This is a genomic window from Microbispora sp. KK1-11 (genome assembly GCF_006874435.1).
GTDB lineage: Bacteria > Actinomycetota > Actinomycetes > Streptosporangiales > Streptosporangiaceae > Microbispora > Microbispora catharanthi.
This window is the reverse complement of sequence record NZ_VIRJ01000025.1, coordinates 57,672-150,174: the sequence shown is the minus strand read 5'-3', so window position 1 is coordinate 150,174 and position 92,503 is coordinate 57,672. Positions and strand designations below refer to the sequence as shown.

Genomic DNA, 92,503 nt, shown 5'->3' with positions numbered 1-92,503 from the left:
GGCGGCCGGTGACCTTCTCGATCAGCAGCCGGGCCAGCACATAGTTGGTGTTGGAGTAGCTCCAGTCGGTGCCCGGCTCGAACCGCGCCGGCTTGGACAGCGCCAGCCGTACCAGCTCCTGCGGCCGATAGCTGTGGAACCGGTTGTCCACCCACTGCTTGCCCGCGGGGGTGGCGGGGATCCCCGGCACGAACGTGCCGTCCTCGAAGTACTCGCCGGTGAAGTTGAACACCCCGCTGGTGTGCTGCAGCAGCATCCGCACCGTGATCCGCTCGTCCAGCCCGAACTCGGGCAGGTAGCCGGCCACCGGGGTGTCCAGCCCGATCCTTCCCTCGGCCACCAGCTGCAGCACCACCGTCGCAGTGAAGGTCTTGGTGTTGCTGCCGATCCGGACATGCCCGTTCGCCGCCGGCGTGGCACTGTGGCCCAGCTCGCGCACCCCGGCGCCGCCGACCCACTCGCCTTGCTCGTCATGCACCCGCAGCGACACCCCGACGAAGCCGGAATCGACCATCTCCTGGATGATCTTCTGCAGCTCCGGGCGATCCTGCCCGGCAGCCGCCGTCGGCACGGCCACACCGCTGTCCGCGGCGGCCACCCCGGCGGTGGCCGAAGCGGCGTCCAGGGCTGCGGTGATCTTTCGGGCCATCTCTGCCGCGGTGGGGCCGGGCTCGCCCTGGTGGGTGCGGGCGGCTGCCTCGACAGCGACGAGGACGGTGCGGCGGAAGTCGTCGGCCTCTGCCGCGGCCCGCTCCTTCAGCAGGCTCATGGATGCCGTCAGGGCCGGCAGCACCTGGTCGGCCAGCTCGGCCACGGACCTGCCGTACTTCACACCCTTGGGCGCCTGGGTGAGCACATGCCCGACCAGCCCGGTCGCGGAGGTCAGGGCGATGGAGCCTTCGGTGCCGGCCTTGTGGGCCGAGCCGGCGGCACCGGCGGCGGACATCAGCGAGACGGCGCCCCACGCGGCGATCCGCAGGGTGTTCTTGTCCTGGTCGGTAAGGGTGACGGACATGATGGTGTGCTCCTTGAGTGTGTTACGAGAAGTCGATTGAACGGGCGAATGGTGAAATGCGGTCCTGTTGGTGCCCGGGTATCTGGACGGCTCAGACCGGGTCGCCCGAGGAGATCGCACCCAGCCGTGGAGCCGCCATCGCTGAACCGCTCATGGCATCCACCATCGCCGACCGCTCTGATATCGGGCCGTTGCCGTCCTGACGCCGCCGCTGACACGACACCGCATGGGCGATGTCGGCGGCCACGCTCCTTTCCGTCAGGCGCCGGACATCTTTGTCGCCTCTGCGCCCTTGGACTGGTTCTCGGTGATGTAGGGGCGTAGTTCGCGTTCGTAGGCAGGGAATGCGACGGTGTGGTCGCCCGCCGTCTCCACCAGGCGGGTCGCCAGCAGGTGGGCGCCGATCAGGGCCTGGGAAGTGCCCATGCCCGCCGTCGGCGCCACGCAGTATCCGGCGTCGCCGACGAGGACGACGCGGCCGTGCGACCAACGGTCCATGACGATCTGGCAGGCGGAGGAGAAGGAAAAGTCGGGAGCCAGCCGCATATCCTCCAGCAGCCGTGGCACCTCCCACCCCTCACCGGCGAAGCGCTCGTGGACCAGGCGTTCCTTCGAGTCGCGGTCGAGCCTGTCGATGTCGGGCGAATGGGTGGCGAACGACAGGCTCACGGTCATCCTGCCGGGGTCGCTTGAGCTGAACACGTGGACAGCCCTGCCTGGCGGGCTGTACAGCAGGCCCTCGTGGTCGAGGCCCAGCCGGTTGGCCGTGGTGAAGCCGACACCCGACATGCCCAGGTGGTGTACGAAGTCGCGGTGGGGACCGAAGACGTGGCGGCGAACGTTGGAGTAGACGCCGTCGGCGCCGACCACCAGGTCGAACCTGCGCCCGGCCGCCCTTTCGAACTCGATGCCGACGCTGTCCTCGTCCTGGTCGATCGCGATGATCGAGTCGTTGAAGACGTAGGAGACCTCGTCGGCGGTGATGCTGTGCAGGATGCGCGTCACATCGGGCTTGAGCACCTTCAGGTCGCCGGCGAACGTTTCCCCGGGCACCTCACCGATCAACTTCCCGTCACCGTCGACCAGCGTGATCGCGCCCATTCGGGTGGCGTGATCGCGCATCTGCGACAGCAGACCCATGCCGTCGAGGACGCCGATCGCCTGGCCGCGGAAGTCGACCGGGTAGCCGGTGCCGCGCAACGCGGCGGCGCGCTCCACCACGGTCACCGCGTAGCCCTGCCCATGCAGCCAGTACGCCAGCGACATGCCCGCGACACCCGCACCTGAGATCAGTACCTCTCCGCTCATGCGTACTCCTGTCCTGTACGTCCCGAGGCCTGGAGAAATACTGAGCGAGGGCGTTGATACATTCGCCCATATGATCTCTATGCGCTTCTCGCTCCTGGGCACAGTGGAGGTGAGCGCCGACGGGCAAGCGCTGGGCGGAGCGCCGCGGCATCGCGCGATGCTCGCCTACCTTCTGCTGAACGCGGGAAGCACGGTGAGCACCGACCGGCTGATCGAGGCGATGTGGGGGCCGACCCCACCAGAGACGGCCAAGGCACAGGTCCAGGCGTCGGTGATGGCGATACGCCGGATGCTGCGCGCGGCGCAGGCCGAGAACATCGTGCAGACGCGCCCCGCCGGCTATGCCGCGGTGACCGAGCCGGGCCAGGTGGACGTCCATGAGTTCAGGCGGCTGGCCGCGGGCGACCGCGACGAGATCCGCCAGGCGCTCGGGCTCTGGCGAGGGCAGGCGCTGGCCGACGTGCAGGCCGACTTCGTGCCCGCAATCAGGGCCCTGCTGGAGGAGCAGCGGCTGACGGCTTTGGAACGGCTGGCGGAGCTGGAACTGGAGGCCGGGCGGTATGCCGTGCTGCTTGATGAGCTCGCCGCAGAAGTGGCCGACCACCCGCTGAGGGAGCGCCTACGCGGGCAATACGTGCTGGCGCTGCACCGATCGGGACGGCAGGCGGAGGCGCTGGCGGCCGCGCGCGACTACCGCACGACGCTGGCCGAGCAGCAGGGACTGGACCCCGGCCGGGAGTTCGCAGCCGTCGAGGAGGCGGTGCTGAGAGACGACCGGCCCTCGGTGGTGAGCTTCCTGCCGTACGACGTGCCCGACTTCGCCGGGCGGGAAGCCGAGCTCGAGCGGCTCGCCATGCTGCCCGACGGGGTGAGCGTGGTCGCGATCGACGGCATGGCGGGCATCGGCAAGACCACGCTGGCCGTACACGCGGGACACCTGCTCGCCGAGCGCTTCCCCGACGGCGCGCTCTTCGTCGACTTGCAGGCCCACACCGCGGGCCTTGACCCCGTCGATCCCGGCGACGCGCTGGAGATCCTGCTGCGCCAGGTCGGCGTGCCCGCGGAGCGCATCCCACCGGGGACCTCCGAACGTGCCGCGCTGTGGCGCGCCGAGCTGTCGGGCCTGCGCGCCCTGGCCGTCATCGACAACGCCGCCGACACCCAGCACGTCAGGCCGCTGCTGCCCGGCGGTTCGGGCAGCATGGTCCTGATCACCAGCCGGCATCGGCTGACCGACCTGGACGGCGCCCACGCCATATCCGTCGACGTTCTCTCAGAACGCGACGCGGTCGAGCTGTTCAACAGCGTCGTCGGGCCGCGCGCGCAGGCGGAGCCCGCCGCCGTCGTCGAGGTCCTGCGCCTGTGCGGGTTCCTGCCGCTGGCCGTGCGAATCGCCGCCGCGCGGCTGCGCCACCGTCCCCGATGGACGGTGGACTACCTCGCCGCACGGCTGCGCGACCAGAGCCGCCGCCTGACCGAACTGGCCACCGCGGAACGGGGCGTCGCGGCCGCCTTCGCACTGTCGTACGAGCATTTGAGCCCCGACCATCGCCGCATGTTCCGCCTGCTCGGCCTCCACCCCGGCCAGGACATCGACGCCTACGCGGCCGCCGCGCTCGCCGACCTGACCGTCACACGTGCTGAGTCGCTCCTGGAGGACCTGCTGGATGCCCACATGCTCATCCAGCAGGAACCGGGCCGCTACACCTTCCACGACCTCCAACGCGACCACGCCAGGTCAGCGGCCGGCCTGCAGGAGCAGGACGACTCCAGAAACGCCGCCCTGACCAGGCTCTTCACCTTCTACACCCACGTCATGGGCATGGCCGCGCTCAAGCACCCGGACACGGCGCTCCCGATCCCGCACGAGCCCGCGCCAGGACTGGAGATCCCGCCCCTGTCCGACCGCGCCGACGCCGCGGCCTGGCTCGACGCGGAGCTGCCCGTTCTCCTGGCCGTCGGTGCGTACGCGGCGGAACACGGCTGGCCCGGGCACGTCTTCTTCCTGTCCACGACCCTGTTCCCCTTCCTGGAGGAACGCGGCCGTCGCGGCGCCGCACTCACACTCCATCTCCAAGCCCTTTCAGCGGTGCGGCGGGCAGCCGACCTGCGGAGCGAGGGCCGCACCCTCGCCGACCTGGCCAGAACCCACCACGCCATGGGAAACGTCGCCCAGGCCGTCCAGTACGCCCACGAGGCGATCACCACCTGCCGGGCGGCCGGCGACCCGGAGGGCGAAGCGGTGGGACATCACTACCTGGGCCACTCGCTCGAACGCCAAGGCGACCTTCATGACGCCCAGGACCACTACCAACAGGCACTGGAACGCTTCCACGCAGCGGACAACCGCGTCGGCAGAGGGGTCCTCCTGACAGACCTGGGCAGCATCTACGGCCAACTCGGCAAGCCCGACCTGGCCCGCGACTACCTGGAGCAGGCCCAACGGATCAACCACGAGATCGGCAGCCCGACAGGCCTCTGGAACACCCAACTCGCCCTCGGAAACCTCCACAGCGACCAAGGCGAGCACGACGCCGCTCGCCGCGCCTTCCTGCACGCCTACGCGATTAGCCGAGACCTCGGCCCGCACCTGCAGGCGGAGACCCTCAACGCCCTGGGCGCCGCCGCACACGCCATGAGCGACCACAACCAGGCCCTCATCGATCACGACGCCGCACTCGCCATGGCCACGGAGTTCGACGACCCCCACGAAGCCGCCCATGGCCACCTCGGCCTGGCCAGGGCCCGTCACGCACTCGGCCACACCGCCTTGGCCCGCACACACGCCCAGGCGGCGCTCCTCCTGCTCGAAGAACTCGGCCACCCCGCCGCTGACGCCGCCAGAGCCCTCCTCTGACGATCTCGCTTGCATGTTCATAAGACATGTTCGCCGGCGCCGTCCAGGTTCTCAGATGTCCCGGGTTCTCAGATGTCGAGGTTGAGGCGGGCGATGGGCTCCACGAGCTCCTCCTCCTCGTAGCGCAGGTGCGACAGCAGCACGTCCGACAACAGGTCCACCTGGTCGCGCACGCCGTCGAGCCGGTCCGGGTCCTCGATCATCGCGACGAGGGCGGCGTCCAGCTCCGTCAGCACGCCGGCGATGACCTCGTGCTCCTGCTCCAGGCGGGTCACGACCGGCGCCAGCGACTCCTGCGCCGCCGCCAGCATCGGGAACATGTGCTCGTCCTCGATCGTGTGGTGGGTGGTCAGCAGGCGGCAGTACGACGCGCAGAACGTGCCGAGCGTCCAGTAGTTCTGCCGCATGGTGAGCTCGTTGATCATCGAGCGGAGCGCGGCGGCGTCGGAGCGTCCCGCGGCGACCTGCTCCAGGGCGTCCCTGATCTGGGTCAGCTCCTGGCGCAGGTGGTCGTGGATGAGCACGAGCCGCCGGCCGTTCGCCTGCTGCCGCGGCGGGAGCGCGGCGATGTCCCGCTTGGGCAGCCGCGGCCGGGTGGCCTCGTCGAGCACCGCCCTCGCCGGTGTCGCCTTCGCGAACCCGTTCGGGCCCTCGGCGTCCTCCCGCCGCCCCCGGGCGCGCTCCCGCGACACCGCCTCGCGTACGGCGGGGGCGACCTCCTCGGCGAAGACCTTGAGATCCCTGTCGTCGTCCACGGACAACACGAACACGCTCATGCCGTGGCGGAGCGCGAGCTCGGTGAGCTGCTCGGCCCACAGGGCCGGCGGCCCGTCCAGGAACCCCTTCCCTGCGACGCCGGAGAACCGGCCCTCGACGTTGTAGACCCGGCGGATCCCGGCGGGGTCGCGCCCGGCCCGCTCGGCGGCGGCGTCCAGGATCGCGCTCATCGCGCCCAGCTCGCCCGGCGCGGCATACCCGGAGGAGGGCACCCACCCGTCGCCGAGCCGTCCGGTCAGCTCCAGCATGCGCCGCTTGTACGCGCCGAGCCACAGCCCGATCGGATGCGGGGGGAACGGCCCCGGCCGCGCGCCCTCCAGCCGGTAGTGCCTGCCGTCGAGCCGCACGCCCTCGCCGCCCGGGGTCCACAGCGCGCGGAGGACCGCGATGGCCTCCTCCAGCGCATCCACGGCCTCACCGGGGCTGCGGCGCGGCCCGCCCATGGCTGCGATGCCGTCCCAGAACGCCCCGGAGCCGAGCCCCAGCTCGACCCGGCCCCCGCTCAGGATGTCGAGGGACGCGGCGGCCCTGGCGAGCACCGCCGGCGGCCGCAGCGGCAGGTTCACCACGTCGGGGAACAGCCGCACCCGCTCGGTGCGCCCGGCGAGCGTGGACAGCAGCGTCCAGGTGTCGAGGAACGCCGGCAGGTAGGGGTGGTCCTGGATGCCGATGATGTCGAGCCCGATCTCGTCGGCCAGCACGGCCTGCCGGACGATCCGGTGATGCCCCGCCGCGTCGGGCGTGAGAAACGCCCCGAACCACAGCTCATGTCCGAAGTCGGCCATTAAATCGCTACCTTTCCGCGTCCCGAACCGGGAGCCTACCTTCGTGACAAGATCCGGCGACATGACCCTGACGGCCCCCGGCGGCACCGTCCTGTCGGTCGTCATCGGCTCGCGCGCGTACGGGCTGGAGACCGAGCAGTCGGACGTCGACAGGCGGGGCGTGTTCGTGACGCCCACTCCGTCGTTCTGGCGGCTCGACAAGCCGCCGGACCACGTGGAGGGGCCGCTGCCCGAGCAGTTCTCGTGGGAGGTCGAGCGGTTCTGCGTGCTCGCGCTCGAGGGCAATCCGGCCGCGCTGGAATGCCTGTGGTCGCCGCTGGTGGAGCTGGCCACCCCGGTGGGCGAGCGGCTGCTGGCGCTGCGCCGCGCGTTCCTGTCGGAGAAGGCGGAGCGGGCGTTCGCGGGATCGGCCGCCCGGCAGTTCCGCCGTCTCGGGCCGGAGGACCCGCCCCGGCCGGGCGGCGACGTCAGGCGCTGGAAGATGGCCATGCACATGATCCGGCTGCTGCTCGGAGCCGCCCACCTGGCCGGGCAGGGGGAGCCGCTGATCGATGTGGGCGCCCACCGCGACCGGCTGCTCGCCGTACGGCGGGGGGAGACGCCCTGGCCCGAGGTGCTGGAGTGGCGTCGGCGGCTGCTCGCCGAGCTGGACGAGCGGCCCGGCAGCGCGCTGCCCGGACGGCCCGACCGGGCGGCCGTCGAGGAGTTCCTGATCGACGTGCGGAGGTCGGCTCTATGACCATGATCGAAGGAGAGGCGCCGTGACCGCCGTCCTGCCGTCCTGGCTGCCCGAGGTGGCCGCGGGCGAGCGGCACCCGCTCGCGTTCGCCACCGTGAGCGGCGCGCATCTGTACGGGTTCCCCTCGGTGGACTCGGACGTGGACCTGCGGGGCGTGCACGTGCTACCGGCCGAGGAGGTCGTCGGCCTGCGCACGGGTGAGGAGACCGTGACCCGCTCGTGGATCCGCGAGGGCGTGGAGGTCGACCTCGTGACCCACGACCTCGCCAAGTTCTGCCGGCTGCTGCTCGGCCGCAACGGCTACGTGCTGGAGCAGCTCCTGTCGCCGCTGGTCGTGACCACCTCCCCGCTGCACGAGGAGATGCGCGCCCTCGCGCGGGGCTGCCTGACCCGGCACCACGCCCACCACTACCTCGGTTTCGCCCGCACCCAGCGGCGGCTGTCCGACCGCACGGGGGAGCTGAAGCCGTTGCTCTACGCGTTCCGGGTGCTGCTGACGGGCATCCACCTCATGCGTACGGGCGAGCTCGTCGCCGATCTCACCCTGCTCCTCGACGGCGGGCCGCCGTACCTGCCCGGCCTGGTGGAGGCCAAGCGGGCGGCCGAGCACGGCGGGCTGCCGGACGGCGCGCCCGGCGGGGAACGGCTCGCGGCCGACCTCGACGCGCTCACCGCCCGCCTGGAGGACGCCCGGGACGCCTCCGCGCTGCCGGACGCCTCGTCGGCCCACGACGCCCTGCACGACCTCGTCGTACGGACCCGCCTCGCCGGACGCCCATCGGGGGACTGAACGGTGAAACAGGACGGGGACACGCGAACAACGCGGGGTGCCGCACCGCGCGCGGGGGCCATCGCGGATAATGGGCCAAGCCGCCATCATCCCAGGAGAACGCTTTGACCACTAAGTTCGGCAAAGACAACCTCGACCTGGCCGCGAGCGCGGAGGCACTGGCCGACAGCGCGCCCACCGGATCGCTGCGTCACGCCGCCGCCAAGTCCGTCGCGATCACCTTCGCCACGACCCGTGACGCCGCTCAGGCCCGCAACACCCTGAACGGCATCTCGCCCGCAGACGTCCGTCAGGCGGCGCTGGAGCTCTTCGACGAGCTCTCCGCCCGCGCCGACTGACCCCACAGGTCAACCGGAGGCCGCCCGACCGAGCCATGGCGGGCGGCCGTACGGCCGCGCCCGGGGATCGCCGCCTCGTCCCGGTAATGCGGCCATAACAACAAAAAGATGTTTTATTCGGCGGTCGGGCGTAAACTATTAGAAGCGAAATCGAGCACTTCATGGCGTGACGACCCGACGCGTGCGAACAGGTGGCAGTGGACCTCGCGGCATCCCCCCCGGGCGCGGAATGGCCAGCAACTCTCGACGTTGCCGGACTTCACGATGAGGGCTGGCGTCCGACCCCGTTCCAGACCTTCGTGCTGAAGATTCACAGCAGGTGCGACCTCGCGTGCCGCTACTGCTACATGTACGAACTCAAGGACTCGCGCTGGGTGGACCAGCCCCGCTCCATGTCCCCGGAGGTGGCGAGGCGGACAGCCGGACGGATCGGCGAGCACGTCCGCGCACACCGGCTGTCCTCCGTCGAGGTCGTGTTCCACGGCGGGGAACCGCTGCTGGCCGGGTCCGAACGAATAAGGGCGCTGGTCGAAATGCTGCGAACCGGCGTCGACTGCCCCGTACGCATTACCGTTCAGACGAACGGGCTGCGCCTCTCCGATGAGTACCTCGCCTTATTCGACGAATTGAATGTCCGAATCGGCGTGAGCCTGGACGGAGACGCCACGGCCACCGGCCGCCACCGGCTTTTCCGCAACGGGGAGTCGAGCCATGATCGGGTCGTCGACTCGTTACGGCGGCTCACGGCCGATCACAGCCGTCTGTTCGCCGGGCTGCTCTGCACGATCGATCTCAGGAACGACCCGCTCTCCACGTACGAGGCGTTGCTGGAGTTCGAGCCGCCGAGCATCGACTTCCTGCTGCCCCACGGCACCTGGTCCGATCCTCCGCCGGCACGGCCCCCCGACGCGTCCACGCCCTACGCCGACTGGCTGATCGGGATCTTCGACCACTGGTACCGGCGCCCGCGGACCTCGATCCGGTTGTTCGCCGAAATCATGCACCTGCTCCTGGGGGGCGCGTCCGGCCTCGAAAGCATCGGTCTGTCGCCCGTCGGAGTCCTCGTCATCGAGACGGACGGCTCGATCGAGCAGTCCGACTTCCTCAAGGCCGCATACGAGGGCGCCACGATCACCGGCCTGCATGTCCGCACCGACCCCCTCGACCGGGCGCTCACCCTCCCCGGGTTCGCCGCCCGCCAGATCGGACGGTCGGCGCTGTCACCCGAGTGCCTCGCCTGTCCCGTCGTCGACGTGTGCGGCGCGGGCCTGTACGCGCACCGCTACCGGGCGGGAAACGGCTTCAAGAACCCGTCCGTCTACTGCGCCGACCTCCGCGCTCTGATCGAGCACATCCGGCGGACGATGGAACGCGACCTGGAGGCGTGGAGATGAGCCTTCCCTGCCACGAGCTGTCCGAGGACGCCCTCATGCTCCTCGCCACCGGGGATTCCACGCCGGAGATACTCCGCGAGCTCGTCGCGGCCCAGCGCAGCAAGCAGGCGCTCCTCCTGTGGGGCGTCGAGCGTCTCACCCGCGGCATCGATCACCCCGACGCCCCGATCACGGCGCAGGCCTACGATCTGCTGACGCACTTCCTGCGCCGCCACCCCGCGATCGCGACCGACGTCATCTCCAACCCCGCCGTCTCCGCGTGGGCGCTGAGCACCATCCGCCATCTGCGGGCGGGCGCGTCGTGCGCCAGACCCGGGCAGCTCGCCGCCGTGGTGGCCGCGATCGCCGTACGGACCGGATGGCCCTGCCGGATAAGCGTCCCCACCATGGCGGGCCGGGTCCTCCTTCCGACGGTGGGCGCCACGACCTCGGTGGCGACCGACCGGATCGGCATGGTCACGGTCGAGCACGGCAGGGCTCTCGTGGAAGTGGGCGAGGAGCGGATCCGCATCCCCGCCGACGCGTCCTGTGACGCGCCCGGCTGGCTCGGCATGCGGACGCTCGGGCTGGGAGACACGGACACGGGGATCTCCCTCCTCCTGGACGACCTGCACCCGGCGCGGCTGCCCGGAGAGGACCTGGAGGACCGGCTGCCCGGCGACGTCGTGGCCGACTGGCGTGAAGCTCTGGACGGCGCGTGGGGGCTCCTCACCGAGCATCACCCTGTGCCGGCCGAGGAGGTCAGGTCCCTCGTGACCACGATCACCCCGTTGACGCCCGTGCCCATCGGGCTGCGCAGCGCGAGCTCCCGGGAGACGTTCGGCTGTGTCGCGCTGTCGTTCACGCGGGACCGTCTCATGACCGCGCTGACGCTCACGCACGAGGTGCAGCACGTCAAACTGTGCGCCGTCCTCGACATCGTCCGGCTCATCGGTCCCGATCGGGGCACCCGCTACTACGCGCCCTGGCGGGAGGACCCGCGGCCGGTCGAGGGGCTGCTCCAGGGCAGCTACGCGTTCCTCGGCGTCACCCGGTTCTGGCGCCGGCAACGCCACCTGCAGGCCGGTGAGGCGGCCGAGGCGGCGCATTTCGAGTTCGCCCGCTGGCGGGAGGCGGCCGAACTGGTCGCGACCACACTCCTCGACACCGGCGACCTGAACCACGAAGGCAGGATCTTCGTCTCGGTGATGCTCAAGACACTGGAGTCCTGGTCCGCGGATCATGTGCCCGCGATCGTGGCCTCTGCCGTGCGCCGGGTGTCCCAGGAGCATCGGCGCCGGTGGCTGGAGCGCAATCCCGGCTTCGCCTGAAGGCGAGGCCGGGGTCGCGCCGGCGGAGTCAGAAGCGAGGGGGATCGAAGTCGAAGTCCAGGCGGCCACCCGACCTCGCCAGGACGGTGTCGGGATGCCGGACGCCCAGTCTCCTGTCGTAGACGGCGAGTGTCGCCCTGTGAAGGGCATGCGCGTCCTCGGTCTTGCCCGCCGTCCTCAGGCTGTCGGTCAGGTTCGCGGCCGACCCGAGGGTCATCGGATGCTCGGCGCCGAGCAGCTCCTGCAGGAGTGCGTGGGTCTGCGTGTCCAGATCGAGGGCCGCTTCGTGCTCACCGAGCTCGTGCAGATCATTGGCCAGGTTCATGGCGACGGTCAACGAGTAGTGGTGCTTTCGGCCCAGGTTCTCGTCGAGGCTCTCGAGGACGTGCTCGTTGAGCGTCCTGGCCGCCGCCGGGTCGCCGTTGACGCGCTGCAGAAGAGCGAGGTTGCCGCGCGCCGCCAGCGTGAACGGGTGGCCGGGCCCGTAGATGCGCGGCAATCCGTCCGCGATGACCCGGGTCAACGCCAGGGCGTCCTTGAGCCTGCCGTCGGTCCGCAGCGCGTTGGCCAGGGAGATCGCCGCTGACACCGTGTGCGGGTGAGCGGCCGTCAGGATCGACTCGTACCGGTTGTAGGTGTCGCGGGCCAGTTCCAGCGCGTCCTCGATCCGGCCCAGCCGCCGCATGGCGATCGCGAGGTCGACCGCGACCGCCAGGGTGTGGACGTGGTCCACGCCTACTTCGCCCCTGCCGTACTCCAGCGCGTCGACGCCGAGGTAGTACGCCGCCTGGTAATCCCCGTTCAAGCGGACGGCCTGGCACAGTCCGCCCAAGGAGACGAGCAGGTCCAGCTTGCTGCCGACTCCCGGCCTGTTGCGAACCTCGTGGACCTGGGTCTGGAGCTCGACCGCCTTGTCGTAGTCGCTCACCAGCGCGTAGCCGAGGGCCAGGTTGTTGATCGTGCGCAGGGTGCGGGGGTCGTCCTCTCCGTACTTCTTCGCATGCCGGCGCCGTGACTCCTCGTCGTGGGCGACGGCCTCCCTGAACATGCCCTTGGCCCGCAGGCTGGCCCCGAACGAATTGGTCAGGAGCAGCACCACGTCGTCGTCCTCGCCGAGAACGCGCCGCCCTCGTTCCAGCGTCCCCTCGAGGAGGGCGAACGCCTCGTCGAAACGCCCGTCCTGCCGGAGGCTGTTGGCCAGGTGGTGTTCCGCGGTCAGGACGTGGTAGTCGTCCGTGCCGGACAGGTGGCCCCACTTGTCCCGGAACCTGGCCGCGAAGGTCCGGGCCGACTCCGTGTCACCGACGAGGTAGAGGTAGCGGACGACGTTGAGGGCGAGATCGCGCAGTCGGCCGTTCGTGGTGGTCGCGGCGCCGACGGGGTCGAGATGGGGCACGAACCTGCTGAAGACGCCCCAGTTGGCCTCGTCCTCCGGCTGGAGCCCGCGCGCGGCGGCGAGCAGCATCTGCGCCTCGCGTACGTACACCTGCGTCTGCTCAGGCTCGAGGTCGGCCCTGAGCAGCCTCTGGACCAGCCGGTGGATCTGGATGGCGCGGTCGTCGATCCGCCCGAGGGCGAAGTTGTTGATCGCGCGAAGCGCCCGTGTGCGGAGGATCGGGTTGCCGAGGATGGGGGCGAGCAGCGGGCCCACGCCCCCGGAGCTCCCCCAGCGGAACAGGTCGATGGGAATCGGCTCGGGGCCGAAGAAGGCGGCGCACCTGAGAACTTGAAGGGCCTCCGGCAACTGGTCCTCTAAGGCGTTGATCGACAGACGCCACGCCGCGGTCATCGACCGCGGGTACTCCATCGGCTGGTTCTCGTCCATCACCTCGAGCGGCTGCCTGCGCAGCAGATCCAGGTACTCCTCGGTGGACATGCCCGTCTCCACCTGCAGCGCCCCGGCCTGCTCCAAGGCCAACGGGAGATCGCCGAGCTCGTGGGCGAGCCGCCTCGCCTCCTCCGGCGTCATCCTCCCGGCGCGCTTGCCGAGGAATTCGATGCTCTCCTCGCGATCGAAGACGTCGATCACCATGGTGTTGGCGACGCCCTCCCAGCGAGGGTTGCGCGAGGTGATCAGTACGTGTCCCTGTTCCGGCCGCCCGGCCGGGATCAGCTCCATGATGTCCTCGGCCTTGTTGACGTTGTCGAAGATCAGGAGCCAGCGCTTGTAGGGGTCGCCTCTGCGCAGAGCGTCGAGCACGGATCGGCTCGCCTCGTCGATGCCGACGACCTTGGCGGGCGGGAGGCCCAGCTTCTCCGCCAGCGCGCCCAGCGCGCCGGGAATGAGCAGGGGAATGTCGGAGGCGATCCACCAGACGACGTCGTAGTCGCCCTTGAACCGATGCGCGTATTCGATGACGAGCTGCGTCTTGCCGACGCCCCCCATGCCGCGCAGAGTATGCGGGAGGATCGCGGTCGGCCCTTCGAACATCTGCTCGCGCAACACGCGGAGAGCCGCCTCGCGGCCCGTGAAGTTCGCGTTGCGAAGCGGAATGCGACTTCCCCAGATGCGAGGTTCCGGACCAGGGGTCTCAAGCGCCGGCACCAGCGTCCTCCTACCCGCGAAGAAGTCTATTGTTCTTCAGTATGCAACCTTTGCCGCCCATATTCTGGGATCGCTTATTTCGGGCTTTGCAGGCGATGTAATAGGGGCGGCCAAATCGGAGCATTCCTGATGGATGCCCGTCTCGACACTCGCGGGAAGGATGCATATAGTTTAGATGCGGTCCATGAGATCTCGGGACCTGTGAAAATTGGATCAATCGGGCGGGAGTGGGCGTGGTGTTCGAACAGGCCGTTATTCAGCGCTCCGGGACCATCGGCCTGCCGAAGCTCGATCCGGAAACGCTGGACAGCTGCGACGACTCCGCCCTGTTCCTCGCGTTGCAAAGGATCCTCGCCGACACCAAGTCGGCGGCGCCCGTCGCCGGTTTCCAATCCGTCGCGGGTCCGGCGCGGCGTGATGGGGCCGACCCGGCCGATGATCGCTCATGACGCCCCTGGGAGCCAACGGCATCCCTATCCCGGAGCCACCCCTTTCCAGACGGACGACGCGGCGGTCTTCTTCGGCCGGGCCGAGGAGTCACGGGACCTGACCCGGTCGTGGTCGCGGTTTCCGTTGACGGTCCTCAGCGGCGACACCGGATCGGGCAAGACATCGCTGCTCCAGGCAGGCGTGCTCCCGGGACTCCCGCACGCGCGCGTCGGACGGGTGGGCCGATTCATCGGCGGTCCGGTCGCGGCCCTTCCGCCGGGCCACAACCCCTGGACGCTCTCGTTGCTCACCACACTGGCGCCGCTTGAACCCGTCGGCGTTCTGGCGGGCATGAGCCTGACGGACTATGTGACCCGCCTGCTCCGCCGGCAGCCCGGCCCTCTGCTCGTCGCCGTCGACCAGTTCGAGGAGTTCTTCCTGGGGGGCCCCTATCGTGCGCAGTTCCGGGAGCCTTTCGTCGAGGAGCTCGTCGACGCGCTCGACAGCCATCCGGAGCTGCGGCTGCTCCTGGTCGTCCGGGAGAGCCGGCGCGACGACCTGGGCCACTACGGCGCGCTCGTCAGCCGGGCCGCGTGGCTGACGCTCGGACCCCTGGGCGCGGAAGCCGCACTCGAGGCGATCGGCCGCCCGGCCGAGGGGACCGCGCGGAGGTTCACCGCAGGGGCCGCCGCCCAGCTGCTCGACGTACTGGGCGGTGACGCGGTCGAGCCGGTCGTCCTGCAGATCGTCTGCCAGTGGCTCTGGGCGAGGCTTCCCCCGACGCTCCAGCTCATCCGCCCCGAACACGTCTTCAGGCTCGCCGACTCGGGGAACGCCCTCGCGCATTTCCTGAGCGGAGTGCTCGCCGAGGTGGGGGGCGCCTTCGGGCAGGATCCCGCCTCGCTGCACGCGTGGGCCGTCGCGGCCTTCGCGGACGGGCACTCCGTCAAACAGGGGACGGCGGAGACCGCCGGGATGAGCAACCCGATCGTGCACGCCCTCGAGGACCGGCATCTCCTGCGGTCGGTTCTGGGCGACGGGATACGCCTCCTGCACGACGACTTCCGGTCCGCCCTCACTCGCCTTCAACCGATCGCTCCTCCCGGCACGACGGCAGGCGTGGAATCCGCCGTGACCGCTCTCACCGCGGGAGATCTGGACGGCGCGGAAGAACAGGCCTTCAACGCCCTGGAAGTCGCCGAGGCGACATCCGTGGCGGAGATCCACACCCTGCTCGGCGACATCCAGATCGAACGCGCTCGTGCCGTGCAGGCGATCCTTTCCGAGGTGGACAGTCCTTCGGATCGTGCGCACCAGGAAGAGGCGGCCCGGCAGCATCTCGACAAGGCGCTCTCCTGGTATCGGCTGGGGCTGCAGTGCCATGCCGACCTCGGCGACTCCGCGGCGGCGGGCCGGATGCTGAGCGCGATCGGGCAGGTGATGGCCCAGATGGGCGAGCTTTCGTCGGCGGTGCGCAAATTCGAGGAGGCCAAGAGCCTCCTGCCGCGGGACCTCGCCCTGCGCACCGAGCTGGCGCGGGCGCTCTGGCTGACGGATCACCGGAGCCGGGCGATGACGGAACTCGACAGCGTCCTGCGGGACGAGGGCGATCAGTTGACGGCCCTGCGGGCGCGCGGGGAGTTCAACGCCGAGCAGGGCCGGGCCGAGGCCGCCATGCGCGACCTGCGGCGGGTGAGCAGCCGCACCTGGCCCGCGACCCGGGCCGCCCGTGCGCTCGCCCTGGCCACTCTCGAACAGCTCGGCCCCGCGGAGGCGGAGCGCGAGGTCGACGCCATCGTGGCGGAGGGGCCGACGAACGGGCCCGCCCTCCTCTACGCCGCCCGCGTCGAGACTCTCAGCGGTGACTTCGACAAGGCGGCCGAGCTGGCCCGGCAGGCGATCGCCGCCACCGGGCCGCCCCTATCGCCGCGGCAGAAGGAGTCGGCGAGGCGCCTTCTCGACGACCACGGGCACGACCGCTGAGTCGCGGCCGCCCAGCGCGAGGAAATCGTCCAGTAGTGCGTCGAGCGGCTCGAACGCGATCCTGTTGCGGAACTCCTTCTCGGGGCCGACCCCGGCGGCGACGTCCGCGGCAAGCTCGACGGCGGCCTTCGACAGGGCGCGTGCCGCTCTGATGGTGTCCGGGTCTTCGAACCGCGCGAGGATCCCCGATGCCACGGAGATCTGGGTAGCCAGCTCCTCGAGCCGTGCGAGCCGCGCGTCCATGTCCGGCCACCGTGACCTGCCGACGAATTCCAGGTGGGCACGCAGCTTCATGGCGGCCTCGATCAGCCGTTCGTGGGACTCCCTCCGCTCGCGATCGGCCGCGTCCTGCCGGTCTCTTTCTCTGGCCGCCGTTTCGCGTCGGGTCGTGGCCGACTGTGTGGCGATCACCGCTAAGACGGCACTCGTTCCAGTGATGAGCGACGTGATAAGGCCGATCCAGACCGCGGACATTCGCCCATGCTCACATTCGAACTCTCCGGGCACAACGGTGCCTGCCCAGGCTTGTGCAGACGCTTGTCGCTCCGCAGCAGCGTGTGCCAGCCTCTGCAGCGCAGCAGCACCCACAGAGCGCTCACGACGACGGCGCTGATCACGGCGATCGTCGTCGGGCCGAAGGTCTCGATCGCTCCGCCTCCGAAGAGATGCGCCAGCGGAAGCACGGCGCCCTGCGTTAGGAACTGGTTGAAACCGCCTACCAGGCCCATCCACTCCGGCCGTACGACCGTCGCCTGGTGACTGCCGCGCAGGACGCTCATCTGGGATCCGGTGAAGCCCACCGCCGCCCAGGCGATAAGCCACCCCACCGGATGATGCGCGAGGGCGAAGATCCACAAGGCGACGCACCAGGCCACGACACAGGCGTTCACGGCCTTGCCGGGTTCCAGCCGCGCGAGGAGCCGGGGCGCGAACGAGGCGCCGAGCAGCCCGCCGACCCCCGAGGCCGCGAGCAGGACGCCCACCAGGGCCGGTGAGACCTCGTCCTGCCTGGCCATCACGATCATGTCGAGGGTGACGACCTGGAACAGGAAGTTGGTGAGGGCGCAGATGACCGCCGTACGGCTGAGCAACGGGTCCTGCCGCAGGACCTCGAAGCCGACCAGCGCCTGACGCCTGAAGCCGATGATCCGGTCACGCAGCTGGAGCGGAACGAGTGGATCACGCCGGCCGAGCCGGAGGAAGAGGCTCGCCGAAACCAGCGACGCCCCCGCCGAGGCGAAGAAGGGAAAGCCCCCGCCCAGCGCGCTGAGCGCGCCGCCGAGGGGACGCCCGGAGAGGGTCGCCACGAAATTGCGGCCCTCGTTGCGTGCCGAGGCCTCGTCGAGATCGTCCCTCCGGACGACCTGCGACACTATCGACATCTCCGCGATTTCGAAGAAAGCGGCGAAGGAACCTTCGAGGACGACCCCCGCGATCAACCACTGAATCGTGCAATTCCCGGACAACAGCGCGAATCCGACCGATACGGCCACCGCAGATCGTCCGAGTTGGGCAAAGGCCAGCACCTTGCGCCGGTCCACCCGGTCGGCGATGAAGCCGGCGGGAATATGCATGACGAGGCGTGGCAGCGTTCCGGCGAACCCGGCGAGACCCGCGTCGAACGCGGACCCGGTGAGCATGAGCGCCACAAGGGGGACCGCGACGGTGGTGTTGACCGTTCCGACCAGGGATATGACGGACCCCGACCACAGTAGCCCGAAGTTGCGCCCCAACTTGGGGCGGCCAGGCCGCCGGGCCACACCGTGCATCGCTGGATCCCACCGCTTCGCTCATAGTAGGTGGGCTGCCTGCCTCACGGATCGCCACCCAGTTAGGGAAGTGTAGCGATAGTGGTCATGCCCAAAGGCGTGTTCGTACCTCGCGGGGTTGCTGTTTAATCAACCTTAATGTCCCACTTGGGCTGAGTATGGATGTTTTGCGACAGCGTCCCGCAAATGGTGCAATCGAATTACATGGGCCGCAGCGGGTATGTAGCGGTGGATCTTGGTTCCAGGACCGGTGCGGGCCGCAGGGACGGCGCGCACCCGCGGGAGGGAGGGGGAGTCCGGCGGGGCGGGCACGTGGATGCCGGTCGAACAGCCGGAAGGCCGGATTCCTGTAGAACCCGGCCTTCGTCGTACTGTCTGGTGGGCGATACTGGGATTGAACCAGTGACCTCTTCCGTGTCAGGGAAGCGCTCTCCCGCTGAGCTAATCGCCCTTGGACGAACCAAGAGGTGGAGACGGGATTTGAACCCGTGTACGCGGCTTTGCAGGCCGCTGCCTCGCCTCTCGGCCACTCCACCGTGTCAAGCTGCACAGTGTCAAGCTCCGAGCGGAAGACGGGATTCGAACCCGCGACCCTCACCTTGGCAAGGTGATGCTCTACCACTGAGCCACTTCCGCGTCCCCGGCTCTGTCCGGCCGGGCTCACGGGAAGACTTTATCCAATCTCCCGCCGACTCCCCAAATCAGCGGCGTTCTCCCTGCTCACGCCGTGAGTTCCGGTCGATGCTTCCAGCTCCGTCGAACCGTCCCCGCGTTAGCGTCGAAGCATGTCCGTGACACATGAGCGCACACACGCCGCTGTCCCCGGCGCCGTCGGGGACGCTCCGGAGCCCGGGACGGCCGAGACCGCGGGGAACGCCGAGATCGGGGGAAACGCTGGGATCGGGGGGAACGCCGAGATCGCGGGGGACGCCGACATCGCCCCCGTCGCGGCCCTGATCGCGGACGGCGCCCGCGCCGCCATGCTCACCGCGCTGCTGGACGGCAGGGCGCTGGCGGCGGGGGAGCTGGCCAGGATCGCGGGCGTGAGCGCCCCCACCGCGAGCTCCCATCTGGCCCGGCTCCTCGACGGGGGCCTGGTGACCGTGGTCAAACAGGGACGGCATCGCTACTACCGCCTCGCCGGCCCCGACGTCGCCCGCACCCTGGAGGTGCTGGCCCGGATCAGCGGGCGCGTCGCCGTACGGTCCCTGCGGCAGTCGCGGCAGGCGCGGCTGCTGCGGGAGGCCCGCAGCTGCTATGACCATCTGGCCGGCCGGGTGGGGGTCGAACTGTACGACGCGCTGGTGCGCGACGGGCGTCTGATCGAGGCCGACGGCGGCTGTCTGCTGACCGCGAGCGGCGCGGACGCGCTGACGGAGCTCGGCGTGGACGTGGAGCGGGTGCGCCGCGCCCGCCGCAGGTTCGCCCCCGACTGTCTCGACTGGCTGGAGCGCCGCCCGCACCTCGGCGGGGCGCTCGGCGCCGCGGTCCTGGACCGGCTCCTGGCTCGGGAATGGCTGGTGCGCGGCACCGTGCCCCGCGCCCTGCGGCTGACCGGCGCGGGACGGGAGGGACTGGAAAGGATCTTCGGATGTAAGGACCTAAGCTGAGATACGCTGGTTACTCGCCACGCGCGCACGGCGCGAGCAGCATGACGTGAAAGAGTGGGACGATGCACGACAACGAGGTCGTGGCCGTTGGCCCGGGACCGCTCGCTTTCGACGACGTGGTCCGGGTCGCGAGGTACGGCGCACAGATCCGCCTGACGGACGACGCGATCGCCGAGATGGCGGCCTCGCGGGGGCGGGTCGAGGAGCTCGCGGAGGCCGACACCCCGGCCTACGGCGTCTCCACCGGCTTCGGCGCCCTCGCCACCCGGCACATCGACCCCTCGCTGCGCGCCCAACTCCAGCGCAGCCTCATCCGCTCGCACGCGGCCGGCTCCGGGCCCGAGGTGGAGACCGAGGTCGTGCGGGCCATGATGCTGCTGCGCCTGCGCACGCTCGCCACCGGGCACACCGGCGTGCGCCCGGCCACGGCACGGGTGCTGGAGTCCCTGCTGAACGCCCGGCTCACCCCTGTTGTCCACGAGTACGGCAGCCTCGGCTGCTCGGGCGACCTCGCCCCGCTCTCCCACGTCGCCCTGACGATCATGGGTGAGGGCGTTGTGAGGGACCCCGAGGGACGCCTGCGGCCCGCCGCGGAGGCGCTCAAGGAATACGGCATCGAGCCCGTCGAGCTGGCCGCCAAGGAGGGGCTCGCGCTCGTCAACGGCACCGACGGCATGCTCGGCATGCTGGTGCTCGCGCTGCACGACCTGTCGCGGCTCCTCACCACCGCGGACATCGGCGCCGCGATGAGCGTGGAGGCGCTGCTCGGCACCGACTACGTGTTCGCGGCCGACCTGCAGGCGCTGCGGCCCCATCCCGGCCAGGCCCTGGCGGCGGCCAACATGCGGACGCTGCTCGCCGGCTCGGGCGTGATGGCCTCCCACCGCGACGGCTCCTGCACCCGCGTCCAGGACGCCTACTCCCTGCGCTGCGCCCCCCAGGTCGCGGGCGCCGCCAGGGACACCCTCGCCCACGCGTCCGCCGTCGCCGCCCGCGAGATCGCCAGCGCCATCGACAACCCCGTCGTACTCGCCGACGGGCGGGTGGAGTCCAACGGCAACTTCCACGGCGCCCCGGTCGCGTACGTCCTGGACTTCCTGGCCATCGCGACGGCCGACCTCGCGTCGATCGCCGAGCGGCGCACCGACCGCATGCTGGACGTGGCGCGCAGCCACGGCCTCCCGGCGTTCCTCGCCGACGACCCGGGCGTCGACTCCGGCCACATGATCGCGCAATACACCCAGGCGGCGATCGTGTCCGAGCTCAAGCGGCTGGCGGTGCCGGCGAGCGTGGACTCGATCCCGAGCTCCGCCATGCAGGAGGACCACGTCTCGATGGGCTGGTCGGCGGGCCGCAAGCTGCGCCGCGCCGTCGACGGGCTCACCCGCGTGCTCGCGATCGAGCTGCTGACCGCCGCCAGGGCGCTCGACCTGCGCAGGCCGCACACGCCCGCGCCGGGGACGGGCGCGGTGGTCGAGGCGCTGCGCGAGCCGGTGGCGGGGCCGGGGCCGGACCGCTTCCTCGCGCCGGAGATCGAGGCGGTCGTCCGGCTCGTCGAGACCGGCGCGGTGGTCGCCGCCGCCGAGTCCGCCGTCGGCCCCCTGGCGTAAGACCTCGCCCTGAGCCCTCAGAGGGCGGCGCCCGCCTCAAACCTCAAACGGCGGCGCCCGCCTCAGACCTCAGAGGGCGGCGACCACCTCGACCTCGATCATCAGCCCCGGCCGGAACAGCCGCTCGACCTCCACGGTGGTGCTGGCGGGCGGCTCGCCGGTGATGAACCGGCTGCGCACCGCGCCGTACTCGTGCAGCCGGTCCATGTCGGTCAGGAACGTCCTGATGTGCAGGATCCGGTCGAGCGACGAGCCCTGGTCGGCCAGGATCCGCCCCAGGTTCTCCATCACGACCTCGGACTGCCGGGTCATGTCGCCCTCGCCGAGGACCTTCCCGTCCTCGTCCAGCGCCACCTGCCCGGACACGAACAGCAGGTCCCCGAAGCGTACGGCGTGGGAGTAGTACCCGTTGGTCGCAGGAACGGAGGGCGGGTTGACCGCCCGCACCTCCTTGGGCGTGGGGGTCCGCGCCGCCCGGGACGCCGCGAACGGGACGACGGCGGTGAGGTCGTGGCCCGCCAGTCCGGCCGCGACCGCCCCCGCGAGCAGGTCACGAGCGGCGGTGGTCACCGTCTGGCGGCTCCCCGGCCCCTCCGTGGCCAGACGCAGGTCCTTGGCGGCCAGGCCGAGGGCGTACCTCGTCTCGAACGGGCCCGACTCGGCCACCGGCCGCAGCCGCTCCGCGAGCCCGGCCAGGGGCGTCGCCCCGAGGACGTCCAGGAGGGTGGTGCGGCCGACCCCGAGGTCGTCCGCGTAGGCCAGCGTCTCGGCCAGCCCCACCTGAGCGGTCACCAGCGCGCTCATCACGGCCAGCTTGGTCGCGGCGCCCGATCCCGGCCCGCCCGCCTCGTGGACGGTGCCGAAGACCCGCAGCACGTCCGACACCCGGTCGAGGTCCTCTCGGCGGCCCCCGGCGAGCACGACCAGCGTTCCGTCGACGGCCGGGCCCACGCTGCCCAGCACGGGGGCGTCGACCAGGCCCACGCCCTCGGGGAGCAGGCCGCGCAGCCGTCGCACCGCGTCGGGGCCGATCGTGGACATCTCCACCAGCACCGACCCCGGCCGCAGCCCCGGCAGCGCCGCCCGCGCCACCTCGGACACGGCATCCGGATCGCTCAGCATGGTGATCACGACGTCCGCTCCGGCGACGGCCGCGGCGGGGGAGGGGGCCGCCTCCGCGCCCGGCACGTCCCGTGGCGTACGGTTCCACACGGTCACCCTGTGACCGGCGGCGACGAGGCGGCCGGCCATCGGGGCACCCATACGCCCCAGACCAAGAAAAGCAATCATGTCCTGGACGTTATTGGAGGAAGAAACCATTCCACCAGCGACTAGATTGCATGGCGTCCATTCCCCTCGCTCATGGATCGGAGCATGTTCGACACCGACGCTCTTGTGCTGCTCGACGTCGTGGCCCGTACGGGATCGTTCACGGCCGCCGCGATACAGCTCAACTACACCCAGTCAGCCGTGTCCCGGCGCATCGCGTCCCTGGAGGCCCAGGCGGGCGGCCCGCTGTTCGCGCGGCTGCCCCGGGGGGTGCGGCTGACGCCGGCGGGCCGGACGCTGCACCGCTACGCCCGCGAGGTGCTGGAGCGGCTCGGCCGGGCGGGGGAGGAGCTCGCCGCCATCCACCAGGGCAGCGGGGGGCGGCTGCGGGTCGGCGCGTTCGCCACGGCCAACGCCGTGCTGGTCCCCGCCGCCCTGCGCGAGCTGCGGGCCTCCCGGCCGGAGGTCACGGTCAGCATGGTGGAGGGCCTGAGCACCGCGCTCATGGACGGGCTCGGCCGCGCGGAGATCGACATCGCGGTGGTGAGCGACTACCCCTCCGGGCTGGGGGCGGGTCCCGAGGTCGAGGTCACCCGCCTGATGGAGGACGAGCTGCTCGTCGCCCTCCCCACCGACCACCCGCTCGCCGGACGCGAGCGGGTGGACCTGCGCGACCTGCGTGACGAGAGCTGGATCGAGGGCGCCCCTCCCGGCACCGTGACCATGCTCGGCGCCGCCTGCGCCCGGGCCGGCTTCGCCCCCAGGGTCGACCTGCGGATCGGGGAGTGGACCGGCAAGCTCGGCTATGTGGCCGCGGGGCTCGGGGTGACGCTGGTGCCCGCCATGGCCGCGCCCGCCGTACGCCGGGACGTGGCGCTGCGGTCGCTCGGCGAGTTCGCGCCGCGCCGCACCGTGTACGCCGCCATGCCGCGTACGGCTCCGCTCCCCGCCGCCCGCGCGCTGCTCGGTCTGCTGGCCCGCCGGGCCGTCTGAACCACGGCTTCGGCCGGGGAGCCACGGGACGGCACGTGTTTCTTTCCGGCGCAGGGCGCGAGAATGGACACGTGTACGACGCCTTCGCCCACATCGGGGGGCACCTGGCCACCGGCCTGCGGGAGGTGACCACCGACCTGGCCGCCCTCGACGGCTCCGGCTGGTGGGCGGTGGTCGTGTCGTACGAGGGGAAGGTCGTCTGCGCGCGGTTCGACACGGTGCGGCCCGCTCCGCTGCCCCCGCCGCGCGGCCCGTGGCGGGGACCCGCCCGCGACGCCTGGGCCACGTCCCTCGATCGGGAGGGGTACGAGCGGGGCGTCCAGCGGATCAGGGACTACATCGAGCGGGGGGAGGTCTACCAGGCCAACCTCTGCCGTGTCCTGTCCGCGCCGCTGCCCTCGCCCGACGTGGACCCCCTCGCCCTCGCCGTACGGCTGGCCGAGGGCAACCCCGCGCCGTACGCGGCCGTCGTGGGCGTGCCGGGGCTGACGGTCGTGTCGGCCTCGCCGGAGCTGTACCTGTCCAGGAGCGGCGAGGTGGTCGAGTCGCGGCCGATCAAGGGCACGGGCGTGACGGCGGACGATCTCCTCGACAAGGACTACGCCGAGAACCTCATGATCGTCGACCTCGTTCGCAACGACCTCGGCCGCGTGGCGGAGGTAGGCTCTGTGACCGTGCCCTCGCTGTTCGCGGTCGAGGAGCACCCCGGGCTCGTGCACCTGGTGTCCACGGTGCGGTCGCGGCTGGCCGGCGGCGCCGGCTGGCCGGAGCTGTTCGCCGCCACCTTCCCTCCGGGATCGGTGACCGGAGCGCCGAAGTCCTCGGCGCTGCGGATCATCAACGAGCTCGAACCTGAGCCCCGCGGGCCGTACTGTGGGGCCGTGGGCTGGGTCGACGCCGACCGGCGCGAGGGGGCGCTGGCGGTCGGCATCCGCACCTTCTGGATCGAGCACGACACGATCCGGTTCGGCACGGGAGCGGGCATCACCTGGGGGTCCGACCCCCGGAGGGAATGGCACGAGACCGAGCTCAAGGCCGCCCGGCTCATCGGCCTCGCGTCCGCGGGCGGGCCGCGGCATCGGTAACGAACGGAGCAGGAGATGTCTGTACCCATCTGGGTGAACGGGGAGCTGTACGAGCCCGACAAGGCCGTGGTCTCGGTGTACGACCACGGGCTGATGGTCGGCGACGGTGTGTTCGAGACGGTCAAGGCGGTGAACGGGGAGTCCTTCGCGCTGACCCGCCACCTCGACCGGCTGGCGCTGTCGGCCAAGCGGATGGACCTGCCCGAGCCCGACCTCGCCGCGATCGCCGACGGCGTGCGCCGCTGCCTGGCGGCCGCGCCGAAGTGGCCCCTGGCGCGCATCAGGATCACCTACACCAGCGGCCCCGGACCGCTCGGCTCCGACCGGGGGTCGGCCGGCACGAACGCAATCGCCATCGTGGGCGAGCAGGCGCCGTTCCCCGCCACCGCCGACGTCGTCGTGGTGCCCTGGCCCCGCAACGAGCGCGGCGCGCTGTCCGGCGTCAAGAGCACCTCCTACGGCGACAACGCCAAGGCCCTGGCGTACGCCAAGGAGCGCGGCGGCGCCGAGGCGATCTTCGAGAACCTCGCCGGAAACCTGTGCGAGGGCACCGGGAGCAACATCTTCATCGTCACCGGCGGGCGCCTGATCACCCCGACGCTCTCCTCCGGCTGCCTGGCGGGCGTCACCCGCGCGCTCACCCTCGAATGGTGCGGCGGCGAGGAGGCCGACGTGCCGATCTCGGCGCTGTACGAGGCGGAGGAGGCGTTCCTCACCTCCACGACCCGCGACATCCAGCCGATCAGGGCCGTGGACGGGAAGGTGCTGCCGCAGGCGCCCGGGCCGGTCACGCTGGAGGCCATGAAGGTCTTCGCCGAGCGTTCCGCGGCCGACCTCGACCCGTGATCCGTCAGTAGGAGCGCTGGCTCTGGGCGTTGAGCTCCTTCAGGCGCACGGCCTTGGCGGGATCGGTGCGGGGGTCGTCCAGGCGCAGCACGTCGAGGCCCTTGGTGATGTCGCTCGAGTAGATGTAGCCGTTGTAGTAGTAGGCCGACCAGGAGCCGCCGAGATGGAGATCCGACGGCAGCGGCCCGCGCTCGAAGTAGGCGATCTCCTGCGGGTGGGCGGAGTCGGTGAAGTCCCAGACCGAGACTCCGCCCATGTACCACCCCTGCACCATCACGTCGCGGCCCGGGACGGGTACCAGCGCGCCGTTGTGGGCCACGCAGTTCTCCTCGGCGCTCTGGACCCGGGGGATCTTGAAGTAGCCCTGCCGGACAAGCCTGCGCTCCGGCGTCAGCGTGTAGATCGCGTCCGCTCCCTTGGTCGCGCTGACCGAGGGCAGGCAGGTGGCGGCCATCCCGCCGCCCATCTCGTCGCTGAAGACGACCTTGGTGCCCTCGTTGTCGAACGTGGCCGAGTGCCAGATCGAGAAGTTCTTCTCGTCGCGTACGGTCTGCAGCAGCGTGGGGTGCACCGGGTCGGAGATGTCCAGCAGGACGCCGTCGCCGAAGCAGGCGCCCGCGGCCAGGTGTTTCTCCGGGTAGACGGTGATGTCGTGGCAGCCGCCCGTCTCCTCCTCGCCCGCCGGCCTGCCCGCGAACAGCTCGGGCTTGGCCACGACCCGCGCCTTTCCGGGGTCGGCGACGGGAACCTCCACGATCGAGATGTTCTGGTGGGGCGGCCGGCAGTTCGTCGTGTCCGGTTCAGGGCCGGGGGAGGAGACGTACAGGTAGACCGTCCCGGCGTCCCTGCCCGGCACGATGGCGTGCGTGTGGGAGCCGCACTCCGTGCGTACGGACTTCAGATAGCGCGGGTGGGCCTTGTCGGAGATGTCGAAGACGCGGATGCCCTCCCACGCTCCCGCGGCCGCCGGGTCTCCGGCGTCGCTCGCGCAGGTGTCGTCGGTGCGGGGCTCGTCCACCGACAGGAACAGCAGGTCGCCGGAGACCGAGACGTCGTTCTGCCCGCCGGGGCACTCGACCCGGGCGACGGCCTTGGGGTGCTCGGGGTCGCCGATGTCGTGCACCGTGAAGCCCCCGTAGTTGCCCACGAACGCGTAGCGGCCCTGGAAGGCCATGTCGGTGCCCCAGTCGTCCGGGCCGTCGAACGGCGCCGCCAGGGGGACGTTGGCGACCAGCGTCATGTTGGGGCTGTGCCTGATCTCGTCCTGCCCCGGGATGCCGGTCGGAGCGGCCGCCTGGGGCGGCGCGGGCTCGTCGGAGGCGCAGGCCGGGGCCAGGAGGAGGACGGACGCCACCAGCGCGGCCTTCAGCCTCGGTCTGCTCACATTGCCCCCATGTCCGCGGATCATCGCCCACTATGGAAGTTATGTCGAGCCCGCGGCCGGTGCGGACCGGATTGGTAACGGTTGTGCTGGCAGTTGCGCCGGCGCTGGCCGGCTGCTCGTCCGGAGCCGCTCCACCGGCGCACGCCGACGCCCCGGTGATCGTTCTCGGCGCCCCCGGGCAGTCCGGCTCCGCGCCGGCCCGCTCACCGGCGGAGGCGGGGCCCGTGGCGGCGGACGTACGGTTCGCCGAGGCGATGATCCCGCATCACCGGCAGGCGCTGGAGATGGCGGGGCTGGCCGCGGGGCGGACCGGCGATCCGCTGGTGACGGCGGTGGCGGACCGCGTGGTGGACGGGCAGCGCCCGGAGATCGCCGTGATGGAGTCGTGGCTGCGGAGCCTGGGCCGCACCCCGCCGCCCGCGCACGACCACGGCACGGGTGATCACGAGATGAGCGACTACGGCATGGCGAGCGAGGACGAGCTCACCTGGCTGCGTACGGCGCGGGGGCGCGCCTTCGACACGCTGTTCCTCACGCTGATGATCCGGCACCACAAGGGCGCGGTGAGCATGGCGGCGCAGGAACTGCGCCGGGGACGAGACCGGGCCATGCGGGCGATGGCCCAGGACGTCGTCTCCGGCCAGCAGATCGAGATCGCGCGGATGCGAGGAATCCAGCGGAGGCTGGGCTAGCCCCCTAGGAGCTCCAGAGCATGTTGGTGAGCTCCTCGTCCAGGTCCATGAAGTCGGTCTCACGACCGGCGGAGACGAGCTCGTAGGTCCGATGCAGGAACTCGGTGAGGGGGGCCAGGGGCACCTCGAACAGGGCCTGGCCGAAGGGCGAGGTGAGACTGATGTTGAGGGTCCGCTCGCCGTCCGAACGGGCCGGCCACACCTGGACGTCTCCGTCTCCAACACGCCGCACGATGCCCACGGTCAGCAGCTCGCGGGCGAAGATCCACTCGACCGGCTCGTCATTCCCCACGTGGAAGGCCATCCGGATGGCGTACGGATCCTCAGCCGTGTAGCTCAGGCCGGCGAGCAGGGGGACGGTCGTACGGTCGGGGACCACAAGCCGAAGGCCTAGCTCGGCAGAGACGGTGGTGCTGTTCATCGTCAGCCAAACCTTTTCGTCGTCGGGTCCCCTGTCAGGGGCTTTCACTGCGTCTTCACTGTGCGGTCGGGCCTCGCCGGGCGCTCGTGCTACGAGACGAACGAAGAGACCCGTAGGAAAGATTCCGCCTCCAGGCCCTTCTGTAACGCACATCACAGCTTGACATTCGGTCATCTACCAGCTCAAACATCACCAACAGGCTTGTCCTTACCTCTGCTTTGCGTGTCGGCGGGGCCGCGCCGGCGATGCCATTGCGGGCGAATGATCTCAGGTCGTGCGTATAGGTCGAGCATGGAGCATCACGATGCTATGACACCACACCCCCACGCCGGGGACGGTCTGGCGAACCTTTCGAAGGTGTTGACGAAGGCGGGACGATCGAGCCGACCGGTCCGTGCTTTCGCCATCACCCCCTCGAGTGCGGTATGGTTTTCCCCGTCGGCGCCGCAAGGCGCAGATGATCCCGGGCGATTAGCTCAGCGGGAGAGCGCTTCGTTCACACCGAAGAGGTCACTGGTTCGATCCCAGTATCGCCCACACGATCAAGGCCCGTCGGAGACCACCACTCCAACGGGCCTTTTGGCTGTTCAAAGCTTTGGCACCGGCTCTGGTCCTCCTCGCCGTCGAGATCGGCGGCGCTGACTGTGTCCAGCTCCTGGGGCCGGTCCGGAGCAGGCGTCAGCGATGAGCGCCCGAGCCCTGCCATAGCGGTTACGTGTGGAGTGCGTGTAGCGGTTGCGCGTCGTGGACATGGGCTCGTGCCCGAGGCGCTGCGCCAGGTCATTGACGGGGGACGCAGTCGGAGACGAGCCAGGTGGCGTAGCAGTGCGCCGTTCTTCGCCATGAGAGCGACCGCCTCCGGGCCGGCCCGCACCCAGCGCTGAGCGCCGGACGCGAGAGCGGAGCAGCGTCGCGCCGGATCGGACCGCCGGCCGAATTGATGAAGTCATCTCCCAGGGGCCGGGGGCGATATGCCTCACGGTGAGCGGTCAGCAGCTCCACGGCGACACGCACCACCGGAGGGTTCCAGTCTCCAGATCGGCGGCGTCCCAGGCAGGCCCGAGGCTTCGCCCACCGCAGCCGCGCAACCGGCCCCCAGCCCTCTGGCGGTCGTCCCTCCAGTTGGCCCGGTGGGTGCCTGCGTTCGTCTTCGTCAAGGGTGTCGTCCTTGCCGGCGGCGAGGGGTGGAGACGGGAGCCCGAAGACGCGTGATCTCCGGGCTTACGATCGCGCCATGGGCTTGGGCAAGGGGAAGACGGAGCACGCCGGCGCGCGCGACATGAGCCGCAAGCATGGGCATTGGGGGTTCACCGAGGAGGCGAAGGCGTGGGCCAGCAGGGCTCGCCGGCGTGATGAGAAGGAGGAATTGGAGGCCGAGCTCGCCGAGCTGACGGACGATGACCTGAATTCGATCGACTCTGGCGAGTAGCGTCGACGCCGGTAGTCCGACGAACGCGGGGGCGATGCGTGGGGCGTCGTAGAAGCCCTCAGGAGAAGAAGGCGCTGAGCTATGCCAAGGATCGCCGCAATGAGTACGGCGAGAACGACAAGAGCTCGCGCAAGAACATCCCACGGAGCAAGAAGTATCCACACCGGGCCAACCGGCGGAGAGCGTGCCTGGTGCTTGAGGCCGCCAAGGGCGCTGTCGATGAAGTCGCCGAGTCGGCTGTGGAGGAGCGTCTCCTGACGCGACGGCCGAAGTCGTGGAAGAAGTGGCCCGATGCGCCGCTCGGGGAGGTCGTGCAGTACGTACTCAGGCGACGTATGAACCTCGGGCTCGGTGGTCAGGAGAGCGGTACGGCCCGCATTCGACGCGTGCGCCGGCGGATGCAGCAGCTGGTCGAGTGAAATGTCCGGAGTCAGCGGAGGAGTCGGGCCGGGTGGGGGCTCGGCCTTCTGCTCGCCTGAGTGACTACCGTTCGGGTGGCCAAGTTGGTCGATCAATCCGCGGAGCCAGGTGGGCGTAGATCAAGTACCATCGCCGATCATGCGATATCTCTATCGTGCCCTGCTCTTCATCGGCACGCTCTTCCTGCTCGTCGCGGCGCTGACGACGTTGGGCGCCGAGGGCGACGCTCCCGTGGCCAAGCAGACGGCCCTGGCCCTGGCCGGCATCGGGATCACGATCGGTGCCCTCGCCGCTGCTGTGGGCGAACGCGACACCAAAGGCCCCTCAGGCAAGCAGTGATCGGCGACCGCCCGCCTACGCCGCGCTGTGCGGCGTCTCGGCTGCTCATCCGGTGAATTCGGCAAATCACCGCCCGGATTCCGTGACCATCCCCTCCAGTGCTGCCACGACCTCGGCGGTAGTGCTGACAGTGGCGATGCGCGGGAAGACGTAGTCGAAGGCGAACGCATGGGCGTGTGCGTCGAGTGCGGTGATCGCGTCCTCGGGCAGGATCACCGTGAAGCCGAACTCGTCGGCGAAGCGCGCGGTCTGCTCGACGCCGAAGTTCGTGGCGATCCCGGTGATGATCAGGGTGTCGACACCGCGCTTACGCAATGCCTCCTCCAGCCCGGTGTTGTGAAATGCGCCCCACGTGTGCTTCACGATCTCCAGGTCGCCGAGCACCCCTTCCGCCAGTTCGCTGCCCGGTGGCTGCTCCGCAACGCCTGGCCGCTCGACCCGTACGGCGACAACGAGACCTCCCGCCTTTCGCATTGCGTCAGCGAGGGCGAGGGAGCGAGTGACCACGGCGGATCCGGCATGTGGTGCCGTCGGTTGCTCGACGATGCGCGTCATGAGATCGATAAGGAGCAATGCGGTGCGGCGAGGATCCAGTTTCTCCATGATCGGCATGGTAGCGATCCGAATTCATTCACCCGATGGCGGTTGCCACCGCTCGGTGCGGCCAATCGTGGCGCCGACCGGCGGTGCTCGGCCACGCGACCGTGCCGGCCTCAGGACGCGCGGGCATGTGCCGGTATGTGCTGCTCGATGAGGATGCGGGCGGCGCTGACGGATCGTGTGACGGGACCGGAGGGGCCGAGCGTGGCCGCGTTGGCGTACAGGCCGGAGATGACGAGCATCAGCATGTCGGCCAGGGCCTCGGGGTCGGTGGCGCGTGCGGCGGCGGCGAGGGCGTGCAGCCGTTCGCGTAGCTGGTCGAGGTGGGCGACGGCCTCCCTGCGGCCGGGGTGGTCGGGATCGCGATACTCCGCCGAGGTGTTGTAGAAGGTGCAGCCATGGGCGTCTGAGGTCCGGGCGGTCTCCTGAGCGTGTTCCACGATGGCCAGGAGCTGGCGGGCAGGATCGCCCTCATGGCGGGCGATCGCGCTGTCGAGTTTTGACCAGGCCTGGTCGTGCAACTCGCCCACCCATGCCTTCACCAGATCGTCCTTGCCGGTGAACTCGCGGTAGAGCGCGCTCTTACCGAGTCCCGTCTCCTCGACGATCTGCTGCATGCCCACGGCCCGCGCGCCCTGCTCGCCGAACAGGCGGGCTGTCGTCTCGAGGATGCGTCGCCGGGTGCCGGGGGTCGGTTTGCGCGTCACCGTCTGTCCTTCCCGTGATGAGCAATCTTGGTTGACAGCGTACCGCCCTGCCCTCAGGATTGGGACCGATCGGTCCGGACTGATCGGTCCGTAACGAATGGAGGTGCGCTGTCTGCCTGCTGCCCCACGGCGGCGCATCGCGCGAACTCGCGGTCTGGACGTCTTCGGTGCGGTGCTGGTCGTGGGCGCCGCGATCACTCTCGTGTACGGCGAGAGCCGGCCGTCACCGTCGTGCCCCTGGCCGTCACGCTGTCGTCGGCCCTGGGCGCGAGAACCGACAATCACGAAGGGAAACCATGCGGATCTACACTGCCACCGCCACCGCACAAGGCCGCGACGGCCGGGCGGTCTCCTCGGACGGGCGGCTGGACGTCCAGCTCGCCCTGCAGAAGGAGCTGGGCGGCAACGGCGACGGCACCAATCCCGAGCAGCTCTTCGCCGCCGGCTACGCCGCCTGCTTCGCCACCTCCATGAAACTCGTGGCGGGTACGCAGGGCCTCGACGTGTCGGACGCCTCGGTCACCGCGGAGGTCGGCCTGTCGCCCAACGGCAAGGGCGGCTACGAGCTGGACGCCGTCCTGCGGGTGGAGCTGCCCGGCACTCTCACCGAGGAGCAGGCGCGGAACCTCGTGGACGCCACCCACCAGGTGTGCCCGTACTCCAACGCCACCCGCGGCAATATGCCCGTCGAACTGCTCGTCGAGTAACGAGGCCCGATGTACGGCCCGGCCGGACAAATTCCGCCGGGCCGTACGTGAGATCGAGGAGTACGCCCGGCACAACGGTTACGGCGGCTCACAGGTCGACAAGCACCGGTCTGGCGTCTGCTCTTCCATAGCTGAATATGCTGCGAAGCACCTCACGCATGCGCTTCACATCAGCCTCGGGGACGTCCAACACCGCTTCGATCACCGGGTCGTCCAAACCGAGATTCCGCAGAGCGGCGGGGTCGAGCACAACGCGCAACGTGTCATCGCGAACAGCGACTTCTCGAACGCAACCGTAGGCGGTTCCCTGATCGGCGGTGACCAGGCAGTAAGTGTCCTGGCCGAGATCCACGTCCTGATCGTCGGCCTCTTCGATGCCACTCATGAAGATCAGGACGAAGCCGGTGCCATCCTCGAATTCCGCTACTCCGGCGTCGCGGTAGTCCTCATCGAACTGTTCGTCTCCGCCGGCTGCGCGGGCGGTGAATCGGTAGGTCACGCGGGGGTTATAGCAGCCGGCCGGCTCAGTGGCGATCGCCGGCTCCGCCTTTCAGGATCTTCGCCAGCACCTGTTTCCGGCCCACGCCGTCACGCAGCAGGTCGCCGGGCTCTCCGGTGTCCTCGAAGCCGTAGCGTTCGTACAGGGCGATGGCCCGGCCGTTGTCCGGCATCACGGACAATCGCAACGTCCTGGCCGCCCGATCCATCACGGCCCACCGTTCGACCTCTCTGATCAATCGGTCTCCCACCCCCTCGCCCCGAGCCGTGGGACTCACCCAGAGGGAGATCAGCTCCGCCTCGTCGGCCGCCTCCGCCGGAACGCCGCTGACCATTCCGACCGGACGGTCGCCGATCACGGCGATGACATTGTGGGAGCCGGGAAGCGCCAGGCGCGCCCGCCAGCGTTCCTCGCGGTCGCCTTCTCCCTGCCACTCTGACAACGTCGAGCCGAACGCGTGCGGCGCCTCGGCAAGCGCGGCGAGCCGCACCTCGCGCCAGGTCTGCCAGTCGTCTTCGCTCAGGACACGTAGTTCGATCACCATCAGACAGTGCCCTACGGGCGGCCGCGGCGCCAACCGGCGTCAGCCGGCGCGGTCGAGGCGGGCGGCGTCGTCGTACGACTCGCGGGCGTCGAGCAGTTCGTCCCAGTGCTCCGCCGCCCAGGCGCAGGCGACCGCCAGCGGTTCGAGCATGCTTCGACCGAGTGGGGTCAGTTCGTACTCGACATGGGGGGTGGCCTCGGCGTAGACGGTGCGCTTGACCAGGCCGTCCCGTTCGAGGGACCGCAGCGACTGGGTGAGGACCTTGGGAGTGACGCGGTTCAGCGGTACGCGTAGCTCGGAGAACCGGCGCGGCCCGTGCTCGAGACAGCGGATGATGAGCGGCGCCCACTTGTCACCGAATCGGATCGGATTGAGCGAGGACGGACACAGCTCGTCGAACATGTCGGCGGGCAGGGGTTCCCTCATGGCCTCACGATAGCCGGTATCCCGGTGGTAACCGCGGCTCCGGATAGCGTCCGGGGCATCGGCCGGGCGCACGGGTTCCGGCCCTGGTGAGAGGTGGTTCGCGATGAACATCGTGGTCTTCGGCGCGGGTGGCCGGGCCGGGCGGCAGGCGGTCGCGGAGGCGCGTCGGCGCGGCCATCAGGTCACCGCCGTGGTGCGCGACCCCGCGGGCCACGGCGACCTGGGCGACGTGCGGGTGGTGGCGGGCGACGTCACGGACCCGGTGAGCATCGAGCGAGCGGCCGCCGGGCACGACGCCGCCATCAGTGCCGCCGCGGACCTGTCCGCGGCACCGCATGCCTTCTTCACCACGTCGGCCCGCGCCCTGTCCACCGGCCTGGCGAAGGCGGGCGTGCCCCGCCTGGTGGTGGTCGGTCTCGCATCGGTCATGCCCGGGGCGTCCGGTGCCCCCCTGATGGACGAGCCCGGCTACCCCAACGAGTACCGCGAGTTCTTCCTCGGCCACGCCGCGGGCCTTGACGAGCTTCGGACCTGCGACCTGGACTGGGCGTACGTGGCGCCCGCAGGCGACTTCGACCATGACGGCACGCGCACCGGCCGGTACCTGGTCGCCGACCACGGCGACATGACCAGCCGCATCACGTACGCGGACTTCGCGATCGCGCTGCTCGACGAGGTCGAGGCGCCCCGCCACCACCGCGCCGCCCTCAGCATCCGGGAGGCGTGACGCCGAACCCCCTGGGTCGCCGAGCCGGTCGGCGAACATCGGCACCAGCAGCACGCACTGCAGGACGCCCACGATGACCGCGGGCTCGGCCGTGACAAGGTCTCCCCGCTCGGCGCGTGCGGCGACGTAGGCGCTCAGGGCGGTGGCAGGGTTGTCCCCGGACGTGGTGGCGGCGAGCCGGTCCGGGCTCAGCTTGCGGGCCACGGCCTGCATCTCCCGGGGTGATGCGGCGCGAGCTCGTCCAGCAGGCCGAGCGCGGACACCGCCCGAGCTCCTGAAGCGGGCATCCGGCGGCCGCGAGCGGATGTTTCGGCCTCCTACCTGCGGGTACTGCGGCGCGGACCTGCCCGAACCGCTCCATGGAGGAACTCGCCGAATGGATGCCAGCAAGCCTGCCAAGGCCGTCAAGGATGCCATGGAGAACGCCGCGGACAAGGTGGCCGACTTCCTGGCGCCGGACGTTCCCGGCTCGCCGGGCAGCGCCCCGGCGACCGTCGAGGAGCCGGTGACGCCGCGCGACCCGCTGCCGCCGAAGAAGGAACAGGGCGCTCCCGCGACCGTCACGCCGACCGGAGCGGAGACCGATGCGCCCGCCACGTCGAAGGGCCAGCAGGGCGCCTACCTCACCACCGCGCAGGGGGCCCGGCTGCGCGACACCGACCACTCGCTGAAGGCGGGCGAGCGTGGTCCGACCCTGCTGCAGGACCACCACCTGCGTGAGAAGATCACGCACTTCGACCACGAGCGCATCCCCGAGCGCGTCGTCCACGCCCGGGGCGCCGGCGCCCACGGCGTGTTCGAGGCGTACGGCACCGCCTCGGCGGTGACCAGGGCAGGCTTCCTCAAGAAGGGGAAGAAGACCGACGTCTTCGTGCGGTTCTCCACCGTCCTCGGTTCGCGCGGCTCGGCCGACACGGTCCGCGACACCCGCGGCTTCGCGACGAAGTTCTACACCGACGAGGGCACATTCGACCTCGTCGCCAACAACATCCCGGTGTTCTTCATCCAGGACGGCATCAAGTTCCCCGACGTGATCCACGCGGGCAAGCCGCATCCGGACAGGGAGATCCCCCAGGCGCAGAGCGCCCACGACACGTTCTGGGACTTCGTCTCCCTGCACACCGAGGCGCAGCACCACACCATGTGGAACATGTCCGACCGGGGAATCCCGCGCTCCTTCCGGATGATGGAGGGCTTCGGCGTCCACACCTTCCGGCTGGTCAACGAGGCCGGGGAGACGGTGCTGGTCAAGTTCCACTGGAAGCCCAAGCTCGGCGTGCACTCCCTGACCTGGGAAGAGGCGCAGATGCTCGGCGGAATGGACCCCGACTTCCACCGCCGCGACCTGTACGACGCGATCGAGGCCGGCGCCTACCCCGAGTGGGAGCTCGGCATCCAGGTGTTCCCCGACACCCCCGACCAGACCTTCGAGGGCATCGACCTGCTCGATCCGACCAAGATCGTGCCCGAGGAGCTCGCGCCGGTGCAGCCCGTCGGGCGGATGACGCTCAACCGGACGCCCACGAACTTCTTCGCCGAGGTCGAGCAGGTCGCCTTCCACGTCGGCCACCTGCCGCCGGGCATCGACGTCACCAACGACCCGCTGCTGCAGACGCGGCTGTTCTCCTACCTCGACACGCAGATCACCCGCCTGGGCGGCCCGAACTTCGCGCAGATCCCGATCAACCGGCCGCACTGCCCGGTCAACGACATGCTCCGGGACGGCTTCCACCAGCACGCCGTGCACGCCGGGGTCGCGCCCTACCGGCCGAACTCCCTGGACGGCGGGAACCCGTTCGTCGCCGGGGACGCCGAGAACGCGTTCGTCGACACACCGGTCGAGGTCGCCCGGGCGAGGAAGGTCCGCGCCAACCCCGTGTCCTTCGACGACCACTTCAGCCAGGCCCGCCTGTTCTGGCTGAGCATGTCGCCGGTGGAGAAGGAGCACATCATCCGCGCCTACACCTTCGAGCTGGGCAAGTGCTACGAGCAGGCGATCAAGGAGCGGCAGCTCCAGTGCCTGGCGAACATCGACCCGGTCCTGTGCCGGGAGGTCGCCACCGGGCTGGGCCTGCCCGCGCCGGAGCCGGTCCTGCCGCTCGCCGACCCGGCGCCGAGCCCCGCGCTCTCGCAGGTGGGCAAGGAGTGGCCGGCCGACGGCCGCATGGTCGGCATCGTCGTGGACGACGGCGCCGACCTCGACGGCGTACGCGACCTGCGCAAGGCCGTGTTCGCCGCCGGCATGGTGCCGCTGCTGATCGCCCCGCACGGCGGGATGCTGGGCGACATGCCCGTGCAGCGGACCTTCGCCACCGCACGGTCGATCGAGTTCGACGCCCTGCTGGTGGCGGCCGCGCCGGCGCCGGCCCCCGACGCCCTGCCCACGCGCGACGCCAAGGCGGGCGCCGGCGGCTCCGGCGCGGCCGACCCGCGGGTGACGCTCATGATCGAGGAGTGCTGGCGGCACGCCAAGGCGATCGGCGCCTGGGGCGCGGGCGCGAAGCTGCTCGCACAGGCCGGAGTCTCCGGCACACCGGGCGTGGTCTCCGGTGACTCCGCCACGGAGGTCTTCACCGCTGTGCAGCGGCTGATGGCCGCCCACCGCGTCTGGGAGCGGTTCCCCGCCTCGGTGGCCTGACGCTCGACATCGGGCGTCCGCAGGGCCTCCTCCCTCGATCAGGGCCGGGGGAGGAGGCCGCCGGGTCGCTGGTCGGCGGCGATCAGCTCTGCGATCCGCGCCTGGTCGGCATCCGCGGCGAGGAAGGCGACGAGCTTCTGCTCGACGTCGTCGGCGGTGAGAAGGACGACGTGCCGCAGTTCGAGCTCCCCGAGGAGCGGATGGCGCAGTCTCTTGGTGCCCGAACTCAGCGGCGCGATGTCGTGCCGCGGCCACCACGCGCGCACCTCCGGGCTGGCGGCCTTGAGCCGCGCGGTCAACTCCGCGAAGCCGCGGTCGCCGGGGTGGCGGGCGGCAGCGGAACGGAAGCGCGCGAGCTGCGCGGACGCCTCCTGCTCCCACTCCACGAAGACCGTCCGCGCGGCCGGGTCGGTGAACATCCACCAGAGCATGTTGCGGGCGCCGGGCGCCAGCAGGAGCCAGTCGGTCCACAGCGCGCGGGCGGCGCGGTTGGCCGCGAGCACGTCCCAGCGCCGTCCCGTGACGTAGGCGGGACACGGATCGAGCCGGTCGACGAGCGCAGCGACGGCGGGCGGCAGCGTCTCCCCGCCGGGCGTGACGACCGCAGGCGCGGCGTGGTGGACAAGTTCGTGCAGGTGCGCGCGCTCGGCGGTGCTGAGGCGCAGAGCGCCGGCCAGCGCGTCGAGGACCTGACGCGAGGGGCGCACGTCCCGGCCCTGCTCCAGGAAGGCGAGGTAGGTCGGGGAGATCGCCGCGAGCGTGGCGACCTCCTCCCGCCGCAGGCCGGGGATGCGGCGCCGGCCGCCCGGGGGAAGCCCGACGTCGGCGGGGCGCAGGCGGTTCCTCCGGGAGCGCAGGAAATCGCCGAGCTCCCTCAGCCGCGCGGGATCGACGGCATCGGTCATGGTGATCCTGATACTGCGGTTACTAGCATGAACGTCCTGTGGTTACGCCCATGGGGCGACGTTAGCGTCGTTCCGTGACTACACGATCTTCGCGCGCTCCGCACCGGATCCTCACCGAGTCGGCTGAGGTGACCGTCGCCGACGGGTCGCGGATGGGCGCCTTCCTCGCCCGCCCGGCCGGCCCCGGGCCCTTTCCCGGCGTGCTGGTGGCGATGGAGCTCTTCGGCGTCAGCGCCCACGTCCGCGACGTCTGCGAGCGGCTCGCCATGGACGGATACGTCGCGCTGGCGCCGGACCTCTATCACCGTGACGCCCCCGGCATCGAGCTCCCGCATGACGCGGCGGGCCGCGAGCGGGGCTTCGATCTGCTGCACCGGCTGACGCGGGATCAGGTGGTGCACGACGTGCGCGCCGCCATGGAGCACCTGCGTGCGCGCGGCTGCGTGCGCGTCGGCATGGTCGGCCTGAGCCTCGGGGGCCACGTGGCCTACCTCGCGGCCGCCCGCCTGAACCTCGCGGCGGTGGCCGTCGCCTACGGCGGCTGGATCCCGGCCACCGACATCCCCCTCAGCCGTCCGGAACCGACGCTCGCGCTGACCCCCGGCATCACCGGGCGCGTGCTGGTCCTCGTGGGCGCAGAGGACCACGTCGTTCCGCCGGACCACCGCCGGATGATCGCGGACGCGCTGCGGGCCGCCGCCGTACGCCACGAGATCGTCGAATACCCCGGCGTCGGCCACGGGTTCCTCTGCGACCGCCGCGACACGTACGACGCCGCGGCGGCCGACGACGCCTGGCGGCGCGTACGGGAACTCCTGGCCGAAGAGCTGGCCGAGCATGGTCCGGTGAGGAGCCGGTAACGCCCTCGCAATAAGAAACATCGCAGTAACACTCCCGAATACGCCATGAAACGGTCAACGGTGAGTCTCATGGTGCGCCCGTGGCGGAGCCTGCGGACGACCACCCTGAGGAGTGTGAGGCGATCATGCCGGTGAAGGTAGATGGCGGCGCCACCGCCTGGCTCCTGGCCTGTACCGCGCTCGTCCTGCTGATGACGCCGGGCCTGGCCTTCTTCTACGGCGGGATGGTCAGGGCCAAGAGCGTGCTCAACATGATCATGATGAGCTTCGTCTCGATCGCCCTGGTCACCCTCGTCTGGCTGGCCGCCGGATACAGCCTGGCGTTCGGCCCCGACATCGGGGGACTGATCGGCGGCCTGGCCCACGTGGGGCTGCGCGACATCACCACCGGGTCGGTCACCGGGCAGGTGCCGACGCTGCTGTTCGCGACGTTCCAGCTCACCTTCGCCGTCATCACCGCGGCACTGATCAGCGGCGCCATCGCCGACCGGGCCCGCTTCTCGGCCTGGATGGTCTTCGTCCCGGTGTGGGCGCTCGTGGTCTACGCGCCCATCGCCCACTGGGTGTGGGGCCCCGGCGGCTGGATCCAGGCCATGGGCACGCTCGACTACGCGGGCGGCCTGGTCGTGGAGATCACCTCGGGAGCCTCCGGGCTCGCCCTGGCGCTGGTGCTCGGGCCGCGGATCGGGTTCAAGGCCGAGGCCATGCGCCCGCACAACCTGCCCCTGGTGCTGCTCGGCGCCGGGCTGCTGTGGTTCGGCTGGTTCGGATTCAACGCCGGTTCCGCGCTGGCCGCGGACGGCACCGCCGCCGCCGTCTTCCTCAACACCCTGGCCGCGGGATGCACCGGCCTGCTGGGCTGGCTGGTGGTGGAGCAGCGCCGCGACGGCCACCCCACCACGTTCGGGGTCGCCTCGGGCGTCGTGGCCGGGCTGGTCGCGATCACACCGTCGTGCGGCTCTGTCGACGTGCTGGGCGCCCTGGCGATCGGCCTGGCCGCGGGCATGATCTGCTCGCAGGCGGTCGGCTGGAAGTTCCGGCACGGCTACGACGACTCCCTCGACGTGGTCGGCGTGCATCTGGTCGGGGGCGTCGTCGGCACCCTGCTCATCGGGCTGCTGGCCACCCGCACACTCACCGGCGCCGACGGTCCCAGGGGCCTGCTGTACGGCGGCGGGCTGGCCCAGCTGGGCAAGCAGGCGATGGCGGTGCCGGTGGTCGCGTTGTACGCCTTCGCGGTCACCTACGGGATCGGCAAGCTGATCCACCGGCTGATGGGTTTCCGCGTCAGCGAGGAGGAGGAGGTGTCCGGCGTCGATCTGGCGCTGCACGCCGAGACCGCCTACGACCACGGCGTGCTCGACCACGCCGTCCGGCTGGGCGTGTCCACGGCGGTCCGTGACCGCGCCCGTGACCGCGCCCGTGACCACAGCCGCGACCACACCCCTGACCACGGCCGATGACGTGCGGCGGGGGGCCGGCTTCGCCGTAATCCGCTCCCTGTCCGGCTGACGTCGAATTGGCCTCATGATCGAGGTCGCAGAGGCAGCTCTTGCAGTCAAACGATTGATCGACAATCATGTCGCGCATGACGTCAACTAGTCAAACGTTTGACTGTGAGGATGATGCCCAATGGGCAAGGCGTTGAGCACGATTGCGGTTGCGGTCGCCGTGACGACGGCCGTGGCGACCGCCCCTCCCGCCTGGGGCATCGCATCAGCGGCCCCGGCCATGCCGCGGACGGCGACGGCGGCCCGGACGGCCACGTCAGCGTGGCGAGACGGGGCGTTCCAGGTGGACACCGCCGCCGTGGTGTCGCGCTCCGACCTGGTGCTCGAGGGCCCGGCCTGGCGCGACTACCAGAGCATGCCCCTGGGAAACGGCCACCTCGGTGCCGCCGTGTGGTCGCAGGACGGCTTCACCGCGCAGCTGAACCGCAACGACACGTTTCCGGACCTGAAGTCCGCCGGCCGGCTCGTCGTACCCGGGCTCTTCGAACTCGCCGGTGCGCCCGACTACCGGGGGCGGCTCAACCTGGCCGACGCCGTGCTGGAGCAGAGCGGGAGGGGCATGACGGCGCGCACCTTCGTCCGCGCCGACCGCGACCAGCTCGTGCTGGAGGTCACCGGGGCCAAGCCCGGGAAGGAGCAGACCGCCGACCTCGACCTCTGGGACGGACGCAACCCCGCCACCTATGCCGAGGGCGGGATCGGCGCGCTGGCGGAGACCTTCACCGATTCCATGTCCGGCGAGACGACCGGGGCCGTGGCCGCCGTCACCGCCGACGCCCGCGACGTGAGCGCCGCGGTGGTCGACGCGAACACGGTCCGGCTGACCTTCAAGCCACGCGCCGACGGCAGTTATCGCATCGTCGTGGGGGTCCCCGCGTACACCGGTGGTGACGTAGGCGAGGCCGGCCGCCAGGCGGTGGAGGGCGCGACCCAGGACCGGGTCGACGCGGCACACCTGAGCTGGTGGCACGGCTTCTGGAAGCAGGCCGCGCCGATGAGGATCACATCCCCGGACGGCACCGGCGAATACTTCGAGGCTCTTCGCGCCCAGCAGCTCTACACGACGGCGGCGACGCAGCGAGGCGAGCTGCCGACGGGCCAGGCGGGCGCCGCCAACATGCTCTACCCCTGGCAGGACACATCGGTCTCGCCGTCGACCTGGTTCCATTTCAACCTGCGTCAGCAGGTCGACGCCAACTACGGGGCGGGGACCGCAGGCTTCAACGCGCCGTACCTCAACCTCTACACCTCCCACCTTCCACAGATGAAGGCATGGACCGCGAGCCACTGGCCGGGCGCCGACGGCGTGTGCGTGCCCGAGCTGCTGCGCTTCGACGGCACACCGGACGGGTGCGTCGGCGGCGCCGCGCCTGCGTGGACGAACAGGATCCTCACCGGCGGTCTCGAAGTGGCGCACGACCTGTGGCGCCAGTACCGGTTCACGGGCGAGGCCTCCGTCCTGGACCAGGGTTACCCCCTGATGAGCGAGGTCGCGAGGTTCTACCTCTCCCTGCTCAAGGAGGGTGACGACGGGCTCCTGCACCTCGAACACGCCAACTCGTTCGAGACCCAGTGGGACACCACGGACCCCATGCCCGACCTCGCGGGCATGAAGGTCATGTTCCCGGTCATCGCCGACCTCGCCGACGCCCGCGGCGACGGCGACCTGGCCGGCCGGCTGCGTGCGGCGGTGAAGAAGCTGCCGGAGCTGCCCACCACCACGCGCGACGGCAAGAAGGTCTACGCCTGGTCCGCCACGAACGAACCGGCGAAAAACACCCAGAACACGGACATGGAGCCGCTCAGCCCCTGGGGTTTGGCGGGCCCGGACTCCACGGTCATGCAGGACACCTTCGCCGAACGGGTCTTCCCGCTCACCCGGGAGTGGGACGAGTCGCCGATCTGGGCCGCCGACCTCGGTCGCGCCGCCGACATGAAGCGGCTGCTCATCCAGGGCACCGCGGACCTGCAGAAGTTCCCGAACGGCTTCTCCGGGCACGGCCGCAACGACGACCCCGCGTCGATCCACAACATGTACAGCTCATGGAACGCCGTGGTGGCCAACGCCCTCCAGGACGCGCTCGTCCAGGCCGGCGACGGGACGGTGCGGATCGCGACCGCGCTGCCGGACGACTGGACCGTCGACGGGACCGTCGTGATCGCCGGCGGCCACCGGATCAGCACCCAGGTGAGCCGGGGCACGCCGACACTGGTCGGCATCCAGGCCGGATCGACGGAGAGGTTGAAGATCAAGAATCCCTGGCCGGGGACGCCGGTGCGGTTCGTCGAGGACGGCACGTCCGGAGGCCGGCCCGTGGTGGCTCCCACCCGCGACGCCGTCGTCTCGGCGCGGGTCGAGGCCGGGAAGTCGTACGTGCTGGAGCGGGCCGGCCGGCCGCACGGCTCCTTCAGCTTCCAGCAGGTCCAGGGCAGGCAGGCGAGCGCGGTCAAGCGCCTCGGCGCCCAGACCCTCGGCGTCCCGCGCACCACGCCGCAGATCCGCAGCGACGACGTGTCCGTCGTCGCGCCCGACAAGCTCCGCCCACTCGTGACGGCGGAGAAGGGCGTCTCGGCGTACGTCGACCGCAGCGACCAGATCACGTCGCTCCCGCCCGCGCTCGCCGGATCGACCCTGGTCAGGGGAGCCAACGGCGACGCGTCCCGCAACACCCCGGCCGGCTATCTGACGCTCGACCTGGCCAGGCCCGCACCGGTGTACGTAGCCTTCGACGGGCGGGGCGAGGGTACGTGGTGGCCGTCCTGGCTGCGGGACCAGGGCTTCACACGGACCGATATGACCGTCGGCAAGCGCGAGTTCCTGCGCCGGGCCGAGATCGTCGACGGCGGCCGGCTGCGGGTCTCGGGCGGCGGAGCGACCCTCTCGCGTGACGGGGCGGACTGGGGTGACCAGGTCATCGAGGTGAAGGTCCGCCAGATCCAGGTGGGCGCGAGCGTGATGTTCAGGGCCCCGGACCGCAGCAACGGCTACGTGTGGAACATCGGGGGCCCGCTCGGCAGCGCGGGCGGCCTCGGACAGTTGCGCATGAGCACGGTGGTCGGCGGCCGTTCCACGCTCATCGGCTCGGTCGTCCCGATCGAGCCCGCGGCCGGGAACGAGTACACGCTGCGGATCGAGGCGATCGGCGACCATCTGCGCACCTTCGTCGACGGCAAGCTGGTCGACGACCGGACCGACGACACCTTCGCGCGCGGACGCGTCGGCTTCAACCTCGGCGGCAGCGACATCGGCGAGTACGACAGCGTCAGGGTCAGCTCGCCCCAAGGCGCCGTGCTCTTCGACGACGACTTCTCCGGCGACCTGTCGAAGTGGGAGATCCCCGCCGACCGCCAGGACGTGCCGCTCGTCGTCTTCGAGAAGCGGATGCCGGCAGGTCGCGTGGTCCTGGGGCCCAATACGGGCATCTCGGGCCGTGGTGACTCCAGTTACCTGACCTTCGTCGGCGAACCCGGCAAGTAGCCGCCACTCGCGGCCGGCCGGTCCTTCGGCTGGTCGGCCGCACCTCACGCGTCCGAGCAGCCGCCGCGACAGCGGACGCCCGGGGGCGGGAGATCAGGTGTGGATCAGGCGGTGCAGGGCCTGCTCCCGGGCGAGCACGGCGGCGCCCTCGACGGTGGCCGTCGCCCCCAGACCGCTCCGGCGGATCTCGACGGGGATGGACAGGGTGCTCAGGGTCTCCTGGACGCCCTGTACGAGGAGCGGGTTGGAGCCCACCCCGCCGCCGAGGACCACCAGGCCGGGATCGAGCAGCGCGACGACCGCGACGATCAGCCGCCCGACCTGCGTGGCGTGCTCGGTCACGGCGCGCTGCGCCGGCGGGGAGCCCTCGCCCGCCCGCTGGAACAGCTCCTCGGCGCTCGCAGGCGGGGCTCCCTCCGACGCAGGCCACGCCGTCGCCGTACGCAGCAACAGGTGCTCGGCTCCGAGGAAGCGCTCCAGGCCCTCGGGGACGGGCTCCCGGCCGGCGTCCCACGGGAAGGGCAGGTGGGCGACCTCACCGGCCCAGCCGGACGCCCCGCGCAGCAGCCGTCCGCCGATGACCAGCGCCGCTCCTATCCGCACACCCGCCTGCACGTACGCGAACTGGGCGGCGTCCCGCGCCACGCCGAGGTTCCCCTCGGCGACGGCCGCGCAGTTGACGTTGTTCTCCAGGAGCAACGGGGCCTGGGGGAGGGACAGCGCCTTGAGCATGTCGTGCACCTCGGGCGACTGCGAGGCGGCGGCGGGGTCCCTGTCGGTCACGACGGTCGGCAGCGCGATGACGATCTGCCGCAGCGGCCCGCTGCCGCCCAGTTGCGGCAACGTCTCGCGCAGGAGCGCGCCCGCGGCGTCGGCACTGGCCGTCAGGTCCGCCGTGCCGGACCCGGACGCCGGGGACGTGACGTCGCGGCCGACCCCCAGCAGCCGCTCGCCGCTCAGCGCGTGCGCGTGGATGCGCGTGCGGGTGACGCCGACGTCGACGCCCAGCACGTGACCGGCCCCCTCGCCGATGCGCCACAGCAGCGCCGACCGGCCGGTGTGCCCCTGGACGGAGCCGTCCTCGCGCACGAGGCCGAGCTCCTCGAGCTCGGACATCGCCGTGGAGACCGTGGGCTTGGACAGGCCGAGGGCCTGGCTGATCTGGGGCCGGGTGGCCCGGCCGCGCCGGGTGAGCTCCGCCAGCACCGCCCGTGCGCTCGTGCTCAGTGATGTCATCCGGATCCCCGCAGCTCCCGCTTCCACTTGATCCTTTCGGACCTGCTCTTGACATATCCTAGCCCACTTCGTTAGGTAAATGACCTAACTAACTGGAGGCTGGTTATGCACTCGATCTCACGCCGGAGGCTCCTGAGCCTGCCGCTGGTCCTCGGCGCGGCCGCGGTCCTGCCCGGTTGCGCCGTGTCCGGACCTTCCCGCGGCAGCGGCGGCTCCTCGGGCCCCGTCACGCTGAACGCCCTGTTCATGAAGCAGGCCAGCTACAGCGAAGACGACATCCGCGGCATGCTCGCGGCGTTCCAGAAGGCCCACCCGGACATCACGGTCCAGCCGACCTTCGTCGCGTACGAGGCCCTGCACGACAAGATCGTGATCTCGGCGCCGGCCGGCACGTACGACGTCGTGCTGATCGACTGCATCTGGCCGGCGGAGCTGGCCAGCAAGAACATGCTGCTCGACGTCACCGGCCGCTACGAACAGGCCTGGCTGGACGACATCCTGCCCGGCACGCTCGGCTCCGTCACGTACAAGGACCGCAGGTACGGGATGCCGTGGATCCCCGGCGGGAAGATCTTCTTCTACAACACCCGGATGCTGAAGGACGCCGGGGTCGACGAGACGGCGATGTCGACCTGGGACGGCGTGCTCGAGGCCGCCAGGACGCTGAAGGCCAAGAAGGTCGTCGAGCATCCGCTGGTGTGGAGCTGGGCGCACGCCGAGGCGATGATCTGCGACTACGCGCAGCTCCTCGGCGCGTTCGGCGGCCGTTTCCTCGACGACGCGGGCAAGGCGGCCTTCCACCAGGGGGGCGGGCTGCAGGCGCTGGAGTGGATGAGGCGCACGCTCGACGAAGGGCTCAGCGCGCCCTCGTCGACGAAGCTCCTGGAGGACGACGTCAAGAAGGTCGTCGTGCAGGGCGACGCGGCGATCGCGCTCAACTGGGACTACATGTACAGCGAGTCCAACGACCCGAAGCAGTCGAAGGTCGTCGGAGAGCTGAAGCCCGCGATCAGTCCCAAGGGGCCGGGCGGTCAGGGGCCGGCGGTCGACGGGTCGATGGGCCTGTCGGTCACCGCGACCTCCAAGCACCCCGACGCCGCGTGGCAGCTCGTCGCCTTCCTGTGCGGGAAGGACAACCAGCTCCAGTACGTCGAGAGGTCGCTGCCGGTGTGGGACAGCGCCTACGAGGACCCGAAGCTCACGAGCGGGGCGCAGGCGCCGCTGGTGGCGGCCGACAAGGCCCAGTACGGCTCGCTGATCGAGCGCCCCCAGGTCGTGCAGTACAACGCGGTGAGCCAGGAGATCCAGGCCGGGCTGCAGTCCTGCCTGGTCGGCGGCACACCCGCGGCCCAGGCGCTCTCCGACGCCGCGGCCAAGGTCGACCGCGTCATCGGGGGCTGACCGGTGTCCCTGACACTGCGACGCCCCGCGAGCACGGCGCCGCCGGCGGCCGGCGCCGGGCGGGGGAAGGTCGAACGCCAGTGGCCGCTCGCCCTGGCGCTGCTGGCCCCGGCGATGATCGTCGTGTTCGGCGTCGTCCTGTATCCCATGGGCCGCACGCTGGTGCTCAGCCTCGTCGACGCCACCTCGGCGCTGCAGACCGACTTCTCGTTCTCCGGGCTGTCGAACTACACGGCGCTGCTGTCGGACTCCGAGTTCTGGGCCACGGTGTGGCGCACCGCCGTGTTCACCGTCTTCTCCACGGCGGTCGAACTCGTGGCCGGCCTGCTGCTCGCGCAGTTCCTCAACCAGCGCATCCGCGGCCAGTGGTTCTTCCGCAGTCTCGTGGTCCTGGCGTGGGCGCTGCCCACCATCGTCAGCGCCAACATGTGGCGGTGGATCCTCCACCCCGAGTACGGCGCGCTCAACGGCCTTCTGATGAACCTGGGCCTGCTCGACTCGTACAAGGACTGGGTCGGCGGCCCGACGCAGGCGCTGTTCGTGGTCGCGCTGGTCGACGCCTGGAAGACCACGCCCCTGGTGGCGATCCTGCTGCTCGCCTCGATGCAGACCATCGGCGACGACGTCTACGAGGCGGCGGCCATGGACGGCGCCGGGGCGGTGCGCCGGTTCCTGTCCATCACGATCCCGATGCTCAAGCCGGCGATCGCGGTCGTCCTGGTGCTGCGCACCATCGAGGCGTTCAAGGTCTTCGACATCATCTACATCATGACCAGGGGCGGCCCCGACTCCGGGACCACCACGATCGCCTTCTACACCTACCTGAAGGCCTTCTCCAACCAGGAGTTCAGCCTCGGCTCCGCGGCCGCCTACCTCACCGTGGTGTTCATCTTCGTGCTGTCGCTGGTGTACCTGCGCATGCTCCGCACCGACTCGGGGGGAACGGCGTGAGACCCTCTCGCTTCTACCGCCCCGCGATGTACCTGTGCGGCGCGCTGCTGGCCGCCGTCGTCCTCGGGCCGTTCGCCCTGCTGCTGCTCGCCAGCGTGTCCCCGCAGGCCGGCCTGCTCGGCAAGCCGCCCGACCTGTGGCCGGACTCGCCCACGCTGGACCGCTACGCGGCGATCTTCACGCAGGCGGCGGGCGGCGTGGCGGGCGACTTCCGGGTGGCCCTGGTCAACTCGCTGGTCGTCGCCGGGTGCAGCGTCGCGGTGAGCCTGGTGACCGGCGTGCTCGGCGCCTACGCGTTCGCGCGGCTGCGGTTCCCCGGGCGCAGGCTGGTGCTGTTCGTCTTCATGCTGACGTACATGATGCCGCCGCTGGCGCTCGTGGTGCCCATGTACATGACCGGCGCCGCGCTCGGCCTGCTCGACACGCGGACCTCGCTCGTCGTGGTCTACTGCTCCTTCACCACGCCCTTCGTCCTGTGGCTGCTGTCCGGCTACTTCCGCGCCCTGCCGGCCGAACTCGAGGAGGCCGCCCGCATCGACGGGTGCGGCCGGGTCGGCGCGCTGATCCGGGTGGTGCTGCCGGTGGCGCGTCCTGGCCTCATCTCCGCCGGACTCCTCGCGTTCCTCATGGCGTGGGACGAGTTCTTCTACGCGCTCATCTTCACCTCGTCCCCGGCGTCGAAGACGGTTCCCGTGGCGCTGGCCGAGTTCACCGGCCGCTACAGCCTCGACTTCGGCCTGATGGCCGCGGGCGGCCTGCTCGCCGCCGTGCCGCCGGTGCTCATCGCGCTGATCTTCCAGAAGCACATCACCCGCGGGCTGGCCGCGGGTGCCGTCAAGTAACCCTCGGTTTGAGAGAAGGTTCGATGTCCCACGACATCTCCATGTCCGACGCGCTCGACAGGCAGCCCGAGGCGCTGGCCTCCGCGGTGCGCACGCTGCGCGAGCAGCTCACGGGCTCCTGGCCCGCGCCGCGCCGCCCGCTGTTCGTGGCCATGGGCGCCAGCCACGCCGCGCTCGCGGCCTGCGTGCACCAACTGCGCGCGTACGGCATCTGGGCGAGCAGGGCCGGATACGGGGAGATCCCGGCGTCCGTCCCGGCCGCCGACGTCGACCTGGTGGCGGGGGTGTCCCAGTCGGGACGCAGCGCGGAGACGATCGACGCCCTGCGGGAGGTGGAGGCGGAGCGGCGGCTGGCCGTGGTCAACATCGCCGGGTCTCCGCTGGCCGAACTGGCGGGCACGGTGCTGAGCTGCGGGGCAGTGCCCGACTCCAAGGTGTCCACCTCCGGTTTCACCGTCACGCTCGCCGCCCTCGGGATGCTGGCCGACACGTGGGCGCTCGGCGGGCCCGCCGACGTCTGGCAGTCGCTGGCGGACCACCTGGACGAGGTCGGAAAGCAGGCGGAGGCCACCGTGGACGTCCTCGTGGAGGGCGTCGCGGACAGCGTGGCGGCCGACGTCGTCGGTGCCGGGGCGTCGCTGACCGCCGCGGAGGAGGGCGCGCTGATGCTGCGGGAGGCCTGCCGGCTTCCCTCCGCCGCGTACGAGACCCGGCAGTATCTCCACGGGCCGATGGAGTCGGCCGGCCGCACCGCGCACATCGTCCTCGGGGACGAGCGCGAGGCCGCGCTGGCCCAGCAACTGGCCGAGGCCGGCCACCGGGTGCTCTACGTGGGCCCCTGCGCGGCGCCGGTGCCGCACGTGGAGATCCCGCGGCTCGCCCCAGTGGCCCGCGCGATCGTCGAGAACGTCGTGCTCCAGCGGCTCGTCGTCAAGGTGGCCGCCGCGCGGAATGTTCCGGTGGGCGAGTTCGTGTTCTCGATGGACGACACGAAGGTGGACGCCCTCACCCCGGAGACCGCATGAGCCGGATGGCCGTCGGCGTCGACGTGGGCGGGACGAAGACCCACTGGCGTGCGGCCGGGGAGGAGGGCCACGTCGCGGACCGCGTCGTGCCCAGCGACCTGGGCTCGGACATGGACGACCTGGCCGAATGGCTGGTGTCGGACCTGCGCGAGTGGGGGGTGCCGTACGACGCCCTGGGCGTGGGCGCGCACGGATGCGACAGCGCGTCCCTGTGCCGGAGGCTGCGCGACCTGCTGACCGCGCGGCTCGCGGTCCCGGTGCGGGTGGTCAACGACGCCCACCTCCTGCCGCACGCGGCCGGCGTCCCCGGGGCGATCGGCGTGATCGCCGGCACGGGGTCGGTCGCCGCGGGCACGGGCCCCGGCGGCGAGCCCCTCCTCGCCGGCGGCTGGGGATGGGCCCTCGGTGACGAGGGATCGGCCGCCGGGCTCGTCCGCGAGGCCGTGCGCGCCACCTGCCTGCGGCACGACGCCGGCCTCCCGCCGGACGAGCTGGCACTGGGCCTGCTCGCGGCCTTCCACGCGGACGAGGTGCCGGGGCTGTCGCACGCGCTGACCCGCTCGCCCAGCGCGGAGGAGTGGGGCCGTCACGCTCCCGTCGTCTTCCGGGCGGCGCAGCAGGGATCGGGCGTCGCGCTGCGGGTCGTCGAGGAGGGGGGACGGGCGCTGGCGAAGCTGGTCGAGACGCTCGTCTCCCGTGGGGCCTCGGCCACCGCGGTGGTCGCGGCCGGCGGGGTGCTCACCACGCAACCCCGGCTGTTCACCGCCCTGGCGGACGCGCTGGGCAGGAGCCACCCGGACCTCCCCGTCATGCTGCTCGACGCCGACCCGGTGGACGGCGCGGTGCGGCTGGCCCGGGAGCTCCTCGCCGCTCCGCGCGGGTGATGCCTGTTCCGGTCACACGCAAGCGGCCCCAGTCCGGAGACGCCGGACCGGGGCCGCCAGGGCAGAAGCACGGATCGTCTAGTCGAGGCGGCGCCTGCCGTACAGGCTGGCGGTCAGGATGACTCCGACCGCGGCGAGAACCACCTGGATGATCAGTTCGATCCAGTCGATGCCGCGTGTGTCGGCGACTCCCAGGGCTCCGGCGATCGCCGTGCCGATGAGGGCGGCGACGATGCCGATCACGATGGTCAGCCAGATCGGGATGCTCTGACGTCCAGGGACGACAAGCCGGCCAAGTGCGCCGATGATGAGCCCGATGATTATGGCGGAAATGATGCCTGATACGGCCATTACTTCACGCTCCCATGGTTGACTGTCCCAGCTTGTGCCCTTCGGGTCCGCTTCGATACATAACGAATCGATAGCGCGTCGCTCTCCGCCGTTTTCGTCCAGCTCACACCGGCCGGATCTCCAGGGCCTTCTGGTAGCCGTAGCGGCCGTGACGCTCTGCCCGCTCTGCGGCCAGGTCGCCGACCAGCCCTCGGTCACCTTCTGCCCGGTGCTCGCGAAGGTGAAGCCGCCCCGGCCGGAGCCGGCCGCCCAGTCGCCGGCGCTGTAGGTCACCGTGCGGGCGACGGCGGTCCCGGCGGGGGTCGCCGTTCCGAACGCCAGTGTGGTGCCCAGGACGAGGAGGGACACCGTTCCCAGGAAGAGCCGAGTCGGTCGCATCACCATGTCCTGAGAGCCGGCCCTCGGCGTCGAACGCCGGAGGGCCGGGTGCCCGGCGGTGAGCGGGACGCCTACCAGGTGATCGGCATCGTGGTCAGGCCGTGTACGACGGTGTAGGAGCGGAACAGGGGCTCGCCCGCCAGTCGCAGGCCGGGGAACCTGCGCAGCAGGGCGGGGAACGCGATGCGCATCTCCATGCGGGCGAGGGGAGCGCCGAGACAATGATGGATGCCGTGTCCGAACGCGACGTGGCCGATGACATCCCGGCGGATGTCCAGGTCGTCCGGGTTGGGGACCAGCCCCGGGTCGCGGTTGGCGGCGGGAAGGGAGCAGATGACGGTCTCGCCGGGGCCGAGGGTCCGATCGCCCAGCCGGACCTCGGCCGTGGTGATCTTGGCTGTTCCTGAGTGCACGATGCTCAGCCACCGCAGCAGTTCCTCGACGGCGGCGTCCACGCGGTCAGGCTCGTCGCGCAGCAGCGTGAGCTGGTCGGGGTGCCGCAGCAGGGCGAGTGTGCCCAGGGACAGCATGTTGGCCGTGGTCTCGTGCCCGGCGAGCAGGAGCAGGCTGCCGATGCCGGCGAGTTCGGCGTCGCTCAACTCGTCGCCGTGCTCGCGTACGAGCATCCCGAGCAGGTCCTCACCGGGGTCGTTCCTGACCGTCTTGATCAGGCCTGCGATGTACGCCCGGGCCTCCGACGCCGCGGCCGCGCGTTCGTCCGGAGACAGGGACACGTCGAGGATCCGCTTGGACGTCCCCTGGAAGCCGGCCCGGTCGGCGTACGGCACGCCCAGTAGCTCGCAGATCACCAGGGAGGGAACCGGGAGGGCGAAGTCCGTCACCAGATCGGCGGGCGGCCCGCCGCGCTCCATGGCGTCCAAATGGTCGTCGACGATCTGCCGGACTCTGGGCTCCAGCCGGCGCATACGGCGGACGGTGAACTCAGCCGTGAGCATCCGGCGCAGCCGGGTGTGCTCGGGAGGGTCGGAGCCGAGCAGGTTGCCCGCGCGCATCTCGGCGGCCTCCTCCTTGCTGGGCGGCGGCGCGCCGGGCGGCCGGAGCGGAGGCACGAGCGCGTTGCTGTACAGCTCGGGATGGCTCAGCACCGTGCGGACGTCCTCGAACCTGGTGACCAGCCAGGCGTCGGTGCCGAACACGGTGCGGATCCGGGCCACCCCCTCGTCGTTCCGCAGCGCGGAGAGCTCCGGGGCGGGATGGAATCCGTCCCGTCGTATGTGCAGGGGTGGGGACATGTCGCGCACGCGACCTCCTCGGGTCACCGGCAGCCTGATGATCACCTTGCCACAATCGACCATAACTGTCCGGTGTGCGCCATGGACGGCCGTGACACGACTGTGTCGGCCACGTCGCCGGGCCGCTCACGTGATCAGGCGAACCCCCCGAGGGCGGCGGTGTAGATCTCGACGGCCTCCTCGATCCGGTGGACCAGGCAGTACTCGTCGGTGACGTGCGCCTGCTCGGGCTCGCCCGGCCCGCAGACCACCGTGGGCGCCCCGCCACAGGCGGCGGCGAGGACCGAGGCGTCGGTGAAGTAGCTGGCCGCCGGGCGGTCGCCGGGCGCGCCCGCCCCCGCCTCGACCAGGGCACGGACGAAGGGGTCGTCCGGCTCCGTCCAGATCGCGGGCAGGTCCACGAGCACGCCGAGGGTCGCCTCGTCGCCGAGCGCGGCCTGCAACCGCTCGCGGAGCCGTCCGTGGTCCTGGCCCGCGACGGTGCGCAGGTCGATGGTCGCTGCGGCCAGGTCGGGCACGGAGTTCACGTTGATCCCGCCGCGCACCGTCCCCACGTTCACCGTGGACCGGCCGAGCCAGGGATGGTCCGGCACCCCGGGGTCGAACGCCTCGACGGCGCCGATCACGCGGGCGAGCTTGTAGATCGCGTTGTCGCCCAGGTGCGGCATCGAGCCGTGGGCAGTCGTGCCCCGTGTCGTGGCCTCCAGCCAGAGCGCGCCCTTGTGACCGAGCAGCACCCGGTTGGCGGTCGGCTCGGCCACCAGCAGGGCGCGCGACCTGCCCACCAGGCCCGCGGCCACCATGCCGGCCGCGCCCTCGCAGCCGGTCTCCTCGCCCACGGTGAAGACCATCTCCAGGGCGGCCTTCGGCCCGGTGCGGCGCACGTGCCGCTCGGCGGCGACCACCAGCGCGGCGACGCCGGCCTTCATGTCGCTCGAACCACGCCCGTACAGGCGATCGCCGTCGATCTCCGCGCCGTGCGGCGCGTGCCGCCATGCCTGCCCGCCCAGCGGCACCGTGTCGAGATGCCCGGTCAGCGTCACCGGTTCGCCCGTTCCCCAGCGGGCGACCAGCCCGGTGCGGCCGGGCGCGTGCTCGTGCGTGCGCACCGCGAAACCGGCGTCCGACAGCCGTCTCGCGAGGGGTTCGGCCACCGCGGCCTCGCCCCCGCCCACCGAGTCGATCCTGATCAGCTCGCGTGCCAGCTCGACCGCCTCGTTCACGCGGTCTCCTTTCCCTCACTTACTCCGCGACGCCGGCCGCCACCGGCCGGCTGGTCTGCCGTACGACGAGCCTGGGAGCGATGGCGATGCGCTGCGCGGGCCGGGGGTCGCCGGCCTTGACCTGGCCGAGCAGGCGCACGGCCTCCGCCGCCATCTCCTCCACCGGCTGGCGCACGGTGCTGAGCGGCGGGTCGCACATCGTCGCGTGTCCCACGTCGTCGAACCCCACCACGGCCACGTCCTCGGGGACGCGCGCCCCGCCGAACCGCAGCGACCGCACCAGGCCCACGGCGATCTCGTCGTTCGCGCAGACGACCGCGTCCGGCAGCCGTCCGGCGTCCAGCAGCCTGCGCCCGGCCTCGACGCCCCATTCGAGGGTGAACTCGCCCAGCAGCGGTGGCAGGACCTCCACACCGGCCCGCGCCGCGGTGCGTTCGAACCCGCTGAGCCGCAGCCGGGCTGAGGAGCTCTCCAGGCGGCTGCCCGCGAAGACCACCGAGCGGGCCCCGCCCGCGATCACGTGCTCGACCGCGAGGGCCAGCCCGGCCTCGTCGTCCACGCCCACCCAGTCGGCCCCGCCGCCCTCGATGTAGCGGTCGACCTGCACCAGCGGCACCCGGCGGGCCGCGTCGAGCACCGCGGGTACGCTGGCCTCGATGTCGCACGGGCTGATGATCAGCCCGTCCACGCGCCGGGCCAGCAGGGTCTCCAGCCTGCGCGCCTCGACCTGCGGACTGTACTGGGACGCGCACAGCAGCAGGTCGGTGCCGGAGTTCTGCAGCTCGCGCTCCACGGCCTCGACGATCGTGGTGAAGAACGGGTTGCCGATGCCCGGGACGACCATGCCGATGGTGCCGGTGGTCTGGTCGCGCAGCGCCTTGGCGACCGCGTTCGGCTGATAACCGAGTTCGGCGGCGGCGCGCGCCACCCGCTCGGCCACCTCGGGCGTGACCTTGCGCCGCCCCGAGAGAGCACGGGAGGCCGAGGCCACGGAGACGCCGGCCGCGCGTGCCACGTCGTGAATCGTCACGCCCATCGTGTAATCGATTTCCCTTGATCTTTGCCAACGATCGACCTTGCCGACCTTTGTGACTCCAGGATCACACGGAACGATAGAGGTTCTGTGAGGAAACTGCACCTTGACGGTGCTTTTTTGGTCCCACTAGCATGCCCGAAACTCGGGTAATCGATTACCCAATCGATCTCATCCCTCCCGGCCCCCCGAAAGGCTCATCTCATGGCTCGATCCACGAGACTCACCCGCCTGACAGCGGCGACGACGATCCTGGCCACCGGCCTGCTGGCGGCGGCCTGTGGCGGCTCGGACGACTCCGGCGCCTCCGGAGGCTCCGGCGGAGACCGGCCGCGGGTCGGAATCGTTCAGATCAACCAGCAGGCGATCTTCTTCAACGAGATGAACGCCGGCGCCCAGCAGGCGGCGAAGGAGGCGAACGTCGACCTCACGATCTTCAACGCCAACGACGACCCGGCCAAGCAGAACGAGGCCATCGACAACTTCGTCCAGCAGCAGTTCGACGCGGTCATCGTGGTCGCCATCGACGTGGAGGGCATCAAGCCCGCCGTGAAGATCGCCAAGGACGCCGGGCTGAAGGTCGTCGCGGTGGACGCCATCGTCGACTCGCCCGCCGTGGACACCCAGGTGGGCGTGGACAACGCGGCGGCGGCCCAGCAGGCGGGCGACTTCGTCAACAAGTGGGCCCAGGCGCAGGGCCTGACCGCGCCGAAGATCGGCGTGGTGGGCGCGCTGAACTCCTTCATCCAGAACATCCGCAAGGACGACTTCAACAAGACCGTCGAGGGCGCCGGCGCGAAGATCGTGCAGACCGTCGACGGGCAGAACAAGCAGGAGGCCGCGATGACGGCCGCGGAGAACCTGCTCACCTCCCGGTCCGACATGAACATCGTGTACGCCACCGGCGAGCCGGCCCTGCTCGGCACGGTCGCCGCGGTGAAGTCGCAGAACGCGGGCGACCGGGTCAAGGTCTTCGGCTGGGACCTGACCAAGGAGGCCATCAGCGGCATCGACGAGGGGTTCGTCGCCGGGGTGGTCCAGCAGGACCCGAAGACCGAGGGCTACGAGGCCGTCAAGGAGGCCAAGGCCCTGGTCGGCGGCGCCCAGGCGAAGAAGAAGATCGACGTGCCCGTGACGATCGTGACCAAGGACAACGTCGACCCGTACCGCGCCACCTTCAAGTGAGCGGCGAAGGGACTCGCATGACGGACCAAGAGGCGGGTCGCGTTGATCGAGTGGTCATGCGCGACATCCGCAAGCGCTACGGAATGGTCGACGCGCTGCGCGGCGTGACACTGCGCGTCGGCCCTGGAGAGGTGGTGGGGCTCGTCGGCGACAACGCGGCCGGCAAGTCCACCCTCATGAAGGTGCTGGCCGGCGCCGTCGTGCCGGACTCCGGCGAGATCGTCTTCGACGGCCGGCCGGTCGCCTTCGCCAGCCCGAAGGACGCCCGCGAACTGGGCATCGAGATGGTCTACCAGGACCTCGCGCTCTGCGACGACATCGACGTGGCCGGGAACCTGTTCCTCGGCAGGGAGCCGCGCAAGGCCGGCGGGATGATGCTCGACGTACGCAAGATGCACGCGGACGCCCGGCGCCACCTGGACGCGCTGAACATCCGGATCCCGCTGACCGACATCCCCGTCGGAGGGCTGTCCGGCGGCCAGCGGCAGGCGGTCGCCATCGCCAGGGCGGTGACCTTCGGGCCCAAGCTGCTCATCCTCGACGAGCCGACGGCGGCGCTCGCCGTCGCCGAGGTCGAGACCGTCCTCGAACTGATCAAGACGGTCTCGGCCCAGGGCGTCTCGGTCATCCTCATCACGCACCGTCTGCAGGACCTCTTCCGGGTCTGCGACCGGCTGTGCGTCATGTACGAGGGCACGCTCAGGGCCGACCTGGACGCCCAGAACACGAGCCTCGAACGGCTCGTGTCCGAGATCGTCGCCCACGACGAGGGAGACAAGGAGGGGAGGCGACGGTGACCGCCACCGGGACCGGGACCAGCCAGCGGGTCGTCACAACCAGGTCGGCCCGGGCCAACGCCCACATCGGCCGGCACGCGCAGACGATCGCGATCGCGGTCGTGCTGGTGGTCCTGCTCATCTTCTTCGCGTTCTCCGCCGACCGGTTCGCCACGACGGGCAACATACTCAACCTGTTGCGGCAGATCGCCCCCACGCTGGTCGTCGCGACCGCGATGACCTTCGTGATCAGCACCTCGGGCATCGACCTGTCGGTCGGCTCCACGGTCGCGCTGTCCGGGTCGCTGCTCGCGATCGTGCTGCAGCACGGGTGGAACCCCACCCTCGCCCTGGTCGCGATCCTCGCGCTCGGCGCGCTGATCGGGTTCGTGAACGGGTGGTTCTCCTCCTACCAGAACATCCCGCCGTTCATCGTCACGCTCGCGATGCTGTCGATCATGCGGGGTACGGCGCTGCGGGCCACCGAGGGCTACTCGACCCCCATCGACGGAGACCTCTGGATCGTCCAGATCGGTCAGGGCCGCATCGCCGGGGTGCCCGTCCCGGCCATCCTCGCCGTGATCGTCGCGCTCGTCGGCTGGCTCGTCCTCACCCGGACGCCGTTCGGCCGTTACGTCATCGGCCTCGGCTCCAACGGCGAGTCGCTGCGCCGCACCGGTGTGAACACGCGGAAGGTCGGGCTGACCGTCTACGTGCTCACCGGCCTGGCGGCGGCGATCGCGGGCGTGCTGATCGCCACCCGCCTCAGCTCCGGCTCGTCCAACGCCGGCACCGGCTTCGAGCTGGAGGTCATCACGGCCGTCGTGCTCGGCGGCACCAGCCTCTTCGGCGGCCGGGCGAGCATGCTCGGCACGATCCTCGGCGCGCTCACGCTCGGCGTGATCGCCAACGGCCTGGTGCTGCTGCACGTCTCGCCGTTCTACGTGCAGATCGTCCAGGGCGGCATCCTGCTGCTGGCCATCTTCGCCAACAGCAAGGTGTGGGCGAAGTTCGGAGCGATACGGAAATGACGTCCGCAGCCCGGACTCCGGCCGTGACGACCGTGCTCGGCCCGGTGTCCGCAGACGACCTCGGGATCACGCTCTGCCACGAGCATCTGCGCAACGACGGCGCCCGCGCCTGGCACCCCGCGCCGGAGGGCGACGCCGAGGGCGAGCTGATCGCCCGCGACCCCCTGCGGATGGAGTTCCTCGGCAGGCTCCGCAACGACCCGTACCTCTCCCGCGACAACGTGTCGCTGGACGACACGGGGACCGCGATCGAGGAGGTGCGCAGGTTCGCCGAGCGCGGCGGGCGCACGCTGCTCGAGGTGACCCCCGAGGGGATCGGGCGGGCGCCCGCCGAGCTGGTCGCGATCGCCCGCGCCACCGGGCTGAACGTCGTCATGGGCTGCGGTTTCTACCTGGAGAAGACCCATCCGGCCCGGGTCCGCTCGATGACCGCGGCGGACGTCGCCGACGAGATCGAGCGCGACCTGACCGAAGGCGTGGACGGCGTCCGCTCCGGCGTGATCGGCGAGATCGGCGTCTCGCCGGACTTCACCGCGGAGGAGGAGAAGGTGCTGCGCGGCGCGGCCCGGGCGCAGGCCCGCACCGGCGTGCCGCTCTCGGTCCACCTCCCCGGCTGGGTGCGGCACGGCCACCGCGTGCTCGACGTCATAGCCGAGGAGGGCGGTCTGCTCGCCGGCACCGTGCTCTCGCACCTGAACCCCAGCGGGGCGGACCGCGACTACCAGGTGTCCCTCGCCCTGCGCGGCGCCTACCTCGGCTACGACATGTGCGGCATGGACTACCTCTATCCGGGCGAGGGCCAGTCCCCGTGCGACGAGGAGAACGCCGCCGCGGTGGCGTGGCTGGTCCGCGCCGGGCTCGGGGACCATGTCCTGCTCTCCCAGGACGTGTTCCTGAAGACCATGCTCGTCCGCTACGGCGGCACCGGCTACGCCCACATCCTCACGCACTTCGTCCCGCGCCTGCACCGGCACGGGCTGACCGCCGGCGACACCACCCGGCTGCTCGCGGACAACCCGCGCGAGCTCTTCCTCGCCGCCGCGCGCGGCCACTGATCACACACACGAACAGAAGGAGACGATTTCCATGACCCGCGTGCTGGTCGCCGGCGAATCGTGGGTGAGCCAGTCGACCCACTTCAAGGGCTTCGACTCGTTCACGACGACCACCTACCACACCGGAATCGATCCGCTGCGGGACGTCCTGGTCGCCGACGGCATCGAGGTCGACCACCTGCCCGCGCACGACGTGCCCGCGTTGTTCCCCGGCACGTCCGAGGCGCTGGCCGCCTACGACGTGATCGTGCTGTCCGACATCGGGGCCAACAGCATCCTGCTGCACCCGGCCACCTGGCTGTCCAGCGAGAAGACCGTCAACCGTATCGACCTGCTGGCCGACTGGGTGGAGCAGGGCGGGGGCCTCGCCATGGCCGGCGGCTACCTGAGCTTCCAGGGCTTCGAGGCGAAGGCCGCCTTCGCAGGCACGGCGGTCGAGCGGGTGCTCCCCGCCCGGATCTCCCGCTACGACGACCGTGTCGAGACCCCGCAGGGCGTGCCCGGCCTGCTCGCCGACGACGCGCACCCCATCGTGGCCGGACTTCCCGCCCAGTGGCCCGACCTGCTCGGATACAACCGGTTCGCGGTGCCCGAGGACGCCACGCTGCTCGCGACCGTCGCCGGCGACCCCCTGCTCGCCGTACGGCAGGCCGGGGCCGGGCGCACTCTCGCCTGGGCCTCCGACATCGCCCCGCACTGGTGCCCGGACGAGTTCGTCTCCTGGGACGGCTACCGCACCCTGTTCACGCGGGCGGTCCTCTGGCTCGCGAAGGAGCTCTGACATGCCGATCCCGGTGATCCTCGACTGCGACCCCGGGCACGACGACGCCATGGCCATCCTGCTCGCGGTGGCCAACCCGGCGATCGACCTGCGCGCGGTCGCGACGGTCGCGGGGAACCAGACGGTGGAGAAGACCGCGCTCAACGCGCGGCGGATGCTGAGCCTGGCCGGCGTCAGCGACGTGCCGGTCGCCGCCGGCTGCGACCGCCCGCTCGCGGCGCCGCTGGAGATCGGCGACTACGTGCACGGGGAGAGCGGCCTGGACGGCCCGGCGTTCGGGGAGCCCAGCGTCCCGCTCGACCCCCGCCACGGCGTGGGCCTCATCCACGACACGCTGGCGGCCGCCGCCGAGCCGGTGACCGTGGTGGCCATCGGCCCGCTGACGAACATCGCCACGCTGCTCCGCCGTCATCCGGAGGACCGCGAGCGGATCAGGGAAGTCGTGATCATGGGTGGCTCCACCGATCGCGGCAACCACACGCCGTACGCGGAGTTCAACGTGTACGCCGATCCGGAGGCGGCGGCGGAGGTGCTCGGCAGCGGCGTGCCGACGACGTGGGTCGGGCTCAACGTCAGCCACCAGGCGCTGGTGACCGCCGACGTGCTCGCCAGGATCGAAGGGCTCGGCACCCCGCTCGCCCGCGTCTGCGTGGAACTGCTCACGTTCTTCGGCTCGACCTATCACGAGACCTGGGGGTTCCCCGCTCCGCCGCTGCACGACCCGATCACGGTGGCCTACCTCATCGATCCCACGGTCCTGACGTACGAGCGGGTGGGCCTGCGGATCGAGCTGGACGGCCCGCACACCCGGGGAGCGACCGTGGCCGACCTCCACCACCGCATGGACTGGGAGCCCAACGCGAACGTCGGGATCGGACTGGACCGCGACCGGTTCTGGGATCTCATGATCGGCGCGATCGAGACGCTCGGCCGGGCCTCCTGAGCATCGCCGTAGCACTGACAGCCTGAAACAGGAGAAACGCCATGGAACCGAAAGGTGTCGTCGTCGTCGGGAGCATCTCCGCGGATGTCACCGCCTTCACCCGCCGCCTCCCGCGCCGGGGAGAGACCGTTCTCGGCGACGACGTCACCTTGGTCCTGGGCGGGAAGGGCGCGAACCAGGCGGTCGCCGCCGCCCGCGCGGGAGCGCCCACCTGGCTGGTCGGCTGCGTCGGCACCGATCCGTTCGGCGAGATCGTCTCGTCGGCGCTGCGCTCCCACGGCGTGGCGCTGACGGAGGTCCGCTCCGTCGGCAACCGCACCGGCGTCGCGCACATCAGGGTGGACGCGTCGGGCGAGAACGACATCGTGATGACTCCTCTCGCCAACGCCGACCTCAGCGCCGAGATGGTGGACGAGAGCATCCGGGCCGTGCGCGGCAAGGCGAGCGTGCTTCTCCTCCAGCTCGAGATCCCCGCCGAGGTCGCCTGTCACGCGGCCGAGGCAGGCGCGCGGGCCGGGCTGACCGTGGTGCTCGACCCCGCGCCCGCGCAGCCGCTGCCCGACCGCGTCTGGCCGCACGTCGCCGTCGTCACCCCCAACGAGAGCGAGGCCGCCGCGCTGACCGGGGTGGAGGTCGTCGACGTCGCGTCCGCCGAGCGGGCCGCGGCCTGGTTCCTCGACCGCGGCGTGCGGCACGCGCTCATCACGCTCGGATCGGCCGGCGCCCTGTCGGTCACCCCCGAGGGCACCCGGCACTTCCCTGCCTATCCCGTCACCCCCGTGGACACCACCGCGGCGGGCGACGCCTTCACCGGCTCCCTCGGCGCGGCCCTCGCGGCCGGCCTCGACACCGCGACGGCCATCCGCCGGGGGATGGCCGCCGGAGCCCTGGCGACCACCCTGCCCGGCGCCAGCCCCTCGCTGCCCGACCGGAAGGCGGTGGACGCACTGCTCGACGCCGTGGCGCAGGGAGCCGCTCGCTGAGGCGCCCGGTCCCGGGAGCCGGCGGCGGCAGGTGTCCGCTGCCGGCGGGGCCGCTACCGTGTCGCCACGTGTCGTGGAGATCGCGTTGGTGGTGGGCCGCCGCTCTGACGGCGGCGCCGGCCGGGGCCGCGTACGTCCTCTCCCGCCCTGTCGTACATGCCCGGGGCCGGGCGCGGGCCGGCGTTCCGCGAGCGTGAGTGCGGGGCGGCCGGCGTCGGCGACGGAGAAGGGGTCGCGCGAGAGCGCGCAAAAGCGATCGCGCGGGAGCGCGCAGAAGCAGACGCGCAAGAGCGCGTGAAGCACGCGTGCAAGAGCCGGCAAAGCCGCCCTCGGAGCACCCTCGGCGGGCGTTAGCGTCTCGCCGACCCGTCGCACCGCGCCGCTCCCGCGCGCGTACGCGGCCGGTCGTCGTGACCGTACGGGGGCCGGCCGGGCCGCAGCCCGCCGCGACGAAGGGGCAGGCGTGGGACGAGCGCGTGGAACCGGTGCCGTGACCGTGGTGCTGATGATGCTCGGAGGGTTCGCCCTGGCCGGTTGTGCGGCGCAGCCGTCCGCGCCGCGTGCCGAGCGACCGCGTGCCGAGCCACCGGCGGCCGCGCCGTCGCGGGTCACGAGTACCCGGCCGGCGTCCGTTCCGCCGTCACCGGACGCGGCCGCGTCGCTCCAGGCGCGGAGCCGGGGTCAGGTCGACGTCTACGCGGCCGACCGGCCGGGGATGCTCAGCCCCGTCGTCAAGGGCTTCCGCTCCCTCGTGTACGTGCCCAACAGCGAGAGCGGCACGGTCGACGTCATCGACCCGGAGACCTACCGGATCGTGCGGCACTTCACGGTGGGGGCGCTGCCGCAGCACGTCGTGCCGTCCTGGGACCTCAAGACGCTGTGGGTGAACAACAACCGGGGCAACTCCCTGACCCCCATCGACCCCCGCACGGGCAGGCCGGGCCGCCCGGTGCCCGTGGAGGATCCCTACAACCTGTACTTCTCGCCGGACGGCACGTACGCGCTGGTCATGGCGGAGCGCAACAACCAGCTCGACCTGCGCGACCCGCACAGCATGAAGCTGCTGCGCTCGCTGTCGCTGCCGTGCCGGGGCATCAACCACGGCGACTTCACCGCCGACGGCTCGGTGTTCCTCGCGAGCTGCGAGTTCAGCGGCGACCTGGTCGTGCTCGACTGGCGCACGCCGAGCGTGATCCGGCACATCCACCTGGGCCACATGAGCATGCCACAGGACGTGAAGCTGTCGCCCGACGGCACCGTCTTCTACGTCGCCGACATGGAACGGCACGGGGTGTGGCTGGTGGACGCGGCGACGTACAAGGTCATGCGGTTCCTGCCGACCGGCCGGGGCGCGCACGGCCTGTACGTGAGCCGGGACTCGCGCCGTCTGTACGTGTCCAACCGGGGCGAGGGGTCGGTGTCGGTCGTGTCGTTCCGGAAGCGGAAGGTGGTGGACGTCTGGCGGATCCCCGGGGGCGGCTCGCCCGACATGGGCGGCGTGTCGGCCGACGGCACCAAGCTGTGGCTCAGCGGCCGCTACCACGGCGTCGTCTACGTCTTCGACACCCGGGACGGCAGGGTCGTCCGGACCATCCCCGTCGGCGCCGGGCCGCACGGCCTGTGCGTGTATCCGCAGCCGGGCCGCTACTCCCTCGGCCACACCGGCATCTTCCGGTGACCCGCTGACTCCTTCGCAGGACGCTCCATCGGATGCCGAACCGAGACGGGAACGGTCCATCGGCGTCAAGGGTGGTCAATATGATCGATATCGATCATGTCCCCCCAACTCAGGAGCATCCCTGTGCGTACCCGATCTCTGCTGGCGGCCGCAGCGGTGGCCGCCGGCGTGGTCGCCGTCTCCCAGCCCGCCTACGCGGCGGGCCCGGCCGTACGGATCACCAAGATCTACTACGACTCGCCCGGCTCGCCGGACTTCGGCGCGAACAGCAGCCTGAACGGCGAGTACGTGCAGATCAAGAACACGACGAAGAAGGCCGTCAGCCTCAAGGGCTGGACCGTCCGCGACGACACGAAGCGCTCTGACCACGTCTACACGTTCGGCCCGTTCACTCTCGGAGCCGGGAAGACGGTCACCCTGCGGACCGGCCGGGGGAAGGACACCTCCACCACCCTCTACTGGGGCAGGAGCGGGGGAACGCTCGCCTACATCTGGAACCAGACCAAGGACAAGGCGTTCCTGCGGAACGCCTCCGGCGCACTGGTCGACTCCTGCGCGTACAACTCGTCGAGGCAGGACTACAAGATCTGCTGACCGCGGCCGGACCTGTGGCCGGCCCCCGGCGGAGTATCGCCGGGGGCCGGTTCGTCCTCCCGGACGCGCAGTGAAACATTCAGCGGTCACAGCGGGATTTCGACCCGGTTCGCCGCCCTCTCTGTCCTGGTTGTGGCGGAACGGCGTTCCCAAGGTCCCCTGGGGCGCGTCTTTTAACGCCTGACCGGATCCAGCCCCGCGATCGCCGCGCTGGATCGGTCCGTGAATCTCGCAATACCCTCCGGGCACTCGGCACTCCTGCAACGGATGAGGTGTGAATTGACCGCACGCTCGCGAGGACGTCGCCTGTCGACGTCGATCGCCATGGCCATCGCGGCGATGGCCGCCGCGCTCCTGCCGCTCAGCCCCGCGCACGCGGCGTACGGCGCGGACCAGCCGGTTTACCTGCAGTTGGTGAGCAACGACGGCAACGCGACGCAGTTGGCCCTCCTGGACGGCACGGTGGCGTTCGACGACGGCAACACGAAGTACCGCTACTCGCTGCGGCTGTGCTGGCAGCACGCCTACCCCGCGCCCTACTTCCTGATCAACGTCAACGGGACGAGCTCGTCCTGGCCGACCCAGACCGGCACCACGTCCTATGCCGGGTGCCAGCAGGCGTTCCTGTACAGCGGCGAGGTGAACTTCGGCAGCACCGTCCGCAACGTCCGCTTCGACGTGACCGGAGGATGGTTCGGCAGCAACGGCCAGTACCAGACGCGCACCAAGAGCACCGGCACGTACGACAACCCCTACAACTGAGCCGCTTCTGCGCGGCACGCGCCGACCTGGGCGACGACCCGGGGCCGGTGAGCCGGGCTGAGGCCCGCGCCGGCGACGGCGGGGACGGCTGAACGGCGAGGTCTCCGGCGGGCGGTTCACGAAGAACCGCCGATGCCGGAGACCTCGTCGCCGCGACACGGCAGGCCGCGCGCTTCCGCCGGTCTCGGCCGCCCCGTACGGAGTGCCGGGCCGCCGATGGGCGTCGATTCCTATCCGAGCCGCCACACGTGGAAGGCGGGGCCGTCGGCGGGCAGGATGACCGTGCCGTCCGGGCCGGGGACGATACCGGCCCCTCCGTACAACGGCGTCCCGGCCGTCCCGAGCGCCAGCCGTACGGGCTCGTCCCGGCGCTGCACCCAGGAGGGCGCGGCGGCCATGCTGAGCTAGTAGGCGAGTTCTCCGATGCCGCCATCGACGCGCAGGACGGTGCCGGCGGTGTAGGCGGACTCGTCAGAGGCCAGGTAGACAGCCGCCTTCGCCAGCTCGGTGGCGGTGCCGATGCGATGGAGGGGAACGGTCTGCCGGAGTTCGTCGTAGATGGCGGCCTGTCGCTCGGGGCCAAGCGACTTGAACGTGTCCGTGAGGGTCGGCCCCGGGCTCAGCCCGTTGACCCGGATGCCCCGGTCCTTCAGCTCATAGGTCAGCCCGCGGGAAAAGGACAGCAGGCCTGCCTTGGCGGCCCCGTAGACCGCCGCGTTCTCGTGCCCGATGAAAGCGGAGACAGAGCCGACGAGGATGACCGAGGCTTGCCGTGAAAAGAGCGGCAGCAGGGCCTTGATCAGGAAGAACGGCCCCTTCAGGTTGGTGGCGACGAGCCTGTCGAATGCCTCCTCGGTCCATTCCTCGATCGGGAGGTGGGTGACGTCGGCGGCGTTGCTCATCACGATGTCGAGCTGCGGCCACTCCTCCTGCAGCCGCGTCGCGAGTGCCGCCTGGCCGGGCACGTCGCCGGCGTCGCTGACGATGGGTAGCACCGGGCCGTTCAGCTGCCGTGCGGCCTCGTCCAGCCGTTCCCGCGAGCGGCCGGTGATCGCGACAGTCGCTCCCTCGGCGAGGAACTCGCGGGCGGTCTCAAGCCCGATGCCGCTCGTCCCGCCCGTGATCAGTGCGTGCTTTCCCTCAAGACGACCCATTGAACTCATTCCTCTTCACTCGCGCCAAGGCGCGTGGTCCTCGTAACGGTGGTTCTGGCAACGATGACGGGCCATTCCCGCCATCTCGGGACACGCGCCAGAGGCCGGCTTCCTCACTGCGGACGGGGCCCTGGCCGGCGCGTCCGGGGTCAGATGGCGGTACGGCCTCCGTCGGCGGCCACGACGGCACCGGTCATGTAGCTTGCCTGGTCGCTGGCGACGAAGGCGATGACCTGGGCGACCTCGGCGGGGTCGGCGGTGCGCTTCAGCGCGGTCGTCAGTCCCATGCCGCCGAGGTCCGGTCCCATGGCCGCCACCACCTTGGAGGTGGTCATCGGGCCGGGCGACACGGCGTTGACGCGCACGTTCGAGGCTGCGAACTCGGCCGCCCAGGTGCGGGTCAGGGATTCAAGCGCTGCCTTGGTGGCGCCGTAGACCGCCATCAGCGGCATGCCCAGGCCGGCCGCGGTGGAGCTGACGTTGACGATGCTTCCGCCCCCGCCGGCGGCCATCTTCGGCGCGAGCCGGGCGACCAGGACGAACGGCGCGCGCACGTTGACCGCGAAGGCGGCGTCGTAGTCGGCGATGTCCTGGTCGGCGGTCGCGCTGAACGGGACGACGCCCGCGTTGTTGACGAGGATGTCCACCGCCCCGGCGTCCTCGGCCAGCCGCTGCACGGCCTGCGGGTCGGCGAGGTCGGCGGGAATGAAGCGCACGATGCCAGCGGAGCCGGCCGCGCTCTCTCGCACGTCTTCCACGACCTGGGCGCCGCGGTCCGGGTCGGTGCCGGTGATGATCACGTCGGCTCCGCCGGCGGCGAGGATCCTCGCTGTCGCGTGCCCCAGCCCGCCGAGGGCGCCCGATCCGGTGATCAGCGCGGTCTTTCCGTTGAAGTCCATCCGGTCCTGCCTCTCGTCCGCCGGCGCACGCTACGCGCACCGACTTCTATGCCAGCGTTCAAAAAGTCGCTCGGCCATCACCGTACGACCTTTTGTGCACGCGGTCAAAAAGTCGTAACCTGGGGGTATGGCACGGACAGGGCGCCCCCGCGCCTTCGACAAGGACCAGGCCCTGGAGCGCGCGCTGCTGCTGTTCTGGTCCCGGGGCTACGGAGCGACCTCCGTTCAGGACCTCGTCGACGCGCTGACCTTGGAGCGGGGCAGCCTGTACGGCGCTTTCGGCGACAAGCGGCAGTTCTACCTAGCCGCGGTCCAGTTGTACTGGGACACCTACGAGCGTCAACTGGTCACGGCGCTGGAGGCCGGGCCGGTGCTGCCGGCGCTGCGCGAGGTGCTCGCCAACCCGGCCCGGGCGCAGGAGTACGCCTCCGACGTCGGCGTTCCGCAAGGGTGCATGATCGGCAACACCACCGCCGAACTTGTTCCACAGGATGACGAGGCCCGCGAGATCGTGGCCCGCTCGCACGCCCGCTTCACCCAGATCGTCGCCGACGCCCTGCGGCGCGCGCAGGCCAGCGGCGAGGTCACCCGGGCCGCCACCCCCGAGGCCCAGGCGCAGCTGCTGCTGTTCACCGTCCAGGGCCTTTCCCTGGTCTCCCGCGCAGGACTCGACACGGCCGCCGCGCTCGCCGCCGTCGATGCCCTGATCGACGCCCTTCGCGCTTGAAGAGCATTTTGTCCCAGCGAGGTTGTTTGATCCCTGATCCATCGGCTTGATGCCTGGGGACAGCTTCTCAGGGAGGGGAATCGCCGTATGTCCCGCAGGCCGTACCCGGTGAGACCCTTCGCGCAAGGTGACGCGTGCGCGGACCTTTCCCGTCTGAGGGGCTTGCGAGGACCACGAATACGGCACTGGATAGAACGTTCGGTCTTGACGTCAAAAGCAACTTGGCACCATGATGTACTGGATAGAACGTTCGGTCTCGCCCCTGCTTCAGAGGCTCGCCGCAGTCAGCCGCGCGCTGCTCCGCCGTAGGCGCTTGTTGCGCTGTGAAGGAAAGGAACCGTGATACCCATGAGCAAACCCCTTTATCTCGGCATTGCCACATCCACCGGCGACGGCAGGGCGGGAGGGCGGGCGAGAAGCGACGACGGCCTGCTCGACATCTCCCTGGCGATCCCGAAGGAAATGGGCGGCCCCGGCGGTGCGACCAACCCGGAGCAGCTGTTCGCGGCGGGCTGGGCCTCGTGCTTCCACTCGGCGCTCAAGGCCGTCGCGGCACAGCAGAAGACCGAGATCACCGACTCCGCGGTCATCGCCGAGGTGCAGGTGCACCCGACACCGGAAGGCGGGTTCAGTCTCAGTGCCGCACTGCATGTCGAACTGTCCGGTGTGGACCAGGCGGTGGCCGACCAGCTCGTCGACGCCGCCCATGCGATCTGCCCGTACTCCAATGCGACCCGCGGCAACATTCCGGTGACCGTGGACGCGACCGTCGGTTGACGCCGGTGGCCGGGCTGGTGTGGATCGTCAGCCCGGCCGAATCGCTCCGGTGGGGCAGTGGCACCGGGGCGGCGTCCTGGCTGCGCGGCATGGAATACTGACCGTTCTATCTGCTATACCGTTATGGTGGTGCACGACACTCGAGTTCACGTCTCCGAAGCGCGATCAAGGCTGCTCGCCACGGCCACGCGGATCTTCTACGCGGAAGGCCTGCACTCCGTCGGGATCGACCGGATCGTCGCGGAGGCGAAGGTCACCCGTGCCACGCTCTACCGGCACTTCCCCAGCAAGGACGACCTCGTCGTCGCGTATCTGCAGGGAGTCCACCAGGCCGATCGCGACCGGGTCGGCGAAGCTCTGGCCAGCGGCCTGCCGGCGGCCGACATCCTGCGGGCCATCGCCAAATCGATCGCCGAGGGCATCGGATCGGCCCAGTTCCGCGGATGCGCTTTCCTCAACGCCGTCGCGGAATATCCGGACCCCGAGCATCCCGTGCACAAAGCCGTCCTCGCCCACCGCGACTGGTTCCTGCACACCGTCACGGACTTGCTCGCGCAAGTCGGGAAGACGCCGCCGGAACCCGCGGGCCGGTATTTCGTGATGCTCCGGGACGGCGCGATGGTATCCGGCTGCCTGACCGACCCGGCGGAGATCTGCGACACCTTCCTCCAAGGGGTCGAGGGTCTCCTGCAGTCTCGCATCGATTCCGCGTCGAACTAGCCTGGCCCGGCCGTTGACTCGCACGCGTTCAAGAGGTACGCCCGCCTGAGGTGACGGGCCCCTTTGACCGGTCGCCTTCCGGTTCCACCGCGGCGGGACGGCAGGTCGCCGCGACCCGCGGAGCCCTCCTGCGCCCGGTGACGTGCCGGAGCTCGGCGGCAGGTCGGCCGCCGTCATTCTCGACGACGCCCATTAACCACCAGCAGCTGAAGCCTGTCTACCGTTAGCCGCCGCGTGCGGCCCTGGCCGTCGGTGACCGCCGGTCGCGATTCCCAGTGACGAGATAGAACGTTCTGTATTGACACCTCCGAGTTTCGTTGCGATGCTGCACTGGATAGAACGTTCGGTCTCGTTCGTACATCACACCATCGGAAGGATCACCATGACGACCGTTGACTCACCCGCCGCCGCCAGGATCACGGCGGCGCTGCGCCGGCTCTACTTCGTGCGGTTCGCGTTCGCCATCGTCTGGGCGGCCTTGATGTTCGTCACCAAGGGGCAGCTCGGCCCGCTCGGCATCGCCCTGCTCGTCCTCTACCCCTTGTTCGACGTCGCCGCGGCGATCGTGGACGCTCGCTCGTCCCGTGCCACCGGGCCGGCTCTCGGACTGTACGTGAACATCGCCATCAGCCTTCTCGCCGCCATCGGCCTGGGCATCGCCGGCACCACGTCCGGTGCGCCGAGGGCCCTGCTCGTGTGGGGTGTCTGGGCGGTCGTTTCCGGGATCGTTCAGCTGATCGTGGGTGTCGGCCGTCTCAAGATGGGTGGCCAGTGGCCGATGATCCTCAGCGGGGGCATCTCCGTGCTGGCCGGGGCGTCGTTCGTCATGGGGGCTTCCGCGCCGAACGCGTCGCTGACCAACGTGGCCGGTTACGCGGTCCTCGGCGGTGTCTTCTTCCTCGTCTCGGCGCTGCGCCTCGGCCGCGCCGCCAAGGCGAACTGACATGGACGCCGCAACGTACGACGTCATCGTCATCGGCGCGGGTCCGGTCGGGGAGAATGTCGCCGACCGGGTGGTGCGGGGCGGCTTGAGCGCCGCCATCGTCGAGCGGGAGCTGGTCGGAGGTGAGTGCTCCTACTGGGCTTGCATGCCGACCAAGGCGTTGCTGCGCAGCGGGGCGGCGCTTCGGGCAGCCCGCCAGGTGCCCGGCGCGCGTGAGGCCGTGACGGGCGAGCTGGACGTGGCCGCGGTCCTCAGCCGTCGCGACTCCTTCGCCTCGCACTGGAAGGACGACGGGCAGGTCGCCTGGCTCGAGCAGGCAGGGATCGCGCTGTACCGCGGACAAGGGAGGATCACGTCCGCCCGGACCGTCGAGGTGACCAGTGACAACGCCGTCAGGACATCGTTGACCGCGCGGCACGCCGTTGTCATCGCGACAGGAAGCGGCGCGCTGGTCCCGGACATCGCCGGTCTGCGCGAGGCGGCACCGTGGACGAGCCGGGAAGCGGTCGCCGCGACCGCGGTCCCCCGCCGCCTCGCCATCATCGGCGGCGGCGTGGTGGCGTCGGAGATGGCCACCGCGTTCGCCGATCTCGGCGCGTCGGTGACGATGCTGGCCCGCGACGGGGTGCTGCCGCTCGCGGAGCCGTTCGTGGGAGAGCGGGTCATCGAGTCGTTGCGGGAGGCCGGCGTGTCGGTGCACCGCGGTGCGGAGGCCGCAGCCGTGAAGCGCGCCGACGACGGAACCGTGCACATCACCCTCACCGATGGCCGGCAGGTCGAAGCCGACGAACTCCTCGTCGCGATCGGCCGCACGCCGAACACGCAGGACATCGGATTGCACACCATCGGCTTGACCCCGGGTGCCTGGCTCACGGTTGACGACACCTTGCGAGTCCTCGGGGACGACGGGGCGTCGATCGGTGATGGGTGGCTTTATGCCGCCGGCGACGTCAACCGGCGCGTTCTGCTGACCCACCAGGGCAAGTACCAGGCCCGTGCCGTGGGGGACGTCATCGTGGCGCGCGCGAAGGGGGAACCGGTTGAGGACGGCCGGTGGGGGCGGCACGCGGCGACGGCCGACGAGCGTGCCGTACCCCAGGTGGTGTTCACCCATCCGGAGATCGCCTCGGTGGGGCTGACCGCGGCGGCCGCCGAAGCCGCCGGGCTGCGGATCCGGGTCGTCGACTACGACCTGGGCGCCGTCGCCGGGTCCGCCTTGCAGGCGGACGGGTACCGGGGCCACGCCCGCATGGTCGTCGACGAGGACCGGAAAGTGGTCGTCGGCTTCACGCTCGCCGGCCCGGACGTCGCGGAGCTGTTGCACGCGGCGACGATCGCTGTGGTCGGCGAGGTTCCGCTGGACCGGCTGTGGCACGCGATCCCGGCCTACCCCACCGTCAGCGAGGTCTGGCTGAGGCTGCTGGAAGCCTACGGCCGCTGACTGTCCGGCTGAGCGCTCATCCCGCCGCGAACGCGGCTCTGGCGGCTTTCGTGCTCGGTCACCGCGCTGTCGCCGGCTCCGGTGCGTTGTGCGCCCGGCGGTAGGCCGCCGGAGCCAGGACCACGTGGGTGTGGACCTGTCCAGGAACGTCGCAGCCGTTCGCCGAACAACAACATTGAGAGGTCACATCATGAGAATTCGCATTTCCCGTCGCGTCGCGCTCGCCGCCGGCGCCCTCGCTCTGCTCGGGGCCGCCACCACGCCGGGTGCGGCGATGGCGGCCGCTGAAGGATCTTCATCCGCTGCTGCTTCCCCGAAGCCGACCATCGTTCTCGTCCATGGAGCGTGGGCGGATTCCTCCAGTTGGTCGTCGGTGATGGAGCGACTGCGCGAGGACGGCTATCCGGTACGTGCCATCGCCAACCCTCTGCAGGGGCTCACCAACGACACGGCCTACGTTTCCAGCTACCTGGCCATGATCGACGGCCCCATGGTGCTGGTCGGCCACTCCTACGGCGGTGCCGTCATCACCAACTCCGCCGCCTCGGACCCCGATGTGAGGGCCCTGGTCTACATCGCCGGTTTCATCCCTGCGAAGGGTGAGACGGTGGGCGAGCTGGCAGCCAAGTCCTCACCGGCCATCCCGCTGGTCTCGACCGCCGTCCCGGACGGTACGGAGGTGTCCATCGATCCGGGCCACTTCCGGGAAGTCTTCGCCGGCGACGTCGACAAGACCACAGCCACCAATCTGGCGGCGGTCCAGCGGCCCGCCAACACCAAGGCGGTCTCCGACGCCAGCGTGGAGGAAGCTTTCCGCACCATTCCCTCCTGGAGCCTGATCACGCGCCAGGACCACGCGATCGCTCCCGGCGTCCAGCGCTTCATGTCCAAGCGCGCCGGTGCGCGTACCGAGGAGGTCGACGCCTCCCACGCTGTGATGATCAGCCGTCCCGGCACGGTGGCGCACGTGATCGAGGACGCTGCCCGCAGCACCCGGTAAAACTGTCAACCTCAAGATAGAGGTCCCATGTCCACGACGACACATCCACAACTCGGCCGGCTGACCGACACCTTGCGGCGGACCATCCGCGCGGGACGAGTGGCCACCGCCGGGCCGGACTACGACGCCGGCCGAACCATCTGGAACGGCGCCGTGTCCGCCCGCCCCGGCGTCATCGTCCGGTGCGCCGACCCGGCCGAGGCCCGGGCCGCCGTGCTGGCCGCGCGGGAATCCGGGGTACCTCTGGCGGTGCGTGGCGGAGGCCACGACTGGGCCGGAAGGTCACTGAGCGACGGCGGCCTGACCATTGATCTTTCCGGCCTGCGCCGGGTGACGGTGGATCCTGTGGCGCAGGTCGCCGAGGTGTCCGGCGGGGCCACGGCCGCCGATCTCGTCCGCGCCGCCCAGCCCTTCGGCCTGACCGCCGCGACCGGTTCCGCCGGCTCCGTGGGCATGGCGGGCCTGACACTCGGTGGCGGCTACGGACCGCTCAGCGGCCGCTTCGGACTCGCTCTGGACAACCTGTTGTCCGCTGACGTGGTGCTCGCCGACGGGTCCGTCGTCACCGCCGACGCCGAGCGGGAGCCGGACCTGTTCTGGGCACTGCGCGGTGGCGGCGGGAACTTCGGCCTCGTCACCTCGATGCGCGTGCGCCTGCACGCCGTGCCCACGCTGCTGTCGGGCATGGTGCTGTTCCCCTGGGACGAGGCCGGGCTCGTACTGGCCGGGTTGCCGGACTTCCTGGCTGAGAGTGCGGACGAGCTGACCGTGCAGTTCGGAGTCCTGGCCGGCCCGGATGGCAAGCCCGTGCTGTTTGTCTCACCGACCTGGAGCGGCGACGACGCCGCGGCGGGAGAACGCGCGCTGGCGCGGCTCGGCACCCTTGGCACGCCCCTCGTCTCCCAAGTCGCGCCCACCACCGTGCCGGAGATGCTCGCGGGCATCGAAGCGCAGTTCCCCTTCGGCCGGCACGTCGAGATCCGCACTCGTTCGGTACCGTCACCGACCTCGGGAGTACGTGACATGCTGAGCCTCGCGGGCTCCACCCTGACCTCGCCCCATTCGGCCGTATCCGTGCACAGCCTGCACGGAGCCGCAGCACGGGTACCCGTGACGGAGACGGCATTCGGCAACCGCGACCCGCACCTCATGATCGAGATCATCGCCCTGTGGGAACCTGACGACACCCGTACGGCGGACCACCGCGCCTGGGCCGGCAGCCTGACGAGCGCCCTCGAGCCCGACGCGCTGCCGGGCGGCTACCCCAACCTGCTCGGGCAAGACGAGGCCGCACAGATCGCACACGCCTACGGTCCCAACACCGAGCGGCTGCTCACCATGAAACGCCGTTTCGATCCGGACGGCGTCTTCCGCGCGATCCCCCTGCCGGTCAGGTCCTGAACCGGGCTTACTCCCTGCGTACATGCAATCGAGGTAGACGATTGAACCTGCGAAACAGGATGACGCGCTGCGCTGTGATCACCGGATTGTCGGTGGCCGCGACAGTATCGACCGCTCCTCAAGCCATGGCCACGGGTGCCCAGATGAACGCCGGATCCGTCAGCAGCTCAGTCGCACTTGGCAGGCTCGGCCCTTTGACGGACGTTGTCATCGAGCGTATTCGCGTGAGTGATGACGTGGCGGCGTCCAAGTTCGGCACCGACTCGCCGATCGAAGACCCGGTGCGCGAGGAACAGGTGCTGGCGCAGGTCAGGAAGCAGGCCGATGCTGCCGGGGTGAACCCGGACGCGGCAGTGGCGTTCTTCCAGGACCAGATCACCGCGAGCAAGGTCGTACAGAGGAGATTGTTCGCTCGCTGGACCGCTCACCCTGAGGAAGCGCCCACGAAGCGCCCCGACCTTGGCCAGATCCGCGAGCGGCTCGACCGGCTGACCACGGACCTGCTTCACGAGCTCAAGAACACCGAGCGACTGCGGGACAAACCCATCGCTTGTACGGCGCAGCTGGCCCTGGCCACTCGATCGGGGGCAAGGCAGGAACGGTTGGACACGCTCCATCGCCAGGCGCTCAGGGTGGCGACACAGTCTGTGTGCCGCTCCAGTGAGCCGGCCGGACAACGCTGAGCCCTCGTCGCTGCGGCCGACATTTGGCGCGCCGGGCTCATGGCCGGCGCTCCCGACGAGCACAACTCCGCTCCCAGCCTGGATGAGCTTCGCCTCGTCGGAGTGGGGACGGATTCGGGGCAGCCTCAGCCACCTGGTCCAGCATCTGCACGAGGTGCCGACGCTGATGATCCCGGTGGTGCGGGTCGCTCGCCGGCCGTCACCGCGCTCGCGGACGCCCTCGCAACCGGTACGCACGCACAGGTCCGGGACGCCGCCGCGCGCATGCTCACCAAGCTCCTCCCTCAGGCGCGGGAGCGACCCCGGACCCATGACCAACCTGCTCATCGTCGCCGCGACCGCAGCGTCCCTCACCGGCGCCCGCCTACGGATCCCACGGCTGGCCGCGGTCGCGCAGCGGACCGGCGGCAGCGCCTTCGTCAAAGAGGCCCGCCGCCTTCACGAGCTGATCACCACAGGGGAGGAGACGGCATGAGCCCGCGGGCGGAGGTTCTCGGACGGATCCAGGCGCGCGACGCCGACGGCACGGCTGGTCGCCTAGCTAGGAGCGGCGCGGGTCATAGTTCTGGAACTCGACCAGGCGGATGTCGCTCTGCGGCAGCAGGGGCACCCCGCTGCTGGAGTCCAGCACCACCCGGCGGCCCAAGGGCTCGCGCAGCGTGACGCCGATCCGGTCCGTCTTTCCCATATCGTTGCAGTCCTCCACGTTGTCGTCGCGCCGGACGTCGACGTCCACGACCACTGCCTCGGGCGTCTCGTGGACGCGTGAGCCGTACGTCGTGTCGCAAGTGCCGTGCATGTAACTCAACTGGAGCTCAGTCGGCGTGCGCACCTCGTAGGTGTGCACCTCCTGGATCCCATCGTCCAGGGGCCGGGGCGGTTCGCCCATAACGGCCGGGTCCACCGCCACCCGCCGGAACGGTTCCAGTACGCCCTTCACGGTGAAGTCCCACGTCGGTACCTGCACGTCCCCCCGGCTGCTGGGCATCGTGGCCTCGCCCCGCGCCACTGCGATCACGCGTAGTGGCCGGCAGCCCTTGGCCGGGCACTTCTCGTCGACGAAGGGCTTGGGCTTGCTGAGCCCGGCGTAGGCGGCTGTGGCCGTCAGCACCGGCACGCTTAGCGTGCTCTCATCGGCCCAGCGCAGCTTGGCCGGGTCGGGCACTTCGGCGGGGAGCTCGGTCTCCAGCTCCCAAGCGCTATTGATCATGCTCCGTCCGACCCAGCGGGGCATATGTGTCCAATCGGGCTCCAAGGTCAGGTTTCGCAGCGGGACGAACCCTACGATCCAGGGCTCTCTCTCCGCCGAACTCTGCCAGCGTTCGGCGACCTCATGGGCGCGGTCCGCGAACTCGTCGGCAGTGACCGGAGCTCGGGTGGAACCACAGGCCGTCGCGAGCACGATGAGCACTGCGGCTGGAAGCATCCTCATGATCGGTAGACGTGCGGGGCGGGCGGCGCGGTTCGCTCAGCCGTGCGTCAGGAGGCACATCAAAGCCTCCATGGAAGCTGGATCGGTTCAGTGCGTGAGCGACTGAATATTGAGGCCGACGTAGTCGGGTCGGCTAGCGTCGCTGGCGGGTTCAGGTCCGCGTGAGTTTGATGAAGTCGGCTCAGCACCAGTTCGCCGCGTCGTTCGGCCAGGGCGCGTACGGGCTGCCGCTGGAGTTCGGTCAGCTCCGCGAACGCAGGCAGCGGACGAAGGACGCCAGCCCCCACCGACGTGCTCGCCAAGCTCTTCTATCGGCGTGGAGATGACTTCGCAGCAGCACCACCGATGCGCTCGGCGTCGCTGCGACCGCCGCCTCCCTTATCGAAGCCCGCCTGCGGATCCCTCGACTGATCCCGGTCGCGCAGCGGGTCGGCGGCGCCTTCTCGGACAGACTCGGCGCCTCCATGAGCTGATCGATGCGAAGGGGAGACGGCATGAGCCCGTGCGCAGACGTTCTCGGACGGTCCCAGGCGCCCGACGCCGACGAACCGCCCGGCTTGTCGCACGTTGCGAGTTACGCGCTGCGGCGTTCGGTCTGGACGAAACGCGCTTCCCAACGGGCGAGCAGGGCTGCGTCCTCCTGCGGGTCGCCCGCCAGCTCGAACATTGGCGGCGCAGGACGCGTTCGAGCACGCCGCAGTGGCGGCGTCCGTCAACGGGGGATCGGGTGGGTGTCGGCGGGGTGTGCGGGGCGCACCAAGCGGGGGAGGCGACCATGGCGCTCCCACTGTTCCGTGCGCTCCTGCCTGGACCGACTGCGAATCCCGTGGCTCCGGGCCGCGACAGGCCAGCTAGCCCGCTCTCGCACGGAGATCCGCCCACGGGCCCTGCCGGGCATCACGCCGTCCCGTTTGCCGTCGATTCGGCGACACCGGCGCCTCGAGATCGTGTACCTGCTCGCCGCCCTGGCGATGGGATACGACGAACAGCACCTGCCGGGCGGCTTCGACCGCGGAGTGCAACGAGGTGAACTACGCACCGGCATCGAGTGGAAGTCGCCCAGGACGCCCTGTTCGGCTCCATCATCTTCCGCCTCGTCAGCGGCTACGCCCCCTCACACCCACCGAGGCGGAGGCCATCGCGAAGGCCGCCCTCACCGGCCTCCTCACCCAACCGGCCAGCGACACTGGCAGTCTCCGTTGATTGAGTGGGGCCTGAACACGCGCCGGACTCGGACCTTGCGGTCAGGTCCCGTTCCCCGCCTCGGCGCCCTTAAGGTCGGGAAGATCGGGGATCTGCCCGAGCGCGCGCAGGCCTTGGGTGGGGCCGGAGGAGGCGATGACGTAGTGGCCCAGGCAGTTGAGGTGGGCCTGGCCGGCGAGGTCCTCGTCCTTGACCAGGACGCTCTGGGCGCGTAGCTCGTCGACGGCGGTCGACAGGTAGCGGCTATTCCACAGCGCGACGGACTGGATCAGGCGAGCAACCGGTCGACCAACCCGTCGAGGTAGTCAGGGGTGAGCGGGCCCGCGCCGAACAGGACGCGCATGTAGATCGGCGCCAGGAGATGGTCCAGCACCTCCAGTACGTCAGGCGGGTCCTCGCCGCGGCCGCGCGCGCGGTCGAGCATGGCCTGCAACTGCCTGGTGCGGTCGGCCAGGAGCTCGTCGCGCGCCTGAAGGCCCTGCTGACCCTCGCCTGACAGCGCGAGGGTCAGCCGCACCAACGCCAGTCCGTCGGGTCCGGTGACCTCGCGGGCCACGTTGGCGGCGTGGGTCCGCAGGTCGCCGGCCAGGCTGCCGGTGTCGGGCATCGGCGACTGCGCGTTGAGCCGGGTCAGCAGCACATCGCTGAGCAGGGCCTGGAGGTTGCCCCACCGGCGGTAGAGGCTGGTGTCGGCCACGCCCGCGCGGGCGGCGATGTCGCCGACGGTGAAGTTTCCGTAGCCGCGCTCGCTGACCAGGTCGGTAACGGCCTGGTGCACTGCCGCGCGGACTCGGGCGCTGCGCCCGCCGGGCCGCCTGGCCCGTCCCTGCTCATCCATACCCCCACCTTAACGCAGCCGAGACTTGCGTTAGAGCCCCTGAAGGGCTACGTTAACGCAGTCATAAACTGCTTTTAGGAGAGATGTACGTGAAAGCGTTGCTCACCCTGACCTGCGCAGGTCAGTTCATGGTGCTGCTCGACAACACGATCGTCGGCGCCGCCCTGCCCGACATGCAGGAGGGGCTCCACACCGGGCTGACCGGACTGCAGTGGATCGTCGACGCCTACGTGCTGCTGGTGGCCATGCTGCTGCTGTCGGGCGGCGTCTTCGCCGACCGGTTCGGCCGCAGGCGGGTGTTCCTGGCCGGGGTGGTGGTGTTCACGGCCGCGTCGGTGGTGTGTTCGCTCGCGCCCTCGATCGGCTGGCTGATCGCCGGGCGGGTGCTGCAGGGCGTCGGGGCCGCGGCGCTGAGCCCCGCCTCACTGGCGCTGCTCGCCGCCGCGTACCCCGCTCCGAGGGAGCGCGTCAGAGCGATCGGGTTGTGGGCCGGGTTCAGCGGCATCGGCCTGGCCGCCGGACCGCTGGCGGGCGGGATCCTGGTGGAGTCCTTCGGCTGGCCCGCCATCTTCCTGGTCAACGTGCCCATCGGGGCGGTCCTGCTGCTGGCCGGGCTGCGCGCGCTGGGGGAATCCCGCAACCCGAGCGCGCCGCCGATCGACGTTCCCGGCACGGTCCTGTCCGTCGCGGGCGTAGGCGCTATGACCTACGGCCTGATCGAGGGCGGTTCCCGAGGCTGGACCTCGCCGGTGATCCTGGGCAGCTTCGCCGCCGGCCTGGTGCTCCTGGCCGCGTTCGTCGTGGTCGAGGGTCGTGTGCCGACGCCAATGCTGCCGCTGCGGCTGTTTCGTCAGCGGCTGTTCACGGTGTCCAACACGGCGATGGTCGTGGTCGGGTTCGCGCTGATGGGGTCGTCGTTCTTCTTCTCGCAGTTCTTCGTCTACGTCCAGGGCACTTCGATCCTGGTCGCCGGGCTGCGTACCCTGCCCACCTCGCTGGCCATGGTGATCGTCAGCCCGTACGCGGGCCGGTTCGCGGCCAGGTACGGCTTCCGCGTCGTCGTCGGCATCGGCCTGGCGCTGGCCGGGCTCGGGTTGGTGGCGCTGGGCTTCGTCCACGCCGATACCGGCTACGGGAACGTGTGGTGGCGGCTGGCGGTCGTCGGCATCGGGTTCGCTCTCACCATGTCGCCGCTGACCGGGGCCGCCATCCAGGCGGTCAGCCCGCAGGAGGGCGGTCTCGCCTCGGGCGTCAGCAGCACCACCCGGCAGATCGGCGCGGTGCTCGGCGTGGCGGTGCTCGGGGCGATCGTCCACACGCGGGAGTCCGGCGGCGCCTCCTTCGAATCCGGCCTCAACAGCGCCTTCCTCGCGGCGGGTGCGGTAACGCTGGCCTGCGCCGTATTCACCGGCCTGTGGCTGACCGCGGTCCGGACGCCGAGGGGCGTGCGGGTCGAACAGTCGGGAGGCCAAGCAGTCAGCGCAGTCAGTGAGCCGCCGCTGACAGCTCCTCCCAGTCGGGCCACGTCTTGAGCCCCTCGACGTAGGAGTGTCGGTAAGACTGCTGTCACCAGGTACATGCGTGCACGTTGTGCCTGGTCAGAGCTTCGCGTCCGAGAGCACGGACCCTACGAAATGCACATTCTGTCCCCTGTGGGCCAGCATGGCGGAGCCGGGCGAACGCGCTCGTTTGGGCCTGGTGACGCGTTTCTTACCGACACCCCTACATCGGCGTCCGACCGGCGCAAGCGAAAGGTCAGGCATCGGCGGAATGTCGGTCATGATCTGTAGCGTCCCGGGCCATGGCTGATGCGGTGCTGGCGTACTCCTATGTGCGTTCCTCCGGGCTCGACCTGTCCTCAGGTCTGCTCGACCTGTCCACCTCCGGGGGCGTGACCCCCAGCGGGCCGGCCTTCCACCCCGCGTTCTTCAGCGGCCTGCTGACCCGGGCGGCGCCGGCGGCGGCTGGGCTGCTCGGGGTCGCCGACGTGGCCAGGGCCCGCTACTACGACGCCCGGCCCACGGGGATCGTTCGTGATCCGGTGGTGACGTGCAACGGTGACCGATTGCGCTTCGAGTCCTTCTCCGCCTGCGGCGGCGTCTACGCCCGGCTGGATGTCCTGCAGCAGGCCCTCGACGGCGAAGTCGTCGAGCTCGGTACCACCAATGTGGACGTCAACGACCCGCTGCGGCGGGCGCTGGTCCGGGTCGGCGGGAACGACCCTCTGCACCTGCGGGTCGGCGCCGAGGAGTTGGTGGCCACCACGCTCGAGGGCCCGGTGGTGGAGAAGAAGGTGCCGCTGCCGACGCGGTGGGTGCGGGGCTTCGCCGAGGTGCAGGTCATCGCCTCGGGGTTCGACCTGCGCGCGGAGTTGACCGGGTCGGAGGCGGTGCGGTTCCTGCGGTCGCTGCCCAGGCGCGGGGTGCTGTGGGCGGTGCCCGCCGGCAGGTCGCTGCGTCTGTCGGCCCGTCCGGCGGCGGGCGCGGTCTGCCTTCCCGGCCCCGATCGGCTGGCCACCCTGCTGCCCCTGCTGCGCTTCGCCACCGGCCTGCGGGTGTACGGCCCGGCCGTCCCGGCGCACGGGCTTGCGGTCGCGAGCGCCTGGGAGCTGGAGCTGCCCGGCATGCGCTACGTGTTGACCCTGTCGCCGGAGCCGCGAAGGGGGTTTTCGGGGGAGGGCGCGGTGCTGGACGACCTGGCCACCGCGCACGCGGAGGAGGACGCCGACCTGGTCGGTGCGATGCTGGCGTTCGAGCCGCGCCTGGACGCCGATCTGCTGGCGGAACGGTGCGGGCTGCCCAGGGACCGGATCCGTGCCGCGCTGACCCAGCTCGGTACGGCGGGCCGGGTCGGCTACGACGTGGCCGAGGCGGCGCACTTCCACCGGGAACTGCCCTACGACCCCGGCCGGGTGGCGGCGATGAACCCCCGGCTGAAGGCGGCCCGGGACCTGGTGAAACGAGGAGCCGTCCGATTCTCCACACCCGACATTGCCGTGGTGGGGGAGCGACGGGTGCGGCTGAGCCCGGACGGCCCGGTCTGCACGTGCCCCTGGTACGCCGACTTCCGGGGCAGCCGTGGCCCGTGCAAGCACGTGCTGGCCGCCCAGCAGGTGCACGACCAGGCCCAGGCGGACCCGAAGGGCGGCACGCGATGAATCCCTGGAAGGAGGTGGCCGCCCGCATCGACGCGGGCGACGGCAAGAAGCTGGCGCCGTTCCTGTCCACGCTCGACGAGCAGGGTCGGCGGGCGGTCGCCGAGCGGCTGCCGGGATATCTGTCCGAGCGGTTGGCCCAGGGGTGGGAGGGCCAGCGCTGGGTGCAGGACCGGACGGACGCGTTCCGAATCGCGGGGGCGGCGTGCCTGAGCGGGGCTGCGCAGGTCGCAGCGTGGCTGAACCGGCGAGACCTGCGCTGGGTGCGCGAGCCCGAGGCCGACGCCGCCCGGATCCTGGCCCTGATCGGGGACCGGCCGGCCGCATGGCGCGAGGACCTGGCCGTTCGCCTGGTGGAGCGGTTGCGCCCGCCGTCGAGGTCGGCGTCACGGCTGATGGACAACGGTGTGCCGGGATGGGATCTGGCCGCGGGCCTGGTGCTGGAGACGGGCATCGAGCCGCCGGACAACGACGCGTTCACCACCGGCTGGCTGTGGCGGCTGGTCAGGCGGCACTCGATGTACCAGGGCACGCGCGACGCGCTCGCCGGGGACCCGCTGCTCGGTCACCTGCTTCCCCGAGTGTTCCGGGCCACGGGCGTCGCCCAGGCGTTGGCCTGGGACCTCGACTGGAATCGCGACAGAGGTGTCGTCGCCGCGCTGGTCGCGCTCGCAGGACAGGGCCGGGTGCCGCGGCAGGTGCTCGTCGGCGGGTGCGTGGAACGGTTCCTGGCGGGCGGGGAGGCTGACGAGATCGCCCCGTTCGTGACGCTGTGGCGTGGTTTGCGGCCCGAGTCGGGGGAGATTCCCGCCGTCGAGTTCGTCCGGCTGCTGCCGTCGGCCTCGTCGCCGTTCGTCCAGCTCGCGCTGGAGGAGCTGGGCCGACTCGACGAGGCGGGCCTGCTGGGCGACGAGCCGTTCGCCGAGGCCGTCGCGGCGCTGACCTTCCGGCCGGAGAAGAAGTACGTCACGGCCGCGTTGCGCTGGATCGCCGGCGCCGCGCCGTCCAGGGCCGACGGCGCCCTGCCGGCGCTGGCGGCCGTGTTCGACCAGGACACCCCCGCACTGTGGGACCGGGCCGTGCGGCTGGCGGTCAAGTTCGCTCCGCACGCGTCCGGCCCGGCCCTGGACATGGTCCGTACGGCGGCCTCCCGGCTGCCCGCCGACCTGCGCGAGAAGATCGCGGCCGTCGCCGGTCCGGTGGAGGCCGACGATCCGCCGACGGTAGCGCCGGCCGCCCTGGCGGTGAACCCGCTGCCCGCCCTGCCGCCCGTGCTCGCCTCGCCAGAGGACCTGGCCTGGGAACTTGAGGCGCTGCGGTGGCCGGACGAGCCGCCGCAGTTCGAACGCGTACTCGCCGCGCTGGTCGAGCTGACCCACCGCGACCGGGACACCGTGGCGCAGGCACTGCGGTCGTGGTGGCACAAGCACTGGCGACAGCCGTTCGACCCGACCATCTACACATACGGCATCAGCGGCTTCGGCCGGAACACGCACGCGCTGCTGATGCGGTGCGCGCTGGCGGTCGTCGCGCCCGCCGACAGCAGGAAGCTGTCGGCCCTGCTGGCGGACTACCACCGCCACCACCCCTACGACGAGCCGGCGATCCAGCTGCTGGTCCAGCGCCGGCTGCGCGAAGTCGTCGAGATGCTGGAGGCGGGCCGCAGCGTGCCGGTGCTGCTGGCCACACCGACCGCCCCCACCGGCCACGTCGATGCGGAAACCCTGCTCGATCGGATGGAGCGGCTGGAGGGTACTGAGCCGCTGCCGGCCGACTTCCACCAGGCGCTGTTGCGGCTGCCGCGCGAGATCGACCCGCGGTCCGCCGTACGGGCCGAGGGGCTGGCCTCACGGGCGGCCCGGACGCTGGCGGAGTGGCTGCGGCGGGGCGGGCTGCCCGACCCCGAGGTGACCGTCGGCATGGAGACGGCGCAGCGGCCGGACGCGCACTGGAACACCAGCGCGGACCACTACATCAGCGTGCGGGAGATGTACGTCCGGATCGCGCCGCCGGCCGGTGTTCCCGAACCCGTCGCCGAGCTTTGTACGGGGCCGGCGACGGCCTTGTACGACGTGGGGGAGACGGTGTGGTGGCCAGCCGTCATGCCCTCTCACAGGGAGGTCGTCGCCGCCCACCTGCTGGAGACCCTGACCCTCGACATCGACAGCCCCCGAGGCGGGGGCGAGGTCCTCGCGGCGCTGGTCCACGGTGACGGGCCGGTCGGAGCGGCCACTGCTAGCGCACTCGCCATCGGGATGGGGAACAAGCACCCCGCACAGCGGGGCGCGGCCGTCGACGCCCTCGTCACCCTGACGGCGCGCGGGCAGTTGCCCGCCGCCGATCTCGGCCAGGCCATCGCGCAGCTGGTCGACGCCGGTCTGGTCAAGCTCAACCGGATCGCCGCCGCCCTGGACGAGGCGACGACGGCGGGCGCGCACGCGGCTGTGTGGCGTGTTCTCCTCACGGCACTGCCGCCCCTGCTTCCCTGCACAGGGGACAAGCCCCGTGCCGGGCTGGGGGAGTTGCTCGCGGTCGCGGTCAAGGCGGCCACCCTCAGCGGGGAACGCGCCGGCGTTCCCGGGCTTGCCGACGTGGCGGCGCGCGGGGGATCCAGCCGGCTGGTCCAGGAGGCCCGCCGCCTTCAGCAGCAGGTGAGCCGATGAGCTTCTGGACCGCGATCGTGAGGCGAGCCGGGCAGCCGGGCGGGTTGCCGGACCGCATCAGGGCCGCAGATGCGGAAGGCGCCGCCGATCTGCTCGAGCGCGCGGATGACGAGGCAAGACGCGCGCTGGCCGGGCACCTGCGGACGTTCGCCGCACAGGGCGGGCTCGGGAGACGCTGGTGGGACGGCCCTCCGCATGACCCGCAGGCGCCCGCGCTGCGTGTCGCCGCCGCAGCCTGTCTCGACGACGCGATCGAAGTCGCATATTGGCTGACCCGCCCCGACCTGTGGTTGTTCGAAGGGCACGAGGACGACGCGCGCCGCATCGCCAGGGTGGTCCGCGGCCGGCCGACGCGGTGGCGCGTGGAACTCGTCCGCCGACTGGCGGACGAGCACGTGTGGAGGGACGAGGCCGACGGCGGACGGGCGCACCGGCTGTCGGCGTGGTATCCGGCCGCCCGCCTGGTGGCGGAGACCGGCATCGAGCCGCCCGGCGATTCCGCCTTCGTGCTCGGCTGGCTTCATGCCGTGGCCGGCTCCGGTGGCGACGTCACCGATGAGCGGCTGACCCGTCATCTGGCCCGAAGCCTGCTACGCAGCCGGGGCCTGGCCGCGCAGCTGCGTGGAACGGGAGACCTGGTTCCCGCATGGGCCGCCGCCGTGGCGCTGCAGGCAGCCGACGGCGTCCTGGAGCGCAGCACGTTGCTGGAGGGCTGCGCAGGCGCGTTCTTCGACGGTGAGACCCGGCCGTTCACCGATCTCTACGCCGCCCTGCGGCCGAGCCCACAGGAGATCCCCGTCAGGGACCTGGCGCGGCTGGCGCCCACCGCCCCGGGGCCGGTCGTTCAGCTCGCGGTGAGCGAGCTGCGGCGCGCGGACGACGCCGGGCTGCTTTCGGACGAGCTGTTCGCCGAAGCGACCAAGACGCTGATGTTCCGTCCGGAGAAGAAAATCGTGCGGGCGGCCCTCACCTGGGCGCAGGCCGGCACCCGCGGCAGTCGGGAGAGAACCGGCGCCGCTCTGCAAGCGCTTGCCGCGGCCTTCGGCAGCGCTCACCGCGACATCGCCGAACGCGCCGTCACGGCGGCGACACGGCTGGCCGGCCACTCGGACGAAGACGGTCATGCAGCCGTCCGCGCGGCGGCGGACGCTCTGCCCGCCGACCTGCGGGACCGGCTGGCCCCGGCCTTCCGACTGGACGGGCGGCCGGTCCCCGCGCCGGCCGCCCTGCCGGCCCCGCCTGCCGAGGAAGCTGAGCCGGTCCCTGTCTTCGAGTCGCCCGAGGAACTCGCCGAACTGGCCGTCACCGCGCGGGACCCGCTGACGGTCGAGCGGCTGCTCGCCGGGCTGGTGACGCTCGTCCACCGCGACCGCGAGGCGGTCCGCGCGGTCGTCGAGCCGGTGCTCCGCGCGAGCCGGCCGTTCCTGTTCGACGTCGAGTCCGCCGCCCACGGCATCGGCGGGATGAACGACGACCCGCATCTGCTGACGATGCGCGCCGTGCTCGCCGCGGTAGCACCCGAGGCCGGCAGAAGGCTCCGCGGCCTGGTGCAGTTCTACCCCTTCCGCGACTGGGACCCGGCTCCCGACATCCTCGTCGTGACACGCCTGCGGGAAATCGTCCGCGAGCTCGAAACCGCGGACATGCCGGTGCTGCTGGCCACGCCCACAGTCACGTCCGGACACATCGACCCGATGACCCTGGTCGAACGTATGGAGCGGCTGGAAGCGGCCTGCGCCGAGCCCCTGGATGCCGACTTCCAGCAGGCCCTCCTGCGGCTACCGCGGACGATCCCCCCGGCGGCGGTCACCCGGGCCGAGACGCTGACATCGACCGCGGGCCGAAAGCTGGCGGCGTGGCTGCGGCGGGGCGGGCTCGCCGACCCGGTGATCGGCCACCGGGTTGTGCGGCTGCCTCTTCATGAAGGCTCCGCCACGATCGTGACGCGGATCTTCCCCGCCGTGCGGCCTCGCGAAGATGACCTGCCGGACCTCGTCCGACGCATATGCGCCATCGATGCCGTGAACCTCGCCTCCCAGACGATGGGCTGGTGGCCCCTGCTCATGCCGTCCCACCGGGAGGTGATCACTGCCTGGATCCTGCCGCGGCTGCCCCCGCTGATCAAATCCCGCCGGGCCGACCTGGCACCGCTGTACCGGCTGGCCTGCGGGCAGGGGCCCGTCGGTGCGGTGACCACCGCCGCGCTCGCCCACGGTCTCGGCTGTGAGGACGACGGCGCGCGGGGCATCGCGGTCGACGCGCTGCTGGTCCACGCCGCCCGCGGCGACCTGAACGGTGACGACCTCGGAGCATTCCTGTCCGTGCTCGTCGCGGCTGACATGGTCAGGCTCGGCCGTGTCGTCACCGCGCTCGCGGACGCCCTGGCGGCGGGTGCGCACGCCCAGGTGTGGGACGCCGGCGCGCGCATGCTCGCCGAGCTCCTCCCTCAAGCGCGGGAGCGGCCTCGCACCGGCATGACCGACCTGCTCATCGTCGCCGCGACCGCAGCGTCCCTCACCGGCGTCCGCCTACGGATCCCGCGGCTGGCCGCGGTCGCGCAGCGGACCGGCGGCAGCGCCTTCGTCAAAGAGGCCCGCCGCCTCCATGAGCTGATCAACGCAGGGGAGGAGACGGCATGAGCCCGTGGGCGGAGGTTCTCGGACGGATCCAGGCGCGCGACGCCGACGGCACGGCCCGGCTGGTCACTCAGCTCGATGCGGCCGGCCGCCGCCAGATCGCGACGGAGCTCCCCGGCTACCTGCAACAACTGCGGCGCGGGCGCTGGGAGAGCCCGCGTGACCTCACCGCCGAGGCACCCGCGCTACGGGTCGCCGGAGCCGCCTGCCTGACCGGCGCCGCCCAGGTCGCCAGCTGGCTGAGCCACCGGGACCTGCAGGTATGGAGGTCGCTGGACGACCCGGACCGCATGGTGGCCGTCCTGCGGCACCGGCCCGAGCCGATGCCTCGGATGCGACTGAGCCGCCGAGCCATCTGACTTCTGCGCGACCACCGCCCAGGTGACCCCGGTCCTTCTCGTAAGCGCCTGGAGGCCGAGGCCGTTCCCCGCGTGAGCCGCCCCATGCTTGACTCCGCCCACGGATCCGCCTCAGCGTGACGGCCTGCGGCGGGTACGGTTTAGGCATGAGCGGGCAGCCGGTTCATGATCCGCGATTCGATCCGCAGACGATTCTTCAGGCGCTACCGGAGAGGTGGCGGCCGGTTTTTCTCGCGCAGTATCGAGAGGCGTGGGAGGCGGCCCGAGAGCCGGGTGAGTACCACCGGCTACCCGAGCTTCTCAATCTGTGGTGGCTGAACTCGATCGCATTCGCCGATCCCAACTATGAACAGCGCGCGCAGGAGGCGGCTCGGGGGGTCGGCGAGTTCGTTGCCCTGGAGGAGGCCGTGCCCGACTGGGAGGAGCGGGTGGCACGGGCGCGGCGGTCGTGACCTACCGCGTACGCCTTGCCGCGGCAGTGCTCGCGAAGATGAAGAACCTGCCCGACGCCGCGCTGAACGCTCTGGTGGAGCGGACCGCCGACTTCATCGAGGAGCCATGGGACGCGCAGGCGTTCTATCCCGGACGGCGCGACTACCGGCATACGACGTTCGGCGATTTCGGTCTCATCCACTTTCACTCTCACCACACGAGCTCCCAGAAAAACCACACGAGGAGGCCTCGGCCGGCGCACCGTAAACACGCAGCTCATCGCCCTGAGCGGCCGTGTTCGCGCCCCAGCTTCCGCGTCGGGAGGATCGGGAGGCCGAGGTTAGCGCATGACCTCCAATCGCCCTGGTAGCTGCCCCTGAAAAGCCGATCCGTCCCAACACGCCGCCCGAGGCGCTTCGGCGGAGTTTGGTGTCAGAGATCAACCACGCTGCTCGGTGAGCCAGGGTGAGGAACGACTGCGTGCCGCGCTCACCGGGCTCACATCAGCCCGTGTGGAGAGGTGCAGCCGGGACACCATCCCTGCCGCCGGAGGACTCAAGGGGTACAAAGGTCTTTCATGAGGTCCCAGAAGGACCTGTGACGCTCGGCGCCGGGCATCCAGGCCGCGAGAAGCCATGCCTCCCACTCACCGTCAGGGGTCATGACGTGGGGGTTGAGAAGGAGGTCCCCATCCCAGAGCCCGACCAGGAGGGTGTCGGGCAGATATTCCATTCTGATGGCGTGGTTGTTCTGCTCCTTTCCGTAGACGAAGTAGAGGTCATCGGGCACTTCGTCTGTGGACACTGACCAAGCTTCGACGGTTGAGGGCGCAACGTCACGGAGCCAGCCGACTTCCGCGACCGGCCACAGGGAGTACTCCTCGACGCCCCAGCCGTCGGAGTACAGGAGGAACTGCCGATAGCTCGGCGGCAGGTTCACGCCCAACCGCTCTTCGAGCCGAATGACTTCCAACTCGTCGGCCGGGGGGTGGAGACCGTGGCCCGGTGGTAACGGCGGCTGGTGTGGGCCTTGGGCCGCCGGCTCTTCCTCCGGGAAGAGATCGGACCATCCGTATGAGGTATTCATGGTGGGTGACGGTATCCGTCGCGACTCACTGTTTCGTCAGGCGTAGGGCGTCAGGTTCCTGCGGCAACTCGCCCTCAGCGTACGGGGAGGCGCGGTGCAGTGAGGGAGATTCGCCCGCAGCACCCTGCGTGCCGGAACATTCGATGCCGCCTCAGCCGCCGCCCTTCCGTGCGTCAAACCGTGGATCGCGATAGGCCCTCCGTAACCATGTGGCGTCTTTGGTCCATCCCAGAGAACGTGCTAATCGATCGTGGTCCCGGAACAACCGTGCCGTGAGCGAAGAGGGGCCCAGGCGACTGCAGGCACGCGCGCATAGAGCGCCCAGGCCGACGAAGACGAAAGCCAGCGCCGTCAGCAGCTTGAAAAGCTTGCCTGGACGATCGTTGATCAGCAGGCCGGAGATGACGGCGAAAGCGATCTCGCGCCAGCTCATCGGGACTTTCCGCCCAAGGCCGCATACAAGCTCTGGAACAGTGGGGCCGCCAGCTCGTGGAGACGTTCCACTTCCAAGGAAGTGGAACGGGCATCCTGGGAGTGCCGCGTTCTGTCCGGCCCGCTCGATAAGCTGAGATGGCACAAGGCGGCCGGGCAGGAGGTAGGGCGTCGTCATGACCGTCCAGCGGCACGACAGTCCTCATCCGCAGATTGAGCGAACCTTCACCGCCGTGCGCGCGGCCCTGCCCTCGGCCAACGTCGCCGCGTTCGACGCCGAACTCGAAGAGATTACCCACGCGCCCGTCGTCAACCTGGCGGCGCTGGATGACTTCCTGTCCGCGTGGTGGCGCATCGCCACCCGTGCCAACGCTGATCCGTCCGACCGGCACCGAATGCACCGAGAGGCCGAGCAACTGCAGTCCGGTGCGCGTACGGCTGGCCCGACACTGGCCGAGGTACTGGCCCGCCGCGGAGTCCAGCCGTAGGTGTACGCCATACGAATGGGCAGCGACGTTGCCGAAGCCCAAATCGACGACCTATCCGACGCCAAGATCAATGTCCTACTGGAGATCTACGAAGTCCTCCAGCTGACTTCCGACAATGGCCGCAAGCTCAGCCCAACCGCAACATGTACGTCTGGGACTACAAGACATCTCCGTGACCTATGTCCTGCTCGATCGGCAGGGTGAGGTCGCTGTGCTGCGCGTGGATCGTTTCCCTGCCTGAATCGCGCGTCACTGCCCACTGGCCCCCAACCTGCGGTCTTGACCTGCGGAGACGCGCCTGCGCGAGGAGACCGGCTGATCGTCGACACAACGGCGATGTGCTGCTCAGGCTCAACTTCCGCAGGATCCGGCAGTTCGTCTGCAGCGGCAGGGTCGGGAGAACGACGCCGTTCCTGCACCGGGCGCTCCGGTTAGAAATCGACCTCGTAGTGCTGGACCAGCACGGTGGGTCCAGCGGGGCGGCTGACCTCGCTGTCCGTCACCGACCCGACCGCGCGTCGCGCTCAGTATGGCCTGGCCGGCGACCGCAGGTTGGCCTACGAGTGGTACGTGCCGAACCGAGGCTCCGTCCTGGCCCACCGGACAAACTGGCGGGGTAGGACCGCCACACCGTCAGGGCAGCCCGCCGGTACTCCGCGGCGTACAAAGCTCGGATCCTGCAGGAGTACGAACGGCTCGACAAGACCGGCAAGGGCGCGCAAGTTCTCGATCCTGCTGGACTCGACGCCGCCGGCTTACCGGCCCAACCACTTGTCCGCCACAGCCTTGGCAAGCGTCGGCGGCGGATGATCACTAAGAAGACGATACGCCGCCGACCCCTTTGCCGGCCCTCACGCGGGGATTGGTGAGCGACTCAGTTCCGATGCGTGGGCAGTTCTGGGCGTTCGTCGGTCCAGCCGATCGCCTGGTAGGAGGTGGAGACACGCAGCTCCGCCTGCCGTCCGTTCGCGAGCTTGGTTGTGTTCGTCCTGACCTCGGCGAGAAGCAGGCCGGTGCTGGGATCGATCACGAGCTGAACTTGGGTGAACAGGCCCGGCTCTATTTCCTCCTGGTAGGTGAGCGTCTGCCCGCGCCGGCCGAGCGGGTCTGTCATCTCCCCCTCGGCCCGTATGCCGGGCAGAGACGCGAGGATCCGGTAGGCGGATGCACGAACCTCGGGCGAGGCCGGCAGGCCACTGATGATGCCCACGCATTCTCGCAGCAGGATGTACGCCCTCGCCTCCTTCACGTCCATCCCGGAGCCGGACAGCTCCAGCCGACCGATGCGCTCTTCCAGGTAGTTCCGGAGCTTGTCCTGTTCGCCCGGGATCGCGCGCACCTCCTTCCAGGTCATCGAGTCCCCCGCCATGTCACCGGCCGAGCCCTTCCACTTGCCGTAAAGCCGTTCGGCGGTCCGCTCACCTGCCGCCGCCTGCAGCGGCTTGGACGGGACGGAAAACAGATTCTCCGTCTTCATGTTCTTGGGGTATCGCCAGCTGGTAGGTGCCCCCGCGGCCCGCCAGGCCTCCTCGTCTTGCGGGGTCGCGGGCTTGACGCCGAGATCCTGCCGGATGCGCCAGTACTGCAGCCCCGGCCGCTTCGCCAGCCACGTCTCAAGGGACCGGCTGCCCTCGAGTACATAGCTGCGCGTGGGGTCGGTCAACATCCACTGGTTGACGGTCGCGATGCGCCAGTAGTCGCCGCTCGCAGGAGCCTTCTCCACGGCGACGGCAGCAGCGAGCAGGATCTGCCGAGCAGTCGGTTCGGCCGTCGCGGACACCGACGTACTGGGCCGAGGCCCGACGGAGATCGTGCTGTCAGACAGCATCGTGGGGGCGATGACCGCTACCACGGCGGCGGCCGCGGCCAGGCCGAGCAGAGCGCGGCCAGGAGAGAGCAGGAGCCGACGGCGGGCCGGAACGCGCTCCAGCGAGACGATCTCCGCCAGCAGCGCGTCCGCCCCCGCGGTGGACGCCCGGCCGGCCAGGTCCTCATCCAGCACTCGCGCCCGGTCCTTGAAGATCTGGTCGTTGTTCACCCTGACTCCTTCTCGATGAGCGGCCGTGCTGCGAAACCGACGGCCGATGGGCGGGTCTTCTCCAGAGCCTTGGCGAAGCGCTTGCGTGCCCGGTGCAGGCGGATACGGGCGGCGTTGCGGGAACAGTCCAGCACTGTGGCGATCTCGCCGGGGTCGAGCCCCTCCCAGAGGGTCAGGGCCAGTACTTCACGATCGCTGTCGGCGAGCATGTCCATGGCTTCGTCCACGCCGTGCTGCTCACTGTGGTCGGAGGGGGCGGCATAAAGGTGTTCGATCTCGTCGGTGAGTTCAGTGTGCCGGGTGAGCCTGCGCCGCTCGCTTCGGCGGTGGTTGGCCAGGACCCGCCGGGCCACGCCGTACAGCCAGAGCTTGCCGGCCTCGCCGTCCGGGAGCTCGGTTATCCGCCGCCAGGCGATCACATAGGTCTCGGCCACAACGTCGGCGGCGTCCTCGGGAGAGGAACACCTCCGCACGGCATATCCGAGGATCTGCTCATAGGTTCGCCGGTACACCGCCTCAAACCGGGACCGGTCGTCTTGTTCACTCACGCGTCATCCTCGTCAGGCCTTTCGAACGCTGCGGGCTTTCAATTCCTACGTGTCCGCGGCCGACGGCAGAATTTCAGGCCAGGCAGAAACGACTGAACCGATGGGAGCGGGCCGCGACCTGACGGTGTGCGAACCCGGACCAGCTGTCCTGGCTCGTTGCACTTGAGGTACGGGGTGACGCTGACCTGCGGTGCCTGTTCTTCACGACCGTGGGCACGCCATCGTGCCGGGCCGCCCTGCGTACGGTTCAACGGGAGGCGTGCCCCGGCTCACGGCCCTGGCCAAGCGTGAGGGCCTCACCTTCCGCCGCACCATCGGCACGGCCGAGCGCTCCTTCGAGCTGACGGCCCAGATGGTGGGGGTGGCCGGGGGCGATAGCCTCGCGAGGTGAGCCGTACCTCTCGTTCCCGCCGTGCGCCGCGCGCCGGAGACCCCTGTCCCTGTGGCCTGCCCGCCGTCTACGGCGACTGCTGCGGCCGGTTCCACGCGGGACAGTCCGCGCCGACGGCCGAGGCGCTGATGCGCTCGCGCTTCTCCGCGTTCGCGGTCGAGGACGAGGCGTACCTGCTGCGGACCTGGCACCCCTCCACCCGTCCGGCGCGGGTCGATTTCGACCGGGGCATGCGGTGGACCGGGCTGGAGATCGAGGCGGCCACCGGCGGTAGCCCGATCCACACCGACGGCACCGTCACCTTCCGCGCCCGGTACGACTTTCGGGGACAGCCCGGCGAGATGCGTGAGCAGAGCCGCTTCGTCCGCCACGAAGGCGCCTGGGTCTATCTCGACGCCGTCGGCGAATGAGCCCCGCGACGACCGGCCCGAGACCCGGACGCGGCACAGATGTTTGTCATTCCGGATTTATGCCGATAGTGGCATTTGAGGGCATGAACGTGTGATGTCCGTTCAGAAGGCATAGCGACAAAAAATGCGTCATCATCCATGCCACGCTTGGCATGCGCGGGGCTGAGGCCATGGTGCGGGGTATGAGGGCAACGTTGCTTATGTCCGCGACGAAAGCCCATTGCCGCATGGCCTTGGTAGGTAGGTGCGTTTCACGATGTCTCGCCGCTGCACGTCCCGCTCCCGACCGTTTCGGGCTCTGACGGCCCGTCGCCTGACGCTGGCCGCTCTCGTGGCCGCGATCGCGTGGAGCGCCGCGGCCACGGAGGCGAGCGCCGGTGCGCAGTCCCTCGGTCGTGTTCCGATGAGGGTCACCGGCCACGGCGGAGGTGGGGGCCAGGTGGCGGCGGGCGGGACGGCCACGGCCCGCCAGCTCAAGTCGGGCAACGGCAAGTTCAACCAGAATCTCAACGGCGTGTTCGCCCCGACCTTCATGATCGGCCAG

At 70.6% G+C, this 92,503-nt stretch carries 87 protein-coding genes and 4 tRNA genes (1 of these 91 running past the window's edge); 58 read left to right on the top strand and 33 right to left on the bottom strand.

The window, feature by feature from the left end; all coding sequences use genetic code 11:
* The 3 genes from FLW16_RS45480 to FLW16_RS30235 form a co-directional block, all read right to left on the bottom strand.
* Positions 1 to 1,015 (bottom strand): serine hydrolase (locus FLW16_RS45480; RefSeq protein WP_260615717.1); only part of this gene is annotated, 1,015 nt, incomplete at its 3' end.
* Positions 1,016 to 1,106: 91 nt separating this feature from the next.
* A complete protein-coding gene (locus tag FLW16_RS43980; protein ID WP_185949650.1) occupies positions 1,107 to 1,262 on the bottom strand; it encodes a hypothetical protein in 156 nt (51 codons plus the stop codon).
* An 11-nt stretch (positions 1,263 to 1,273) separates the two neighbouring features.
* Complete coding sequence (locus FLW16_RS30235; protein ID WP_142563527.1) at positions 1,274 to 2,323, bottom strand: FAD-dependent monooxygenase; 1,050 nt, start codon at positions 2,321 to 2,323, stop codon at positions 1,274 to 1,276.
* Positions 2,324 to 2,393: 70 nt separating this feature from the next.
* On the opposite strand from FLW16_RS30235, the gene FLW16_RS30230 reads away from it, so the two are divergent.
* Positions 2,394 to 5,180 carry a BTAD domain-containing putative transcriptional regulator gene (locus tag FLW16_RS30230; protein ID WP_221891356.1) on the top strand — a complete coding sequence of 929 codons (2,787 nt, stop codon included), beginning with the start codon at positions 2,394 to 2,396 and terminating at the stop codon, positions 5,178 to 5,180.
* 68 nt (positions 5,181 to 5,248) lie between these two features.
* Here the strand turns inward: FLW16_RS30230 and FLW16_RS30225 are convergent, their stop codons facing one another.
* Positions 5,249 to 6,742, bottom strand: a complete 1,494-nt coding sequence (locus FLW16_RS30225; RefSeq protein WP_142563526.1) for an LLM class flavin-dependent oxidoreductase — start codon at positions 6,740 to 6,742, stop codon at positions 5,249 to 5,251.
* 61 nt (positions 6,743 to 6,803) lie between these two features.
* Between FLW16_RS30225 and FLW16_RS30220 the strand changes: the two genes are divergently transcribed.
* The 5 genes from FLW16_RS30220 to FLW16_RS30200 all read left to right on the top strand — a co-directional run bounded on the left by FLW16_RS30220 (position 6,804) and on the right by FLW16_RS30200 (position 11,313).
* Positions 6,804 to 7,481: a DNA polymerase beta superfamily protein gene (locus tag FLW16_RS30220; protein ID WP_142563525.1), complete on the top strand. Its 678-nt coding sequence runs from the start codon at positions 6,804 to 6,806 to the stop codon at positions 7,479 to 7,481.
* 22 nt (positions 7,482 to 7,503) lie between these two features.
* Entirely contained in the window at positions 7,504 to 8,271 is a 768-nt protein-coding gene (locus tag FLW16_RS30215; protein WP_142563524.1) for a DNA polymerase beta superfamily protein, read from the top strand.
* 104 nt (positions 8,272 to 8,375) lie between these two features.
* Entirely contained in the window at positions 8,376 to 8,609 is a 234-nt protein-coding gene (locus FLW16_RS30210; protein WP_142563523.1) for a hypothetical protein, read from the top strand.
* Positions 8,610 to 8,908: 299 nt separating this feature from the next.
* On the top strand, positions 8,909 to 10,003 hold the full coding sequence (locus tag FLW16_RS30205) for an FxsB family cyclophane-forming radical SAM/SPASM peptide maturase (RefSeq protein WP_260615715.1): 1,095 nt from the start codon (positions 8,909 to 8,911) through the stop codon (positions 10,001 to 10,003).
* Entirely contained in the window at positions 10,000 to 11,313 is a 1,314-nt protein-coding gene (locus FLW16_RS30200; RefSeq protein ID WP_142563521.1) for an HEXXH motif domain-containing protein, read from the top strand. The genes FLW16_RS30205 and FLW16_RS30200 overlap by 4 nt, the downstream gene beginning before the upstream one ends.
* 28 nt (positions 11,314 to 11,341) lie before the next feature.
* Here FLW16_RS30200 and fxsT read toward each other — a convergent pair whose 3' ends face one another.
* Positions 11,342 to 13,858: an FxSxx-COOH system tetratricopeptide repeat protein gene (gene fxsT, locus FLW16_RS30195; protein WP_260615714.1), complete on the bottom strand. Its 2,517-nt coding sequence runs from the start codon at positions 13,856 to 13,858 to the stop codon at positions 11,342 to 11,344.
* A 233-nt stretch (positions 13,859 to 14,091) separates the two neighbouring features.
* Here fxsT and FLW16_RS30190 point away from each other — a divergent pair, with 233 nt between their 5' ends.
* Positions 14,092 to 14,307 (top strand): hypothetical protein, encoded by a 216-nt coding sequence (locus FLW16_RS30190; protein ID WP_142563519.1) that lies wholly within the window; start codon positions 14,092 to 14,094, stop codon positions 14,305 to 14,307.
* The gene (locus tag FLW16_RS30185) at positions 14,294 to 16,270 is read left to right on the top strand and encodes an ATP-binding protein (protein ID WP_142563518.1); all 1,977 of its coding nucleotides are present in this window, start codon (positions 14,294 to 14,296) and stop codon (positions 16,268 to 16,270) included. The genes FLW16_RS30190 and FLW16_RS30185 overlap by 14 nt, the downstream gene beginning before the upstream one ends.
* Here the strand turns inward: FLW16_RS30185 and FLW16_RS30180 are convergent.
* The 5 genes from FLW16_RS30180 to FLW16_RS30160 form a co-directional block, all read right to left on the bottom strand.
* Positions 16,208 to 16,744: a hypothetical protein gene (locus tag FLW16_RS30180; RefSeq protein ID WP_142563517.1), complete on the bottom strand. Its 537-nt coding sequence runs from the start codon at positions 16,742 to 16,744 to the stop codon at positions 16,208 to 16,210. The two genes, FLW16_RS30185 and FLW16_RS30180, sit on opposite strands and share 63 nt — an antisense overlap.
* A complete protein-coding gene (locus FLW16_RS30175) occupies positions 16,684 to 18,039 on the bottom strand; it encodes an MFS transporter (protein WP_142563516.1) in 1,356 nt (451 codons plus the stop codon). The genes FLW16_RS30180 and FLW16_RS30175 overlap by 61 nt, the downstream gene beginning before the upstream one ends.
* 376 nt (positions 18,040 to 18,415) lie before the next feature.
* A tRNA-Val gene (locus FLW16_RS30170) sits at positions 18,416 to 18,490 on the bottom strand.
* Positions 18,491 to 18,504: 14 nt separating this feature from the next.
* Positions 18,505 to 18,575: transfer RNA gene (locus FLW16_RS30165), tRNA-Cys, on the bottom strand.
* Between the two features lie 28 nt (positions 18,576 to 18,603).
* Positions 18,604 to 18,675: transfer RNA gene (locus FLW16_RS30160), tRNA-Gly, on the bottom strand.
* Between the two features lie 149 nt (positions 18,676 to 18,824).
* Between FLW16_RS30160 and FLW16_RS30155 the strand changes: the two genes are divergently transcribed.
* Both FLW16_RS30155 and hutH read left to right on the top strand, forming a co-directional pair.
* Positions 18,825 to 19,649 (top strand): helix-turn-helix transcriptional regulator, encoded by an 825-nt coding sequence (locus tag FLW16_RS30155; protein WP_142563515.1) that lies wholly within the window; start codon positions 18,825 to 18,827, stop codon positions 19,647 to 19,649.
* A gap of 62 nt (positions 19,650 to 19,711) precedes the next feature.
* On the top strand, positions 19,712 to 21,259 hold the full coding sequence (gene hutH / locus FLW16_RS30150; protein ID WP_142563514.1) for a histidine ammonia-lyase: 1,548 nt from the start codon (positions 19,712 to 19,714) through the stop codon (positions 21,257 to 21,259).
* A 69-nt stretch (positions 21,260 to 21,328) separates the two neighbouring features.
* On the opposite strand, the gene FLW16_RS30145 is transcribed toward hutH, so the two are convergent.
* The gene (locus FLW16_RS30145; protein WP_142563513.1) at positions 21,329 to 22,549 is read right to left on the bottom strand and encodes an NAD(P)-binding domain-containing protein; all 1,221 of its coding nucleotides are present in this window, start codon (positions 22,547 to 22,549) and stop codon (positions 21,329 to 21,331) included.
* 84 nt (positions 22,550 to 22,633) lie between these two features.
* Between FLW16_RS30145 and FLW16_RS30140 the strand changes: the two genes are divergently transcribed.
* The 3 genes from FLW16_RS30140 (at position 22,634) to FLW16_RS30130 (ending at position 25,452) form a co-directional block, all read left to right on the top strand.
* Positions 22,634 to 23,521, top strand: coding sequence for a LysR family transcriptional regulator (locus FLW16_RS30140; protein ID WP_142563512.1), 888 nt, complete (start codon positions 22,634 to 22,636; stop codon positions 23,519 to 23,521).
* Positions 23,522 to 23,592: 71 nt separating this feature from the next.
* Complete coding sequence (locus tag FLW16_RS30135; RefSeq protein WP_142563511.1) at positions 23,593 to 24,606, top strand: chorismate-binding protein; 1,014 nt, start codon at positions 23,593 to 23,595, stop codon at positions 24,604 to 24,606.
* A gap of 15 nt (positions 24,607 to 24,621) precedes the next feature.
* A complete protein-coding gene (locus FLW16_RS30130) occupies positions 24,622 to 25,452 on the top strand; it encodes an aminotransferase class IV (RefSeq protein WP_139575160.1) in 831 nt (276 codons plus the stop codon).
* Between the two features lie 4 nt (positions 25,453 to 25,456).
* Here FLW16_RS30130 and FLW16_RS30125 read toward each other — a convergent pair whose 3' ends face one another.
* A complete protein-coding gene (locus FLW16_RS30125; RefSeq protein WP_260615713.1) occupies positions 25,457 to 26,836 on the bottom strand; it encodes an LVIVD repeat-containing protein in 1,380 nt (459 codons plus the stop codon).
* Positions 26,837 to 26,919: 83 nt separating this feature from the next.
* On the opposite strand from FLW16_RS30125, the gene FLW16_RS30120 reads away from it, so the two are divergent.
* Positions 26,920 to 27,528, top strand: a complete 609-nt coding sequence (locus tag FLW16_RS30120) for a DUF305 domain-containing protein (protein ID WP_260615711.1) — start codon at positions 26,920 to 26,922, stop codon at positions 27,526 to 27,528.
* Between the two features lie 4 nt (positions 27,529 to 27,532).
* On the opposite strand, the gene FLW16_RS30115 is transcribed toward FLW16_RS30120, so the two are convergent.
* Positions 27,533 to 27,949, bottom strand: coding sequence for an SsgA family sporulation/cell division regulator (locus FLW16_RS30115; RefSeq protein WP_139575157.1), 417 nt, complete (start codon positions 27,947 to 27,949; stop codon positions 27,533 to 27,535).
* Positions 27,950 to 28,414: 465 nt separating this feature from the next.
* Between FLW16_RS30115 and FLW16_RS30110 the strand changes: the two genes are divergently transcribed.
* From FLW16_RS30110 to FLW16_RS30095, 4 genes are all read left to right on the top strand, one after another.
* Positions 28,415 to 28,486, top strand: a tRNA-Val gene (locus FLW16_RS30110).
* A 697-nt stretch (positions 28,487 to 29,183) separates the two neighbouring features.
* A complete protein-coding gene (locus FLW16_RS30105) occupies positions 29,184 to 29,378 on the top strand; it encodes a hypothetical protein (protein WP_142563508.1) in 195 nt (64 codons plus the stop codon).
* 38 nt (positions 29,379 to 29,416) lie between these two features.
* Complete coding sequence (locus tag FLW16_RS30100; RefSeq protein WP_142563507.1) at positions 29,417 to 29,797, top strand: hypothetical protein; 381 nt, start codon at positions 29,417 to 29,419, stop codon at positions 29,795 to 29,797.
* 139 nt (positions 29,798 to 29,936) lie between these two features.
* Entirely contained in the window at positions 29,937 to 30,137 is a 201-nt protein-coding gene (locus tag FLW16_RS30095) for a hypothetical protein (RefSeq protein WP_142563506.1), read from the top strand.
* 66 nt (positions 30,138 to 30,203) lie between these two features.
* On the opposite strand, the gene FLW16_RS30090 is transcribed toward FLW16_RS30095, so the two are convergent.
* Complete coding sequence (locus FLW16_RS30090) at positions 30,204 to 30,740, bottom strand: isochorismatase family protein (RefSeq protein ID WP_142563505.1); 537 nt, start codon at positions 30,738 to 30,740, stop codon at positions 30,204 to 30,206.
* Positions 30,741 to 30,850: 110 nt separating this feature from the next.
* Positions 30,851 to 31,444: a TetR/AcrR family transcriptional regulator gene (locus FLW16_RS30085; RefSeq protein ID WP_185949649.1), complete on the bottom strand. Its 594-nt coding sequence runs from the start codon at positions 31,442 to 31,444 to the stop codon at positions 30,851 to 30,853.
* Positions 31,445 to 31,740: 296 nt separating this feature from the next.
* On the opposite strand from FLW16_RS30085, the gene FLW16_RS30080 reads away from it, so the two are divergent.
* Positions 31,741 to 32,151 carry an organic hydroperoxide resistance protein gene (locus FLW16_RS30080; RefSeq protein ID WP_142563503.1) on the top strand — a complete coding sequence of 137 codons (411 nt, stop codon included), beginning with the start codon at positions 31,741 to 31,743 and terminating at the stop codon, positions 32,149 to 32,151.
* A gap of 88 nt (positions 32,152 to 32,239) precedes the next feature.
* Here FLW16_RS30080 and FLW16_RS30075 read toward each other — a convergent pair whose 3' ends face one another.
* The 3 genes from FLW16_RS30075 to FLW16_RS30065 are packed head-to-tail and all read right to left on the bottom strand — an operon-like array spanning position 32,240 to position 33,620.
* Positions 32,240 to 32,650 (bottom strand): Imm10 family immunity protein, encoded by a 411-nt coding sequence (locus tag FLW16_RS30075; RefSeq protein WP_142563502.1) that lies wholly within the window; start codon positions 32,648 to 32,650, stop codon positions 32,240 to 32,242.
* 25 nt (positions 32,651 to 32,675) lie between these two features.
* The gene (locus tag FLW16_RS30070; protein ID WP_260615710.1) at positions 32,676 to 33,194 is read right to left on the bottom strand and encodes an N-acetyltransferase; all 519 of its coding nucleotides are present in this window, start codon (positions 33,192 to 33,194) and stop codon (positions 32,676 to 32,678) included.
* Between the two features lie 39 nt (positions 33,195 to 33,233).
* Complete coding sequence (locus FLW16_RS30065) at positions 33,234 to 33,620, bottom strand: helix-turn-helix domain-containing protein (RefSeq protein WP_142563501.1); 387 nt, start codon at positions 33,618 to 33,620, stop codon at positions 33,234 to 33,236.
* A 103-nt stretch (positions 33,621 to 33,723) separates the two neighbouring features.
* On the opposite strand from FLW16_RS30065, the gene FLW16_RS30060 reads away from it, so the two are divergent.
* Together FLW16_RS30060 and FLW16_RS30055 are read left to right on the top strand one after the other, a co-directional pair.
* Positions 33,724 to 34,347 carry an NAD(P)-dependent oxidoreductase gene (locus FLW16_RS30060; RefSeq protein ID WP_142563500.1) on the top strand — a complete coding sequence of 208 codons (624 nt, stop codon included), beginning with the start codon at positions 33,724 to 33,726 and terminating at the stop codon, positions 34,345 to 34,347.
* 376 nt (positions 34,348 to 34,723) lie between these two features.
* Positions 34,724 to 36,985, top strand: coding sequence for a catalase (locus FLW16_RS30055; protein ID WP_142563499.1), 2,262 nt, complete (start codon positions 34,724 to 34,726; stop codon positions 36,983 to 36,985).
* Positions 36,986 to 37,023: 38 nt separating this feature from the next.
* On the opposite strand, the gene FLW16_RS30050 is transcribed toward FLW16_RS30055, so the two are convergent.
* Positions 37,024 to 37,890, bottom strand: coding sequence for a helix-turn-helix transcriptional regulator (locus FLW16_RS30050; RefSeq protein ID WP_142563498.1), 867 nt, complete (start codon positions 37,888 to 37,890; stop codon positions 37,024 to 37,026).
* A 74-nt stretch (positions 37,891 to 37,964) separates the two neighbouring features.
* Here FLW16_RS30050 and FLW16_RS30045 point away from each other — a divergent pair, with 74 nt between their 5' ends.
* From FLW16_RS30045 to FLW16_RS30035, 3 genes are all read left to right on the top strand, one after another.
* Positions 37,965 to 38,750 (top strand): dienelactone hydrolase family protein, encoded by a 786-nt coding sequence (locus tag FLW16_RS30045; protein WP_221891355.1) that lies wholly within the window; start codon positions 37,965 to 37,967, stop codon positions 38,748 to 38,750.
* A gap of 80 nt (positions 38,751 to 38,830) precedes the next feature.
* On the top strand, positions 38,831 to 40,213 hold the full coding sequence (locus FLW16_RS30040) for an ammonium transporter (protein WP_260615708.1): 1,383 nt from the start codon (positions 38,831 to 38,833) through the stop codon (positions 40,211 to 40,213).
* A gap of 169 nt (positions 40,214 to 40,382) precedes the next feature.
* A complete protein-coding gene (locus tag FLW16_RS30035) occupies positions 40,383 to 43,739 on the top strand; it encodes a glycosyl hydrolase family 95 catalytic domain-containing protein (protein WP_142563497.1) in 3,357 nt (1,118 codons plus the stop codon).
* Positions 43,740 to 43,832: 93 nt separating this feature from the next.
* Here FLW16_RS30035 and FLW16_RS30030 read toward each other — a convergent pair whose 3' ends face one another.
* Positions 43,833 to 44,975, bottom strand: coding sequence for an ROK family transcriptional regulator (locus tag FLW16_RS30030; protein WP_142563496.1), 1,143 nt, complete (start codon positions 44,973 to 44,975; stop codon positions 43,833 to 43,835).
* 105 nt (positions 44,976 to 45,080) lie between these two features.
* Here FLW16_RS30030 and FLW16_RS30025 point away from each other — a divergent pair, with 105 nt between their 5' ends.
* From FLW16_RS30025 to FLW16_RS30005, 5 genes are read left to right on the top strand one after another with little or no spacing between them, the layout of a single operon-like run.
* The gene (locus tag FLW16_RS30025) at positions 45,081 to 46,376 is read left to right on the top strand and encodes a sugar ABC transporter substrate-binding protein (protein ID WP_142563495.1); all 1,296 of its coding nucleotides are present in this window, start codon (positions 45,081 to 45,083) and stop codon (positions 46,374 to 46,376) included.
* A gap of 3 nt (positions 46,377 to 46,379) precedes the next feature.
* Positions 46,380 to 47,327 (top strand): carbohydrate ABC transporter permease, encoded by a 948-nt coding sequence (locus FLW16_RS30020; RefSeq protein ID WP_221891354.1) that lies wholly within the window; start codon positions 46,380 to 46,382, stop codon positions 47,325 to 47,327.
* Complete coding sequence (locus FLW16_RS30015; protein ID WP_221891353.1) at positions 47,324 to 48,169, top strand: carbohydrate ABC transporter permease; 846 nt, start codon at positions 47,324 to 47,326, stop codon at positions 48,167 to 48,169. The genes FLW16_RS30020 and FLW16_RS30015 overlap by 4 nt, the downstream gene beginning before the upstream one ends.
* A 23-nt stretch (positions 48,170 to 48,192) precedes the next feature.
* Positions 48,193 to 49,194 carry an SIS domain-containing protein gene (locus FLW16_RS30010; protein ID WP_221891352.1) on the top strand — a complete coding sequence of 334 codons (1,002 nt, stop codon included), beginning with the start codon at positions 48,193 to 48,195 and terminating at the stop codon, positions 49,192 to 49,194.
* Positions 49,191 to 50,078 carry an N-acetylglucosamine kinase gene (locus FLW16_RS30005; protein WP_142563494.1) on the top strand — a complete coding sequence of 296 codons (888 nt, stop codon included), beginning with the start codon at positions 49,191 to 49,193 and terminating at the stop codon, positions 50,076 to 50,078. Before FLW16_RS30010 ends, FLW16_RS30005 begins: the two co-directional genes overlap by 4 nt.
* Positions 50,079 to 50,156: 78 nt before the next feature.
* Here FLW16_RS30005 and FLW16_RS30000 read toward each other — a convergent pair whose 3' ends face one another.
* The 4 genes from FLW16_RS30000 to FLW16_RS29985 all read right to left on the bottom strand — a co-directional run bounded on the left by FLW16_RS30000 (position 50,157) and on the right by FLW16_RS29985 (position 54,319).
* The gene (locus FLW16_RS30000) at positions 50,157 to 50,429 is read right to left on the bottom strand and encodes a GlsB/YeaQ/YmgE family stress response membrane protein (protein ID WP_142563536.1); all 273 of its coding nucleotides are present in this window, start codon (positions 50,427 to 50,429) and stop codon (positions 50,157 to 50,159) included.
* Positions 50,430 to 50,878: 449 nt separating this feature from the next.
* On the bottom strand, positions 50,879 to 52,060 hold the full coding sequence (locus FLW16_RS29995; protein WP_142563535.1) for a cytochrome P450: 1,182 nt from the start codon (positions 52,058 to 52,060) through the stop codon (positions 50,879 to 50,881).
* 134 nt (positions 52,061 to 52,194) lie between these two features.
* Positions 52,195 to 53,283, bottom strand: coding sequence for a M20 family metallopeptidase (locus FLW16_RS29990; protein ID WP_142563493.1), 1,089 nt, complete (start codon positions 53,281 to 53,283; stop codon positions 52,195 to 52,197).
* 19 nt (positions 53,284 to 53,302) lie between these two features.
* Entirely contained in the window at positions 53,303 to 54,319 is a 1,017-nt protein-coding gene (locus FLW16_RS29985; RefSeq protein ID WP_142563492.1) for a LacI family DNA-binding transcriptional regulator, read from the bottom strand.
* 201 nt (positions 54,320 to 54,520) lie between these two features.
* Between FLW16_RS29985 and FLW16_RS29980 the strand changes: the two genes are divergently transcribed.
* The 10 genes from FLW16_RS29980 to FLW16_RS29935 all read left to right on the top strand — a co-directional run bounded on the left by FLW16_RS29980 (position 54,521) and on the right by FLW16_RS29935 (position 64,104).
* Positions 54,521 to 55,501 carry a substrate-binding domain-containing protein gene (locus tag FLW16_RS29980; protein ID WP_142563491.1) on the top strand — a complete coding sequence of 327 codons (981 nt, stop codon included), beginning with the start codon at positions 54,521 to 54,523 and terminating at the stop codon, positions 55,499 to 55,501.
* A 17-nt stretch (positions 55,502 to 55,518) separates the two neighbouring features.
* Entirely contained in the window at positions 55,519 to 56,298 is a 780-nt protein-coding gene (locus tag FLW16_RS29975; RefSeq protein ID WP_142563490.1) for an ATP-binding cassette domain-containing protein, read from the top strand.
* Positions 56,295 to 57,308, top strand: coding sequence for an ABC transporter permease (locus tag FLW16_RS29970; protein ID WP_142563489.1), 1,014 nt, complete (start codon positions 56,295 to 56,297; stop codon positions 57,306 to 57,308). The genes FLW16_RS29975 and FLW16_RS29970 overlap by 4 nt, the downstream gene beginning before the upstream one ends.
* Positions 57,305 to 58,363, top strand: a complete 1,059-nt coding sequence (locus tag FLW16_RS29965) for a phosphotriesterase (RefSeq protein WP_142563488.1) — start codon at positions 57,305 to 57,307, stop codon at positions 58,361 to 58,363. Before FLW16_RS29970 ends, FLW16_RS29965 begins: the two co-directional genes overlap by 4 nt.
* A 31-nt stretch (positions 58,364 to 58,394) precedes the next feature.
* A complete protein-coding gene (locus FLW16_RS29960) occupies positions 58,395 to 59,144 on the top strand; it encodes a glutamine amidotransferase (protein WP_142563487.1) in 750 nt (249 codons plus the stop codon).
* Between the two features lies 1 nt (position 59,145).
* Entirely contained in the window at positions 59,146 to 60,087 is a 942-nt protein-coding gene (locus FLW16_RS29955) for a nucleoside hydrolase (RefSeq protein ID WP_142563486.1), read from the top strand.
* A 41-nt stretch (positions 60,088 to 60,128) separates the two neighbouring features.
* The gene (locus FLW16_RS29950; protein WP_142563485.1) at positions 60,129 to 61,070 is read left to right on the top strand and encodes a ribokinase; all 942 of its coding nucleotides are present in this window, start codon (positions 60,129 to 60,131) and stop codon (positions 61,068 to 61,070) included.
* Positions 61,071 to 61,533: 463 nt separating this feature from the next.
* A complete protein-coding gene (locus tag FLW16_RS29945; protein ID WP_221891351.1) occupies positions 61,534 to 62,748 on the top strand; it encodes a hypothetical protein in 1,215 nt (404 codons plus the stop codon).
* A 123-nt stretch (positions 62,749 to 62,871) separates the two neighbouring features.
* Positions 62,872 to 63,342 (top strand): lamin tail domain-containing protein, encoded by a 471-nt coding sequence (locus tag FLW16_RS29940; protein ID WP_260615707.1) that lies wholly within the window; start codon positions 62,872 to 62,874, stop codon positions 63,340 to 63,342.
* Positions 63,343 to 63,621: 279 nt separating this feature from the next.
* Positions 63,622 to 64,104, top strand: coding sequence for a hypothetical protein (locus tag FLW16_RS29935; RefSeq protein ID WP_142563483.1), 483 nt, complete (start codon positions 63,622 to 63,624; stop codon positions 64,102 to 64,104).
* A gap of 230 nt (positions 64,105 to 64,334) precedes the next feature.
* Here the strand turns inward: FLW16_RS29935 and FLW16_RS43975 are convergent, their stop codons facing one another.
* The 3 genes from FLW16_RS43975 to FLW16_RS29925 form a co-directional block, all read right to left on the bottom strand.
* Positions 64,335 to 64,502: a hypothetical protein gene (locus tag FLW16_RS43975; RefSeq protein WP_185949648.1), complete on the bottom strand. Its 168-nt coding sequence runs from the start codon at positions 64,500 to 64,502 to the stop codon at positions 64,335 to 64,337.
* A gap of 6 nt (positions 64,503 to 64,508) precedes the next feature.
* Positions 64,509 to 65,258, bottom strand: a complete 750-nt coding sequence (locus tag FLW16_RS29930; protein ID WP_142563482.1) for an SDR family oxidoreductase — start codon at positions 65,256 to 65,258, stop codon at positions 64,509 to 64,511.
* A gap of 149 nt (positions 65,259 to 65,407) precedes the next feature.
* Positions 65,408 to 66,157, bottom strand: a complete 750-nt coding sequence (locus FLW16_RS29925) for an SDR family NAD(P)-dependent oxidoreductase (RefSeq protein WP_142563481.1) — start codon at positions 66,155 to 66,157, stop codon at positions 65,408 to 65,410.
* A gap of 127 nt (positions 66,158 to 66,284) precedes the next feature.
* Here FLW16_RS29925 and FLW16_RS29920 point away from each other — a divergent pair, with 127 nt between their 5' ends.
* The 9 genes from FLW16_RS29920 to FLW16_RS43970 all read left to right on the top strand — a co-directional run bounded on the left by FLW16_RS29920 (position 66,285) and on the right by FLW16_RS43970 (position 74,324).
* Positions 66,285 to 66,884 (top strand): TetR/AcrR family transcriptional regulator, encoded by a 600-nt coding sequence (locus FLW16_RS29920; protein WP_142563480.1) that lies wholly within the window; start codon positions 66,285 to 66,287, stop codon positions 66,882 to 66,884.
* A gap of 348 nt (positions 66,885 to 67,232) precedes the next feature.
* Positions 67,233 to 67,661, top strand: a complete 429-nt coding sequence (locus FLW16_RS29915; RefSeq protein WP_142563533.1) for an organic hydroperoxide resistance protein — start codon at positions 67,233 to 67,235, stop codon at positions 67,659 to 67,661.
* Positions 67,662 to 67,784: 123 nt separating this feature from the next.
* On the top strand, positions 67,785 to 68,381 hold the full coding sequence (locus FLW16_RS29910) for a TetR/AcrR family transcriptional regulator (RefSeq protein WP_142563479.1): 597 nt from the start codon (positions 67,785 to 67,787) through the stop codon (positions 68,379 to 68,381).
* 382 nt (positions 68,382 to 68,763) lie between these two features.
* Positions 68,764 to 69,324, top strand: a complete 561-nt coding sequence (locus FLW16_RS29900) for a hypothetical protein (RefSeq protein ID WP_142563478.1) — start codon at positions 68,764 to 68,766, stop codon at positions 69,322 to 69,324.
* A gap of 1 nt (position 69,325) precedes the next feature.
* Positions 69,326 to 70,765 carry an NAD(P)/FAD-dependent oxidoreductase gene (locus FLW16_RS29895; protein ID WP_142563477.1) on the top strand — a complete coding sequence of 480 codons (1,440 nt, stop codon included), beginning with the start codon at positions 69,326 to 69,328 and terminating at the stop codon, positions 70,763 to 70,765.
* Positions 70,766 to 70,955: 190 nt separating this feature from the next.
* Positions 70,956 to 71,765 (top strand): alpha/beta fold hydrolase, encoded by an 810-nt coding sequence (locus FLW16_RS29890; protein WP_142563532.1) that lies wholly within the window; start codon positions 70,956 to 70,958, stop codon positions 71,763 to 71,765.
* A 27-nt stretch (positions 71,766 to 71,792) separates the two neighbouring features.
* On the top strand, positions 71,793 to 73,166 hold the full coding sequence (locus tag FLW16_RS29885) for an FAD-binding oxidoreductase (RefSeq protein ID WP_142563476.1): 1,374 nt from the start codon (positions 71,793 to 71,795) through the stop codon (positions 73,164 to 73,166).
* A gap of 41 nt (positions 73,167 to 73,207) precedes the next feature.
* Positions 73,208 to 73,849: a chorismate mutase gene (locus FLW16_RS29880; protein WP_221891350.1), complete on the top strand. Its 642-nt coding sequence runs from the start codon at positions 73,208 to 73,210 to the stop codon at positions 73,847 to 73,849.
* A 310-nt stretch (positions 73,850 to 74,159) separates the two neighbouring features.
* A complete protein-coding gene (locus tag FLW16_RS43970) occupies positions 74,160 to 74,324 on the top strand; it encodes a hypothetical protein (protein WP_185949647.1) in 165 nt (54 codons plus the stop codon).
* A gap of 66 nt (positions 74,325 to 74,390) precedes the next feature.
* On the opposite strand, the gene FLW16_RS29875 is transcribed toward FLW16_RS43970, so the two are convergent.
* Together FLW16_RS29875 and FLW16_RS29870 are read right to left on the bottom strand one after the other, a co-directional pair.
* Positions 74,391 to 75,059: a hypothetical protein gene (locus tag FLW16_RS29875; RefSeq protein ID WP_142563475.1), complete on the bottom strand. Its 669-nt coding sequence runs from the start codon at positions 75,057 to 75,059 to the stop codon at positions 74,391 to 74,393.
* A 1,693-nt stretch (positions 75,060 to 76,752) separates the two neighbouring features.
* A complete protein-coding gene (locus FLW16_RS29870) occupies positions 76,753 to 77,322 on the bottom strand; it encodes a TetR/AcrR family transcriptional regulator (RefSeq protein ID WP_142563474.1) in 570 nt (189 codons plus the stop codon).
* An 89-nt stretch (positions 77,323 to 77,411) separates the two neighbouring features.
* On the opposite strand from FLW16_RS29870, the gene FLW16_RS29865 reads away from it, so the two are divergent.
* From FLW16_RS29865 to FLW16_RS29840, 6 genes are all read left to right on the top strand, one after another.
* Positions 77,412 to 78,854 carry an MFS transporter gene (locus tag FLW16_RS29865; RefSeq protein WP_221891349.1) on the top strand — a complete coding sequence of 481 codons (1,443 nt, stop codon included), beginning with the start codon at positions 77,412 to 77,414 and terminating at the stop codon, positions 78,852 to 78,854.
* Positions 78,855 to 79,123: 269 nt separating this feature from the next.
* A complete protein-coding gene (locus FLW16_RS29860) occupies positions 79,124 to 80,479 on the top strand; it encodes an SWIM zinc finger family protein (protein ID WP_142563472.1) in 1,356 nt (451 codons plus the stop codon).
* Entirely contained in the window at positions 80,476 to 83,139 is a 2,664-nt protein-coding gene (locus tag FLW16_RS29855; protein WP_142563471.1) for a DUF6493 family protein, read from the top strand. Before FLW16_RS29860 ends, FLW16_RS29855 begins: the two co-directional genes overlap by 4 nt.
* Positions 83,136 to 85,778 carry a DUF6493 family protein gene (locus FLW16_RS29850; protein WP_142563470.1) on the top strand — a complete coding sequence of 881 codons (2,643 nt, stop codon included), beginning with the start codon at positions 83,136 to 83,138 and terminating at the stop codon, positions 85,776 to 85,778. Before FLW16_RS29855 ends, FLW16_RS29850 begins: the two co-directional genes overlap by 4 nt.
* Positions 85,775 to 86,134, top strand: coding sequence for a hypothetical protein (locus tag FLW16_RS29845; protein ID WP_142563469.1), 360 nt, complete (start codon positions 85,775 to 85,777; stop codon positions 86,132 to 86,134). Before FLW16_RS29850 ends, FLW16_RS29845 begins: the two co-directional genes overlap by 4 nt.
* A 146-nt stretch (positions 86,135 to 86,280) precedes the next feature.
* Complete coding sequence (locus tag FLW16_RS29840; RefSeq protein WP_142563468.1) at positions 86,281 to 86,586, top strand: DUF6247 family protein; 306 nt, start codon at positions 86,281 to 86,283, stop codon at positions 86,584 to 86,586.
* A gap of 535 nt (positions 86,587 to 87,121) precedes the next feature.
* On the opposite strand, the gene FLW16_RS29835 is transcribed toward FLW16_RS29840, so the two are convergent.
* Positions 87,122 to 87,652 (bottom strand): SMI1/KNR4 family protein, encoded by a 531-nt coding sequence (locus tag FLW16_RS29835; protein WP_142563467.1) that lies wholly within the window; start codon positions 87,650 to 87,652, stop codon positions 87,122 to 87,124.
* A gap of 151 nt (positions 87,653 to 87,803) precedes the next feature.
* Complete coding sequence (locus FLW16_RS29830) at positions 87,804 to 88,085, bottom strand: hypothetical protein (protein ID WP_142563466.1); 282 nt, start codon at positions 88,083 to 88,085, stop codon at positions 87,804 to 87,806.
* 175 nt (positions 88,086 to 88,260) lie between these two features.
* Here FLW16_RS29830 and FLW16_RS29825 point away from each other — a divergent pair, with 175 nt between their 5' ends.
* Complete coding sequence (locus tag FLW16_RS29825) at positions 88,261 to 88,572, top strand: DUF6247 family protein (protein ID WP_142563465.1); 312 nt, start codon at positions 88,261 to 88,263, stop codon at positions 88,570 to 88,572.
* An 874-nt stretch (positions 88,573 to 89,446) separates the two neighbouring features.
* Here FLW16_RS29825 and FLW16_RS29820 read toward each other — a convergent pair.
* Together FLW16_RS29820 and FLW16_RS29815 are read right to left on the bottom strand one after the other, a co-directional pair.
* Positions 89,447 to 90,610, bottom strand: a complete 1,164-nt coding sequence (locus FLW16_RS29820; RefSeq protein ID WP_142563464.1) for a CU044_5270 family protein — start codon at positions 90,608 to 90,610, stop codon at positions 89,447 to 89,449.
* On the bottom strand, positions 90,607 to 91,158 hold the full coding sequence (locus FLW16_RS29815; protein ID WP_142563463.1) for an RNA polymerase sigma factor: 552 nt from the start codon (positions 91,156 to 91,158) through the stop codon (positions 90,607 to 90,609). Before FLW16_RS29815 ends, FLW16_RS29820 begins: the two co-directional genes overlap by 4 nt.
* A gap of 259 nt (positions 91,159 to 91,417) precedes the next feature.
* Here FLW16_RS29815 and FLW16_RS45475 point away from each other — a divergent pair, with 259 nt between their 5' ends.
* From FLW16_RS45475 to FLW16_RS29805, 3 genes are all read left to right on the top strand, one after another.
* On the top strand, positions 91,418 to 91,549 hold the full coding sequence (locus FLW16_RS45475) for a hypothetical protein (protein WP_260615706.1): 132 nt from the start codon (positions 91,418 to 91,420) through the stop codon (positions 91,547 to 91,549).
* Positions 91,546 to 91,959, top strand: a complete 414-nt coding sequence (locus FLW16_RS29810; RefSeq protein ID WP_142563462.1) for a YchJ family protein — start codon at positions 91,546 to 91,548, stop codon at positions 91,957 to 91,959. Before FLW16_RS45475 ends, FLW16_RS29810 begins: the two co-directional genes overlap by 4 nt.
* 331 nt (positions 91,960 to 92,290) lie before the next feature.
* Positions 92,291 to 92,503 carry the 5' portion of a hypothetical protein gene (locus tag FLW16_RS29805; protein WP_142563461.1) on the top strand. It continues 117 nt past the right edge of the window, so 213 of the gene's 330 nt are visible here — the first part of the coding sequence; it begins with the start codon at positions 92,291 to 92,293; its stop codon lies off the right edge, out of view.

Coding starts and splice junctions, on each gene's coding strand:
- FLW16_RS30235 (WP_142563527.1), bottom strand. CDS start 2,323: ATGAGCGGAGAGGTACTGATCTCAGGTGCGGGTGTCGCGGGCATGTCG.
- FLW16_RS30230 (WP_221891356.1), top strand. CDS start 2,394: ATGATCTCTATGCGCTTCTCGCTCCTGGGCACAGTGGAGGTGAGCGCC.
- FLW16_RS30225 (WP_142563526.1), bottom strand. CDS start 6,742: ATGGCCGACTTCGGACATGAGCTGTGGTTCGGGGCGTTTCTCACGCCC.
- FLW16_RS30220 (WP_142563525.1), top strand. CDS start 6,804: ATGACCCTGACGGCCCCCGGCGGCACCGTCCTGTCGGTCGTCATCGGC.
- FLW16_RS30200 (WP_142563521.1), top strand. CDS start 10,000: ATGAGCCTTCCCTGCCACGAGCTGTCCGAGGACGCCCTCATGCTCCTC.
- FLW16_RS30185 (WP_142563518.1), top strand. CDS start 14,294: ATGATCGCTCATGACGCCCCTGGGAGCCAACGGCATCCCTATCCCGGA.
- FLW16_RS30180 (WP_142563517.1), bottom strand. CDS start 16,744: ATGTCCGCGGTCTGGATCGGCCTTATCACGTCGCTCATCACTGGAACG.
- FLW16_RS30175 (WP_142563516.1), bottom strand. CDS start 18,039: ATGCACGGTGTGGCCCGGCGGCCTGGCCGCCCCAAGTTGGGGCGCAAC.
- FLW16_RS30155 (WP_142563515.1), top strand. CDS start 18,825: ATGTCCGTGACACATGAGCGCACACACGCCGCTGTCCCCGGCGCCGTC.
- hutH (WP_142563514.1), top strand. CDS start 19,712: ATGCACGACAACGAGGTCGTGGCCGTTGGCCCGGGACCGCTCGCTTTC.
- FLW16_RS30145 (WP_142563513.1), bottom strand. CDS start 22,549: ATGATTGCTTTTCTTGGTCTGGGGCGTATGGGTGCCCCGATGGCCGGC.
- FLW16_RS30140 (WP_142563512.1), top strand. CDS start 22,634: ATGTTCGACACCGACGCTCTTGTGCTGCTCGACGTCGTGGCCCGTACG.
- FLW16_RS30130 (WP_139575160.1), top strand. CDS start 24,622: ATGTCTGTACCCATCTGGGTGAACGGGGAGCTGTACGAGCCCGACAAG.
- FLW16_RS30115 (WP_139575157.1), bottom strand. CDS start 27,949: ATGAACAGCACCACCGTCTCTGCCGAGCTAGGCCTTCGGCTTGTGGTC.
- FLW16_RS30105 (WP_142563508.1), top strand. CDS start 29,184: ATGGGCTTGGGCAAGGGGAAGACGGAGCACGCCGGCGCGCGCGACATG.
- FLW16_RS30095 (WP_142563506.1), top strand. CDS start 29,937: ATGCGATATCTCTATCGTGCCCTGCTCTTCATCGGCACGCTCTTCCTG.
- FLW16_RS30090 (WP_142563505.1), bottom strand. CDS start 30,740: ATGGAGAAACTGGATCCTCGCCGCACCGCATTGCTCCTTATCGATCTC.
- FLW16_RS30080 (WP_142563503.1), top strand. CDS start 31,741: ATGCGGATCTACACTGCCACCGCCACCGCACAAGGCCGCGACGGCCGG.
- FLW16_RS30070 (WP_260615710.1), bottom strand. CDS start 33,194: ATGGTGATCGAACTACGTGTCCTGAGCGAAGACGACTGGCAGACCTGG.
- FLW16_RS30065 (WP_142563501.1), bottom strand. CDS start 33,620: ATGAGGGAACCCCTGCCCGCCGACATGTTCGACGAGCTGTGTCCGTCC.
- FLW16_RS30060 (WP_142563500.1), top strand. CDS start 33,724: ATGAACATCGTGGTCTTCGGCGCGGGTGGCCGGGCCGGGCGGCAGGCG.
- FLW16_RS30055 (WP_142563499.1), top strand. CDS start 34,724: ATGGATGCCAGCAAGCCTGCCAAGGCCGTCAAGGATGCCATGGAGAAC.
- FLW16_RS30050 (WP_142563498.1), bottom strand. CDS start 37,890: ATGACCGATGCCGTCGATCCCGCGCGGCTGAGGGAGCTCGGCGATTTC.
- FLW16_RS30035 (WP_142563497.1), top strand. CDS start 40,383: ATGGGCAAGGCGTTGAGCACGATTGCGGTTGCGGTCGCCGTGACGACG.
- FLW16_RS30030 (WP_142563496.1), bottom strand. CDS start 44,975: ATGACATCACTGAGCACGAGCGCACGGGCGGTGCTGGCGGAGCTCACC.
- FLW16_RS30025 (WP_142563495.1), top strand. CDS start 45,081: ATGCACTCGATCTCACGCCGGAGGCTCCTGAGCCTGCCGCTGGTCCTC.
- FLW16_RS30010 (WP_221891352.1), top strand. CDS start 48,193: ATGTCCCACGACATCTCCATGTCCGACGCGCTCGACAGGCAGCCCGAG.
- FLW16_RS30005 (WP_142563494.1), top strand. CDS start 49,191: ATGAGCCGGATGGCCGTCGGCGTCGACGTGGGCGGGACGAAGACCCAC.
- FLW16_RS30000 (WP_142563536.1), bottom strand. CDS start 50,429: ATGGCCGTATCAGGCATCATTTCCGCCATAATCATCGGGCTCATCATC.
- FLW16_RS29995 (WP_142563535.1), bottom strand. CDS start 52,060: ATGTCCCCACCCCTGCACATACGACGGGACGGATTCCATCCCGCCCCG.
- FLW16_RS29985 (WP_142563492.1), bottom strand. CDS start 54,319: ATGGGCGTGACGATTCACGACGTGGCACGCGCGGCCGGCGTCTCCGTG.
- FLW16_RS29980 (WP_142563491.1), top strand. CDS start 54,521: ATGGCTCGATCCACGAGACTCACCCGCCTGACAGCGGCGACGACGATC.
- FLW16_RS29975 (WP_142563490.1), top strand. CDS start 55,519: ATGACGGACCAAGAGGCGGGTCGCGTTGATCGAGTGGTCATGCGCGAC.
- FLW16_RS29965 (WP_142563488.1), top strand. CDS start 57,305: ATGACGTCCGCAGCCCGGACTCCGGCCGTGACGACCGTGCTCGGCCCG.
- FLW16_RS29960 (WP_142563487.1), top strand. CDS start 58,395: ATGACCCGCGTGCTGGTCGCCGGCGAATCGTGGGTGAGCCAGTCGACC.
- FLW16_RS29955 (WP_142563486.1), top strand. CDS start 59,146: ATGCCGATCCCGGTGATCCTCGACTGCGACCCCGGGCACGACGACGCC.
- FLW16_RS29950 (WP_142563485.1), top strand. CDS start 60,129: ATGGAACCGAAAGGTGTCGTCGTCGTCGGGAGCATCTCCGCGGATGTC.
- FLW16_RS43975 (WP_185949648.1), bottom strand. CDS start 64,502: ATGGCCGCCGCGCCCTCCTGGGTGCAGCGCCGGGACGAGCCCGTACGG.
- FLW16_RS29930 (WP_142563482.1), bottom strand. CDS start 65,258: ATGGGTCGTCTTGAGGGAAAGCACGCACTGATCACGGGCGGGACGAGC.
- FLW16_RS29925 (WP_142563481.1), bottom strand. CDS start 66,157: ATGGACTTCAACGGAAAGACCGCGCTGATCACCGGATCGGGCGCCCTC.
- FLW16_RS29920 (WP_142563480.1), top strand. CDS start 66,285: ATGGCACGGACAGGGCGCCCCCGCGCCTTCGACAAGGACCAGGCCCTG.
- FLW16_RS29915 (WP_142563533.1), top strand. CDS start 67,233: ATGAGCAAACCCCTTTATCTCGGCATTGCCACATCCACCGGCGACGGC.
- FLW16_RS29910 (WP_142563479.1), top strand. CDS start 67,785: ATGGTGGTGCACGACACTCGAGTTCACGTCTCCGAAGCGCGATCAAGG.
- FLW16_RS29900 (WP_142563478.1), top strand. CDS start 68,764: ATGACGACCGTTGACTCACCCGCCGCCGCCAGGATCACGGCGGCGCTG.
- FLW16_RS29895 (WP_142563477.1), top strand. CDS start 69,326: ATGGACGCCGCAACGTACGACGTCATCGTCATCGGCGCGGGTCCGGTC.
- FLW16_RS29890 (WP_142563532.1), top strand. CDS start 70,956: ATGAGAATTCGCATTTCCCGTCGCGTCGCGCTCGCCGCCGGCGCCCTC.
- FLW16_RS29885 (WP_142563476.1), top strand. CDS start 71,793: ATGTCCACGACGACACATCCACAACTCGGCCGGCTGACCGACACCTTG.
- FLW16_RS43970 (WP_185949647.1), top strand. CDS start 74,160: ATGACCAACCTGCTCATCGTCGCCGCGACCGCAGCGTCCCTCACCGGC.
- FLW16_RS29875 (WP_142563475.1), bottom strand. CDS start 75,059: ATGATCAATAGCGCTTGGGAGCTGGAGACCGAGCTCCCCGCCGAAGTG.
- FLW16_RS29870 (WP_142563474.1), bottom strand. CDS start 77,322: ATGGATGAGCAGGGACGGGCCAGGCGGCCCGGCGGGCGCAGCGCCCGA.
- FLW16_RS29860 (WP_142563472.1), top strand. CDS start 79,124: ATGGCTGATGCGGTGCTGGCGTACTCCTATGTGCGTTCCTCCGGGCTC.
- FLW16_RS29855 (WP_142563471.1), top strand. CDS start 80,476: ATGAATCCCTGGAAGGAGGTGGCCGCCCGCATCGACGCGGGCGACGGC.
- FLW16_RS29850 (WP_142563470.1), top strand. CDS start 83,136: ATGAGCTTCTGGACCGCGATCGTGAGGCGAGCCGGGCAGCCGGGCGGG.
- FLW16_RS29845 (WP_142563469.1), top strand. CDS start 85,775: ATGAGCCCGTGGGCGGAGGTTCTCGGACGGATCCAGGCGCGCGACGCC.
- FLW16_RS29840 (WP_142563468.1), top strand. CDS start 86,281: ATGAGCGGGCAGCCGGTTCATGATCCGCGATTCGATCCGCAGACGATT.
- FLW16_RS29835 (WP_142563467.1), bottom strand. CDS start 87,652: ATGAATACCTCATACGGATGGTCCGATCTCTTCCCGGAGGAAGAGCCG.
- FLW16_RS29830 (WP_142563466.1), bottom strand. CDS start 88,085: ATGAGCTGGCGCGAGATCGCTTTCGCCGTCATCTCCGGCCTGCTGATC.
- FLW16_RS29825 (WP_142563465.1), top strand. CDS start 88,261: ATGACCGTCCAGCGGCACGACAGTCCTCATCCGCAGATTGAGCGAACC.